This window comes from Asanoa siamensis, assembly GCF_016862555.1.
GTDB lineage: Bacteria > Actinomycetota > Actinomycetes > Mycobacteriales > Micromonosporaceae > Asanoa > Asanoa siamensis.
This window is the reverse complement of sequence record NZ_BONE01000012.1, coordinates 1-112,813: the sequence shown is the minus strand read 5'-3', so window position 1 is coordinate 112,813 and position 112,813 is coordinate 1. Positions and strand designations below refer to the sequence as shown.

Sequence of the window (112,813 nt, the reverse complement as noted above, 5' to 3'; positions counted from 1 at the left end):
GGCGAGGGCATCCGCGGACCCGGTCAGCGGGCAGTGGTTGGTCATGTTCCGCCGCTGCGAGTTGAAGTCGTAGAACGAGTAGTGACCGCCGTCCGGGTTGACCGACGGGGCGATCCAGATGTCCAGGTTGTTCAGCAGTTGCTTGGTCCTGCCGTCGTGCGCGTAGTTGCGCAGCAGCCGCTCCGCGGTCTCGATGGTGACCAGCGGCGGCACCCACTCCCGGGCGTGCTCCTGGGCGTAGGCCAGCACACCGGTCTTCGAGCCGTCCCGGGTCTTGCCGATCCGGATCGCGTAGACCGGCTGCGGATCACGGGAGACGCTGGCCGGCGCCCGCAGCCCGTCTGTCAGCGGCGTCCGGGCGGCGGTCGCCACCACACCGGCACCGGTGTTGCCCCGATAGGTGTACGCCACGATCAGGGAGCCGGCGCCGGCGTTCAGGGCCGCGACGACCTGCGCGGCGGTGCTGGTCACGGCGCCGCCGGCGTCGGTCGCCAGGCTCACCCTGATGTCGTTGCCGGTCACGCTGACGGACAGCGGCTGGTCGGCGGCGCCCGGGTCGGCCAGCTCGACGGAGATGTCGTTGCCGCCCTCGTGACCCCAGGCACGCGAGTCGACGGCGACCCGGCCGGCGTTCGCGGTGCCGAGCACGGCCTGCGCCTTGCGGCGGTAGCCGTTGGTCTTGTTCGGCAGCTCGACGATCTCGGCAAGCTGCGGGAACTCGGCGGCGAGCGCCTTGATCCGGTTGTAGAGCTCGGTCGGGGTCAGGTAGCTGGTGACGAAGTCCTTCTGGTATCCCGGACCCTCCGGCGACTCCGCCGGGACCGGCAACCACTCCTTGACCTGGACGTTGGCCACGTCCCCGGTCGGGCTGGTGATCTGGATCCGGTCCGGGCGGGTGGCGATCGTCGAGGCGCCCCGGTGGTAGAGGTAGACCCCGGCGTCCACGAACCGCGAGATGCTCTGCGAGCCGCCGGAGCCCATCGCCGTGCCAGGCCCGCTGTCCCGCTGCACGGTCAGCGCGCTGGTCGACGTCTGGCCCTGGGCCCACTTCGCCTCGACCGACAGGACCTGGTTGGTCCCCGACGTGTAGTAGTCGGCCCGAATGATCTTGATGTCCTTGGTGGTCGGGTCGTCGACCAGGTCTGCCGTGAATGCCTTGTTGTCGGCGACGTGTGCGGCGATCGTCGCCTCGCGCTCGCCCACCCGGTCCGCGGAGTCCGCCGGGTCGAACAGGACGTTTCCGACCGCGTAGCCGCCGGCCTCGAGGCCCGAGACCTCGTTGGGTGTGACGACGGCATGCAGCACGATGCCGTTCTCGGTCTGTTCGACGTGGTGGTCGAGGTCGACGCCGGTGGCGACGAGGCGGTCCATCTCCGCGGTGCCGGAGACCCGCACCTCGACGACGCTCGCCTCCTCGCCGGGAAGACGCTCGAGGACGACGGGAGCTGGGGGTTCGTCGGCCGGTGAACCCGCGCCGGGCGCGGCGGTCGCCGGACCCACGACGAGAAGCACGGCGGAGACGGCGGCGAGGGTGGCAACGGGTAGCCGCCGTCTCCACCGCCGATCGAGGGTGTGTGGCATCGGGGTGTGCCCTTTCTGTCCGAGTGAAGGCTTACGTTCGGGACACACGGCAATGCATCGACGCCGATTCGCTGCTGCCGGTCGGCCCATCCTGAACGAATGACCCGATCAGACGCGCCAACCGGCAATCGATTGGCAACATGCGAACCTATCCGCGTTTCGATGTGACGTTTCTGGCCCGCACGACGCTGTCAATCGATGGCACCCGCAGCCCTCACTTCTTCTTCGGCTCGACCGCCTTCGCCTCGCCGTTCTCGACGACGTTGCCCAGGCGGGCCAGCAGGCTGGGGAGGTCGACACCCGTCAGGTCCGTGCCGAGTTGGAGGCCCTGCGCCACGTTGCCGGCCACCGAGCGGGCGAGCGACGACGCCCCGTCCGTCGAGATGACCGTCATCTTGTCTATCGCGCTCATCGGGCGGCTGGCCGCCTCCACCACGTCGGGCAGCACCCGGACCAGCAGGTCCAGGACCGCCGCCTCGCCGTAGGTGGCGAAGGCGTCCGCCTTGCGGGACATCGCCTCCGCCTCCGCGTTGCCCTTGGCCAGGATGGCCGCCGCCTCCGCCGTGCCCTCGCGCTCGACCGCGTCCGCGATCGCCGTGCGGCGGCGCTGTTCCGCCTCGCCCTGCTTCGCGCCCTCGATCGCGTTGGCCTCCGCCAGCGCCGCGCGGCGCGCCCGCTCGCCCTCACCCGTCAGCTTGGCCTGCTCGGCCGACGCCTGCGCGGCCGCGATGGTCGCCTGCCGGTCGGCGTCGGCCTTCAGGACGACCGCGTTGCGGGACGCCTCGGCCTCCTGCTCGACCTTGTAGCGCGCCGCGTCGGCCGGCTTGCGTACCTCGGTGTCGAGTTGCCGTTGCTTGAGCTCCGCGTTGCGCTCGGCGACCTTCTGCTGCTCGGCCAGGATCGCCTGGTCGCGCTCGGCCTGGGCGAGCGGGCCGGCCGCCGCCGAGCGGGCCTTGGCGGCGTCGATCTCGGACTGCATCTCGGCCTTCTTGACCGCCAGGTTCCGCTCGGCGACCGCGATCGCCTCCTCGGCCAGCAGCCGCTCCTGCTCGGCGGCCTGCCGCGCCCGGGCCTCCGCGATGGACGCCTCCTTGAGCACCCGCGCGGCCTCGGGCCGGCCGAGGTCCTGCAGGTAGGAGCCCTCGGTGACGATGTCCTGGAGCTGGAACGTGTCGAGCACGAGACCCTGGTTGGTCATCGAGTGCTCGGCCTCCTCGGCGACCGCCGACGCGAACGCGGCCCGGTCCCGGATGATCTCCTCCACGGTGAGCCGGCCGACGATCGCCCGCAGCGAGCCGGCCAGCACCTCGCGGGTGAACTCGTCGATCTCGGCCTGCTGGCGCAGGAACCGCTGTGCCGCGGCGCGTACGGAGTCCTCGGTGCCGCCGACCTTGACGATCGCGACGCCGTGCAGCTTGGCCCGGATGCCCTGCTTCGTCACCGCCCCGGTGATCTCGACGTGGATCCGCCGGCTCGACAGGTCGACCGACTGGATCTTCTGGACGACGGGCACGACGAACACCGAGGCGCCCATCACGACCTTCTGGCCCGACAGGTCGGTGCGCCGGGTGCCGTCGGACGCCTCGATGGCCCGCCCCTTGCGGCCGGTGACCACGAAGGCCTCGTTCGGGCCCGCCACCTTGATCCGCGAGAGCACGAACATGACCAGCAGCAGGACGAGCAGCGCGGCGCCGCCGAGAGCGATGAGAAGCAGCATGGTGGACCGTCCTTCACATGACGGGGTGGACCGGCTCGACGACGACGCTCGTCTCGCTGGAAGCCTCGATGACGAAGATCTCCGCGCCCGCCGGCAGCGGCCGGTCGGACTTCGCGTACAACTTGACCGGCTGGCCGTGCAGCCGGACCCGGACCTCGCCGTAGCCCGCGGTGCCGATCGGCGTGACGACCACGCCGATGGTGCCGACCAGGTCGGCCCGCGTGGGGGTGACGTCGGTGTGCATGTCGCGCGCCGCCCGGGACAGCCGGACCGCGAGATAGGCGGTCGGCAGCGCGGCGAGCACGCCCACGCCCGCGGCGGCGACGACGGCGCCCGCGCCCGACGCGCCGACGGCCTCGCTGGTGATGGCGCCGGCGAACCCGAACGCGCCGACGAACCCCGCTACCGCCTCGACGGAGAAGAACTCGGGCAGATCGACGTGTACGAAGTGGAGGAACCCGTCGCTGATCAGCGAGACGGCGAGCAGCAGTGCACCGGCACCGCCGATCATCAGGAACACCTCGGTGGCCGTGCGCACCGGGCACCACCTCCCCGCTCACCGCAGCGTAGTCCGTCGATGCCACAGCGTCGCCGGACCGTTCGGCGCAGCCGGCACCGCGTTCGGCGCCGCGTACCCGCCCGTCCGGCGTTCGATAGGTGATCCTCGATGTGCGGCCGCTCACCGTCCCGGGCGGCACCGAGGAGAGGAACGTGCCATGTGGAGGAGACTGGGTCTCGCGCTGACCGTCGCGGTCGCGCTCGTCGCGGTGCCGGCCGCGCCCGCGTCCGCGGAGTCCAACGGCGGCGTGCGGGTGATGCCGCTCGGTGACTCGATCACCGACGGGTTCAACGTGCCCGGCGGCTACCGGATCAACCTGTGGCAGCGGCTGGTCGGCGGTGGCTACACCGTCGACTTCGTCGGCTCCGGCTTCAACGGACCGGCGAGCCTCGGCGACCACGACCACGAGGGCCACTCCGGCTGGCGGATCGACCAGATCGACGCCAACGTGGTCGGCTGGTTGCGTGCCTACAACCCGCGCACGGTCCTGCTGCACATCGGCACCAATGACATGAACCAGAACTACGACGTCGCCAACGCGCCCGCGCGGCTCTCGGCGCTGATCGACAGGATCAGAGCGACGGCGCCCGAGGTCGAGTTGTTCGTCGCGCAGATCACGCCCGAGACCGATCCGACGCTGGAGCAGCGGGTACGCGCGTACAACGCCGCCATTCCCGGGATCGTCGCCGGCAAGGGCGCGAAGACGCACCTCGTCGACATGCACACGCCGCTGACGACGGCCGACCTGGCCGACGGCGTCCACCCGAACCAGGCGGGCTACGACAAGATGGCCGCGACCTGGTACGCCGCGCTGCGGTCGGTGCCGGCGAGCCTGCAGGCGCCGGCGGCCACGCCGGTCTCACTGGTCAATCCACAGTCGACCCGGTGCATGGACGTCTCCGGCGCGAGCACCGCCGCGGGTGCCCAGGTGCACATCTGGGACTGCCACAACGGCGCCAACCAGAAGTGGACCCGCACGGCGGCGGGGGAGGTCCGCGTCTACGGCAACCGTTGCCTGGACGTCAACGGCAGTGGCACGGCCAACGGCACGAAGATCCAGATCTGGGACTGCAACGGTACGGGCGCCCAGCGGTTCACGTTCCGGGCCGACGGCTCGATCCTCGTGCCCGCCTCGGGCAAGTGCCTGGACGTGACCGCGAGCGGCACCGCCAACGGCACGAAGGTCCAGCTCTACACCTGCAACGGTACGGGCGCCCAACGCTGGACGGCCGTCTGACTCCGCACGGCTGGTCGGGCGGCGCCGGCCTCGAGCGGGCCGGCGCCGCCGAGCACCCTGCCCGGACCCTACGAGGGATCGGGGGAGAGATCGAGGGCGGCGTGGGCGTCCGCCAGGCCGCGCTCGTTGTCCGCGGCGGCGGCGATCCCGGTGAGGTCGCCGGTGACGATGCGGCGGGCGAAGTAGTCGGCCTGCACGGCGTGCCGGAACCGCAGCAGCACACCCAGCGCCCGCAACGCCTCGGCGGGTGGCAGCACACCCTCGGCCAGGTACGCGTCGACGAGGTCGCCGGCGCGGTCCGGCCCGCCGACGTACATGACGGCCGACGCGAGGTCGTACAGCAGCGGCCCGCTCATGGCCGTGCTCCAGTCGATCAACCCGCAGGCACCGCGTACGCGATCGAGGCGGAACGCCTCCGGCGCGGGATCGGTGTGCAGCAGGCCCCACGTCAACGTCCGGGGGTCGAGGCGGTCGTACGCTTCGACCGCCGCCGCGACGGCCGGGCGCACCCACGGCCGGATGCCCAGATGCGCACCGCGCGGGTCGACCCAGTGGAACCGCTCCATGCCGGGCACCGAGACGTCGAGCAGTGCCCGGTGCGTCCGGGCGAGCGTCGCGCCGAGCAGCCGCTGGTCGCCCGCGCCCGACAGCTCCTCGCCCGGCACGAACGTCAGCAACGCCAGCGGGACGCCGCCGACGTCGACGACGACGCCGCCCTCCCGGGCCGGCACCGGCGCCCCCGCCGGGATCCCCGCACGCTCGACCGCCGTGGCGACCGCGAGACCGGCCGCGAACGCCCGCCGCGCACCGGGCACGACCGCCTTCGCGACCCACCGCTCACCGCCCTGGTCGACGAACCAGGTCGCGGAGTTCATGCCGCCGTCGTGCACCTCGACGTGCGGGGCCGCCAGCCCCCACGACCGGGCCAGCCGCGCGCGGAGGTCCACCTCGTCGATCACGCACGCAGTCAACCAACCCGTCGGCGCCCCCGGCCACCGAGTTTCAGGGCACGACCCGCAGTTGCGCCATCATGCCGCTGGACGCGTGGTCGATCATGTGGCAGTGCAGGACGTACCGTCCGGTGTAGGGGCCGACGGTCGCCTGCAGGCGGACGGTCTCGCCGCGGCCGACGGAGACCGTGTCCTTCACGCCGGCCTCTCCCGGTGCCGGCGGCCGGCCGTTGCGGTCGAGGATCCGGAACTGGATCAGGTGCGGGTGGAAGTTGTGCGGGATCGCGGAACTGGAACCGTCGTTCGTGACCGTCCAGATCTCCGTGGTGCCGCGCTTGATCTCGGTGTCGACCCGGCCGTCGTCGAACTGCCGCCCGTTGATCAGGAACCGGCGCCGGGCCCGGTCGTACCCGAGCACGAACGTCCGCCTGCCCGTCGCCTTCGGCAACGCGGGGAGCGTGGCGAGGCGGTCCGGTACGCGGCTCGTGTCCTTGCCGCCGCGGGTGACGTCGAAGCGCAGCACCTGCCCGCCGCTCGCGTCCTCGAGGAACACCTGGCTGCCCACCGGGAACCGGGCGAAGTCGACGACGACCTCGACCCGCTCGCCCGGCGTCATCCGCCACGACCGGACGGCCGCGGGCGCCGCGAGCAGGCCACCGTCGCTCGCGATCTGCGCGACCTCGGTGGTCTTGCCACCGTGCCGCAGGCGCAGCGTGAACGTCCGCAGGTTCGCGGCGTTGACGAAGCGCAGCCGGTACCGCCGCGCGGCGACCGGGAAGTACGGCCGCGCCTTGCCGTTGGCGAGGATCGTCCTGCGGTTGGCGAAGTCGTCCAGCGCGAAGACCAGCCGGGCCTTGGCGTCGAACCGGGCGTCCCGCAGCATGATCGGGATGTCGTGGTCGCCGTCGGGCAGCCGCAGGCCGGCCTCCGCCGGATCCTCGACCAGGTAGAAGCCGGCGAGCCCGCGGTAGACGTGCTCGGCCTCCATGTGGTGGGCGTGGTCGTGGTACCAGAGCGTGGCGGCGCGCTGCTCGTTCGGGTAGGTGTAGTCGCGGGTCCGCCCGGGCGCGAGCGTGTCGGTCGGGAAGCCGTCGCTGTCGGCCGGCGTGCAGCCGCCGTGCACGTGCACCACGGTGCCCATGTCGAGGTCGTTGGTGTGCCGCACGACCGCCGTCCGCCCGGCCCGGACCCGCAGCGTCGGTCCCGGGAACATCCCCGCGTATGTCAGCACCTCGGTGCGCGTACCGGGCAGGATCTCGACCCGTGCCTTTTTGGCGGTCACCACGTAGAGGTCGGTGTCGCCCCTGGTCGACTCGGGCCGCAGCACGCGTGGCACGGGCATGCGGACCGTGAACGGCGCCGGGTCCGGGGCGCGGGGCGCGGCGAGCGCCGCGTCGGCGCCGGCCGTGACGAGCGCGGCCACCCCCGCGGTCGCGCTCGCGATGACGGTGCGTCTGCTGACGATCGACGGCTCCACCCGCTGAGTCTCCGCCGACAACGCGCTGTGTGCCGGCAGCGACACACAGAGTCACTCCTTCTCGAGCGCCGCCCGGATTCGCGCCTGGGCGTCGTCGAGCTCCGCCGCGGGCACGTCGTGGCGGACGTTGGCGAAGTCGAAGTCGGCCATCCCGCGCGCCGGGAAGACGTGCACGTGCGCGTGCGGCACCTCGAAGCCGGCGATCACCAGGCCCGCGCGCGGCGCGTCGAACGCCCGCCGCACCGCCGCGCCGATCCGGGCGGCCACCGCCGTGACGTGGCTCCACAGTGCCGGGTCGAGCGTGGTCCAGTCGTCGACCTCGGCGCGCGGCACGACCAGCGTGTGGCCGGGCGTGAGCGGCGCGATGCTGAGGAAGGCGACCACGTCGTCGTCGCGGTGCACGAACCGCCCGGGCAGGTCGCCGGCGATGATCTGGGAGAAGACGGAGGCCATGGGAGGCATCATTCCAAAAGCGACTTGAGCGTACGCAGGTCGGCCTGCACCGCGGCGGCGTCGGCGGCGAACGCCTCCTCGCTGGTGCCCGCGCGGCGGTAGACGGTGAAGACGATCTCGCTGCCGTCGGCGTTGGGGAACACCCGCAGGGGGTTGTAGAAGGTCTCGCCGGACGGGAACGTCACGTCGTGGTCGAGCACCCCGAACGGGTTCGGCGGGGCGAAGACGATCTCCACCTGACCGCCCGGCGTCTCACCGAGCCAGCGGCCGTCGACCTCGGCGATCGCCCCGGTCAGCCCGGCCGCCCAGCGCGGCAGGTTCGCGGGGTTGCCGGCGAACGCGTAGACCTCGGCGGCCGACCGTGCGATGGCGACACTCACGTGCAGCGACTCGTAGATCATTCGTCAGTCGTACCACGCCTGCCGTTTCCCGGCCCGGGCTAGCCTGCGGCGCGTGCGGGTCGCGCGTGGTGTCGAGTTCGTCGTGCTGTTCTTCGGCGCCGTCGGGGGATATGCGTTGCTGGGCAGTCCCGGGAGTCCGATCCCGGTGCTGCTGGTGTGCGCCGGTCTGGCGTACTGGTGGCGTCGCTCGAGCACAGCCTCTACGGGGTGCTCGCCTTCACCATCGGCCTCGGCGACCTCTTCTATCACGGCGCGACCTGAGCCTCCGGCCGCGGCCCGTAGCGCTCGGCGGCGCGGGCCCGGGCCTTGGCGGCCTCGGTCTCCCGGTCGCGCGGCGGCGCCTTGATCACGAGCTCGGCCAGCAGCACGCGGGTCGCGTCGGCGACGGCCTCGACGGCCGCGTCGAACGCCTCCTGGTTGGCCGTGGAGGGCTTGGTGGTCCCGCTGACCTTGCGCACGTACTGCAGCGCGGCGGCCTGGACCTCGTCCTCGGTGGCGGGCGGCTCGAAGTTGCTCAGAACCCGGATGTTCCTACACATCCACCCAGCATGTCAGGCGATCACCGCGGGTCGCCACCACCGGGCGGCGGCGCAGGCGGGTCCTGGGGGTACGGCGGCGGCGGGTAACCCTGCTGCGGGTAACCCTGCTGCGGGTAGCCCTGCTGCGGATAGCCCTGCTGCGGGGGCGGTGGCGGTGGGTAGCCCTGGTGCGGATACGGCGGCTGCATCGGGTGCGGCGGCGCCGCCTTCTTCCGCGAGCGGGCCACGAAGAACCAGATCGCGCCGCCGGCCAGGAGCGCGACGACCAACAGGCAGCACAGTGTCATGAAGATCTGGGCCGACGCGTAGCCGCCCTCGTAGGCGGATCCCACGACAAACGCCATGTGTTCGTACTCCCTCGGGCCGTCGACTCGGCGGATACTAGCGGTCCGGTCGCGGCTTCGTGGTCCCGTCCGGGCGCGACCGACCCACGGTCGCCCGCGCCCGCGTCGGTCCGGCTAGCGCTGCCTACCGCCCGGGTAGGCGATGCCGAGCTGGTCGAGATAGGTCGCGTACCTCGCCGGGTTGTAGTAGACCTTCTCCAGGCGCGGGCGCCACAGCTCCATCCGCTCCTTGTTGAGGTGGATCGAGGGCTTGTCGTTCGGGCCGATCAACGGCTTGTAGCGGCCGGCCTGCTCCGCCTCGAAGTACGCCTTCGCGTCCCGCACGAGCTCCGGGCGCAGCAGCAGGTCGAGCACCGTCGTCGCGTACACCTTGGCGCAGGTGGTCGTGCCCTTGTGCGCGATCGGCGTCGCCATCGAGAGCGCCTGCCACCACGTGTGGCTCGGCCCGCCGCCGGGGATGTTGGCGGGGAAGCGGATCGTGATCGTCGGGACCTTCCAGGAGATGTCGCCGATGTCGTCGGAGCCGCCGCCCTGCCGGTACTGGTTGGGAATGGGGCCCGACAGCCCGCCGACCTCCGTCGACAACCCGCGCGGCGTGCTGCCGGCGGCCTCCTGCACCGCCCGGGCGTACGTGTGGTCGTCCTCGCTCCAGTTGGGCATCCCGACGAGCGTCATGTTCGCCGCGGCGGCCTCGGCGACGGGCCTGTTGAAGTGCTGCGGCGACGCCGCGCCCAGCACCCGCATGTCGACGAGCTGCGTGTCGGTCATCTCGGCGGCGGCCTTGGCGATCTTCTCGGCCAGGGCGCGCAGCGCGAGGATCTCGTCGGCGGTGTCCTCGCGCAGGTAGTACCAGACCTTGGCGATCTCCGGGATGACGTTCGGCTGGTCGCCGCCGTACGGGATGATGAAGTGGGTGCGCTGCTGGATGGGCAGGTGCTCGCGGCGGTACTCCATCCCCGCGGTCATCAGTTGCACGGCGTCGAGCGCGCTGCGGCCCAGGTGCGGTGAGGCGCCGTGGCCGGGCGAGCCCTTGAACGTGTACTCGATGGAGAGCAGGCCGTTGCCGGAGGCCGCGCCCCAGTCCGTCGTGAGCCCCGACGAGACGTGCGAGAAGAGCGTGACGTCCACGTCGTCGAAGTAGCCGTCGCGCACGTAGTAGGCCTTCGAGCCCAGCAGTTCCTCGGCCACGCCCGGCCACACCTTCAGGCGGCCCTTGATGTTGTTGCGCTGCATCAGTTCCTTGAGCACGATCGCGCCGGCCACCACGGCCGCCATGCCGGAGTTGTGCCCCTCGCCGTGGCCGGGTGCGTGGTCGAGGCCCATCGGCTCGACGAGCGGGTCGCGACCGATGACGCCCGGCTTCTGGCTCGACCGCGGAATGCCGTCGATATCGGAGCCCATCGCGATCACCGGACCGCCGGAACCCCAGGTCGCCAGCCAGGCGGTCGGAATGCCGGAGATGCCCTCCTGAATGGCGAAGCCGTTCTTGCGCAGAATGGAAATCAGGTAGCGCTTGGTCTGGAACTCCTGGAAACCGAGTTCGGAGAAGCTGAACAGCGAGTCGACGATCTCCTGGACGAGCTTGGCGCGCTTCTCGACGGCCCGGATCGCCTCCTGCTTGAGGGCCTCCAACTTCGGGTCCTTCGCCGCGACCGGGGCCTGGGCCAGGGGCGCCGCCGCGGCCGGCGTGCCTCCGGCCAGGGCAGGGGCGACCGCGAGGCCGGCACCGGCCGCCCCCATCATGCCGACCATCTGTCGACGCGTTAATCCACTTTTCGCCTTTTCGGACATCGACGCCTCCTTGCTCCAATATCCATTTCCGGCCGTGGCCTCAAAGGCGTCCGTGGGCGCGCTTCGACCAGGCCGGATATCTACCGAACGACGCCGTAGGTGGCAGCGATGAATAATGCGATCAGAGTGATGATCTCCGATATGGATGCTGTCAGTCCGCTCGGCTCGGCGTCAACGCGCCGGTGTTCGGGATTGTTCGGCCGCCGCTGGACTGCGGGCCGGACGGGCGCGGCTCGTCGTGCGCCTGGACCGGGTGTCCTCCGTGGACGACCTCCGGCGCAACGCCGGCGGCGCCGCCCTTGCCGCGCCGGCCTCGCGCCGCTGGTGGGCGCGCACCGATTCGATCACTGATCAGCTACCGTGGGGAACGACCGAGAACGCTCGTTCGTCCAGGTAGGGACCCGCCTCGTGGCCAAAGAGACCATCGTCAGGCTCGTCGACGACATCGACGGCAGCACCGCGAACGAAACGGTGACGTTCGCTCTCGACGGCGTCGCGTTCGAGATCGACCTGTCCGACGAGAACGCCGACAAGCTGCGGCGGGCGATCCAGCCCTACGTCGAGGCCGGCACGAGGCTGACCTCCGGCGGCGCCCGGCCCACCCGCAGCGTGATCTCCGCCCAGGGCGCCAGCCTGCGCGAGGAGACCCGCGCGATCCGCGCCTGGGCCCACAAGTACGGGCCGCAACTCGGCCTCGACCCGGTCGGCGACCGTGGCGCGATCCCGCAGCGCGTCCGCGAGGCCTACGAGAAGCACGACGGCCGCGCCCCGCGCACGGCCCTCGCGTCCCCGTTCCTGACGCCGGGCTCGTAGCCCGGCCGCGGGGATGGTGCCGCTCGTCCTCGACGGCGACGCGGTCCGCGCCGCCGTAGGCCCCCGCGCGGCCGTCGAGGCGATCACCGAGGCGCTCCGTTCCGGCCTGGACCCTGCCACCGACCTGCCCCGCCACGCTGTCCCCGTCCGCGCCGGCCACCTGCTGCTGATGCCGTCGGAGCGGTCGGAACGGCACGTGGGCATCAAGGTGGCGACGGTGGCACCGGACAACCCGGCCCACGACCGGCCCCGCGTACAGGCGTCCTACCTGCTCTTCGACGCCGAGACCCTGAGCCTGGTCGCCGTGCTGGACGGCACGGCGCTGACGACCCTGCGCACGCCGGCGGTGTCCGTGGCCGCGGTGCGCCCGCACCTGCTGGCCAGGTCAGGCCCGGTGCGGCTCGCGGTCTTCGGCGCGGGCCCGCAGGCCCACGGGCACGTCGCGACGCTCGCGGCGGCGCTGGGGCCGGATCGTCCGCTCTCGACCGTGACCCACCTGCTCCGCGCGGTCCGGCCGGTCCCGGGAGCCGACGTGGTCGCGGCCGACAGCCCGCAGGCGGCCGACGTGCTGCGGGCGGCGGACGTCGTCGTCTGCGCGACGACGGCCCGGACGCCGTTGTTCGACGGGAACCTCGTCCGGGAGACCTCCGTCGTGATCGCGGTGGGCTCGCACGAACCGGACGCCCGAGAGGTCCCCGGCGTGCTGTGCGCCGCCGCGACGGTGGTGGTGGAGGACGTCGCCACCGCGCTGCGGGAGGCCGGCGACGTCCGCCTGGCGATCCAGGACAGGATGCTGCGGGCCGCGGACCTGGTGCCGATGCGCGAGATCGTCACGGGCCGCGTCCGCCCACCGCACGACCGCCCACTCCTGTTCAAGAGCGTCGGCATGTCCTGGCAGGACCTGGTCACGGCGGAAGCGATCCTGACCGCGATCACGGATCGGCGGACCAACGGTCAGGTGAGCACCTCGTAGGTCAGGTGCGTCACGTGCGGTGAGACCACCACGTCGGTCTGGCGCAGCCGGGGCTGCCGGCTCGCGCCCGGCGGGAACAACGCCGTCCCGCCGCCCACCAGGCAGGGCGACAGGTGGATCCGCAGCTCGTCGGCGAGCCCCAGCAGCACGCTCTGGCGCACGACGTCGGCGCCGCCCATGACCACCGCGGTGCGGTCGCACGCGGCGGAGCGGGCCCGGGCCACGGCCTCGCAGATGTCGCCCGCGAAGCTGAACCGGTCGCCGAGCCGCCACGCCGGCGGTGGGGAGTGGGTCACCACGATCACCGGCGGCCCGCCCGTCGCCTGGTCGGTGCCGGCGCCGTAGCCGAGCTCGTCGGTCCAGCCGTGCGGGCCGTCGACGAAGTCGAACAGGCGGCGGCCCATCACGACCGCGCCGGTCTCGTCGAGGCCGCGGCACAACACCTCGGAGTCGATCGGGTGGCCGGCGAAGACCCAGCCGTGGATCACCTCGCCGCCGCGGCCGAGGCCGTGTTCCAGGTCGGCGCCGGGGGCGGCCACGAACCCGTCGAGCGAAATGGAGATGTCTGCGACAACCTTCCCCATAACGGACTAGCCTACGCTCGCCCGCTCCGGTTGTGGAGTCCGCGGCGCGGGGATCGTCGGGCGCGGGCCGCGGCGGCGCAGAAGGCGCATCGCGGGCACTTCGACATAGCGGTGCAGAGGCAGGGCGACCGCGTACGAGACGACCAGGAACCCGAGGCCCAGCGGCACCGCCTGCCACGCGGGATAGTCGTGCGACCGCCCCAGGATCGTCATGGTCGTCGTGATGATCGTGAGATGGACCAGGAAGAAGGCGTACGACGCGTCGCCCAGCCGGACCAGCCACGGATGCCGCCAGACCGACCGGGCGCCCGCCAGGTCCGTGGTCGCCGCCGCCGGGATCAGCAGCGCCGTCGTCGCCAGCACGGCCGCCGTGTCCCGCACCTCGTGCGGCAGCAGGTTGACGACCAGGTAGTTGGCCGCGAACAGCGCCGACGCGAGTGGCAGCCCCGGGCCGCGCCAGGCGCCGGACCGGACCAGCAACGCCAACGCGATGCCGAGCGCGAACTCGACCGCCCGGGTCGCCGGCAGGATGTAGACGAACCAGCGCTGGTAGGCGGGATCCACCCAGAGGTGCGCGATCAGCGGCACGAGCAGCCCGAGCGCGACCAGCCCGACCGCGGCGCCGGCCAGCGCCCGGCCCGCCAGCCGCCGCAGCAGCGGATAGAGCAGCGGGAACGCGGCGTAGAAGGCGATCTCGCAGGACAGCGACCAGGCGACCGGGTTGATGCCGAGATAGGTCACGTCGTCCGGGTACCACGCCTGCACCAGGAACAGGCTGGTGCTCAGGTTGTGGCCGTTGACCTGGTTCATCCGGTTGCCTACGGGGTCGGCCAGGTCGCCGACCCACTTGGACGCCACCGCCAGGGCCAGCGCCACGACGTAGGCGGGATAGATCCGCAGGAACCGGCCCGCGAAGAACCGGCCGAGGCCGCGCCCGGGCGCCGGACCGCCGCTGCCCCAGGCGGCCCAGGTCAGCACGAAGCCCGACAGCACGAAGAAGAACGAGACGCCGAGGTCGCCGGGGTCGAGCAACAGGTGCCCGAGGTCGTGCGCCAAACCGCCGACCGGGATGAACGAGTAGGCGTGGACGCCGAACACAAGGAGCGCGGCGGCGAAGCGCAACCCGGTCAGCGACGGCAGGCGGGGGGCGGCAGCCCTGGGGGAGGCGGGCATAGGTAGGCGACCCTATCGGGGCCTTCGACCCCGCGCATCCCGGCGTACCCGGTTTGTGGAGAAGCCCTCACCGACTCGCGCGGGCGCGCCGCCACCACCAGAAGAACCCGAACAGCAGGCCCAGGAGGACGACCAGCACGATCGCGGCCGGCACGAGGTTGACGTTGTCCTCGATCGGGAGCGGCACGACGACCGCCAGGGGAGTGGGACTGGCCGTCACGGCGGCCGACGGCGCCGGCGTCGCGGGCGGAGTCGTCGCGACCGGCGGCGGCACCGCCGAGTTGGCGAAAAGGTATTCACCCTTGATCGTGTGGCCGTCGGACGACACCGTCTCCCAGCGCACCTTGATCTTGCCGACCGGCAGCGCCGTCACCGGCGCCGTGATCGTCTTGTCGAGCGCCTTGGCATCGCCCTCGCGGTAGTCCACGCCGTCGGGGCCGAGCACCTCGACCTTCGTGCCCTTTTGCCTGATCAGCCCGCTGAAGGTGAGCGCGACCAGCGCGACCGGCTCGGTCACGGTCGACTTCGCGGCCGGCACGGCCTTGGCCAGCTTGGTGTGGGCCGCGGCGGGCGTGGCGGGCGCGACGACCACGACCAGCCCGACGAGCAGGGCGGCCAGGGCGGCGGCGGGACGGCGCATCGATCCTCCAGGGTGTTCCCGACACGCTAGCGGGTGCGCGGACCGGGGCGGGTGTCGGAAGACAGCGGGAACTTTCCGGGTCGCGCCGACGACAGGTGTGACATCGGGACGCCGCGCGGCGCTGGTGGTCGTGTGGAGGAGGAGTCCCTGACCGAACGCCTCGACGACCTGGAATGGTGGCTGCGCGTGCTGCGGCGCCCGGTCGTCGACCTGTTGGTGCCCGGCCTGCCGGCCGACGCGATCGGCCGCTACGGCCCGCTGCCGCCCGTGGTCGGCGAGTGGTTCGCCTGGCACGACGGTGTGACCCGCGATCCCGGCCAGGACCGGGAGGACGTCGAGGTCATCCCGGGGTACGCGCCGCTGGCCCTCGCCGAGGCGGTCGGGCTGCGCCACGCGTACGAGGACGATCCGGTGCTGACCCTCGGCGACGGCTGGCTCCCGCTGCTCGCCTCGGAGGACGGCGACCTGTACGCGGCGCTCTGGTCGGGCCCGAACGAGCCGCGGGTGGTCGCGATCCGCGCCGGCGAGCCCACCCGGATCGAGTTCCCCGACCTGCCGGCCATGGTGGAGCTGTTCGTGGAGTGCTACCGCAGCGGTGGGTTCACGGTGAGCGGCGACGGCCGTCTCTCCGCCGACCAGGCCCGGTACGACGAGCTGTATGACGCCTTCACCCGCGGTCGCTGAGCCGGTGCGGCTCGAGTGCGACCGCTGGCACGACGGTTGCGCCGACCACCTCCTCGCCGAGTCGCCGACGGTGCGTGACCTCGTGGCCGCGGTGCGCGCCCTCGACCAGCGCCGGCACACGGAGATCGTGGTGACCGGCCACGACGGTCAGTACCTCGCGGTGGAGGGCGGCGCCGGCCGCTATCTGGTGCACCTCGGGTCCGACGAGCACGACGACGTCATCGTCGTGCGGGCCACGGACGCGGAGCCCGGCGAGGTCGCGATCGTCGCCGCCGGACGGATCCGCCGGGTGCCCCGGCGCGACGTCGTCGATCTCGCGACGGCGCTGCGGGCCGTGCGGACCTTCGCCGTCGACGGCAGCGCCGACCCGGGACTCCACTGGGAGTCACGCTGAGACGAGCTCCTGCGCGGGCCGGCGCTCGTCGAGGCGGACCAGCGCGACGCCCGCGATGATCAGCACGCCGCCGAGGAGCTGGACGGTGGTCGGCAGCTCGTCGAGCACCAGCCAGGCGATCAGCACCGCGAAGAGCACCTCGGTGAGGCCGACGAACGACGAGAGCCGGGCACCGAGGGCGCGGGCCGCGGCGATGCCGGCGACGTACGCGACGACCGCGGCGACCAACGACAGCCCGGCCACCGGCAGCAGCCAGCTCATCCGCTGGCCGCCGAGGCTGACCTGGCCGAACGTCGCGTGCATCGGCAGCAGCCCGGTGGCACCGAGCAGCAGCAGGACGACCGCCCCGATGCCCATGCCGGCTGTGGCCAGCGCGAGGGCCGGCACCTCGTCGTCGCCGGTGTCGCGGGCGCCGAGCACGAAGTAGGACGCGAGGCCGACGCCGGCGAACAGGCCCCAGGCCACGCCGACCAGCGACAGGTCGGCGCCGCCGCTCAGGTCGAGCACGAGCACGAGGCCGACGATCGCGGTGGCCGCGCCGGCGGCGGTCAGGGCCCGCGGCCGCTGGCCGTGCACCGCCCACATCCAGAACACGACCAGCACGACGCCGAGGTATTCCAGCAGCAGCGCCACGCCGACCGGCAGGTAGCGGATCGCGTTGAAGTAGCCGACCTGGGCCGCGCCGACGCCGAGGATGCCGAACAGCGTGATGCCGGTCAGGTTGCGGCGCACCGAGCCCCACCGCCCGCGCAGCAGCAGCGCCGCGGGCACGGCGAGCACCAGCGCCGCGACGCCGACCCGGGTCGCGACGGCAGCCGGCGCCGTCCAGCCGGCGTCCATCAGCGCGTGCGCGAACGGCCCGGACGTGCTGAACGTCAGCGCGGACAGCAGCGCGAGCAGCAGGCCGAGCGAGCGGGCCGGTGGCATGGGCGTTCCCCTGTCATGACCAAAGACGGATTACACTGATGACGTTAGGTGGCGGTGATGACAGGGGTCAAGATGCTTTTCGCCCATGACACCGAGGCGGCGCTGGTCCAGGCCGCCGCGCTCGTCAACACGCCGCTCGACGACGTCGCCGCGCTCGACGCGTTCATGCGCGCGCACCCGGACTCCGGCGTCCGCACCGGCACGCGGGCCGAGCTCGACGAGGTGCGCGCGCTGCGCCCGCGGTTCCGGCGGTTCTGGGAGCTGGGCGAGGACGAGCTGGTCGAGACGGTCAACGCGCTGCTGCGGGAGAGCCGCCCGCTGCCGCAGCTCGTCCGCCACGACGGCTGGAGCTACCACCTGCACGCGGTCGCCCGCGACGCCCCGCTCGCCGTCCGGATGACCGTCGAGACCGCGATGGCGCTGGTCGACGTGGTCCGGGCGGAGGCGCTGGACCGGCTGCGCGGCTGCGCGTACCCGGGATGCGACAACGTCCTGGTCGACCTGTCCAGGAACCGCTCGAAGCGGTTCTGCGACGGCGGTTGCGGCAACCGCGCGGCGGTCAGCGCCTACCGGGCGCGCCGGGCGGCCTTGATCCGCTCGCCGGAGCCGTAATACCGTTCATCGATGTCGCGCAAGACGGGTCGGCCGTCCTACGTCCACAAGGCAGCACAGGAGCGGGCGAAGCGCGTGCCGCTCGCCGCTCTCGTCGTCGGCGTCGTCGTCGCGGCGCTGCTCGCCGGTCTCGCCGGCTTCCTGATCGGCCGTCCCGACGCGACCACCCGCGCGGTCGACGAGATCAAGGCGCAGGAGGCGAAGCGCGACGTCGAGCAGATCCGCGCGCTGACCACGCTCGCGCGCGCGTCCCAGGAGAAGCTGACGACCGTGCTCACCGCGTTCGACGCCGCCGTCGACAGTGGCCGGCCCGCCGACACCGCGACGATCGCGGGCTGGCAGCAGACCGTCAAGGACCTCGTCGCCGCGCACGCCGACAGCCCGTCCGGCACGACCGCGACCAACGTCGCCCGCGGCGGTGTCCGCAACGCGATCGGCGACTTCCAGGTGGCGATCGACCTGTACGCGGCCGCGGTCGCCGGGCCGGAGGCCCAGCGGGCCGCGCTGATCGCGATCGCCGACCGCTCGCGCACCTCCGCCGCGACCGCCTGGTCGGTCGCCGCCGCCCAGCTCGACCAGATCAATGTGGACGCGGGTCTCGGCCACCAGCACGTCTACCTGGAGACCGAGCACGGCTCCGGCGCCTTCACCGCCGACGGCGAGGAAGAAGGCCACACCGGCCCTTGACGGTGATGGATCGGCATCCCTAGTGTCTTGGGCACGGCAATCTATGAAACGTTTCATGGCGGGGAGGTGCGATGCTGGCACTGCGCGGGGTGAGCAAGTCCTTCGGCGCCGTGGCGGCGCTGCGCGACGTCGACCTCGAGCTCGTGGCCGGCGAGACGCACGCGCTGGTCGGCGAGAACGGCGCGGGCAAGTCGACGCTCGTGCGGATCCTCGCGGGCGTGCACCCGCCCGACACCGGCACGATGCTGCTCGACGGTGAGCCGGTGACCTTCGGAGGGCCCGCCGACGCGCGGGCCGCCGGCATCGCGGTGATCTACCAGGAGCCGACGCTCTTCCCCGACCTCTCCGTCGCCGAGAACATCTTCATGGGCCGGCAGCCGCTGCGCGCCGGCCGCCGGATCGACACCGCGGCGATGCGCGCGCGGGCCTGCGAGCTGTTCGGCCGGCTCGGCGTGCACATCGACCCCGACCGCCCGGCCCGCGGCCTCTCGATCGCCGACCAGCAGCTCGTCGAGATCGCCAAGGCGCTGTCCACCAACGCCCGGCTGCTCGTGATGGACGAGCCGACGGCCGCACTGTCCGGTGTGGAGGTGGAGCGGCTCTTCGCGGTCGCCCGCTCGCTGCGCGACGACGGCGCGGCCGTGCTGTTCATCTCGCACCGCTTCGACGAGGTCTTCGACCTGTGCGAGCGGATCACCGTGATGCGCGACGGCCGCTGGGTCGACACCGCGCCGACCTCCGCGCTGACCGTGGACGCCGTCGTGCGCAAGATGGTCGGCCGCGACGTCGCCACGCTGTTCCCGAAGCTCGACACCACGCCCGGCGACGTCCGGCTCGACGTGCGCGGCCTGACCCGGCACGGCTTCTTCCGCGACGTCAGCTTCACCGTCCGCGGCGGCGAGATCGTCGCGCTGGCCGGGCTGGTCGGCGCCGGCCGCAGCGAGGTGGTCCGCGCCGTGTTCGGGGTCGACCGGACCGACGCCGGCGAGGTGTTCGTCGAGGGCCGGCGGCTGCCGCCCGGCGACACGCCCGCCGCCATCGCCGCCGGGCTCGCCCTGGTGCCGGAGGACCGCCGCCAGCAGGGGCTGGTGATGGAGCTGTCGGTCGAGCGCAACGCGACACTGCCCCGCCGCTGGGCCCTCGCCCGGGCCGGGTTGCTGTTCGGCGGTGCCGAGCGGCGGTCGGCCGCCACCTGGACCCAGCGCCTCCAGGTCAAGGCCGCGCGCCCCACCGACCCGGTCGGCACGCTCTCGGGCGGCAACCAGCAGAAGGTGGTGCTGGCCAAGTGGCTCTCCACCGGGCCGCGGGTGCTGATCGTCGACGAGCCGACCCGCGGCATCGACGTGGGCACGAAGGCCGAGGTGCACCGCCTGCTCTCCGAGTTGGCGGCCGACGGAGTGGCGGTGTTGATGGTCTCCAGTGAGCTGCCCGAGGTGCTCGGCATGGCCGACCGCGTGCTGGTGATGCACGAGGGCCGGCTGGTCGCCGACATCCCGCGGGCGACCGCCGACGAGGAGTCGGTGATGGTGGCGGCCACGGGGGCCGCGCCGGGAGCCGCGAGGGGAGCGCAGCCGTGACGGCACCGGCCACGACGCCGGCCCCCGCCCCCGAGCGGGCCGCGCCGGCCTCCGCCGTACACCGGCTGTTCGTGGTCCGTGAGCTCGGCATCGCGCTCGCCCTCGTGCTGCTGGTCGCGGTCACCTTCGCGGTCAACACCCGGTTCCTGTCGGCCCAGAACATCAAGGACCTGCTGCTCGGCGCCACGATCCTGGCGATCCTCGCGGTCGGCCAGGCGATCGTCATCATCACCCGCAACGTCGACCTGTCGGTCGGCTCGATCCTCGGCCTGGCCGCGTTCGCCACGGGCACGCTGTTCGTCGACAACCCGGGCCTGCCGATCCCCGTCGCGCTGCTGGCCGGCATCGCGCTCGGCGCCGTCTGCGGCGCGATCAACGGCGGGCTGATCGCCGCGGCCCGCGTGCCGGCGCTGGTCGTCACGCTCGGCACCCTGTACGTGTTCCGCGGCCTCGACTACACCTGGGCCACCGGCCAGCAGATCAACGCGGCCGACATGCCGCCCGGCTTCCTGCGCCTGGGCACGGCCAGCATCCTCGGCGTACCCGTGCTGGCGCTGTTCGCCGTCGTGGTCGTCGTCGGTGCCGGCCTGTTCCTGCGCTCCTACCGCAGCGGCCGGGAGCTGTACGCGATCGGCTCCGAACCGGACGCCGCCCGCCTCTACGGCATCCCCGTCGGACGCCGGGTGTTCTGGGCGTTCGTCACCAGCGGCGCGCTGGCCGGCCTCGCCGGTGTCCTGCACGCCGCCCGGTTCGGCACGATCGACGCCAACGCCGGCCTCGGCCAGGAGCTCAACGTGGTCGCCGCGGTGGTCGTCGGCGGCGTGGCCATCTTCGGCGGCAGCGGCTCGGTCTACGGCGCGGCGCTGGGCGCGGTGCTGCTCACCACGATCGGCAGCGCCCTGCCGGTGCTCGGCATCAACCCGTTCTGGCAACGCGCCGCCGTCGGCGTGCTGATCCTCGCCGCCATCGGCCTGGACCGCTCGCTCGCGGTGCGGCTGGCCCGCCGACTCGCAGGAGGCACCGACCGTGGCCGTTGACACGCCCGTCCGCGAGCCGGTGACGCCGCCGCGCCCACGCGGGGTCCGCGGCGTGCTCGGCTCGTGGGACGTGCTCGTGCTGGTCGCCCTCGTCCTCGTGATCGTCGTCGGCTCGATGACCGTTGACGGGGTCGGCAACCCCCGCTTCTACCGGTTCGTGATCCTCGAGGCGATCCCGATCGCGCTGATCGCCCTGCCGATGACGCTGGTCGTGATCACCGGCGAGATCGACCTGAGCGTCGCCAGCACCGTGGGCCTGACCTGCAGCGTGCTGGGCGCGCTGTGGCAGGCCGGCGTCACCTCGCTGCCGCTGCTGATCGCTCTCTCGCTGGCGCTGGGCGCGGTGCTCGGCGCCGTCAACGGCGTCTTCGTCACCGTGTTCGGCCTGCCCTCGCTCGCGGTCACGATCGGCACGCTCGCGCTCTACCGCGGCCTCGCCTACGTCGTGCTCGGCGACCGGGCCGTGGCCGACTACCCGGTCGACTGGGCCCGCGACATGATCGCCCCGCTGCCCGGCACGGTGATCCCGTGGTTCGTCCTCGTGGTCGCCGTGCTGGCGCTGCTGTTCGGGGTGCTGCTGCACGCGACCCCGGTCGGTCGCGGGCTCTACGCGATCGGCAACAACGCGGAAGCGTCCGCGTACTCCGGGATCGCGGTCCTGAAGACGAAGTTCTGGTTGTTCGTGGCGACGGGTGTGGTCGCCGCTCTGGCGGGCGTCTTCTGGACGTTCCGGTTCGCGTCTGCCCGTGCCGACAACGCCAACGGCCTCGAGCTGTCGGTGGTGGCGGCGGTGCTGCTGGGCGGCGTGTCCATCTTCGGCGGTCGCGGCGGCCTGCTCGGTGTGGTCGCCGCGGTCGCGCTCCTCGGCACTCTGCGCAACGCGTTGCAACTGGCCGACGTCCCGGCCAACGCGTTGACGATCGTCACCGGAACGCTGCTCATCGCTTCCGTCGTCGGGCCCAACGTGGTGCGGATGGCACGTGGACGGCTGCGACGGCGACGACCCCCTGAGGAAAGGACCCAACCATGAGGATCACAGGTGTACGCGTCGTCGCGGCGACCGTCCTCGCGGCGTTGACGCTCGGTCTCGGCGCGTGTGCCGAGGACGGCGGCGACGCCGGCAGCGGCACGGGCAGCGGCGACACCGGCAACTCTTCGGGCACGATCAAGGAGGGCCTCAAGATCGCCTTCCTGCCCAAGCAGGTCAACAACCCCTACTTCGAGACCTCGGACAACAAGGGCGGCAAGTCGGCCGTCGAGGAGTTCAAGGGCACCTACTCGCAGACCGGCCCGTCGGAGGCGAGCCCGTCGGCGCAGGTGTCCTACATCAACACGCTCTCGCAGCAGCAGACCGACGTGATCGTGGTGTCGGCCAACGACAAGGACGCGATCTGCGGCGCCCTGACCGAGGCCAAGACCGCGGGCGCGAAGGTCGTCACGTACGACTCGGACACCAAGCCGGAATGCCGGGACGTGTTCGTCAACCAGGCGACCGCCGACGGCATCGCGAAGTCGCAGATCAAGCTGATCTCCGACGCGATCGGTGCGGACGGCGGTGAGATCGCGATCCTGTCGGCGACGGCGAACGCGACCAACCAGAACGCCTGGATCGAGATGATGAAGGCCGAGCTGGCCAAGCCGGAGTACGCGAAGCTGAAGCTGGTCGACACGGTCTACGGCGACGACCAGGACGAGAAGTCGTTCCAGGAGGCGCAGGGCCTGCTGGCCAAGCACCCGAACCTCAAGGGCATCATCTCGCCGACGACGGTGGGCGTGGCCGCGGCCGCGCGGTACCTGTCGGGCTCCTCGTACAAGGGCAAGGTGCAGTTGACCGGCCTCGGCACCCCGAACCAGATGCGCGCGTTCGTGAAGGACGGCACGTGCAAGGCGTTCGCGCTGTGGAACCCGGCGGACCTGGGCTATCTGGCGGCGTACGCGGGCGGCGCGCTGGCCTCGGGCATCATCACGGGCAAGCAGGGCGACAAGTTCACGGCGGGCAAGCTGGGCGAGTACACGGTAGGCGCGAACGGCGAGATCGTCCTCGGCGACCCGTTCACCTTCGAGGCGTCCAACATCGACCAGTTCGACTTCTGATCCTGGGTGAAAGGTGCCGGTCCGCGGTCGCGGGCCGGCACCTTTGTGTTCCGCTGGCCGTCGCGTTGCCGTTCGCGTCACGTTTCCCTGGCACCGCGGGCCGCTAGCTGCCAAGATCCCTCGGTGGGGGATTGAGGATCACCCAGGGCGGGGCGGCAATGATCATAACGTTGGTCACCGACACGTTCGATGTCGGCAACAACGGAATCACCGTGTCGGCGATGCGGTTCGCCGCGAACCTGATCGCGCGCGGCCACACCGTACGCGTCGTCGCGTGCGGCGAGCCCGGCGCGGTGTCGCCGCTGCCCGGCGGCCCGGAGATGTTCTGGGTGCCGGAGCTGGTGGTGCCGGTCGCCACCCGGCTCGCGCATCGCCAGCACACCGCGTTCGGCCGGCCCGACCGGGAGACGCTGGTCGCCGCGATCAAGGACGCCGACGTCGTCCACATCTACCAACCGTGGCCGCTGGGCCGCGCGGCGGAGCGGATCGCCCGCGAGATCGGCGTGCCCGCGGTCGCCGGGTTCCACATCCAGCCGGAGAACATCACCTACAACCTCGGTCTGGGCCGGTTCCCGCCCGCCGCCCGGCTCGTCTACTTCCTGCTGCGCGTGCTCTTCTACGGGCGGTTCGCCGACATCCACTGCCCGTCGACGTTCATCGCGGCGCAGCTGCGTCGCCACGGCTACCGGGCGCGGCTCCACGTGATCTCCAACGGCGTGAGCGGCAGCTTCCGGCCCGGACCCCCACGTGTACGGGCCGCCGGTGAGCCGTACCGCATCCTGATGGTCGGTCGGTTCTCGCCGGAGAAGCGGCAGGAGGTGCTGATCCGCGCGGTGCGGAGGTCACGCCACGCCGCCGACATCGAACTGCACTTCGCGGGCGCCGGTCACCGCGAGAAACGGTTGCGCCGGCTGGCGTCGAAGCTGCCCCGGCCGGCGCGGTTCGGCTACTACTCGCAGACCGACCTGATCGCGCTCATCCGGAGTTGCGACCTGTACGTGCACGCGTCCGACGTCGAGATCGAAGGGGTGTCCTGCCTGGAGGCGCTCGCCTGCGGTCTCGTGCCGGTCATCTCCGACAGCCGGCGCAGCGCGACGCGCCAGTTCGCGCTCGGGCCCGCCAACCTGTTCCGGGCGGGCAACGCCGCGTCGCTGGCCGCGCGGATCGACGGCTGGATCGACGACCCGGCGGCGCTGGCGACGGCGTCGCAGGCGTACGCCCGGCTCGCGGACCTCTACGCGGTCGACCGCAGCGCGAAGGCGATCGAGCGGGTGTACGCGCGCGCCGACGACCCGCCCCAGCCGCCGATCGGTGCCACCGGCGGCCTGTACCGGCTGTTCTCGAACGCCTTCTACTACGGCGTCTTCGTCCCGGCGATGTACCTCTGGACCCGCCTCGTCGTCGGCGCCCGCACGTCGGGTGCCCGCCTCCCGCGCACGGGCGGGTTCGTGACGGTGTGCAACCACGTCCACCCGCTCGACAGCGTCCTGGTGGCGTTGGCGGCCTTCCCGCGGCGGCTCGTCTTCACGTCGGCGCCGATGAACCTGCAGAACCAGGGGTACGGCTGGATCGTCCGGCTCCTGGGCGCCGTGGCGGTCCCGCCGACGGCCGCGCAGCTGCCCCGCTTCTTCTCCGAGCTGGAGCTGGTCCTGGCCCGGGGGAGGGGCGTGCACTTCTTCCCGGAGGGCGAGCTGGAGCCGTACGACACGACCCTGCGCGAGTTCAAGCGCGGCGCGTTCCACCTGGCCGCCCAGGCGCGCGTGCCGGTCGTACCCCTGTCGATCCGGTTCGTCGCGCCGCGGGGTGTCTCGCGGCTCTTCCGGCGCAGGCCGCGGATGGAGCTCGTCATCGGCGACCCGATCGACCCGACGACCACCGACCCCCGCGACGACCGCCGGGCGCGCCTGGACCTCACCCGCCGCCGGATGCGCGAGCAGCTCGCGTACGAGCCGGGCCCTAGTCGCCGGTGACCCAGTCCATGTGGTCGATCCACCGGTCGAGCAGCGCCCGGTCACCGTCGATCTCCAGGCTCGACGCGGCCGCCAGCGGTTGGCGCCGGCTGAGCACGAGCAGGAGGTCGGTGGCCGGCCCACGGACGGTGACGTCGGCCGTGGCGTGCGTGCGCTCCAGGGCGACCATGTCGGGTTCCCGGCGGGCGAGCCATTCCCCGGTCGCGTCGGTGGCGTGGAAGTGCAGGGTCTGGCCGTTGCCACGCATCGCGGCGGCGAACTCGGGCTTGTTCTCCCAGTAGCCGCGCGAGGTCATCGTGTCGAGCCAGTCCTCGACGGCCTCGACGGCGTGCTCGGGCGCGAGGTCGTAGCGCTCGTCGAGCGCGGCGGCCGCGTCGGCGCGGTGCACGGACGCCTCGCCGAACAGCCGACGGGACCAGAACGCGACGCCGTCGGCGGCCCCGGACGGATCCCAGACGGGCGTGTCGGCGTCGACCGAGTCGAAGGCCCGCTGGGCTTCGGCGGCGCCTTCGGTCAGCCAGGCCCGCCACTGTTCGGAGTCGGTGGGGCCGGGCACGTAGCGGGCGAACGCGGCGCTCGGCTCGGTCATCTTCTCGCCGACGAGCATGGCGATCATGCGCTGCGTGGAGCCGACATGGTCGACGAGGTCGGCCAGCGTCCACTCGGGACAGGTGGGCACGCGGGTGGACGGATCCTTGCCGTGCACCCAGTCGGCGAACGTGCTCGTCTGTGCGACGACAGCCGTCGCGTACGCGGACGGGTCCATTTTTCGTACCTCCTGATGCTCCGCGGGCCGGGGTCCTGGTCCAGGTTAGACCGGTCCCGACGGGCTGGCGGTACCGTCCAGCAGCGCGCGCAGGGCCGCGCAGTGCGCCTCGTAGGCCTGGCGGCCGGCGCTGGTCATCCGGTAGGTGGTGCTCGCGCCGCGGCCGCGCCCGTCCTTGGTCGCGGTCACGTACCCGGCGGATTCCAGCGTGGACATCTGCTTGGACAGGTCGGACTCGCCGAGCCGCAGGTGGTCGCGCAAGAACCGGAACGACACCGTCGGCGCGTTGGCCAGGATGCCCATGGCGGCGAGGCGCTTGGGGACGTGGATGATCGGATCCAGGCCGTCGATCACGCGAGTCGCGCCCGCACGGCGGCCGCGGCCTTCGCGTACCGGCGCTCGTAGACGGCCAGCCCGGCGGTGACGAGCACGAACGCCAGCGCGGCGGCCACGGGCACGCCACCCAGCAGCCAGCCGCCGGCCACGACCAGAACGACGACGACCAGCGACCCGAAGTACCGCCGCCACAACACGGCGATCTCCGGCGGCGGCGTCCCCTTGCCCGGCATGGGCAACGCCCCGTGCCGGCGCCGCATCCAGGTCAGGAAGAGCACTTCCAGCAGGATCAGGACGGCCAGCGAACCGAGGAACAGGGCGACGCTCTCGCGCCACCAGGTGAACGCCCCGACCATGCCGGCGGCCCACAGCCCCACGACGGGCGCATACCACCACGGCGTGGGCGGATATTCGACGTAGGGCGCGGCGGCCCCCCGCTCCGCGGCAGCCAGTTGCTCCCGAACCTCACCACTTTCCACGCCGGAAAGTATCGCGATAACTTTCCACTTCCGCAAGTGGAAAGTTCTCGTCGCGTGTAGCGGCGGTGGCGTCCGGGCTGGTGCAATGACGTGACCGCAGTCCCTGGTGGAAGGTGTCGCGGATGAGACGGCCGTGGCCGGTCCCGCGGATGGCGGCGGCGATCCCCCGGGCTCCGGAACCGGCGCCGGAGCGGCGCGGGTCGTGACCGGCACCCCGCGACGACGGCGGCGGTTGCTGACCGCCGGCTCGGCCGCCCTCGCCCTCGCCGTCCTCGCGGTGTTGACCAACCTCGTGACCGGCGACGGCGTGCTGCCCGCCTCCTGGGACTGGACCACGGACCCGGTCGTACTCCTGCCCGCCTTCGGCCTGGCCCTCCTGCTCGTGGCCGGCCTCGCCATGCTCGACCAGGTCCTCGCGGGCGACGACCCGCCCGCCGCGGCGGACGCCGACAGCGTCGCGGCCCTGATGCGCGCCCAGGCCGCCGCGTCGGAGAGCTTCCCGTACCGGCTGCTCGGCTCCCACGGGCGTGTCCTCGCCGAGGTCTACGTGCGGCAGCAGATGGCCGACGCCGCGGCCGTCGGGCCGACGATGTCGGTCGAGTCCGCGATGGAGCAGCACCGCCACCTGCTCGTGAGCGGCGGTGCCGGCTGCGGCAAGTCGACGCTGGCCTTCCAGCTCACCGCGGACCTCGCCCGCGCGGTGCTCGACCCGACCGGACCCGCCGCCAACCTGGTGCCGGTCCGCGTCTCAGCCATGGCGCTGGCCGGCGGCCAGGCCGACACGTTCTGGCAGGCACTCCGGGACGCCGTCGTCAGCGAGGTCGGGCCGCTGCTCGACCGCCCGCTCGAGCCGGAGCTGTTCCAGCGGCCCTGGCAGGGCGTGCCGTGGCTGCTGATCGTCGACGGCATCGACGAGGTGGTCGACGGTGCCCGCCGCGAAGGGCTGCTCTCGGTGTTGCGCGAGCGGGCGACCGGCGACGGACTGCGGCTGCTCGTCACCACCCGTCCGCTGCCCTCCGACGAGCTGGCCCGGCTCGACGAGCCGGCGGGCTTCGGCCGGTACGAGATCGCCCTGTTCAACCGCGACCAGCGGCAGACGTTCGCGCACGCCTGGTTCGGTGAGCCGGCCGAGGCCACCGAGTTCCTGCGCCAGTCCGACCAGAGCGGGCTCAGCGAGCTGATGGCGGTGCCGTTGCTGGCCACCGTCGCGGCCGTGGTGTTCGAGGACCACCCGGCCCGTGGCCTGCCGCACAGCCGGTACGAGCTCTACGAGCGGTACTTCGGGCTCATGTACGAGTCCCGGGCCGCCAGCGCGCTGGACGGTCTCACCGAGCGGCTGCGCGGCTGGCCGGACGGCGCGGCGCTGGCGCGGTGGCTGGCCGACCACCGGCTCGCCCTCGTCGACCACCTGGCCGAGGCGGCGCTGCGCGGCGCCGGGCTGTCGGCCGCGGCGGCGGAGTGGATCCGCCAGGCGGGCCGCCGTCCGGACCCGGCCCCACCGGACTGGCAGCTGATCATCGCGAGCGTGGCGACCAGCACCGGGCTGCTCGCCCACGTCGGCACGGACCTCAAGTTCGTGCACCACACGTTCGCGGAGCACCGGGTCGCGAGCAGCCGGGCGCGGAGCCTGCCCGCCGAGTTCGACGCCGACCACGAGCTGTGGGCCTACTACGTCACGGCGGCCCGCCGCTTCCCGACCGGCGAGGCCCTGGCCGTGCTGGCCCACCACGCCTTCCAGCACGGCTCCACGGCCGCGCTGCTCGACTGGCTCGCCGGCGGCGACGAGGACAGCCAGATGCTCGCGGCCCGGCTGCTCGCGGAAGGGGTTCCCGCCGAACCGCGGCAGTTCGCGCGCTTCGCCGAGGCGCTGCGGTTCTGGACCAGCCGCACCCGCCGGGCGTCGCACACCGCCGACCGGGCCCTCGCCGCCGTGCGGCTCGCGGCGAGCCTGCCCGTGCAGCCCGACGTGGTCGACGTGCTCCAGGAGGTGGCGAGCGACAGCACGGCGGACGCCGAGCTGCGGCTGGGTGCGGCCGAGGCGTTGGTCTCGTACCGCACGTCCTCCGCGGTCGGTGCCCAGGCGCTGCACGCCATCGCGGGCGACCCGGGAGTCAGGGCGCGGCAGCGGCTGCAGGCCGCGGAGGCGCTGCTCGACCTCGGCCTGGTCGGGCAGCGCAGCGCGATCGAGGTGCTCGGCCCGCTGAGCGACGACAAGCGCCTGAGCGGGTACGAGACGGCGACGGTACGGGCGCTCCATGCCCGGGCCGGCCGTGTGCTGCCCGACCCGCCGCGGCCGACGACCCCGGAGCCGCCCGCCGCGGGACCGGCGGCGACCCGGCCGCCCGTCGACGACGCGCCGCGGCCACGGCTCCGGCGCGTGCCGAGCTGGGACGCCGTGGTCCACCGGCTGTTGCGCGTCGTCGTCCACCTCGACCTGTGGCGCTTCGACGACGCGTGGCTCGCCGCACGCGGCCTGACCCGTGTGCCCCGCGGCCGGCCGGCGGCCGAAACCCGACCCCGGTCGCCACGGCGGCGTCCGCCCGAACCCGCGCCCCGCCCCGACACCCCGGCCGAGGTGCTCGCCCGGTGCGAGGCGATGGCGGCCGTTCGCCCGCTCCCGCCCGGCGGCGTGGAGCTGCTCCGCCCCCTGCTCGACGCACCGGACATCACCGGGGACCTGCTGGTGCGCGCCGTGCGTACGCTGGCCACCTCCCGGGAGACCCGCTACGTCCAGGTCCGGGTCAACCGGCTGATCGCCAACCGTCGGCTGAGCACGGCCGACGCGCTCGAGGCGCTGAAGGACCAGGCCCCCCGCTTCGACGACATCACCCTGAAGCTCTTCGACGAGTACGTGAACCGGTCCGCCAACTTCGCCACCGGCGCCGCACCGTCGACCATCGCGCTGTTCGCCGCGCAGGGCCCGGCCTTCCGGGGCCGGGCCGGCGACCGCCTTCGCCTCGTCCTCCGCTGGGGCGTCGCGCCGAACCTCCAGGTGCACGCCTTCCGACTGCTGGAGAGCTTCACACCGGAACAGGTCCCATCGGCGCGTACGGCGCTCGCCCGGCTGATCGGATCGGGCGCGGTGTCGCCCGTCGCCCTGACCCAGGAGTTCCTGCGGGCGGACACGGCGGACGAGGCGGTCACCGTCCTGACCGAAGCCGCGGGACCCGACTTCGGCGTCTGCCCCCGCGAGTGGATCGCGGCCGCGCAGCTCGTCGCCACGAGCCTCGGGGGTGACCGCGACCGGGCCGCCGGCCTGCTGCACGGGATGGCGACCGGGGCCGCGCCGGCCGACGACCGGACGAGTGCCGCCCAGGCCCTCCTCGAACTCGGGGAAGCCGGCTACGCGCAGGGCGTGGCCGACCTGCGCCGGATCGTCGCGGAACCCGCCGTCCCCGCCGCCGAGCGCGTGGTCGCCGCCCGGGCCCTGGCGCAGCTCGGACCCGACCACGGGCCGGTGCTCGCCGCCGCTCTGCGCGCCGCGCTGCGGGAGGCGAGCGGCACCGCCCAGCGGCTGGCCCTGGCGCGCGACCTCGCCGCCGCCGACCCACACTCCCGGCCGGCCGCTCTCGACGTCGTCTCCGCCGTCGTCGACGACGACAGCCTGCCGCTGCCGAGCCGCCGCGAGGCGATCCGGGCACTGGCGCAGCTCGGCCCGGCCGCCCGCCGGACAGCCCTGGGCCGTACCGCCGATCTGATCTCCACCGACACCCTCCGCCTGCGTGACCGCCTCGATCTGGCCCGGGAGGTCTCGCTCTGGGCACTCGACTTCCAGGGCGTGGCGCAGGACGCGGTCGAGGCGCTGTGCTACCGCCTGACCGGCTTCGACGCCCTGCAGGCGGCCCGCGAGCTCGTCCAACTCGGTGAGAGCGACGAGGAGCGGCGCACGAAGGTCCTGGTCCAGGTCGCGCAGGCGCAGACGGAGATCGGGACGAGCGCGCTCGCGGCCCGCGAGCTGGCCCGCTTCTCGTCCATGCGCGCCGCCGGCGTCCGGACCCTCGCCACGATCGCCGAGAAGGCCGCCGAGCGGCAGCTCTCCGTCACGCTGTTCTACGAGATCGCCTCCCTGGGAGAGACGGACGTCGCGGTGGCCGGCCTCGCCCGGGTGGCCCTGGACCGCACGACCCGCCCCGCCACGCGCGACGAGGCGGCCCGCCTGCTGCTGATGCTCGACCCGTGCCGGTCCGCGGCGGCCCGCACGGCGCTGCACGCCCTGGTCGCCGACCCCACCCTCACCGCCGGCGGGTCGGAGTGGCTGACCGAAGCGGCGGACTACTTCGCCGACCGCCGCGCGCGGTGATGGCTGGGCTGACCCTTACAGCAGATGGGGTACGAGCGCCCGGCGGTCGGCCGGGTAGTCGGGGAACCGCTCGCGGTACCAGGCGTGGTGGTCGATCGCCCGCGGCACCAGGTTGGCGGCGGTGTAGACGGCGAACGCGAGGCCGGCCGGCGACCAGGTCGCCAGCGCCCAGCCACACCACTGCGCGATCTCGCCGCTGTAGTTGGGGCTGCTCACCCAGCGGAAGGCACCGCCGTACGGGATGCGGTAGCCGGTCTCGCCCGGCGCGCGGAGCCGGCGCAGCGTGCGGTCGGACCGGGCGTGCACGGCCAGCCCGGCGAAGAAGAGCACCGCGCCCGCGAGGAAGCGCGGATCGGTGAGCCAGCTGTCGGCGTACCCGCCGATCTCGGCCACCCACCAGGCGTTGACGGTGGCGTTGAGCACGTTGAACGCCATCGCGAGGGCCACGACCAGCACCGGCATCCGGCTGCCGGGCCGCATCAGCAGCGGGTAGACGAAGGCCCGGTACACGTAGTGGCACAGCCACATGGCCAGCAGCACCAGCGCGACGAGGTCGGTGCGGTGGGCCCCGGCGAGGAACACCGCGACGAAGACCAGGACCGCCGGCGACTCCATCACGACCCAGCCGACGCGGGCGGACACCGTCGGGCCCCAGCCGACCCGCTGGTAGCGACCGTACGGCGCCTTTATCCACAAGAGAGCGACAACGGTCACGACGGCGAGCCCGAACTCCACCGCGACCAGCCCGCCGTACCACCCGATGCCGCCCATGGCATCGAAGTCTACGAACGACACCGGCCCTGGCGGCAGAGGTCACGGCGAGATAACTGTGGGATACATATGAGCCAATGATCATTAGCATCAATGTCCGACCGGGCGAACTCGTCCGGAGTTAGGTGGAGGTTGGATGACCGTTCGGAGGAGGATGGCTTTGCCCGCCGCGGCGGCGGGCGCGCTGGCCATCATCGCGAGCCTCACCACGGGCCTACCCTCGGCGGCGCAGGCCGCCCCGACGACCGCGACCGGCGTCACCCACGAGGAGAACCCGCGGGTTCCCGAAGGGGCGGCGTGGACGGAGGCGTACTTCCCGTCGTCGGACGGCAGCGGCGTCGAGTTGCACGCCGACGTCCTGCGCCCGGCGCACCTGTCCGCGCGTACGCGAACGCCCGTGATCCTGTCCGTCGGCCCCTACTTCTCGCACGCGGGGGAGACCTCGCCCGGGGGGTTCGACCAGGTCGGGCCGTCGGGACGCTTCAACGACCTGATCGAGGGCGCCGGTCTCATGGAGCGTGGCTACACGTTCGTGATGGTCGACCTGCGCGGCTTCGGCGGCAGCACGGGCTGCCTGGACTTCCTCGGGCCCGGCGAGCAGGCCGACATCAAGGCGGCCGTCGAATGGGCCGCGCGCCAGCCGTGGTCGACGGGCAAGGTCGGCATGTACGGCAAGTCGTACGACGCCAACACCGGGCTGGCGGCCAACGTGCTGCGGCTGAAGCCGTTGAAGGCGATCGTCGCCCAGGAGCCGACGTGGAACAGGTACAACTACCTGTTCAGCAACGGTGTGCCGCGGTCCAACGCGACGAGCAGCCCGCGCAGCTACTACTCGATCGCGACGATGCCGCAGCTCACGGGCGACAGCGCGCGCTACCTGGCGAACGCGGACTACGAGAAGAGCCACCCCGAGTGCCAGATCAACAACAGCACGGACACCCAGGACCCTGACCCGAACTCGGCGTTCTGGCGCGCCCGCGACTTCGCGTCCCGCGCCGCCGGCTCGCGTACACCCCTGTTCGTCACGTCGGGCTTCATCGAGGACAACACGAAGCCCGAGGACATGCAGCAGTACCTGGCCAACCACCGCGGCGAGGAGCGCGGGTGGCTGGGCCAGTGGGAGCACGTCCGCGGCAACGAGACCGACAGCGAGGGCCGGCTCAAGATGGGCCGGGCGGGCTGGTTCGACGAGGTGATGCGCTTCTACGACGAGCACCTGCGCGGCATCCGGCCGTCGGTCGAGGACCCGGCGTTCTCGATCGAGGACAGCCTCGGCAACTGGCGCGCACAGCCGACATGGCCGGTGACGCACGACACGTACACGGCGCGGTTGTCGCGCGGCTCCTATGTGGACGACGGTGGCCAGGCCGCCCCGGCGGCTCTGGAGCGGACGACGGCGGCGGGCTGGGACATCGAGAATGCGCCGGTCGCCGGACCCACGGCGGTGCTGAACGCGGACGCGCCCGGCAACAGCTACTGGACGTTCTCGACGCCGGCGTCCGCGCAGGTGCGGCTCACGGGCACGCCGGACGTGTCGCTCAGGACGAGGGGCGACGGCAACGTCTGGGTACGGCTGTGGGACGTCGCCCCGGACGGCACGTCGACGATGTTCAACGAGATGGTGGCGGCCCTGGACGACGACGGCTCGACGTCGTTCCCGCTGAAGGCGAACGACTGGACCTTCGAGCAGGGCCACCGGTTGGGTGTCCAGATAGGAACGATCATCTCCCGCGGCTGGCGGCCGGTGCCGTCGGGCCAGACAGTCACCGTTCACGACGCGCGGTTGGGCATGGAGGTGCAGGACCCGCGCTTCGACCGGCCGACGCAGGGTGACCGCTCGCCGTACCTGGACAGGTATATCGCGGCGAACACGCTGACGCTCGAGACGATCGGCGCACCGACGTTCCCGCTGCGCGTGTCGAAGAAGCACTGACGAAACGCCCGGAGGCCGCACCGCCCATCGCCGGTGCGGCCTCCACGGGGCTTGCTCAGGTCGATACGGTGGGCTCAGTGGGAGAGGAGACGCGTCCTTGGCTGCTCGCCGGCGTGCCGTGGGTGCCGGACTCGCCGTCCTCGGCGCGGTCGTGCTCATCGCCGTGCTCCCGGGATGGCTTCTCTCGGTCGATGTCGGCGCGGCCAAGGTCGCGGCCATGTCCCCGGTCGAGCGGGCGTCGAGCATCAACGCGATCCGCGGGCAGTTCCTCCAGGCGCTGGCGGCCGCGGCCGTGCTGTCCGGCGCGGTCCTGGCGTGGCGGCAGTTGCAGCAGTCGGCGGCGGCCACCCGTGAGCAGTTGACGGTGCAGCGTGAGGGTCAGCTGACAGACCGGTACACGAAAGCCGTCGAACAGCTGGCCAATGACGACCCACGGTGCGGATCGGCGGCATCTACGCACTCGATCGCATCGCCCGCGAGTCGGCTGAGGACCGCCTGAGCATCGTCAACGTTCTTGCCGCCTACGTGCGGTCGACCTCGCCGTGGCCGCCTCCCGACGAGCACCCGTCGTCCGTCGATACGCCGCTGCGGGTACGCAGACCCGACGCCCAGGCGGCGCTGACTGTGCTGTGCCGCTGGAACATCGCCGGCCTCAACCCTTCGGAGTGGTTGACCGCCGACCTCAGTGGAACCGATCTGCGGCAGGGAAACATGTCGGGTGGGGTGCTGTGGCACATCCGGTTCACAGGCGCCAACCTGGCCGGCGCGAACCTGCGCGACGCGGACCTGCGGGGCACCGACTTCACGGACGCGGTGCTCGATGACGCGGACCTCACAGGGTCGACCGCGGACGAGACCACGTGGTGGCCACAACCCGGTCCATAGCCTAGCCGTCACCGCGTGCGGGCCTCGTTCATTGCACCTGATTGGAGCAACAGGCCGAATCGATGTCAAGGATGTGAACGCGACCCTCCCCTCGATTGCGGGTCCACGGCCCTCACGGTAGCGTGCGTTCACGTTGGTGAACTCAGGTCCATAGTCTGGATGTACGGGAGAGGGGCGCCATGCCTAACATCACCGTTGAGCTGCTCGCGGGTCGGTCCCTGGAGCAGCGGCGGGCCTTCGCCCAGGCCGTGACCGCGCACGCGGTCGAGATCCTCGGTGCCCGCCCCCAGGACGTCCGGATGGTGTTCAACGAGATCACCCCGGACATCGTGGCCAACGGCGGCGTGCTCGCCAGCGAGGACCCGAGCCGCGCCGGCGTGGTGGCGGCGTTCGAGAAGAGCTAACGCATCGCCGACAGGCGGGCCTTCACGCTCAGCAGGGTCTCGATGATGAAGTCCTCGCGACCCTGGTCGAGGCGGCTGACCGGGACCGCGACGCTCACCGCGTCCTGCGAGCGGTGCGAGAAGGGCAGCGCGACGCCGAAGCAGCGGACGCCCAGGCAGGACTCCTCGCTCTCCTCCGCGTAGCCGAGCTGGCCGGCCTTGTCGATGATCGCCAGCAACGCGTCCCGGTCGGTGATCGTCTGCGTGGTGACCGGCTTGATCTGGTGGGGGATGAGCGGGTCGCGGACGTCCTCGGGCAGCTCGGCGAGCATCGCCCGGCCGAGCGCCGTCATGTACGCGGGCAGGCGGCGCCCGACGGCCGAGTACATCCGCAACGGGTGCTTGGATTCGCGCTTGGCGGTGTAGATGATCTCGGCACCCTCGAGGCGGCCCAGGTGCACGGTCTCCTCGGTGGCCGCCGCGATCTCGTCCATCACGGACCGGGCGCGCGACAGCACCGGGTCACCGTCCAGATAGGCGGAGCTGACCGTCAGCGTGTGCACGCCGAGCCGGTAGACGCTGCCGGTCTGGTCGGTGTCCAGCCAGCCGCGGGCGCACATGGTGCGCAGGAGCGCGTGCAGGCTGCTCTTGGGGATGCCGAGGCGGGTGGCCAGTTGCAGCTGGGTGCCGGGGCCGTTCGCGGCGATGTCGTCCAGGAGGTCGAGGACGCGCGCGGCCGACTTGACCTGCGAGGTGGCGGAGCCGCCGTTGGCCGTCTTGTCCGTGTCCACCCAGACCTCCTCATCGACGATGACGCGCCTCAAGCATGCCACCAGACTCAACCACAGTTCACATAGAGGGACCAACTTCAAGCTCTTGACCTGTGATCGGAGCCATAGGTATCGTTCGGCTCGGTTCACGTAGCTGAACGCGGTTCACAAACGAGGAGCGAGTGTTGATCGAAGTTAGGTACTCCGCATCGCCGTCAGAGGTCGAGACGGCGACGAATGCCGACCTGCGAAAGAACTTCCTCGTGGAGCAGTTGTTCCGCACCGGCGAGGTCCGGGGTGTCTACACCCACGACGACCGGCTGATCGTCGGCGCGGCGGTTCCCGGCACCGATCAGCTCGAGCTGCCGGCCTGGGACGTGCTCGGCGCGCCGTCCCACCTGACCCGCCGCGAGCTCGGCGTCGTCAACGTGGGCCAGCCGGGCCACGTGCTGGTCAACAACGAGAAGTTCGAGCTGCGCCACCTCGACGGACTCTTCGTCGGCCGTGGCAACGAGGTCACCTTCGCCGGCCCCGACGCCGCGTTCTACTTCGTCAGCGCTCCGGCGCACGCGACCTACCCGACGACCCTGCTCAGCCACGCGTCGATCGAGCCGGTCCGGCTCGGCACCCCGCAGGGTGCCAACGAACGTAGCCTCTACCGGTACGCGTGGGGCCAGGAGCTCCAGACCGCGGTGCTGCAGTTCGGCGTCACCGTCATCGCCGACGGCTCGGTGTGGAACACGCTCCCGCCGCACCTGCACGACCGGCGCACCGAGGTCTACCTCTACGTCGACCTCGACGAGAAGGAGCGCGTCTTCCACCTCATGGGCCGGCCCGGCGCCGCCCGCCACCTGGTCGTGCGTAACCGCGAGGCGGTCATCTCGCCGCCGTGGTCGATCCATTCGGGTGTCGGCACCGGCTCGTACGCCTTCATCTGGGCGATGGGCGGCGAGAACAACGACTACACCGACCTGACCCCGGTGGCGCTGGAGGAGCTGTGACCCGCTCGCCGTTCGACCTGCACGGCCGCTGCGCCGTCGTCACCGGCGCCGGCCGTGGCCTCGGACAGGGCATCGCGCTCGGGCTCGCCCGGGCCGGCGCCGATCTGGTCCTGGTCGGCCGGTCGGGCAGCCAGACGGAGACCCGCGACCAGGTGGCCGACCTCGGCCGCGACGTCGAGATCGTCGACCTCGACGTCAGCGACCACGAGGCCGTCGGACGGGTCGCGGCCGAGGTGACCGGCAGCCGTCAGGTGGACATCCTGGTCAACAACGCCGGCATCATCGACCGCGCGGACGCCCTAGACGTGACCCGGCAGGCCTGGCACCGGGTGGTGGACGTCAACCTGAACGGCCTGTTCTTCCTCTGCCAGGAGTTCGGCCGCCCGATGGCCGCGCGCGGCCACGGCAAGATCGTCAGCGTCGCCAGCCTGCTCTCCTTCCAGGGCGGCATCCGTGTCGCGGCCTACACCGCCAGCAAGCACGGCGTCGCCGGCATCACCAAGGCCCTGGCCAACGAGTGGGGTCCGCTCGGCGTGCAGGTCAACGCCATCGCGCCCGGCTACATGGCCACCGACAACACCACCGCGCTGCGGGCCGACCCCGACCGGTCCCGGGCGATCCTCGCGCGCATCCCGGCCGGTCGCTGGGGGGACGCCGCCGATGTCGCCGGCGCGGCCGTCTTCCTGAGCTCCGCCGCCGCCGACTACGTCAACGGCCACGTCCTGGTCGTCGACGGAGGGTGGATGGCCCGCTGACCCCGGCCTCCACCGCAGCAAGCCAGCACCAAGACCGCACCGTCCCCGGCAACGAGAAATCGAGGATTGATCATGAATATCGTCCTTCGTCCCGCCGCCGTCATCATGAGCCTGTCCTTAGCCGCTGCCGTCCTCTCCGGCTGCAGCGAGCAGGCCGCCGGAGGCAACGACACCGCCGCCGGCGGCGAGGCCGCCTGCGAGCCGTCCGCCGTCCGGCTGGTGGGGCAGGTCCGCAACGAGTCGAACCCGTACGAGGCCTCGTGGCTCGCCGGTGGCGACGCCTTCGCCAAGTCCGTCGGTCTCACCCAGGAGCGCCTCACCTACGACGGTGACTCCACCAAGCAGCAGGAGCAGATCAGCCAGATCCTCGCCGGCGACACCAAGTGCCTGGTCATGAACGTGCTCCCCAACGGCGACTCGGACACCGCGCCGATCGTCAAGGGTGCCGACCAGGCCGGGGCGTACCTGGTCACGCAGTGGAACAAGCCGGCCGACCTGAAGCCGGCCGACTACAAGACCTGGCTCAGCCACATCACCTACAACGGCGTCGAGTCGGGCCAGCAGATCGGTGACGCGCTCGCCACCGCGATCGGCGGCTCGGGCGGCATCATCGCGCTGCAGGGTGTGCTCGACACCGCGGCGGCCAAGGACCGGTTCGCCGGCCTGCAGAAGTCGCTCGAGAAGAACACCGGCGTCAAGCTCCTCGACCAGCAGGCGGCCAACTTCTCGCGGGCCGAGGCGCTCACCGTCACCAAGACGCTGCTGACCAAGCACGGCGACAAGGTCAAGGGCATCTGGGCGGCCAACGACGACATGGCGCTGGGCGCTCTCGAGGCGCTGCAGCAGGCGGGTCTCGCCGGCAAGGTGGCGGTCGTGGGCATCGACGCCGTCCCGGACGCCGTCACCGCCGTGAAGAACGGCACGATGACCGCCACCGTCTCCAGCGACGGCTCGTGGCAGGGCGGCGTCGGCCTGGCGATCGGCTTCTGCGCCGCCACCGGCAAGCTCAAGGTGGAGGAGATCGCCAAGGACAACCGGGCGTTCTTCGCCGAGCAGTTCCTCATCACCAAGGACAACGCCGGCGAGTTCGCCGCGCCGAAGACGAACCCGGCCGACTTCGAGTGCGGCAACGTCTTCAACCGTGTGGCCGGGCCCCTGACGTGACCATGACGTCCGAGGTCGTCAACGCGCCTCGCCGCCAGTCCCGGCGAGGCGCGTCGTTTCGAGATGCTGGCCCACCGGTCGCGCTGATCGTCGTCTTCCTGGTCTTCGCGGCCCTGAGCCCGCAGTTCCGCAGCCTCGACAACGTCGCGAACATCGTGGACGCCGCCGCCGTGCTCGCCGTCGTCACCTGCGGAATCACGTTCGTGCTGATGATGGGGTCGATCGACCTGTCGGCCGCCGGCGTGATGGGCGCTTCCGCGCTGACCGTCTCGCTGCTGGTGGCCAACAATCGCAACGACAACGACTTCGGGCTGCTCGGCATCGCGGTCGCCGTCCTGCTGGGCTGCGCGTTCGGCTGCCTGAGCGGGCTCGCCCTGGTGCTGCTGAAGGTGCCCTCGTTCATGGCGACGCTGGGGATGTCGGCCGTCGGGCTCGGCGTCGCGACCCTGATGTTCGCCGGCGTGCAGCCCAACATCTCCGACACCATGGTCAAGGGGCTGGCGATCGAGCGGTTCCTCGGGCTCTCGTACCTCACCTGGATCGCCGCCGGGTGTGTCCTGGTCGGCTGGCTCGTCCAGCGCTACACCCGGCTGGGTCGCTACGCCTTCGCCATCGGCGGCGCCGAGGAGGTGCTCGCGCTCTCGGGCGTCAAGGTGAAGCCGTACAAGGTCGCGGTCTTCACCCTCGCCGGCGCCTTCTACGGGCTGGCCGGCGTGATGGTGACCAGCCAACTCGGCGCCGGCCTCGTCCAGGCCGGCGACGGGTACGACTTCTCGGCCATCACCGCCGCCGTCGTCGGCGGCACCCTGCTGACCGGGGGTCGCGGCGGCATCGGGCACTCCGCCGTCGGCGTCCTGCTCGTCATGGTCCTCACCAACGGTCTCGTCCAGGTCGGGGTCAGTCCGTACTGGCAGGGCGGCGTCGAGGGTCTCATCGTGGTGGCCGCGGTCGCCGCCGCCGTCATCCCGCAACGTCGACGGAACCAGGTGGTCAAATGAGCGTCCCGGCATTGGAGGTACGCGGCCTCGTCAAGCACTACCCCGGGGTGAAGGCCCTCGACGGGGTCGACCTGGTCGTACGGCGCAACGAGGTGCTCGGTCTGGCGGGGGAGAACGGCGCCGGCAAGTCCACATTGCTCAAAGCGCTGGTCGGCCTGGTCGCCCCGGACGCCGGCTCGATACACGTCCGCGGCGAGCCTGTCCGGCTGCGCAGCGTCGTGGACGCCGCCGACCACGGCATCGGGATGGTGTTCCAGGAACAGTCGCTGGTGCCCAACCTGACCGCCGCGGAGAACATCGTGCTCGGCAGCGAGGGGCCCGCCGTCCGCCGGGGCGTCTACCGCTGGGAGGTCATGCGCCGCCTGGCCCAGGAGCAGCTCGACAAGATCGGCTCGCGGATCGACCCGCTCGCCCGTACCGACTCGCTCTCCTTCGCCGACCGGCAGATGGTCGAGATCGCGAAGGTGCTGCGCATCGAGGAGCGTACCCAGCATCCGCCGGTCGTCATCCTGGACGAGCCGACCTCGGTCCTGGAGCCGAAGGAGATCGACACGCTGTTCGCGCAGATCCGCCGGCTGCGCGAGTTCGCCACGGTCATCTTCGTCTCGCACCGGCTCGACGAGGTGCTCGACGTCTGCGACCGGGTGACCGTGCTGCGCGGCGGCCGGTCGGTCGGCGAGGTCGCCACGGCCGGCGCGGTCCCACGCGAGCTGCACCGGATGATGATCGGTTCCACCGGATCCGACGACCACTACCACGAGAACGCCGCCACCACGGTCGTCTCCGAAGAGCCCCGGCTGTCCGTACGCGGGCTGTCGGGCGCGACGTTCCGGGACATCAGCTTCGACGTCGCGCGCGGCGAGATCGTGGCGATCGTCGGCGTGCACGGCTCCGGTCGCGAGGACGTCTGCCGCGCGCTGTTCGGCGCCGAACCGACGACCGCCGGCGAGATCCGGATGGACGGCCGGACGATCGAGCTGCCCAGCACCCGGGCCGCCTGCGCCGCCGGCATCGGCTACGTGCCGGCCGAACGCAAGATCGAGGGCATGGTCGGGCCGATGTCGGTGGCCGAGAACATGACCCTGGCCAAGCAGCGGGCCCGCCTCGCGGGACCGTTCGTGGCACCCAGGAAGCAGGCCACGCTGGTCGACTCGTGGATCCGCCGGCTCTCCATCCGGACCCCGGGCCGGGACACCCCGATCCAGCGGCTGTCCGGCGGCAACCAGCAGAAGGTGATCCTGGCCCGCTGGCTGGTGGCCGGCGACGTCCGGCTGCTCCTGCTGGACCATCCGACGCGCGGCCTGGACATCGGCGCCCGCTCGGAGGTGTACCGGCTGATGCGCGAGCTCGCCGCGACCGGCGTCGCCACCGTGCTCCTGGGCGACAGCCTCGAGGAGGCCATCGGCATGGCCGACCGCATCCTGGTCATGACCGACGGCCGGGTCGCCACCGAGGTCGCCTGCCCCAACGGCGGCAAGCCGAGCCCTCTGGACCTCGTGAAAGAGATGGTATGAGCACCGCAGTCGCCATGAAGCCGGTCCACCGGCTCACCGGGTTCATGCCGCTCATCGCCCTGGTGGCGCTGGTCGCCGCCCTGACCGTCGCGGACCCGGACTTCCTGACGCAGCGCAGCCTGATCGCGGTGGCACGGACCGCCGCCCCGCTCATCGTGCTGGCCGCGGGGGCGACGCTGGTCGTGCTCTGCGGCGGCATCGACCTGTCCATCGCGGCGCTGGCCTCGCTGTCGACCGTCTTCCTGGCCCTGTGGCTGCCGGAACTCGGCGGCCTCGCCACACCGGCCGTGATCCTGGTCGCGGCGGCGATCGGCGCGGCGCAGGGCGCCGCGCACGTGCTGCTGCGGATTCCGTCGTTCATCGTCACCCTGGGCGGCATGGCCATCCTGTCCGCGGTCGCCCTCGTGATCTCGGGCGCCGGCACGGTACGGGTCGTCGACGACTCGACGATCCACTGGCTCGACCTCTATCTCGCCGGCTACGTGCCGATGTCCGCCGCCATGGCGGTCCTCGTCGTCGCCCTGATCGCCGTGGTCCTGACGGTGACCCCGCTGCGGAGCTGGATCGCGGCCACCGGCTACTCCGAGTCGGCCGCGCGGCTCGCCGGCACACCGGTCGACCTGGTCAAGATCGGTGCGTTCTGCGTCTCCGGTGGCTGCGCCGGGCTCGCCGCGGTCATGCTGGTGTCGCGGCAGTTCAGCGGCGGCCCCACGATGGCCGACAATCTGCTCCTGCCGGCGGTCGCGGCGATCGTGGTCGGCGGCACCGCCATCACCGGCGGCCACGGCAGCGTGTGGCGCAGCTTCGCCGGCGCGCTCGTCGTGACGCTCCTGCGGGTGGGCCTGCCGATCGTCGGCGTGCCCTCCGCGTACGAGCAGATCCTGTACGGCGCGATCATCGTCGTCGCGGTCGCGCTCACCCTCGACCGTGCGAAAGTCTCGACCGTCAAATAAAGGAAGGCCACCATGAATCTCCTGCCCGCCGTCCGCTCGTTCCTGTCGTCGCCCAAGCAGCTGCTCATCGACGGTGAGTGGGTGGACGCGAAGGACGGGCGGACCTTCGCCACCGTCAACCCGTCGACCGAGGAGGACCTGGTCCAGGTCGCGTACGCGTCGAGCGTCGACGTGGACCGGGCGGTCGTGGCGGCGCGCGCGGCGTTCGAGTCCGGCTCGCCCTGGTCGAGGATGACCCCGCGCGACCGCTCGCACCTGCTCTGGCGCATCGGCGACCTGATCGAGGCCCACGCCGACGAGCTCGCCCAGCTCGAGGCCCTCGACAACGGCAAGCGCGTCGAGGCGGCCCGGGACGGCGACATCGCCACCGCCGCGGAGCTCTTCCGCTACTTCGCCGGCTGGGCGACCAAGATGGAGGGCACCACCATCCCGATGTCGGTGCCGGGTCGCGAGTTCCACGCCTACACGCGCCGCGAGCCGATCGGCGTCGTCGCCGGCATCGTGCCGTGGAACTTCCCGCTGCTGATGGCCTGCTTCAAGATCATCCCGGCGATCACCGCGGGCAACACCGTGATCCTCAAGCCGGCCGAGCAGACGCCGCTGACCGCGCTGCGCCTCGGCGAGCTGCTGCTCGAGGCCGGCGTGCCGGCCGGCGTCGTGAACGTGCTGCCCGGCTTCGGCGACACCGGGGCCGCGCTGGTCGCGCACCACGGTGTCGACAAGGTGGCCTTCACCGGCAGCACCGAGGTCGGCAAGAAGATCGCCGCGGCGGCCGCCGGCAACCTGAAGAAGGTCTCCCTCGAGCTCGGCGGCAAGGCTCCCAACATCATCTTCGCCGACGCGGACATCGATGCGGCCATCGCCGGCGCGGTGCTGGGCGGCTACTTCAACGAGGGGCAGTGCTGCGTCAACGGCTCGCGCCTGTACGTGCAGCGCGGCGTCTTCGACCGGGTCGTCGAGGGGGTCGCCGCCGCGGCGGCCGCGATCACGGTGGGCGACGGCTTCGACCCCGCCGCGCAGATGGGTCCGCTGGTGTCACAGGAGCAGCACGAGAAGGTGCTGGGCTACATCCGCGGTGCCGTCCGCGACGGCGCCGTGCTGACGGCGGGCAGCGCCGACCGGGTCGGTGACCGTGGCTACTTCGTGCAGCCGACGCTGATCACCGGCGTCGACGAGCGGATGGCGGTGCAGACCGACGAGATCTTCGGCCCCGTCGTGACCGCGATCCCGTTCGACACCGAGGACGAGGTCGTCGCGGCCGCGAACAACACGGTGTACGGCCTCGCCGCGGGTGTCTGGTCGACCGACATCGGCACGGCCCACCGCGTCGGCGCCCGCCTGCGGGCCGGAACGGTGTGGCTCAACACGTGGCACGCCGACGACGTCACGCTGCCGCGTGGTGGCTTCAAGCAGTCGGGCTGGGGCCGCGAACTCGGCTCGTTCGGCCTGGACGACTACACCGAGCTCAAGACGGTCATCGCCGAGCTGCGCTGAGTTCACATATGAGAACCTACGGCATGGAAGTTCAGGTATATAGACAGAGTTCTTGACGATGAGTTCGTGGTTGTCATACCTTCGGGCCGGTGGCAGTGACCGTCCTCACTGTCACGTCAGCCGAACCTCGAGGGGACCCATGATGAAAGTGCCCCGCAGGTCTGCCCACGCCCTCCTCGCCCTGATCCTCGTCGTCGTCGCGTCGGCGGTCCCGGCCGTGGCCAACGCCGCCGCCCGGGCCGCCGCGGTCGACGACGGCCGGCTCAACGTCCTGCTGTTCTACAAGCCCAACTTCCACGCCTCGAACGTGCAGGCGCGGCAGGCGGTGCGCGACCTGGCCACCCAGCTCGGCACCCAGTACAACCAGCCGGTGGAGATCCAGGAGACCGACGACCCCGCGGTCTTCAACACCGCGAACCTCGCCGCCCGGGACACCGTGGTCTTCGCGCAGACCGGTGGCGTGCTGTTCAACGCGGCACAGCGCAGCGCGCTGGAGTCCTACATCCGCGGTGGCGGCGGCTTCATGGGCCTGCACTACACCGGCTGGTCGGTCGGCGAGAGCGAGCACGACGTCAACCCGTTCTACGCCCGCCTCGTCGGCGCCGCCTCCGAGGGACACCCGGAGGACCCCGGCGTCCGGCCGGGCCGGGTCTTCGTCCGGGACACCGCCCACCCGCTCACCCAGGGCGTGACGGCGTCGCTCACCCGCAGCGACGAGTGGTACGACTGGGTGGTCAACCCGGCGCCGTACGTGCGGACCCTGATCGAGGCCGACGAGGCGTCGTACGGCGGCGGCCGGCAGGGCACGTCGCACCCGGTCACCTGGTGCCAGAAGATCGACTCCGGGCGGTCCTGGTACACCTCGATGGGCCACGAGGGCACCGCCTACGCCGAGTCCTACATGCGGGCCCAGATGAAGAACGGTCTCGCGTACGCCGCCGGTCTGCTGCCCGCCGACTGCTCACCGCCCGTGAAGGACCGCGCCGGCGCCTGGAGCGGTGTCACGCCGTGGCCGCTGGTGCCGATCAACATGTCGCTCACCTCCGACGGCAAGGTGCAGTCGTTCGGCAGCGTCGGGGGCTGGAGCAACGACACCACGCCGTACGACTGGACCGGCAACAGCTCGGTCACCCAGGGCGGCCAGATGGAGGTCGACGTCTGGGACCCGGCCCAGCCGCGCAACCTGACCAACCTCCGCGCGGGCATCCTGCCGAACACCACGTACACCGACCTGTTCTGTGCCATGCAGGTCCAGAACCCGCACGACCACTCGACGATGACGGTCGGCGGTGACGACGGACTCGGCGGCAACAGCCCCAACGACGCCGCCATCGGCGTCACCAGCTACACCACCAACAACGGGCTGCAGACCAAGGCGCCCATGAACTACCCCCGGTGGTACCCGACCGGCACCACCATGCCCAACGGCGACATCGTCGTGCAGGGCGGCAGCCTCCGCGGCGGCCCGGGCGGCCCCGGTGTGCTCACCCCGGAGATCTACACGCCCCAGTCCGGCTCGGGCTGGAAGACGCTCACCGGCGCCCGCAGCCCGGCCGCGTACGGCGACGGCGGTGCCGACCACGCCGGTCAGGACGAGAACCGCTGGTGGTACCCCCGGGCGTTCGTGGCCCCGGGCAGCGGGACCCTGTTCAACATCACCGGCACCCAGATGTACGAGCTGAACCCCGCGGGCAACAGCGGCACCGGACAGGTCACGTTGCGGGGCACGCTGCCCGCCGCGATCGCCAACCAGGGCGCGAACGGCAACCCGGTCGGCGCCACCTCCACGGCCACCATGTACCGCCCCGGCAAGATCCTGCAGGTCGGCGGCGGCTGGTGGGCCAACGGCGGCGGCCCCGACGGCGCGCGCGCCGGCTTCACCGTGGACATCACCGGCGGCACGGCCAGCCCGGTCGTCACGGCGACCCGGCCGATGAAGTACCAGCGCCACTGGGCGACCTCGACGGTGCTGCCCGACGGCGACGTGCTCGTCACCGGTGGCGGCCGCGAGAACAACGGCAACGGCGGGTACGTCACGAACGCCGAGATCTGGGATCCCGACTCCGGGAACTGGACCGAGGTCGCCGTGCCGTACGAGCATGCCCGGCTCTATCACTCCGCGGCGCTGCTCCTGCCCGACGGTCGCGTCATGATGGGCGGCGGCGGCACGCCCGGCCCGCGCAACTACACGGACGTCGAGTACTACTCCCCGGCGTACCTGTTCAACGGCGACCAGCCCGCCCCGCGCCCGGTGATCAACACCGCGCCGGCCACCATCGGCTACAACGGCAGCTTCGGCATCACCGCCTCCGGCACCGTCTCGCGGGTCACGCTGGTCCGCAACGGCTCGGTGACCCACGGCTTCAACAACGACCAGAACTTCCAGGACCTGGCGTTCAGCCAGTCCGGCGGCACGGTCACCGTCAACGCGCCGGTCAACGGCACGTACGCGCCTCCCGGGTCGTACATGCTGTTCGTCTGGGACGCGGCCGGCACGCCGTCGGTCGCGAAGATCGTGAAGGTCGACCCGGCGGTCAAGCTGAGCCAGCTCAACCCGCGGGTCGTCGACCAGTTCGAGTACCCGCGCCTGCCCGCGGAGTGGCGCACCGCCAACCCGCCGGCCACCGTCGACGTCCCCGCCGGCAACACCCGGATGTCGCCGTGGACGGTCGACAGCCAGGTCCAGCTCGTCCGCGGCACCGTTTCCGGTCAGGGTGGCCTCGGGCTCACCGGATACCAGCTCAGCCTGGGCAACGCGGGCAACATCAGACGCACGCTCAGCTCGCTGACGCCCGGGACCACCTATCGGGTGTCCTTGCGCTACGCACGTGACAGCCGGGTCTCCGGAACCGGTTCGGCGAGCGCCAGCCTGACGGTCGGCAACCTGAACGCCACCATCACCGCGCCGACGAGCCTGCCCTCGACGGCCAACTACGGCACGTACGTCGGCACGTTCACGGCGGCGACGGCCACGCAGACGCTCACCCTGCGGGGTCCGGGCACGGGCGCCGGTCTGATGATCGACGACCTGGTGGTCGTGGGCGACGATCCGCCGCCGACACCCGTCGGTGTCCCGGTCCGCTACGAGTTCGAGGAGGGCCAGGGCACCTCGGCCGCCAACACCGGTGGCTCTGGTGGGCCGGGCGCCGCGATCCTGACCGGCACCACGGGCTGGTCCACCAACGGTGTCATCGGCAAGGCGGTCAACCTGCCGGGCGGCAGCACCGCCAACGCGGTGGACCTGCCGGACAACCTGCTGCAGAACGCGGCGAACTTCACGACCGGGTTCTGGGTGCGTCCCGACACCAAGAGCAACTGGACCGGCCTGTTCCACATCGGCGACGGGCTCGGCTCGGCCGGAAGCTACTTCCAGATCCAGATGCAGACCCAGGCGTCCGGGAGCACCGGCCTGGCCGCGACCTTCAAGGCCAAGACCGGCCCCGAGGAAAGGGTGTACGCCAGCCCGGCCCAGGACGTCGTCGCCAACCAGTGGAACCACGTGGCGTTCACGCGCCAAGGCTCGATCGGCACGCTTTATCTCAACGGCGTGGCGATCGCGAGCCGGGCCGACCTGACGGTCGACATGACCGCCGTCGGCCCGACGGCCAACAACTGGCTGGGCCGCAACGGATACCCCGACGCCGCGTTCGACGGTCTGATCGACGACGTACGGGTGTACACGTCCACATTGACCGCGCCGGAGGTGGCGGCGATGTTCAACGAGGGTAACGCCGTGCGTTACACCTTCGACGAGAACACCGGCACCTCGGCCGGGAACTCGGGCACCAGGACGTCTCTCGGTGCGGCGACGCTGCCGGCCACCGTGTCCTGGGCCGCCGGCCGGATCGGCAGCGCGGTGAACCTGCCGGGCGGCGCCGCGACCTCGGGCAACGAGGTCCGGCTGCCCAACAACATCCAATCCGGACTGACCAACCAGTTCACCGTGTCCTTCTGGGCTCGTCCGGACACGCTGCCGAACTGGGTGCCGCTGCTGCAGATCGGCAGCAGCACCGACACGTTCTTCCTGCTCCAGTCGGCCACGAACAGCGGGACCACCGGGTTCGGGGCCACCTTCAAGGCCGCGGGAGTGCCGGCGCAGGAGCGGCTCACCCTCGGGGCAGGCCGGGACCTGCCGCTCGGCCAGTGGACCCACGTGGTGTTCACGATGAGCGGCTCGACGGCGAAGATCTACTTCAACGGGGTCCTGCAGGCCACCCGCTCCGATTTCCCGATCGGCATCGGCAACGTGGGCGTGGGCGGAGCCACCACGGCCAACTTCCTCGGTGGGACGAGTTGGGGAGACCCGCGGTTCGACGGGCTGCTCGACGACTTCCGCCTGTACGGCTACGAGCTCAGCGCCGAGCACGTGACGCAGCTGTACGCGGGTCGCCGCTAGCCGACGATCGACGTGGGCCCCGGACATCCGGGGCCCACCTCGGTGGGTGCCACCGGGTCGACACCCATCCGTCCACGCTATTCTGCCTGGTCTCGGCATCCAGTTCCGGAGGCGCCCGTGAAGCTCCTGCTCACCTCGGGTGGCATCACGAATGCCAGCATCCGCGCGGCGCTCGTGCGGTTGCTCGGCAAGCCGATCGGCGACGCGAACGCGCTGTGCGTTCCGACGGCGGAGTACGGACATCCCATGTGCACGCCCGCCTCGGCCTGGCGTTTCGTCGCCGGCCGGAGCCCGTCGCCCATGTGCGACCTGGGATGGAAGTCGGTGGGCCTGCTGGAGCTCACCGCACTGCCGACCATCGGCGCGGACCGGTGGATCCCGTGGGTCCGGGAGGCCGACGTGCTCCTGGTCGACGGCGGCGACGCGACGTACCTCTGCCATTGGATGCGCGAGTCAGGTCTGGCCGCCTGGATTCGCTGCCCGACATGGTCTGGGTCGGTGTGAGCGCGGGAAGCATGGTGATGACACCCCGGATCGGCGCGGACTTCGTCCAGTGGCCGGGCGCGCCGGGCGACGGCACCCTGGGGGTGGTCGACTTCTCGATCTTCCCGCACCTGGACGCCTTCCCGGACAACACCCTCGCGGACGCGCAGCGGTGGGCGGCCGACCTCGGTGTGCCGGCCTACGCGATCGACGAGCAGACGGCCATCACGGTCGTCGACGGCTCCGTCGAGGTGGTCTCGGAAGGTCGCTGGACGAAACTCGGGTGAGGCTCGGACCTCGGGCCAGGACGTAGACGAAGAGGATCGCCATGACGGCGACCCCGGCCCACATGGCCTGTTGCCAGCCGTCCACGAACGACTCCTGGGCGGCCCGGACGAGGGCGGTCGCCTGGCCGCCGGCGCTGCCCGCGGCGTCGATGGCGTTGGCGATGCCCTCGCGGGCGGTGTCGGCGGTGTCGCCGGGGACCGTGTCGAGGCGCGGGTCGATGGCGTGGCGGTAGCCGGCGGTCAGGACCGCGCCGAGCAGGGCCACGCCGAGGGCGGTGCCGAACTCGCGGGTGACGTTGTTGAGCGCGGACGCGACGCCTTGACGTTCGCGGGGCAGGGCGGAGGTGATGGCTTCGGTGGCGGGGGTCTGCGTCAGGCCCATGCCGAGTCCCATGGCGAGCATGCCGGGCAGGATCGCCGGGTAGCCGCCGTCGACGGAGACGAGGACCGCCATCAGGGCCAGGCCGGCGCCGCCGAGCAGGATCCCGGCCGCCATCGTGGCGCGGGCCCCGGCGAGGGCGGCCACGCGGGGGGCGAGTCCGGAGGCCAGCAGCAGCATCATCGTCGCCGCCATGGGCATGAGCGCGAGGGTGGAGCGCAGTCCGGACCAGCCGAGGACGGCCTGGAAGTACGGGAACAGGACGACGAAGATCCCGGCCTGGACACCGAACAGGGTCAGCAGCGCCAGCGAGCCGACGGCGAGGCGCCGGTCGCGGAACAGCCGCACGTCGAGCAGGGGTGCCGCCCGGCGCAGTTCCCAGGCCACGAACCCGGCGGCGGCGACGACGCCGACGAGCAGGCCGGCCTGGACGACAGGTGAGGTCCAGCCGTGGATCGGACCTTTGTGCAGCACGGAGATGAGCGCGACCACGGCGACCACCGACGTCGCGGAGCCGACGAGGTCGAAGCGGTGAAGCGCCGTCACGCCGCGCGAAGGCCATCGCCGTCATGCTCGACGGCCTCGTCACCCCGGAAGGCGGCGATCGGTGACGGCGGCCGGGCCTGCGCCGCGGCCGTGGCATAGGCCAGAATGCCCTGTGTCATACGATCTTGCGGTCTGGGAGGGTGACCGGCCGGCGAACGACGGTGCCGCGGCGGCGGAGTTCCGGCGGCTGTGCGACCGCTACCTGGGGTCTGTCACGCCTGTCGAGCCCACCGCGCGGATCTGCGCGTACCTGGCCGCATTGCTCGATCGCTTCCCGGACATCGACACCGAGGCCGGCGAGGACAGCCCCTGGTCGACCGGCCCGCTGCTGGGCGAGGCCCGCGGGCCACTGCTGTATGTCCCCATGGTGCTGGGTTGGGCCGACGAGGTCTCGGCGTGGGCCGCTCAACTCGCCGGCCTCCACGGTCTGAACTGCTACGACCCGCAGATCAACCGACTGCGTCTGCCGGTCGGGTCGCCGGAGCCCGTGCCCGACAGGCGCGCGGTGCGGGATGCCGCCGTGCGGCGGCTGACCAGCTCGATGCTGAGTCGTGGATGGAAGACGACGCGACCGTCCCGCACCGATCCGGCCTTCGCTCAGCCTCAGCCGGGCGGCCTGGTGTTCTCCGTCAGCCTGAACCCGTCGATCGGTTCCCGGGGCACCACCTTCAACCCCGTCGTCGGGGCCGGTCACCTGGAGTTGGGCCGGCTCTTCGAGGGGTTCCTGGGCCTTCGGCCGCGGGACGGGCTGGCGGCTGCTGTCGGGACGGCCGCCGGGCTGCAGGATCTGCTGTACGCCGACGGCATCTCTCTCGCGTCGTTGACCCGATGTGTGATCCACTCGGAGGACGAGGTGGACGCGGGCAGCGACCTCCTGCTCCAGGACCTCGACAGCTACGGGATGCCGTTCCTTGAACAGTTCACCGGGCTCGGTGATGTGATCACCTGGACGTACGCCAACCGGGGTTACCAGGCCCGGGACGGCGTCCTGGCCGTCGCCTGCGCTCTGGACGGCCGGGAGGCGGAAGCCGTCGCGGTGATCGAGGACTACGCCGCGTACGGCGCGGACCAGGTGGGCGGGATGCTCGAGCAGACAACCCGATTCGTGCGACGCTTCGTCGACCACTTCACCATCGGCGCCGACGCCCGGCGGCGACTGCCAGGTGCCTGACCGATCCACCAGGGTCAGTGCCGGTCGGCGTCGATGTCCCGCCGGTGGTTGCGGACGAGGGTCTCGATCAGCGTGTCCGGCAGCGGATTGTCCAATGTGAACTTGATCGAGTGCTCGGTGGTCTCGTAGCCCGCGAGCTTGTCCGTGTGTTCCTCGATCGCCCAAGAGGACGGCATGAAGCTCATGTGCTTCTTGGACGCCGTGAAATAGACCAGAGCCCGCTTCTTGTATTTCAGGGCCGGCATGCCGTAGTAAATAGCTTCTTCGGCCTCGGGCACGAGTTTCTTGACCAGCGCGCGGATCCGCTCGAGTTCCGCTCGCCGCGCTGGATCGACGTCACTGAGATACTCGTCAATGGTCTTCGGCTTGCTACCCATGGCGCGCACATTACCCGCGAACCGCGCGTCAAGGGGCTGCGGAAACGGCGCGGAGAGCTGCACAATCCCGGGGTGGCCGAGATCGACGATGTTCTGCGCAGGTTGGGTGAGGCCTTCGTGGCGGGTCTGCGGGAGCCCGGCTACAAGCTGATCACCGTTGACCCGCATGGGTGTCAGAGCCAGACCTACACCATGGCGGGTGTGCCGGCCCTGCTCGGGCGGTGGAACAACCTCGACCTCAACAACGCGATGGTGGCGCTACCCGGGGTTGCCGGTCACGGCCTGGTCGTCGAGATGATCGGTGATCCGGGCGGGACCTACACGATCCACTGGTCGCGGGACGTACCCTCGCTGCCCGCCCGGATCGTGCTCGACGAGGGTTACCGCCTGCCCGGCCACGAACGGCCGCCGCCCCGTGAGCCGGGAACCACCGACACCGGCGTCACCGATCCGGCGGTGCTGGCCGAGGTCGAGCGGCTGGTCGGTGAGTTCGTCAGACGGCATCACAGGCAGGGGTACGCGCCCGGCTACTCCGAGGAGGAGATCCGCGCCGCCGAACAGCACCTCGGCGTACGGCTGCCGGAGGATCTGCGGGCCCTCTACCGGTTGGTCCACGACGACCGCGAAGAGTCGGGACTGCTCGACCCGTTCGTCCTCGTACCCCTGAATGTGCTCGTCAAGTGGAACCGCGCCACCTATCCCGGTTATCACGACGGCCCGTTCGACGACGCGATGATCTACGAGTGTGTGCCGGCCGGGCATGTGCGGCGGGTGTCGTCGAGCAACGGCTGGGTGACGTTCGCGCGTGACTACGGCATGAACTTCGCGGCCGTCGACCTCGACCCGGGGCCGCTGGGCCGAATCGGTCAGGTGGTCACGCACGGGCGGGACGTGTGGGCCCCGGTGCACTATGTCGCCGCCTCGGTCACCGACCTGCTCCGCCGCGCTGTGGCGACCCCTGACGCCGAGCAACCGCGGCCGCCTGATCCGCAGGTCTGGGTCGACAGCGTCGCGGACGTGCCGGTGACGGCGCAGGGCGTGGTGCTGCGCACGGAAGCCCCGGTCCGGTTCGCCGACCTCCTGCGCGTCGACAGTCTCCGATCCGTCGTGGTGACGGCCCCGCTGGTCGACCTGACCCGGTCGGCCGAGTTGCCGCTCGAGCGCCTCCACGTGAGCGCGGAACGATGGGTGCCCGCCGCGCTGCCGAAGACCATCGTCGACCTCACCATGGGCGGCAACGCCGAGCCGACCCCGGTCGCCGACCTGGCCGCCCTGCCGCACCTGGCCCGCCTGGACCTGTCCGGCGCGGCGGTGTCGGACATCGAGGCGGTCGCGACCTTCGCGGCGCTGAAGGTGCTCACCCTCGACGGCCGCCAGTGGACGGATCTGCTCGCCTCCGGTTGGCGACCGACCCACCTGGCCGCCGCCGGCCTGGGCGGCACCGCCGGAGTGGGCGACGCCGCCCGCTGGTCACAGGCCTTCGGGCGCGACGGAACCGTCCACACCCTGACGGGCGGTCACTGATCGTCACGGAAACCCACGCCGCGCCGTAATGGGATCATGACACCATGTGATGGTGTTCGGTCGACGCGGTCTGCTGGCCGCCGCCGTGGGCGGGGCCGCGGGCGTGCTGTTCGTACCCGCCCGGCGGCCGGCCCGGGTGTCGCGACCCGTGGCGGCCCCACCGGTCAACCCCGCCGACTGGACCAGCGTCCGCGCCCAGTTCGCCCTGCCCGACGACGTCGCCAACCTCTCCGCCTTCTACTTCGCCAGCCACCCCGCCGGCGTACGGGCCGCGATCGAGCGCCATCGCGCGGGCATGGACGCCGATCCGCTGGGCTACGTCGAGGCGAACCAGTCCACCCAGGACGACCGCGTCGCCCGGGCCGCCGCCGGCTACCTGCGCACGGACGCCGGACAGATCGCCTTCACGGACTCGACCACGATGGGTCTCGGCCTGCTCTACTCCGGGCTGCGCCTGGCACCCGGCGACGAGGTGCTGACCACCGAGCACGACCATTACGCCACCCACGAGTCGTTGCGCCTGCGCGGGCTGCGCGACGGCGTGCGGGTGCGCCGGGTGCGGCTCTACGACGCCTCGGAGCGCGCGACACCGCAGGAGATGGTCGCCCGCCTGGCCGCCGCGCTGCGCCCGGCCACGCGGTTGGTGGCGATCACCTGGGTGCATTCGAGCACGGGGGTACGGGTGCCCGTGCGCCAGATCGCCGACGCTGTCGCCGCCGCGAACGCGAGCCGACCGGAAGCGGAGCGGATACTCCTCTCGCTGGACGGCGTACACGGATTCGGCGCGGAGGACGCCACACCGGACGCACTCGGCGTCGACTTCCTGGTGACGGGCACGCACAAATGGCTCTTCGGCCCGCGCGGCACCGGCCTGGTCTGGGGCCGCCCGCAGGCGTGGTCGCGATTCACCCCGGTCATCCCGAGCTTCATCGACACGACGGGCGCGGCTCCGGGCCCATGGTCGACCCCGGGCGGCTTCCACAGCTTCGAGCACCGCTGGGCGCTGGCGGAGGCGTTCGACCTGCACCGCACGATCGGCCCGCGCCGGGTCGCGGACCGCACCCACACACTGGCGACGGCACTCAAGGACGGCCTGGCGACGATCGGCTCGGTCCGCCTCCGCACACCCCGCGCGGCGGTCGCCTCGGCGGGCCTGGTCTGCTGCGAGGTGGAAGGGTACGGGCCGCACGAAGCGGCCGCGAAGCTACGAGGCGCGAAGGTGATCAGCAGCGCGACGCCGTACGATCCCTCATACCTACGCTTCGGCCCGACCATCATCAACTCAGAGTCCGATGTGGACCGCGCGCTGGCCGCCGTCCGGGCGCTCTGACGCCGGGGCCAGCGAAGTGGCCGGGCAGGACTTCCCCGGCGCCCCCGAGATCAGGCAGTCGGGATGCCGTTGTGGTGGACCGTGCGCCTGTCGCAGGAACTCGCGGTGCTGTTCGTTCCGCCGTCGAAGCTGAGCCGGACCGGGAGTGGTCGCCGGGTGGCCGAGGCTGTCGCCCCACGTCCCGTTCGACGGTGTGCTGGTCATTGGAGGCAGCCACATCGCCCTTCTTCCCGGCGACCGCCTGCTCGTCGCGGCGGGTCGCGCGCGAAAGGACGCGGACGGGTCGTGGGAGCGAACACTGTCGTCTATTCGGCGGCGGGCAAGGTGGACGGCTGCTTCTGCATCGGCGACGACATCGACGTCCTCGTGACGGATCGCGCCGTCTCGATGTGGACGGCGTACGGAGACGAGGGCATCTACGGCAGCCATCCGCAGTCCGCGGGCGGCCTCGCCGGCTGGGATCGTCGAGGTGACCACACGTGGGCGCCGAAGGGACGCCTGGCCCGACCATCAGGTAGGGCTTGTGGTCATATCGGAGCTGCCCCCTTGACCTTGGACACTTGAACGTGGAACCGCGGCCAGACCGATACCCACGACTGTTGGACGGCCCGACGGTTCCAGGCTCAGGGGGCATGGCGCCGTCGGCGTCTGGAACAGATTCCCTAATTCGAGACAAGCGAGCCAGGGTCTCTGTTGGCTGCAATGTCCCAGCGGCAGCCGACCAATCACAAAGAAACTGGTCGGTATAGCAAAGGCATAGCGCTGGCCCTTCGCAGCCTTCGGCTTTGTGGAGGCAGTAGCCGCTGTTCACCTCCAGCCTCGTTCCGCCGAGGTCTACAAGATTTCCAGCACTGCAGAGGCGATCGCGGTGTCCGCGACACTCGTTTGTCCTCGGACACAATCACCGCCCACGGCGTTGTTCCGTTTCAACAAGAAGCGGACCGTCCCGCCGTCATCCGACGGGAGCGGTCCGCTCGCCGCGTGCTATTTGATCCCGGCGACCACCAGGTTGTGCCCCGTGTCCGCCACCACCGCCGCGTTGCGGAAGCCCGCTTCCGCCAGCAACCGCACCCGGCGGGTCGGGCCGCCGGCCGTGCCCAGGCCGTACGCGCCGGTCTGTGCCAACGAGTTCGGCGTGCAGAGCAGCGTCGACGCCGCGTAGTTCAGCCGGACGATCGGGTGGCCGATGCCGTCCTCCAGGTTGTCGACCGACCACGGCTCGACCGCGACCACGACGCCGCCCGGAGCGAGCACGTCGTGTGCCCGGCGCAGCGCCGCCGGTGGGTCGCCCAGGTCGTGCAGCGCGTCGAAGAACACCACGGCGTCGTACGGTCCGCCCGTCACGCCGTCGGCCGTGCCGACGTGGAACGTGGCGTTGGACGGGCTGCCGGACTCGACGGCGCGCGCCCGTGCGGTCACGATCGACGGCTCGTGGCTGTCGAAACCGTCGAACGTGGACGCCGGATAGCGCTCCGCCATCAGCAGCGTCGCCACCCCGTGGCCGCAACCGACGTCCGCCACCCGGGCGCCCTCGTCGAGCCGCGCGACCAGACCCGGCACCGCGGGGAGCCAGACCTGGGCGAGCTGGTGCACGTATGCCGTCCGGAAGAACCGTTCGATGCCCGTGTGCACCGTGGACGGATAGTCGTGGTAGGCGACGCCCCCGTCGGAGCGCAGCGCGGCCTCCAGCCGCGACAGCATCTGGTACTCGCCGGCGATGATCTCGGCCGCGCCGGCGACGAAGGCGGGCGAGTCCTCGACCGCGAGCACCATCGCGTGCTCGATGGGCAGCTCGTACGTGCCGGCCGCCGCGTCGTAGGTCACGTAGCCGGAGACGACCTGGACGGCGAGCCATTCGCGTACGAGCCGCGGATTCAGGCCGGTGGCCGCCGCGAGTTCGTCGGCGGTGGTCCGGCCCTCGGTGGCCAGCGCCCGGTAGAGCCCGGCCCGGTCGCCGAGCACGGTCGAGGCGGTGGTGGCCGCCCCGGCGAAGTCGGTGAGCACCTGGCCGACGAACGCCTCGACCCGGGCGGCGTCGACGGCGGGTGCGATCTGCGAAGTAGTCATGCCGGCAACGGTGCCGGGCCGCCCTTGCTGGGCGCTCACCCCGCGCTCGCCAGCGCCTTGATCGCCTGGTCGACCGCCCCTGGCCGGTCGATGCCGGCCGCCTCGGCCCGGGCGGCCGTCACCCCGTCCGGGCCCAGCCGGGCCTCGATCACCCGCCACAGCTCGTCGTGCCGGCGCTGGTCGGGTGGCAGCACCGCAGGGGCCAGCGGGTCGCGTTCGCCGGCCGCGAGCAGCACCGCCGCCACCCGCGCCTCGCCCAGGGTCACGAGCAACTCCGCTGCCAGGCGCAACATCGTCCACACCTGCGGCCACATCCCGCTGGACCGCAGGCTCGACAGCGAGCGCCGGCTACTCTCGGCGGCCTCCCGGCCACGGCCGAGCCGGATCAGCACGGCGGTGTGACCGATGAGGGCGACCTCGCGCATGTACCGGTGCCCCTGACCGTCCGACAGGTCGTACGCCCGGGTGAACTCGGCCAGCGCCCGCTCCGGATCGGCCGCGGCCGCCAGCTCGCCCCGCGTGTAGGCCACGATCCCGTCCCGGTCCTCGATCCGGGCGACCAGGTCGGCGTGGGCGGCCAGCAGCGACGCGGCCGCGGCCTGTTGACCCGTGAAGACGTGGGTGAGGACGGAGCAGCACAGGGCGCCGGCCGCGGACCCGCGCGGGGTGGCGGGATCGGCGACGAGGGCGCGCGCGTCGGCGTGTACGGCCTCCGGCGCCCCGGCGAACATGTGGGTGACGACCAGGAAGTAGCGCGCGACCCAACGCTGCGGGTCGTCGGCCGGCACCAGCCCGCCGGCCGCCGTGAGGATCCGCTCGGCCGTCGCGACGTCGCCCTGGAGCCAGTGCGCCGCGCCGGCGGCGAGCAGGCAGCGACCGCGGACGGCCGGCTCCACGTCGCCCGGCACCTCGGCCAGCCGGCTCAGCTGGCCGATCAGCCCGAGATCCGGGTAGTCGATCAGTCCGAACGCGACGGTCGCACCCAATCGGCCGGCGTCGGCCCACCGTCCATCGTCGACCGTCCAGGAGAGAACGTCGCGCAGGTTCGCGAGCTCCGCCCGGAGCACACCGACCGCCTCGGGTGCGCGCGAGTGCTGCAGGGCGTGGAAACGGTCGGCGTGGACGGTCATCCAGGCCAACCGCATCTCCTGCGCCACGCGTACGCCATCCGGGTCCAGATGGCTGTTTCCGACCCGCCGCATGGTCTCCAGGAGCCGGTACCGGTCGCCGTCGCGGACGACGAGCGACGCCTCCACCAGCTCCGCCAGCGCGGCCGGGGTCGCCTCGAAATGGCCGACCGCCTCCAGCGGGAAGCCCTGGCAGACCGCCGGTCGAACAGCTCCGCGGCGGCCGGATCGAGCAGCCGGTACGACCATTCGACCGTGGCCGTCACGGCGCTGGCCCGGTCGGCGTCCCGCACCGGCTCCAGCACCTCGAGCCCGGCCGCCAACCGGTCGCGCAGTTGGGCGACGCCGAACACGGCCTCGCGGCTCGCGGCCAGCTCGACCGCCAGCGGCAGCCCGTCGAGCGTCGCGCAGATCTGCCCGGCGACCGCCCGCACCTCGGTCGTCGCCGCGAAGTCGTCCCGCAGCAGCGCGGCCCGGTCGCAGAACAGCTCGACCTGGTCGGCCGCCGGCAGCGGACCGAGCCGGATGACCTTCTCGCCGGGCAGCTCCAGCCGTTGGCGGGACGTCGCGAGGACGCGCAGCGCGGGACAGCGGGCGAGCAGCTCCGCCGCGAGGGCCCGGGCCGCCGGCCGGACGTGCTCGCAGTTGTCCAGCACGAGGAGGGTCGGGGACAACCCGATGAGGTCCGCCACCGCCTCGACGGGCGGCTGGGCCGCGCTCGCCGACCCCTGCAGCCCGACCGCGGTGGCCACGAAGACCGGGACGTCCTCGGGGCGGGACACCTGGTGCAGCTCCACCACCGTGACCGGGCCGGGCGTGGCGAGGCGGTCGACCAGCTCGAGGCTGAGCCGGGTCTTGCCGACGCCGCCCGGGCCGACCAGCGTCACCGTCCGGTGGGCGGGCAGCGCCGCCTCGGCCGCGGCCAGCTCGTCGGCCCGGCCGACGAAGCGGTCGCCCGGAGCGTACGCGCGCCGCGATGCCGTCGCCGGGGCCGTGGCCGGGCGCAGGGTCGGGTCGTCGCGCAGCAGCCGGCCCGCCAGCTCGGTCAGGGCCGGACTCGGGTCCAGACCGTGCTCGTCGGCCAGCCGGCGGCGGTAGGCGGCCACCGTCGACACAGCGTCGGCGCCCCGCCCGACCTGGTGCAACGCGGTCGCGAGCAGCACCTGGACGTCCTCCCGCAACGGATCGGCCGCCGCCGCGCGCTCCAGGTCGGGCAGCGCCTCGGCGGCCCCGCCCGCGGCGAGCCGGGCGGCGAACCACTCGGACTCGAGGTGCCGCCGCCACGCGGCCAGCCGCGCCAGGTCGGGCGCGAAGGCCGCCGGGTCGGGCAGGTCGGAGAGCGGCTCACCCCGCCACAGCGCGAGCGCCGCCCCGAGCCGCCCGGCCGGGTCGGGCTCGTCGGGCCGCCGGGCCGCCGCGACCAGCGCCTCGGCCCGGTCGACGTCCAGCCCGACGTCGCCGGCCAGCCGGTAGCCGCCCGGGTCCCGGACGATCCGGTCGGGCCCCAGCGCCTGGCGCAGGCGCGACACGTACGTGTGCAGGTTGCCGGTCGCGTTGCGCGGTGGCTCGACCGGCCAGAGCGCCTCGAACAGCGCGGCCGGCGACGCGAGCCGCCCGGCCGAGAGCGCGAGCCGCGCCAGCACCACCCGCTGCGGGACGCTCGCCAACGGCACCTCGGCCCCGTCCCGGCGCAGGGTCACCGGCCCGAGGACGCTGATCTCCAGGCGCGCTGTCACCGCATCATTGTGACCCGACCGTGGGGTGACAGCGCCGGGCAAGAGGTTTCCGGTGAACTGTCCACATGGACGTTGACGACCTCGGCACGATCGTGTCGATCTGGGCACATCCGGACGACGAGAGCTACCTCGCCGGTGGTGTGATGGCGGCCGCCGTCGCCGCCGGGAGCCGCGTGGTGTGCGTGTCCGCGACCGCCGGCGAGCGGGGCACGGACGACCCGGTCCGCTGGCCGCCGGAACGGCTCGGCCCGGTCCGGCGCTGGGAGGCGGCCGCGGCGCTGGCGGTGCTCGGCGTGCGGGAGCACCACTTCCTCGGCTACTCCGACGGCAGCCTGGCCGGGCTCGACCCGGCCGCGCCGGTCGGGACGCTGACAGCGCTGCTGGACGACGTCCGGCCCGACACGATCCTGACGTTCGGCCCGGAGGGCATGACGTTCCACCCGGACCACCAGGCCGTCTCGCGCTGGGTCTCCGCCGCGTGGGCGGCGGCGGGGCGGCCGGGCCGGCTGCTGCACGCGGTCATGTCCAGCGACCACCTCGAGGAGTGGGGCCCGACGTACGAGTCGTGGCAGGTCTTCATGACCGAGGAGCGGCCCACCGGCGTACCCGTCGAGGACCTGGCGCTGCACCTCGTGCTGGACGGCACGGCGCTCGACCAGAAGATTGCGGCGTTGGCCGCGATGCACACGCAGACCGCGGCGGCGATCGCCCTGCTGGGTGACGCGTACCGCACGCTGAACGCGGCGGAGTGCTTCGTCGCCGCCTGACAGGGCGCCTGCCGCGGATCGGGCTGTCGTGCACGAGCGGCGGAAGCGGAACGCCTACAGCTCGCGCATCGCCCCGGCGACCTCGTCGACCGCCTCGGCCGGGAGCGCCGTCGCCGCCTCGTCGAGCACCAGCAACCGCGCCCCCGGGATCTCCCGGGCCAGCGCCTCGCCGTTGCCGACAGGGAAGAACGGGTCCTTGCGGCCGTGCACCACGAGCGTCGGAACGGCGATCTCGGGCAGGCGATCCCGCCAGCGCGGTGTGCAGTCGAGCCGCGCGAACACCATGCCCATCTGGTTGGCCGTCTGGACCGCCGGCTCCACGCCCGGTGTGCGGTCCCAGACGCGTTCCGCGTTCGCGCGGGCGGCGACCGGGTCGTCGCCCAGGACCTCCGCGCCGGCCGCGGCGAACTCCGCCACGGCGGCGCGGTCGGACCAGTCGGGCATCGGCTGCGCGAACAGCCGTTCCATCGTCGCCGCGTCGTGGTCCGGCAGGTCGTCGTCGACCGGCCCCGGCGCCACGGCGCGGGTTCCGACGAGCGTCAGCCGCGCGAACGCGGACGGGTGGTCGAGCGCCGCGACCTGGGCGACCATCCCGCCGACGCCGATGCCCGCCAGGTGCGCCGGGCGGTCGTCGAGCGCGCGGGCGAGCGCCGCCGCGTCGGCGGCGAGGTCCCGCAGTGTGTACGCCGGCGCGGACGGATCCACAGTGGTCGAAGCGCCCGAGTCGCGCAGGTCGTAGCGCACGACGTGGCGCCCGCCGCGAGCCAGCGCCGCGCACAGCGCGTCGGGCCAGGAGAGCATGGTCGTGCCGCCGGCGAGCAGGACCAGCGGCGCCGCCGGGTCGCCGAAGTGCTCGACCCCGAGCGTGACCCCGTTCGCGTGGACGGTCGGCCCCATCGACAACCTCCAGCACCGTGTCCTCAAACCTTCGGCCCCAGAGGCTACGCGCCGCGCGCCGCCTCCAGGCCCGGCACGCCGGCCACCGCGGCCTCCGCGTTGTCGATCAGCGGGCTCACCGACCGCTGTGACCGACGTCAGATCGCGGCGAGCACCGCGTCGAGCAGCCCTGGGAAGCGCGCGTCGAGATCGGCCCGCCGCAGGTTGGCGCGGAACTCGCGGCCGTTGCGGGCCACGCCGACCACGCCGCTGTCGCGGAGCATCCGCCAGTGGTGGGTCGCCGTCGACTTGGGCAGGTCCGGCAGGAGCTCGCCGCAGGTGAGGGTGAAGTCGGTCGACTCCGAGAGCTGCCGGACGACCCGCTGCCGGATCGGGTTCGACAGCGCCTCGAGGACGCGCGAGAGGTCCAACTGCTCCCGGGTGGGCTGCGGCAACAGCGTCATGATACGAGCCTACCCGTACGATCGTGCCCACGACTCCCGCAGCGCCGCGACCGTCGCCCGCAGGGCCGGCCGGGCGGCCGACGCGGCCCGCCACGCCACCGTCACCCGCCGGGTCGGCCGGGGCGCGACCGCCACGGTGGCCACCCCGGCCGGCAGCGTCGGGCGGGCCAGCCGCGGCAGCATCGCCACCCCCAGACCCGCCGCGACGAGCGTCAACTGGGTCTCGAACTCGCCGACCAGGAAGTCGGGCTCGACACCCGGCAGCACCCGCATCAGCCATTCGTAACAGATCGCGCCGGGCGGCGCGGCGATCCACCGCTCGCCGCGCAACTGGTCGCGCCGCACGGGACCGGCCGCCGACGCGAGGCGGTGACCGCTGGGCACGACCAGGTCGGCGACGTCCAGGCCGAGTTCGGTGGTGGCGATGCCCGGCGGCCAGGTCAGCGCGGCCTCGGGCCAGTCGTCGAGCACCGCCAGGTCGACGTGGCCGCGCTGGAGCAGGTCGAGGGCGTGGTGCGGGTCGCCCTCCATCAGGCCCGTCCGCAGGTCCGGGTGGTCGGCGGCCAGCCGGTGCAGCGCGTACGGCAGCAGCCCGCGGCAGGCGGTCGCGAAGGCGGCGACGGTGACCCGCCCGGTGACCGTGTCCCGCTGGGCGGCCAGCGCCGCCTCGGCCGCGTCGAGCGCGGCCAGCACCGTGGCGGCGTGCGCGGCGAGCACCCGGCCGGCCTCGGTCAGCCGGATGCGGCGGCCGTCCTTCTCGACCAGCGTGGCGCCGGTCTCCCGCTCCAGCTTGCCGATCTGCTGAGAGACCGCCGACGGCGTGCAGTGCAACGCCGCGCTGGCCGCGAGCACGGTCCCGTAGCTGGCCACGGCGTCGAGCGCGCGCAACCGACCCACCTCGATCATGTAGCGAGGCTATCCGGTCGATGAAGGAAAGCTCGCTGGTGCTTAACCGTCGCGGGCCCGCACGATGACGATCGTGAAACCACGCGACATCGCCCTCGCCGTCGGGGTGGCGGCCCTCTGGGGCGTCAACTTCGTCGTCATCCGGATCGGCCTCGACCACTTCCCGCCGCTGCTGTTCAACGCGCTGCGCTTCGGCGTCGCCGCGGTGCCGGCGGTCTTCTTCGTGGGCCGCCCGCGCGTACCGTGGCGCTGGATCCTGGCCGTCGCCCTGGCCCTCGGCGTCGCCAAGTTCTCGTTGCTGTTCGCGGGGATGGCGGCGGGCATGCCGGCCGGGCTGTCGTCGCTGGTGCTGCAGAGCCAGGCCGTCTTCACGGTCCTGCTGGCGGTCCTGCTGCTGCGGGAACGCCCGGGCCGCCGCCGCCTCGCCGGCCTGGCCGTCGCGGCCGTCGGGGTGGTCGTCGTCGGCGCCGGCATGGGAGCCGACCTGCCCGGCGGCGCCTTCGCGCTGGTGATCGCCGCGGCCGTCGCCTGGGGAGTGTCCAACGTGGCCACCCGACGGGCGGGCGCCACCGACATGCTCCGGTTCATGGTCTGGGTCAGCGCCCTCGCCACGCCATGGCTCGTCGTGCTGTCGCTGCTGGTCGACGGCCCGGCCGCGGACCTGGCCGCGCTGCGCGACGTCACGCCGGCGGCGGTCTTCGCGGTGCTGTTCGTCGCGGGCGCCGCCACCCTGGGCGGCTTCGCCGCGTGGGGCCACCTCATCAGCCGGTACGGGGCCTCCACGATCGCGCCGTTCGCCATGCTGGTGCCGCTGTTCGGCATCGCGAGCGCCGCGGTCTTCCTCGACGAGCGGGTCCGCCCGACCGACGTACTCGGCGGGTTGCTGGTCGTCGGGGGTGTCCTCGCGGGGCTGTTGTCGATCCCGCGCGTTCCCCGCCTGACCGCGGACCGTTAGCGACAACCGCATCGGGTACGTTCGGGCGATGTCGCAGGTGCTGTTCACCGTCGCGTTCGCGCTGGCGATCCTCGTCTCGGTCTCGCTGCACGAGTTGGGCCACCTGGTCTCGGCCAAGCGCTTCGGCATGCGGGTCACCCGCTTCTTCGTCGGCTACGGGCCGACACTCTTCTCGTGGCGGCGCGGCGAGACGGAGTACGGCCTGAAGGCGATCCCGCTCGGCGGCTTCTGCACGATCGCCGGGATGACACCGGACGACGACGAGATCGACCCGAAGGACGCGCACCGGGCGATGTGGCGGTTCCCGGTCTGGAAGCGCACCGTCGTGATGGTCTCCGGCGTGACGGTGCAGTTCGCGCTGGCGGTCGCCGGCCTCTGGTTCGCCGCGGCCTTCGTCGGAGTGCCGAATTTGGACTACCCGCAGACCGCCTCGCAGATCGGCGCGCAGCCGACGGCGATCGTGCTCGCGGAGTGCGTCACGCCGGACGCGGCGCGGGCCTGCGCGGCCGGCGACCCCGCCTCCCCGGCCCGCGCGGCGGGGTTGCGGGACGGAGACGTGGTCACCGCGATCAACGGGGTGGCCGTCGCGACCTACGCGGACGTGCTGCGGGTCGTCCGGGCCACGCCGCCGGGCCCGACCGAGGTGGCGTACGTCCGCGACGGCCGGCCGGGTTCGGCGCGGGCGGACCTGAGCGCAGTGCGGCGGCCGCCGCTGAGCGACCCGACGGCGGCGCCGACGACGGTGGCGGCGCTCGGCGTGGGCCTGCACGTCACGGCGCCGCGCGAGGTGACATTCGGCCCGGTGGGCGCGTTCGCGGCGACCGGGACCTACACGGGCTGGATGGCGGGCCAGACGTGGGAGGCGGCGCAACGGATCCCGTCGAAGCTGCCCGCGTTGTGGCACTCGATCACCGACGCGGAGCGCGACCCGCAGACCCCGATCAGCGTGGTAGGCGCAAGCCTCCTCGGCGGCGAGGCCGCCTCGCTGGGGATGTGGTCGACCGCACTCATGATGTTCATCGGCCTGAACGTCTTCATGGCCTTCTTCAACCTGCTTCCCCTGCTGCCACTGGACGGCGGCCATGTGGCGATCGCCTGGTTCGAACGCGCCCGCACGTGGCTCGCGGCGCGCCGCGGGCGCCCGGACCCGGGACGGGTCGACTACTTGAAGCTGCTGCCGCTGACGTACACGGTGGTGTTGATCGGCGGCGCGTTCACCCTCCTGACCATCACCGCGGACGTCATCAACCCGATCACCATCCGCTAACCGCCACGCCTCAGCGGCGCGTGCCGGCGGTGGGGGGAACACAACTCGATGCCGGCCCGGACGCTGCGCAAGCCGCTCTATGGCGGCACGAGCGAGGACGAACGAAACGGATCAAGATCCGCGTCCGGTCTGCCATGAATGCGCAGACCGAGACTGAGGGCCGCTTCCTCGGCGGGCGCCCGCCCTACGGCTACCGGCTCGCCGACGCCGAACCCACCCGAACCCGGGCAAGGCCGCTGAGGGCAAGCGGCTTCACAAGCTGGAGCCCGATCCCGTCACAGCGCCGGTCGTCGAGCGCATCTTCGCGGAAGTATGTCGCGGGACGCGGGAAGACCTCGATCGCGCGGTCTGACACAAGACGGTATCGCGTGTCCCTCTGCCTACGACCAGGCGCACAACCCGCATCGTCGCGCCGAGGTCTGGGAGACGACCGCCCTAAGCGCGATCCTGCTGAACCCGCGCTACCCCGGCGGGCAAGTCTGGAACCGCCAACGGACCGACGAAGTCCTCCTCGACGTCGAGGACATCGCGCTCGATCGCGAGAACCGTCATCGGTGCAACGCCCCCGAGGACTGGGTTTGGTTGAAAGCCGAAGCGCGCACGCCGCTCGTTAGCACTGATCTCTACGAGCGCCCAGGACACCATCAACACCGCGGCACTTCGGCGAGAGCGGCAAGGCCCCCCAGGACCGAGCGCCCCTACCTCTACCGCAGTCTGATCACATGCGGCCTCAGGTTCGGCGTCGCCGACGGACCGCCACAGCGGCTAAACGAAGATGATATCGCCGCGACCGTCGAAGGGCTCGGCAATCTGCTGGCGCTCCTCAATCGCGCCGACCCGCGCGATAAGGCGGGGATCTACGGCCGCATAGGTCTGCGGATGCGATACGAACCCGGCCCAGAAACGATCACGGCCGAAGTCGTGTCCAACGACTTCGGCCGTGTGCCTTCTGCGTGTCCGAGGCCCGACACCAAGAACACCCGCGCGGTGGTCGGGAATATGGTGGGTGGCGCTGCCGCCCGACCGAGGAGAAACGGATGCGAGAGATCGTCAGCGCTCCCGGCGCGCCCAGCTCACCGCTCTACAGCCAGGCGGTCAAAGCCGGCGGTCTCGTCTACGTCTCCGGTCTGGTCGGAATCGACGTGTCCACCGGCGACCTGGCCGGCGGGACGATCCACGAACAGACCCGACAAGCACTCGCCAACTGCCGCACGGTTCTGCAGGCAGCCGGCGCGACCTGGGACGACATCGTCGAGGTCGGCGTGCTGCTGACCAACCCCGGCGACTTCGCGGGCATGAACGAAGAATACGCGTCGTGGTTCCCTAGCACGCCGCCGACGCGCTACGTCGCCAAGCTCGGCGTCGAACTGCCCGGCGTCCTCGTGTCGATCCGCATGACCGCGTTCACCGGCTGAATCGGCAGGCGGGCATCGCAGAGCTCGCGACTGTTCGACTATGCCTGCGGTCGCACCGCGAAACGTGAGGTTGCCACCGCGGCTCACCTCCACGAGGATGCCGTGATCCGAACGGCGTGGAGGCATCGTGGGTGTGCTGTGTGACTACTTTCGCGCCGCCGATGTGTCCACCGTCGTGACCATCATGGACGTCACCGATGGCGGGCCCGTGCAACGCGAAGGGTATGAGCAGGTCGTCGACTGCGTCGACGCCAAGGGCATCGAGCCGGCCGTCGTGCTCGGACGGCTGGTCGCGTTCGTGCGCGGCGAGTCGTGGTACCGGGGCATCGCCCACAGCGGGTTCGTCTGGACCGACGGCGACGGGGGCGCTGGGTCGCCGCGCTGCACGATCGGGTGCGGGACGCGCTGGCCGGGCTGAGCGACGAACAGCTTCCCGAGCTCGCGGTGCGGTGGGCCGCGATCGAGGAGTTCGGCGGGTTCGTCCCCGCGGACGTCCTCGTGGGGACGATGGGTGAACTGGCCGGGCTGGCCCGCCGCGCGCGAGCGGCGGGGGAGCACCTCTACTGCTGGATCTGCCTCTGAAGGTGAAGCCCGGTCACGGGGGTTCGAGCGCGCCGTCCGGGCGGCGGATGCGGGATGACCAGCGTTCGTGGCCGTAGTGGTGCGGCGGGTATTTCGCCGCCGCTCGCTCGTCCAGGTCGATGCCCCAGCCCGGCGCGTCCGACGGCGTCAGGAAACCGTTCGACGGCCGCAGCGTCCCCGGGAAGACCTCGTGCACCGCGTCGGCGTAGACGTGCCCCTCCTGGATCCCGAACGCATGGCTCGACACGTCCAGCGCCAGGTTCGCCGCCATCCCGACCGGGGACACGTCGGCGGGGGAGTGCCAGGCCGTGCGGACCCCCGTCAGCTCGCACAGCGCCGTCAGCTTGCGGGCCGGGGTCAGGCCGCCGATCGCCGAGATGTGCAGGCGGAGCAGGTCCACCCCGCCCGAGAGGACCAGGCGGGCCGCGTCCGGGACCGAGCCGACCTGTTCGCCCGCCGCGATCGGGACCGGCGCCGCCGCGCGCAGCTCCGGCAGGCGGTCGTAATGCTCCGGCGCGATCGGGTCCTCGACGAAGAACAGGCGGTACGGCTCCAGCGCCCGGCACAGCACCAGCGCCTGTTTCACCGTCAGTCGACTGTGGACATCATGCAACAGCGACACCTCGTCGCCCAGCGCGGTGCGGGCCGCCGCGAACAGCGCCGGGGTCGTCGCCAGGTATTGGGAAACGTCCCAGCCGTCCGGGTACGGCGTCCCCGGATACGCGCCCGCGATCCCGGGCGCGCCGTAGGTGCCCACCCCCGGCCCGCCCGTCTGCAACCGCACGTGCCGCAGGCCCGACGCCATCAACGCCGAGGCGTGCTCGACCGTCTCCGCGATCGTCGCCCCGCTGGCGTGCAGGTAGATGGGCACCGCCGCCCGGACCCGGCCGCCGAGCAGCTCGTAGACCGGCATGCCGGCCCGCTTGCCCGCGATGTCCCACAGCGCCATGTCCAAACCGGACAGTGCGTTGTTCAGCACCGGCCCGTTGCGCCAGTAGGACGAGAGATGCACCAGCCGGGTGATGTCCTCGATGTCCGCCGGGTGGCGGCCGACCACGAGCTCGGCCAGGTGGGAGACGACCGCCGCGACGGCCGACGCCCGTTGGGTGAAGGTCGCGCACCCCAGCCCGTACAACCCGTCCTCGGAGGTGTCGACCCGGACCACCACGAGCGTCGCCTCGGGCGCGGTGACGATCGCCCGCACCCGGGTGATCCGCAGCCCGTCCCGCGCGGCCCACGGCGGCTGCGTCTCGACCATCGTCATACCGGCTCCTCCCTGCGCGGCTGTGAGCCTAACCGCAGCGGGCGCGCGGCCGTGAAGCCCAGCACGCGGCGGGCCGGCTCGAGATCCACCGGCACCGTCCGCCCGGGGAAGCGCGCCCGGAGCGGCACCGTGGGCAGGTACGCCGCCAGGAGGTCCTCGGTCGGGTACGGCGCCAGCGTCTCGGGCGCCGCCACGAACAGGACGTGCGCTCCAGGCGGAGCGGCCAGCCCCGCCAGGCAGGCAGCCGCGGCGTCGTCGACGTGCAGGTAGGACCACAGCTCCAGCGCCCCGGACGCCGGGTCGGCCCGGAACGCGTCGGCGCGCGCCGACAGCCGGGGGAAGCCGCCCAGGAAAGGGAAGCGCAGCGCCGTCACCGCCATCCCGTGCCGCCGCGCGACCATCGCCGCGGTCGCCTCGTCGGTCTGCTTCGACAACGCGTACGGGTCGGACACCTGCAGCGGATGCCGCAGGTCGACCGGCAGGTACCGGGGCTGCAGCGGGACCTGCGCCCAGGCCAGTCCGAGCACCGACATGCTGCTCGCCACCACCGCGTGCCGCACGCCCGCCGCGGCCGCCGCCTGCAGCACGACGAACGTGGCCCGCGTGTTGCCGCCGAACACCGCCAGCGGCGTGCCCAGTGTCGGCGCCGGGATCGCCGCGAGATGGACGACGGCGCCGACACCGTCCATCGCACGCTCGACGACAACGGGATCGCCGGCGTCGCCCACCAGCACCCGGTCCGCCACGAGGTCTCCGGGATCGGACAGGTCCACCGCGGTCACCGGCCGGTCAAGAGCCGACAGCGCCGCGAGCACCGCCCGCCCGAGCAGCCCCGCCGCCCCCGTCACCAGCACCCGGTCAGTTCTTGACGGCACCGGACAACCCGTTGACGAAGTAGCGCTGCAGGGCCAGGAACAGCACGATCACGGGTACGACCAGGATCAGCGACCCCGCCATGATCTCGTTGTACGACGGCACCGTGCCGGACGCCAGCCGCTCGAGCGCGAGCGGCAGCGTGTACCGGGACTCGTCGTTCAGCGAGACCCGCGTCAGCACGTACTCGTTCCAGGTCGGCACCGCCGTCAGCACCCCGATCGTGATCAGTGTCGGCCGGGCCAGCGGCAGGTAGACCCGCCAGAAGATCCGGAGCTCGCCGGCACCGTCGGCGGTCGCCGCGTCGTGCAGGTCGCGCGGCACGGCCCGGAAGGCCGCGGTCAGCATCAGCACCGCGAGGGGCGCCGTCCCGTTGACGAACGGCAGGATCAGCCCGGCGTGCGTGCCCAGCAGGCCCAGCCTGTTCTCCAGGATGGTCAGCGGCAGCAGCACGGTGATGCTCGGCACGAACAGCAGCGCGACGAAGAACCAGAACACGAAACGCCGCCCGGGGAACTCGACCATCGCGAACGCGTACCCGGCCAGGCTGTAGATCACCAGGACTCCGAGCACCGTCAGCCCGGTGACCTGGAGGCTGTTGAGGAAGTAGTCGAAGAAGTGCAGCCGGCTCCAGGTGTCGGCCAGCGTCGCCAGCGTCGGCCGCGCCGGGATCAGGTGGCCGCCCTCGAGCACCTCCAACCGATCCTTGAAGGCGGCGGACACCATCCACGCGAACGGATAGAGGCTGATCACCGCGTAGAGAACCAGGGCGACGTAGGCCACGACGCCCCAGGCGGACGGCCGCCTCACCGCTGCCCCCGCAACGCGCGGGCGTTGGCCACCGCGAGCAGCAGCGCCAGCACGAAGATCAGCCAGCCGAGCGCACTCGCGACGCCGAGCGTCGGTGACAGGCTCTGGAAGAACGCCTGCTGGTACGCCTTGAGCCCGAGCACGTCGGTGTGCCCGGCCGGCCCGCCGTTGGTCATGATGAGGAAGATCTGGAAGCCCTGCATCGTGTCGCGCAGGCCGAGCAGCACGATCGCGACGGTGATCGGCACGAGCAGCGGCCAGGTGATGTGCCGCAACCGGCGCACGGCGCCGGCCCCGTCGAGCGCCGCCGCCTCCATGACCGCCGGGTCGATCGCCTGGAGGCCGGCGAGGTAGAGCAGCATCGCGACGGGGACGCTGCCCCAGATCATGATCACGATCAGCGTGGGCAGCGCGGTGTCGGGGTCGGCCAGGAAGCCCTGCGGCCGGGCCAGGCTGCCGAGGCCCACCGAGCGCAGCGCGAGGTTGACGGCACCGTCGGGTTCGAGCACGTAGCGCCAGGCGTAGTAGACCGCGATGCCGGCGGTCACGTACGGCAGGAAGAACACCGACCGCAGCGTCCCGCGCAGGCGGGTGATGCTGTTGAGCAGCGTGGCCAGGGGCAGCGCGATCAGCACGGTGCCGGCGGAGACGGCCACCATGGCGATGCCGGTGTTCAGGGCGGCGTTGCGCATCTCGGGCGCGAGTCGCGGGTCCGCGTACAGGATGTCCCGGTAGTTCTGGAGCCCGACCCACTCCCAGGTGGGGGAGAAGCCGTTCCACTTCGCGAAGCTCAGGCCGAAGCTGTAGACGATCGTGTAGAGCCCGAGCACGAGGAAGAGCACGACCGCCGGTGCGATGAACGCGTAGCCGACCAGCGCCCGCCGGGCGCGGGCCCGGCGGGCGCCGGCCGAGCGGCGCGGCTGCGTGACCAGCCGCGCCGCCAGCGGGGTCTCGGTGGTCGTCACTTACTTCGCGTCCCACATGGCCTTGATGACGGTGTCGAGCGTGCGGCCGGTGGTGGCGGCGTCGGCCTCGCCGAGCGGGGCGAGCTTCAGCAGCGGGTTGCCCATCTCGACCTCGTCGTAGTCCGGCGGGCGGAAACCGCGGTTCGCCGCGTCGTAGGTGCTCTCCGCCGGCCCGGTGAAGAACTGCTGCAATCCGGCGAGGTCCGGGCCGATCAGCGACTCCGCCTGCGTGCCGAGGTCGGTGGCGGGCAGGTCGAGCGACGCCTTGGCGAAGATGCCGGCGCCCTCCGGCGAGGTGAGGAAGTCGACCCACTGGGCCGCGCCGGCCTTGTTGCCGGTCGTCGAGGTGACCGACAGGCCGGTCAGCGCGAGCGGCGCCAGCCGCAGGTCGCTCACCGCGCCGCCGGTGGCCGGCGGGATCGGGAACGTCAGGACGTCCGAGGTCTTCATCCCGTTCTGCGCGAGGAAGGCCAGCGTGAACGTGCCGCCGACGTTGAAGGCCGACTTGCCCTGCGCGAACGCGATGTCGGCCTCGTCGATGCCGAGCGCGCTGACACCCGGCATCCAGTACGGCTTCAGCGCCGCGTACAGGTCGAGGGTCTTCTGCCCGTCGGGGGAGCCGAAGCCTGCCGTCGTGCCCTTGCCGAACAGGGAAGCGAACTTCTCCTGACCCAGGTACGCGAAGGCGAGCTGCTCGTAGATCCAGTTGAACCCGGTCTGGGTCACCTTGAGCCCGAGCGAGAGCCCGCCCTGGTCCTTGTCGGCCTTGGTGGTCGCCTGGAGGTAGGTGAGGAACTCCTCCCAGGTGGCCGGCGGCTTCGACGGGTCGAGCCCGGCGGCCTGCAGCTTCGCCTTGTTGGCGTAGACGATGCCGAACGTGCCGGCGGTGAACGGTACACTGTAGAGAGAGCCGACGGTCGCGCCGGACAGCTCCTCGATGTTGTCCTTGCGCTGTTGCGTGACCCGGCCGGATTCCCGTGTGCTCGGCAGGAACCGGTCGAGCTTGCCGTCGAAGTCGCCCTTGAGGTCGGCGAGCAGCCCGCCGCCGCCGACCCGTAGGTCCTCGCCGCCGGAGTGCAGCTCGAGCACGTCGGGGAGGTCCTTGGTCTGCGCCGCACTCTGGATCTTCGCGGTGAACACGTCGTCGGGGGTGAACGCCTCGACCTTGACGTCGATGCCGGTCTTGGCCTTGAAGGCCGCGGCGGCCTGCTGGAGCGCGTCGACGTGGGTGCGCTTGAACGTCCACATCGTCAGTGCGCCGCCGGCCTCGTCGCCCCCGTCGTCGCCGCCGCAGGCGGTGGCGGTGAGTGCGAGGACGGCCGCGGCCGCCGCGGCGAGAATGCGTCTGTTTCCGATCATGGTCTGGCCCTCCTGCCGGACGGCTACGCAAATCGTTAAGACTGATCGGCAATTTACCCGTCACACGGGGGAAGTCAAGACGTTCTATATAGAGAACTGTCAGGCCGACTGCCGGCGCACCAGCCGCGTCGGGATCACGATCTCCTTGGGCGGACCCTCGGCGCCGTCGATCCGGTCGAGCAGGAGCCGGGCGCAGGCCATGCCGATCTCCCGCGCCGGGTTGGCGATCGTGGTCAGGCCCGGGGTGACCAGGCTGGCCGCGTCGATGTCGTCGAAGCCCATCACCGCGAGGTCGTCGGGCACCCGCAACCCGCGCTCCCGGGCCGCGTCCAGCGCGCCGATCGCCATCATGTCGTTGGCGCAGAGCACCGCGTCGGGCCGCCGGCGTTGCCGGATCAGCTTCTCCACCCCGTGCGCCCCGCCGTCCCGGCTGAAGTCGGTGTGCACCACCATGCTCCGCAGTGGACCGACGGCCGCCTCCGCGAGGGCGGCGCGGTAGCCGGCGACCCGCTCGGCGGCCGGGCCCTCGGCCGCCGGCCCGCAGATGAACGCGATCCGGCGGTATCCACTGTGGATGAGGTAACGGACCGCCTCGCGGGCGCCGCCCTCGTCGTCGCTGTGCACCAGGTCGACGCCCGGCAGCGACTGCCGGCCGCCGAGCCGGACGACCGGGATCCGGGCGTCGATCACGGGGCGCAGGTCGTCGGCGTGGGTGTGGAAGACCGCGAACGCCACGCCGTCGACGTTCCGCGAGATCATCTTGTCGAGGGCGGCGCGCTCGAGGTCGCGTACGCCGTTGGTGTTGGTGATGATCTCGTCGTAGCCGGCCGGGCCGAGGACGTCCTGCACCCCGCGCGCCAGCACCGGGTAGAACGGGTTGGTGATGTCGGGGATCACCAGCCCCACGGTCAGGCTGCGACCGGCCCGCAGGCCGCGGGCGACCACGTTGGGCCGGTAGCCGAGCTCGGCGATCGCGTCCATGATCCGTTGGCGGGTCTCGGCCGACACCGGCCTGCGCCCGTTGAGCGCGTGCGACACCGTGGTCGCGCTGACTCCGGCGAGCTGCGCGACCTGGCCGATCCGCGGCCGGTCGCCGCGAAACGCCACGCGGACCTCCTCGGTCTGTCCCTCCCGCAGCCGGATCCTACCGCGCTCGCAGTGACGTCCGTCTAACTGCCACGGGACACGCCGAGGGCTCGCGGTCTCCGAACGTAGTTGGCCAGTGACCTAAAGTTACCGGCGTTTGCCACAACAGGGGAGTCACGGGGAATGGGATCGTCGCATGTCGCGCTGCCCGGGGACGGGTGGCTGCACCTGCTGCGGGAGTGGGGGCACGAGCTGCCCGCCGTCCGGCGATGGGCCGCGGATCGGGACATTCCCGTGGCCGACGACGCCGACCCGCAAGCGATCCGCGCCCTGTTGCGCGCCACCTACCCGCGATTGGTCCCGACGCGGGTCCTGGCGCCGCCGCCGCACGACACCACGTTGTGGCTCCCGCCGCCCGTGGCCCTGCTGCACCCGGCGGGCCTGCCACTGACGCACGTCCCGCGCGCGCCCGAGCGACGCCGGCCGAGCTTGCGCATCAGTGGCGGCCGGTCCGATCCGGAGGTGGCCGAGGCCGCGCTGGCGGCGGCGGACGAGGTCGCGGAGTGCGCCGTGGTGGCGCGCCCGCGGGAAGGGGGAGCGGTGCTGACCGGCTATCTCACGCTGCTGCCCGGCTGGCACGCCGAACCCGCGGTGCTCCGCGACTACCTGGCGGCCCGGCTGCCCGCGCCGCGGGTGCCGGAGCGGCTCGTCGTCCTGGACGACCTGCCGCGTACGCCCGACGGTGAGGTGGACCGCGCCGCGCTGGGCTAGCCGCGGTCGCGCTGGGCCCGCAACGCCGCCGTGGACCGCTCCACCGTCAGCGGCGGGGAGAGCAGGTGGCCCTGGCCGTAGCCGCAGCCGAGGTCGAGCAGGCCGTCGAGCTGCGCCTGGGTCTCGATGCCCTCGGCGAACGCCTTCATCGACAGCGAGTCGGCCACCGCCGTGATGGCCCGGACGATGCCGCGGCCGTTGTCGGCGTCGTCGTTCATCGCCGCCACGAACGCCCGGTCGATCTTCAGCCCCTCGACGGGGAACCGCTGGAGATAGGCCAGGCTGGAGTACGACATCCCGAAGTCGTCGAGCGCGAAGTGCACGCCGGCGTCGCGCAGCGCGGAGACCTGCGTGGAGATGTCCTCCGCGGTGTCCATGTGCTCGGTGACCTCCAGCCAGATGTCGGCCGGGTCCACCCCGGCCGACCGGATCACGTCGAGCAGGTCGCCGTGGCCGCGCTCGAGCTGCACCGCGGAGATGTTGACGCTCATCGTCAGGTGCGCCTCGGGGAACTCGCGCTGCCACGTCGCGAGCTGCCGGCAGGCCTGGTCGAGCACCCAGGCACCGATCGCCACGATCGCGCCGGTCTCCTCGGCCAGTGGGATGAACTCGTCCGGCGGCACGTTGCCGCGCTCGGGGTGGCGCCAGCGCGCCAGCGCCTCGAACGAGCGGATCGTGTTGGTCTTCAGCTCGACCATCGGCTGGTAGACCACCGAGAGCTGGCCGTGCTCGAGCGCCTCGGACAGGTCGGAGCGCAGGTCGAGCCGGTCGATCGAGCGGTGCGACGCCTCGTCGTCGAAGACCTCCAGTCGACCGGTGCCGCGCGCCTTGGCCGCGTACATGGCGGCGTCGGCGTCGCGCAGCATGGCGCTGGCGGTCGCGGTGCCCCGCCGGCCGAGCACCGCGCCGATGCTCGCGGTGACCTCGACCCGCTCGCCGCGCAGCGGGAACTCGTCGGCCAGGGCGGCCTGGATCCGCCGGCCCATGTCGTTGAGGTCGGTCAGATCGGACGCGCCGTTGATCAGGAGCACGAACTCGTCGCCGCCGAACCGGGCGAGCATGTCACCCGGCCGGACGACCTTGCGCAGCCGCTGGGCCACCTGCTGGATCAGCTCGTCGCCGGCCTCGTGGCCGAGCCGGTCGTTGACCGCCTTGAACTTGTCGAGGTCGAAGAAGAGCAGGCCGACGACGCCGGTCGGCGTGCTGGCCAGCGTCTCGTCGATGCGCTGCGCGGCGGTCATCCGGTTGGCGAGGCCGGTCAGCGGGTCGCGCGAGGCCCGCCGGTGCAGCTCCTGCTCGCGGGCCTTGAGCCGCCGGTAGAGCTCGCCGTTGCTGATCGCGACGCTCAGGTAGGCGGCGAGCACCTGGGCGACCTCGACCGCGGACTTGCCGAAGGAGCGGGCGCGCCGGCCCTTCGCGGCCAGCACGGCGATCACGCCGCCGTCGCGCATCACGGGTACGAGCAGCATCGGGTCGTCGCCGTTGGCGCCGCCCGGGCCGACGTACGCCTCGCCGGCGGCGAGCCGGGGCCAGCCGGGCAGCTCGCCGGCCGGGATCGGCCACCGCTTGCCGGTGTCCTCGCCGACGTCGGCGGCCGCGGCGACCTCGGCCAGGTCGTCGCGGACACTGAGGATCCAGGTGGAGTCGGTGCCGGTCAGCTCGCGCAGCAGCAGCACCGCGTCCTCGAGCAGCGAGCCCACGTCGAGGTGGCGGGCCAGGCCCGGCCCGGCCTGGGCGAGCCGCTCGATGGCGGCGCCGCGCTCGCGGGCCTCGACCGCCGAGTACATCCGGTAGGCCATCGAGAGCAGCACCTGCAGGTCGGCCGGCGTGAACAGGTCGCCGCCGCGCCGGTAGAGGACCAGCAGGTCGCCGGCGAACTCGGAGCCCACGCCGGACAGGGGTATCCAGGCCGCGGACGTGCCGCGCTCGTCCTGCAGCGGGGGCGGGAGGTCCTCGGCGGGGACGCCGTGCCGCGCCGCCGCGCTGCCGGAGTTGATGACGCGCCGCGCGGTCGGGCCGAGCGCCCAGCCCGTGGTGAACGCCGGGTCGTCCTCGGGCAGCCCGCTGGTCGCGGTGACGAACAACCGGTCGTCGATCGCCTCCGCGATGCACACGACGTCGGCGGCGAACACCTCGGAGAGCACGGTCAGCGTGCGGTCTATCAGCCGGCCCGGCGACGACGGCGTGCCGATCACCGTCAGCAGCCGGATCAGCCGGGCGGTGTCCCGGTACGCGGCCGCGGCCGCGCCCTCCGCCCGCGACAGGGCAGCCCGCAGCGACTCCGCCTCGGACTCGAAGCGGGGTGCCTGTCGGTCCCCGTACGCGACCATCTGCCGGTCAGAGCGCCAGCGCCGCGATGGTGGCGTTGTGGTAACCCGCGACGCCGGTGGTCCGCGCGAACTCCCCGTAGGTGTAGTAGCCGAACGTCGGCGCGCCGTGCGCCGCCCGTTGCAGCCGGCGCGCCTCCTCGTGGCCGCGTTCGCCGAGGATGTCGAGCCGGGCCACGCAGTCGAACACCAGCACGACGGACGGCTCCTGCTCGCCGCCGCGGGCGACCCGCTCGACCACCTCCTCGCCGATCTCCAGCAGGTCGTCGGGCTCGCACGAGACCACCTGGACCGCCGAGTACGGCGGCATGGGCGAGAACGTGCGCAGGTTGCCGTCGCTGTCGATGAAGGCACCGCGGATCAGCAGCGAGCCGTCGGGCTGGATCAGCCCGAACGCGTGCTCGGAGTGGTAGCCGCCCGCCTTCTTGTAGAGCTTGGTGTCGACCCCGCCGCGCGGCCGGAAGTTCTCCCAGAACACCTCGCGCGCGGGCCGGCCGCCGAGCTCCTTGACGATCTGGCCCTCGACGCCGCTGAGCATCAGCGGGAGGCTGGTCGGCTGCCAGCCGTGGCCGCCGGCGACCCGCAACGGGCGGTCGGAGCCGATCCAGACCGCCACCGCGGCGTCGCGCAGCACGCGGTCACCCGCGAACACGAACGTCTCGGCGAGCCGGCGGTCGTCGGCCGCCGCGCCACCGACCACCGGGATCTGGAAGCCCGTCACCTTGTGGATGCCGTTGAGCAGCTCCTGCTGGTCGCCGGCCAGGCCGTCGGAGAAGAGCAGGACCGCCTCGTGCGGTGAGCGGACCGGCCCCGCGGCGCCCAGCGCGGCCCGGGCGAGCGCCCGCCCGGCGCGGGTGGCGTCGGCCTGCAGCCCCGTGGCGTGGCCGAGGCCGAAGCGGTAGCCGCCGCCGGCGAGCGCGAGCACGGCGATGCCGTCGCCCGGCTCGATCAGCCGGCCACCTTCGAGCTGGCCGGAGGTCGTGGCACCCGCCACCACCGCCGACGGGCCGGCGGCCGCGGTCACGGCCTTCAGGACGGTTTCAAGGTCATACCGGACAGAGGCGTACACCAGCACCAGATCGGGCTCGCGGCCCGCCAACGGGCGGAACGCCTCTTCGATGGCGGTCTCGGCCGCCAGTCGGGAGTCGGTGCCGTTGCCGGTGCCGACCCCGCTGATCGCACTGTTGCTGCTCAGTGCTCTCACCCCCACGCGCGCGCGTGCTCGGACAACCACCGATTGTAGTGGTGAGCGGCGTTCGTCTTTCAGGGCTGCGCGCAGTGTCCGTGGTCATAAACGGCGAAGCCCGGTGGTTCCGGCAGGGCCGGAACCACCGGGCGGTAACCGGTCAGTAACTGACTCAGCCCACGACCGACGTGAGCGGGACGCCCGCCGCGCGCAGGTCAGCGACCAGATCGCGGAGGTACGGGTGCTCGTCGGCCTGCAGGCCCGCGGGGTTGGGGATCACGAACCGGGCGTTGCCGCCCGCCTGGCTGACCCGGGCGGTGCCGGTGTAGCGCGCGACGACCGCCTCGGCGCGGGCCTGGTCACCGGCGGCCACGTTGATGGTGATCGGCCGCCACTCGCCGCCCAGGTTCTCCGGTGCCGGCTGGGCCGCCGCGGCCGCCCGGGCAGGGTCGACCGTCGCCGCCTTGCGGGCCACGGCCTGGCCGGCGGGGTAGAGGACAGCGTTGGCCAGCATCTGGATGCCGCTCTCGTTGTAGGCCCGGAACAGCGGGTTGAACGAGAACAGCACGGCCCGCCCGGCGCCGGTCGGCTCGTCGACGACGGCCGCGGTGCCCTCGAGCCGCTCCTCCTCGACCGTGTAACCGTTGTGCCAGAACGTGTCGTCCGTCGGGTAGGTCACCACGTTGGTGCCCGTGGTGCTGGCGGTGATGATCGGGTCGTCGTTGTTGAACTGGAAGTCCTCGGCCGGGCGACCGGCGCCCACCGGGCTGGAGCCGTCGACGTCGACCCGGAAGTGCGAGCCGATCACCGTGTATTCGCTGTCCGGCGGCAGGACGACCTCGGTCGTCGAGGTGAGCCCGGCCGACCGGGCCACCCGGGTGCCCTCGTTGCGCAGCCCGATGTAGGTGTTGCCGGCGGCCACCCAGTTGCGCAGGTTGGTCTGGCCGGCGGCGGTCAGGCCACCGGTGGCGCTGCTGCCGTCCGGCACCAGCAGGACCGTGCGCCCGGTGAACGCGGCCGTGTTGTCGTTGATGTCCGCCGTGGTGACCGGCTTCAGGTCGAGACCCCAGCGGCTGCCCAGCACGTACCGGGCCTCGCCGTAGGACCCGGCCGTGGTGGAGATGCCGGTGCCGCGGAACAGGCCGACGTCGGGCAGCGCGACCGCCGCGCCGACCGGGGCCTTGCGGCTGGCGCTGAGCGTGACGCCGAGCCCGCGGGCGCGGTCGTCGAGCGCCTGGGTCAGGCCCGCCTCGGGGAAGCTCGCGACGCCCGCGTCCCGGCTGACCGCCACGCCCGCGTCGAGCAGCGCGAAGACGAGCTCCGAGGCGCCGGCCGAGTCGAGCCTGAACTGGTACGAGCCGCCCTTGGGCGCGTGGGAGCCCTTGCCGCCGGCCGGGCGGGCGACCCGCTGCACCGTCGGCTTCAGGTCGTCACCCGTGTAGATGGTGTCGATGCCCATCAGCAGCGGGTTGCTCCACGAGGAGACGTCGTAGAAGTACGGGAACGGCGCGTACGGGTCCTCGCCGAGCGTCGCCTGGATCCAGTGCTTCTGCGGCTGGGCCATCGGGATCCAGTAGGCGCCCTTCGGCACGGTCAGGTTGCTGGCGCTGCGGCCGCCGAACACCTTCGCGTTCGGCACGGTGACCGGCTCCTTGACCTCGTACACCTCGACGTCCATCGCCCGCAGCCGCTCGACCAGCCGGCGCACGTCGGCGAGCTGGCGGTCGGGAAGCAGGAAGTACGACTTGATCTTGATGTCCGGCACCGGGAACTGCACCGTGTTGTCGGGCTGCACGACCTCGTTGGGCTCGAGCGTGCCCGCCCGGCCCTCGGCCAGCGCGTCCGACCAGACCTTGAACCAGCCGCCCAGCACCTCGCGCTTGTTGGCCGAGGCCCAGCCGATCGTCGCCCACTGGGTGTTGAACTGCTGCTGCACCCGGTTGGCGGTCGGCGACGCGCTGCCCTTCTCGTAGGTCATGCCGGCGGCACCGAAGCCGGCGGCCGGCACCGTGTCGCCGTAGCCCATGTAGAACAGGTCGTAGCGCTCGTAGTTGAACCAGCACTCGCTGTCCTGCGGCGTCACGCACGGGCCGTTGAAGCCGAAGGCGGCCTTGTTGGCGTCACCGATCCGGTTGATCCAGTCCACGGGCTCGCTGGCGATCTCGTGGTGGATCGGGTCGGCGTTCGGCGGGAAGAAGTAGCGGTTGCCGCCCATCTCGTGCGCGTCGACGAAGACCTGCGGCGGGTACTTGCGCAGGAGCTCGACCTTGCCGTCGGTCTCCGGCTGCGTACGGGCGAACCAGTCGCGGTTCAGGTCGAAGCCGTACTCGTTCTGCCGGCGGTTGGCGGCCCGCCCGTCCGGGTTCTGCGTCGGGATGATGACCGTCAGCAGGTTGTCGTTGCGGTCGCGGACGTCGCACGACAGGCCGGCGGCCAGCTCGTAGAGCGACTTGAGCGCCGCGTCGGCGCCGCTGGTCTCACCACCGTGGACGTTGCCGGCGATGTAGACGATGGCCGGGTCGTCGTGCGCGATCCGGGCCGCCTTGGACGCCGCCATCGTGCGCGGGTCGCGCAGGTCGCGGATGTTCTCGGCGATCGAGGCCAGGCCGTCCTTGGTCACGTGGGACGGGTCGGAGACGATCGCGTAGGGCAGCGGCTGGCCGTTGACGCTGGTGGCCACCACGCCGGTGGTGACCCGGTCGGAGGCGGCGTCGACCGCGGCGACGTACCGGCGGATCTCGTCGTTGGTGACGACCCGCTGCTGGCCGTTGCCGAGCGGGAAGCCGAGGAACGACTCCGGGCTGGGCACGTCGGCGAGGTGGGCGGCGGGGTTCGGGTCACAGGCTGGACGTGGGGGGTTGGCGCCCGCGGGGGCGCCGTTGAGCAGCGGCAGCGTGCCGGCGAGGAGCAGCGCCGTGGCCGCACCCGCCAGCCGTTTCGCGCGGTTCGGTAGTCGCATTAAACCCGCTTCCCTTCCCGGAAAGGTGGAGTGAAAGGCGAACGGAGCCTATGACCTGACATTCTCCATGGTCAACGTCCGACAGGTCTGACGTGGACCGTCGCGCGTCGGAAATTTTTCCGGACCGGATGTCGAAACCGGCCCGGCCCGTTCGCTGCGTCGGTGGAAGCAACCCGCGAACAGAGGAGATCGACATGTCGTTCCAGGCCTACCTCGACGCCGTGGAGGACAAGACGGGGAAGACCCCGCGCCAGCTCGTCGACGAGGCGAAGGTCAAGGGCTTCGACGCGCCCACGGTGAAGGCGACCGTGATCGTGGAGTGGCTGCGCGACGAGTACGGCGTCGGTCGCGGCCACGCGATGGCGATGGTGCACGTCATCAAGAAGGGCCCGCGGATCTCGTCGAAGCACGTCGGCCGGTCCGGGTCGCACGGCGACGCGTCGGACCTGCTCTGGCTCGACGGCAAGGCCAGCCGGCCGGCATAGTGTGCGGCATGCCGCTTGAACCGATCGAGCGCGCGTCGGTCGACGAGCTGCGCGCCCTCCAGCTGTCCCGGCTCCAGTGGTCGGTGCGGCACGCGTTCGACAACGTCCCGCACTACCGGTCGGCCTTCGCCGCGGCCGGCGTGCACCCGGACGACCTGAAGTCCCTCGACGACCTGGCGGCGTTCCCCACGACCGCGAAGGACGACCTGCGGGCCAACTACCCGTTCGGGATGTTCGCCGTGCCGCGGTCGCGGGTGGTGCGGGTGCACGCCTCGTCGGGCACGACGGGCCGGCCGACGGTGGTCGGCTACACGAAGGACGACATCGCCACCTGGGCTCGCCTGATGGCGCGGTCGATCCGGGCGTCCGGCGGCAGCCCGGGCGACGTCGTGCACGTGGCGTACGGCTACGGCCTGTTCACCGGCGGCCTCGGCGCGCACTACGGCGCCGAGGAGCTGGGCTGCACGGTCGTGCCGGTGTCGGGCGGCATGACGTCGCGGCAGGTGATGCTCATCCAGGACTTCCAGCCGTCGATCATCATGGTGACGCCCAGCTACCTGCTCGCGATCGTCGACGAGATGGAGCGGCAGGGCGTCGACCCGCGCGCGACCTCGCTGCGGACCGGCATCCTCGGCGCCGAGCCGTGGACCGAGGACATGCGCCGCGAGATCGAGGAGCGGCTAGGGATCGACGCGGTCGACATCTACGGCCTGTCGGAGGTGATGGGCCCGGGCGTCGCCAACGAGTGCGTCGAGACCAAGGACGGCCCGCACATCTGGGAGGACCACTTCTACCCGGAGATCATCGACCCGGTGACCGGCGCGGTGCTGCCCGACGGCTCGTTCGGCGAGCTGGTCTTCACCTCGCTGACCAAGCAGGCGATGCCGGTGATCCGCTACCGGACGCGGGACCTGACCCGGCTGCTGCCCGGCACCGCGCGGCCGATGCGCCGGATGGCCAAGATCACCGGGCGTACGGACGACATGATGATCGTGCGCGGGGTCAACCTGTTCCCGACGCAGATCGAGGAGCTGATCCTGGGTACGCCCGAACTGTCGCCGCATTTCCAGTGCGTGCTGCGGCGCTCGGGGCGGCTCGACGAGCTGACCGTGCGGGTGGAGCGCCGCCCGGAGGCCGCGCCGGCGGTGGCGGCCGCGGCGGCCCGTTCGCTGGCCGGCACCGTCAAGGACCGGATCGGGGTGAGCATCACGGTCGACGTGCTCGAGCCCGACCAGGTCGAGCGCTCGATGGGCAAGATGCGCCGCATCGTCGACGAACGGGGTTAGGTCGGCACCAGGCGCGGGCGGCGACGGGCGGCGAGGTCCTCGACCCAGCCGACGTGCAGCACGATCAGCGCGAGCAGCCAGAGGGCGACGGCGGTGTAGACGAGGTCCGCGCCCCCTCCGAGCACGGGCAGCAGGTCGCCGAGCGGGAACGCCAGGGTGATCGCCGCGTTGTGCCAGAGATAGATGGTGACGGCCCGGCTGTTCAGGAGGCGCACGGCGGCGTCGGCCCGGCGGTGGCGGGTGAGAAAGTCGAGCTTCGGTGTCAGCCGGAGCAGCACGAGCACGAAGCCGATCGAGTAGACCGCGTACGCGACGGGGCGCTCCGGCAGGTCGACGTGGTGGCGCACGACCCAGCCGACGGCGCCGGCGGTGACCACGGCGGACCCGGCCAGCACGAGCGGGAACGGCAGGCGGCGCAGGTCGCCGTCGCGGTGGGCGAACCCGAGCACCCAGCAGGCGGCGAAGGTGAGCAGGTCCTCGACCACGGACGCGGAGCGGTCACCGAACGGCCAGGGCGCGAGCTGGTAGAGCGGCAGCAGGACCAGCGGGGCGAGCACGGTCGCGACGCGGGCGTGGCGGTAGAGCTTGAGCAGCAGCGGCGAGAGCAGCACGAGCCAGAGATAGGTGACCAGGTACCAGAGGATGCCGCTGACCGGTTCCGCCCACTGTGTGGCCGGGGGTTCGGCCAGGGGCAGGAGCCACAGCAGCAGCGCGGGCCAGCCGGGGCGGTCGTCCCACCCGAGCAGGAGCATCGCGGGTACGAGCACCGCGCCGAGCAGCCACAGCGCCGGCAGGAGGCGGCGCAGCCTTCCTCTGACGGCGCGGGTGGGTGAGCGGTCGACGGAGCGGGCCATCAGCGAGCCGCCGAGCGCGAACATGACGCCCATCGCGGGAAAGCCCAGCCCGAGCCAGGCGGCGGGGAACATGTGGTAGAGCACCACCCGCACGATCGCCGCGGCCCGCAACAGGTCGAACCACCGATCACGCCCGTCACCGTCCACGGTGGACGCGGCAGGCGCGGTCGCCGAGCCGGTCGCGATGGGATGCCGGCTCGGACGCTGGTCCGGGACCGCGTGGTGCCCGACACCCGACTCGGCCGGTGCCGGTGTGGTGCCTGGCACGGGTGCCGTGGCGCTCACCGTGCGGTGGCGCGGTGGTCCGACCCAGCCGTCATCCCTCGCGGTCACCGGGCGACCATAACGGCGGTCCGTGGGCGGTGGCGGGCGTTCGTACCCCCGCCGGGCGACGGCCGTCCGGGCGCTCATCGCGGCCGAACGAGCCGTAACCGCCGCGCGGTCCGCGCGTCGATCCCGGTCAGAGCGCCGAGATCGTCTCCGGTGCGCGCTCGCGGCGGCTGAGGGCGCGCAGCACCGCCGTCTGGCCGTAGCGCGCCGCCGACAGGTCGGTCAGCAGGCCCAGCACCGGCGTGAAGACGCGGGCGGGGAAGACCGGGGTCGGCACGCCCACGCTGACCGCGAGGTCGTCGCTGTGCACGGCGATCTCCATCATCCGGGTCAGCAGCAGGTCGTCGAGGCGCAGCGCCCAGCCGGTCCAGGGGAGCAGGGTCGGCCGGTCGGCCGGCGCCGACGGCAGCTTCGCCCGCAGGGTCGCCAGCTCGGCGCGCAGGCTGTCGAGCAGCGCCGCGGGGCCGACGGCGGCGAACTCGTCGCTCTGCGCCCGGATCGCCACATTGGCGGGCGCGTCGGCGTCCTCGCCGAGCCAGGCGGCGTCGCCGTAGTGCGCGAGCAGGTCCCGCGGCGGCAGGTCGGCCGCGGGCGCGTCGACCAGGGTGGCCACGAGGTGGACCTGCCGCCCGAGGTGGCCGGCCAGCCCGCCAACGGAGAACTCGGCCAGGGCGCTCGGCCCGTTCCAGCGCTCGGCGACCGCCCGGTCACCGAGCAGGTCGACGGCGATCGCCGCCGCTTCCAGATAAGCCGTGCGATGCATGCGCCGAGACTACTTATTCGACGGCGACGCTGACCTCCGTGGCCTTGACCAGGGCGATGACCTCGTCGCCCTCGCTGAGGTCGAGGTCGTTGACCGCGTCGTTGGTGACGACCGCGGTGAGGGCGGCCCCGCCGTCGACCGCGACCTTGAGCGTGGTCATCGCGGCGCCGCCGGTGAGCGAGGTGATCCGGCCGGGGAGCTGGTTGCGGATGCTGACGTCGCCGACCGTACCCGTGGCCAGGGCCACGTCCGTCGACTTGACCAGCATGGTCACCGGCTGGCCGGCGACGAGCTGGAGGTCGTCCGCGCTCTCCCGGGTGATCGCCGCGGTCAGCTCCTGGCCGCTGGCGATCCGCGCCTTCACGGCGGCCATCGCCTCGCCGCGGGACACCGACAGGATCGTGGCGTCGAGCTGGTTGCGGATGCTGAGTCGCATGAGTGTGAGTCCATTCGCGATCATTTGGTACGCGTTTGTCCCTCCCATCCTCCCCTCGCGGGCGGCCACCAACCCCGCGACACGCCCCGTCGATGGCTTTGTGGCCGGTGGACCCGTAGATTGCAGTCTGAGTGCAAATTCTTGCTTCATCGATGAGGGGGCGCGATGGCGTCGCTGATCACCGAGGCCGACCTGCGGGACCGGATCTCGGCGTTCCTGGCCGACCACGACCCGGCCGCCGCGGCCGGCGGTGGCGACGCGGAGCGGCTCGCGTTCCTGCGCGCCCGGTTCGACGCGGGGCTCGCCTGGGTGCACTTCCCGGCGGGGCTCGGCGGTCTCGGCGCCGGGCGGGTCCTGCAGGTGGTCGCCGACGAGGCGTTCGCCGCGGCGGGCGCACCCGACAACCGGCCGGGACGGATCGGCATCGGCCTCGGCATGGCCGCGCCGACCGTGCTCGCGCACGGCACGCCCGCGCACCACGAGCGCTGGCTGCGTCCGCTGTGGACCGGCGAGGAGGTGTGGTGCCAGCTCTTCAGCGAGCCGGGCGCCGGCTCCGACCTCGCGGGTCTGGCCACCCGCGCCCGCCGCGACGGCGACGACTGGGTGGTCGACGGGCAGAAGGTGTGGACGTCGATGGCGCACGTCGCGCGCTGGGCCATCCTGCTCACCCGCACCGACCCCGACGTGCCCAAGCACGCGGGGCTCACCTACTTCGTGCTCGACATGACCGCGCCCGGTGTCGAGGTGCGCCCGCTGCGCCAGCTCACCGGCGAGGCGGAGTTCAACGAGGTCTACCTGACCGGGGTGCGGATCCCCGACGACCACCGGCTCGGCGACGTCGGCGCCGGCTGGAAGGTCGCGCAGACCACGCTGATGAACGAGCGGGTCTCGATCGGCGGCGGCGCGCTGCCCCGCGAGGGCGGCATGATCGGCGTGCTGGCCAAGGCGTGGCGCGACGACCCGGCCCGCCGTACCCCCGGCCTGCACGACACGCTGATGCGCCTCTGGGTCAGGGCCGAGGCGGCGCGGCTGACCGGGCTGCGGGTCCGGCAGCAGCTGGCCGCCGGCGCGCCCGGGCCGGACGGCTCCGCGGTCAAGCTCTCGTTCGCGACCCTCAGCCAGCAGATCTCCGCGGCCGAGCTCGACTTCCTCGGCGACGAGGGGCTGCGGCGCGACTCCTGGGCGATGAGCCGGCCCGAGGAGGTCGACTTCACGGGGCGCGACGCCGGCTACCGCTACCTGCGGGCCAAGGGCAACTCGATCGAGGGCGGCACCTCCGAGGTGCTCCGCAACATCATCGCCGAGCGGGTGCTCGGCCTGCCCGCCGAGCCTCGGGTCGACACCCGGGTCGCCTGGAAGGACCTGCCGCGATGAGCGACCTGCTGGAGAGCCCGGACGAGGTCGACCTGCGTGCCGGCGTACGCGAGATGCTGGCCGCGGAGTGCCCGTGGCAGTCCGTGCTCGCGTTCGTGTCGTCCGGTGGCGAGGCCTACGACCAGAAGCTGTGGCGGACCCTGGGCACCGGGATGGGGCTGGCCGGGCTGCTCGTGCCCGAGGCGCAGGGCGGCGCCGGGGCGCAGTGGCGGGCGGCCGGCGTCGTCGTCGAGGAGCTGGGCCGGGCCGTCGCGCCCGTGCCGTTCCTGTCCAGCGCGGTCGTCGCGACGACGGCCCTCGGCGCCGGGGGCTCGCCGGCGTTGCTCGGGCAACTGGCGTCGGGGGAGCTGACCGCGGCCCTGGCCGTTCCCTACGGGCTGTGGAAGGCGCCGCGCCTGCTGTCGGTCGCCGGCGGCGTCGTGACCGGCACGGTGCGCGGTGTCGCCGACGCGCTCGGGGCCGGGCTGCTGCTGGTGCCGGCCGAGGACGGGCTCTACGCGGTCGAGGGATCGGCGGTCCGGCGTACCCGTGTGGTGTCGTTGGACGAGACCCGGCCCCTGTGCGACCTGGAGTTCGCGGCGGCGCCCGCGCGGCTCGTCGCCTCGCTGGAGGCGGTGCCGTGCGCGCTGCGGGCCGCGGCGACGTTGACGGCGGCCGAGCAGGTCGGGCTGGCGTCCTGGTGCCTGGACACCACGGTCGAGCACCTGAAGTCGCGCTACCAGTTCGCCCGGCCGGTCGGGTCGTTCCAGGCGCTCAAGCACCGGCTCGCCGACCTCTGGGTCGAGCTGACCCAGGCGCGGGCCGTGGTCGCGTACGCGGTCGCCGACCTCGCTTCCGGCGGCGAGGACGCCTCGGTGGCCGCGTCGCTGGCGAAGATCGTGGGCTCGGAGGTGGCGGTGCGGGCGGCCGAGGAGTGCGTGCAGATGCACGGCGGGATCGGCTTCACCTGGGAGCACCCGGCCCACCTCTATCTCAAGCGGGCCAAGGCGACATCCGTCGCGTACGGGTCGCCGGACCGGCACCGCGCCCGCCTGGCCGGCCTCGTCGACCTGCCGCTGGAGGCGTCGTGACGGCGTCCCTGTCCGGCAAGGTGGCGCTGGTGACCGGCGCGAGCCGGGGCATCGGGCTCGCGATCGCGACCCGGCTGGCCGCGGCCGGCGCGCGGGTCTGTGTGACGGCGCGCAAGCCCGACCCGCTGGCCGAGGCGGTGTCCTTGTTGGGTGGGCCGTCGGTGGCGCTCGGCGTGGCGGGGCGGGCCGATGATCCCGAGCACCGTTCGTCGGCTGTCGCCGCTGTCGAGGCGGCCTTCGGACCGATCGACATCCTGGTCAACAACACCGGGATCAACCCGGTCTTCGGCCCGCTGCTCTCGCTCGACCTGGGCGCGGCCCGCAAGATCTTCGAGGTCAACCTGCTGTCGGCGCTCGGCTGGGTGCAGACGGCGTTCGCGGGCGACCCCCGGCCCGGCGTGGTCGTGAACCTGTCGTCCGTGGGTGGCCAGGTGCCGCCGCCGGGGATCTCGTTCTACGGGGTGACCAAGGCGGCGCTGGAGCACCTGACCCGCTGCCTGGCGGTGGAGATGGCGCCGCACGTGCGGGTCAACGCGGTCGCGCCGGCGGTGGTGAAGACCAAGTTCGCGACGCTGTTGTACGAGGGCCGCGAGGAGGAGGTCGCCGCGTCGTACCCGTTGGCCCGGCTCGGCATCCCCGACGACGTGGCGGCGGCGGTGGCGTTCCTGGCGTCGGACGAGGCGGCCTGGATCACCGGGCAGACGCTGGTGATCGACGGCGGGATCACGCTGACCGGCCGGGGGGCGTGATGGCCGCCTATCCGGAGGAACGCGTCGACGGGCGGACGGCGCGGGCCGAGCGCACGCGGGCGGCGATCGTGGACGCGCACCTGGCGCTGATCGGCGAGGGCGACCTGAAGCCGACGGGGGAGCGGATCGCGGAGCGGGCCGGGGTGTCGCTGCGGGCACTGTGGACCAACTTCAAGGACATGGAGACGCTGTTCGAGGCGAGCGGCGCGCGGGTGCTGGCGACGTACGACGCGGCGTTCTCGCCGGTGCCGGCGGGCCTGCCGCGGGCCGAGCGGATCGCGCTCTACTGCCGGCAGCGGGCCCGGTTGCTGCAGCTGATCGCGGCGCCGGCCCGGGCGGCGGCGATGCGTGAGCCGTTCTCACCCCAGTTGCGCCGCAACCGGCAGAAGCACGTGGAGCGGCTGCGGGACGAGGTGGACGTGCTGTTCGCGGAGGAGTTCGCCCTCGCGGGCGCGTCGGCCCCGGTGTTGCGCGACGCGGTGATGGCCGCGTCGATGTGGCCGGCGTGGTCGATGCTCCGGGACGGTCTGGCGCTCTCGGCGGCCGAGGCGGAGAAGGTGATGACGCGGACGGTCACCGCGTTGCTGTCATCGCCCTCCGACGGCTAGGGCTGCTGCCTCCCGGGCGCAGCCCCAGGAGAGGCTGACACCGGTGGGGCCGTGGCCGTAGTTGTGCACGATCCTGGTGCCCTGCCGGTGCTCGACCTCCACCCGGACCGCGGGGCGTTCGGGCCGCAGGCCGGCGACGGCCTCGACGACGGTCGCGTCGTGCAGCCGCGGTTCGATCCGGCGGGCGCGCGCGACGATGCGCGCGGTCACGGCGTCGTCGGGGGTGCGGTCGTAGCGGTCGGGGACGCGTACGCCGCCGCAGACGATCCGGGTGGGATGCGCCATGAAGCTGGTCCACTCGGCGTCGCGGCTGAGCTCCATGAAGGAGTGGTCGAGGCCGGGGTTGGTGAGGATGACGTGCTGGCCGAAGCCGGGGCGGACGGTGTCGTCCTCGGCGAGCTCCCGCGCCCCGAGCCCGGTGGCGTTGACGACGGTGGCGGCGCCGGTCCGGGTCAGGTCGGTGATGTCCTGCTGTTCGATCGCGACGCCGGACTCGGCGAGCCTGTGCTGGAGGTAGTCGAGGTAGGTCGGCATGTCGACGACGGGCATGCGCCCCCAACTGCCGGCGGCGTACCCGTCGGGTAGCTCGTCGCTGGTCGCCTGCCGCAGGCCGGGAATCAGCGCGACCTGGGGTGGTAGCTCGCCGGTCGGCAGTGCGTCGCCGACGGAGAGGACGTCGGTGATCCGTACGCCTGTCATTGGGTCATTGGCCAGGTCTTGGAAGTCCTGGAGGGAGCGGGCGGTCCAGGCGAGGGTCTTGTCGAACGGTTGTTGGAAGGAGGGCCCCCAGAGCGCACCGGCGACGGCGGAGGTGGTGTCGCGGGGGGTCTCACGGGCGAGGATTCTGGTGGGTACGCCGCTCTCGGCGAGGAGCAGCGCGGTGGTCAGTCCGTTGACGCCAGCCCCGACCACGACGACCCCGTCAGCCATGCACTACACGGTAGTGGGCTGGTCAGGTTGGGCGCGGCCCCTCTTTAGGGCTGGGGCCCGGGCAGTCCGGCGCGCTCGCGCCAAGGCGCGGTGTCCCGCGGCGCGCTGGCGAGCCACCGGGTCACCTGCCGCACGGCAGCGACAAACCCGTCGGCGAGCGCGTCGGGGGTGCCGACGAGCCATTCATGCCGCTCGACCTGGTGCAGGCCGTGGTTCTTGACGCACCAACAGTCGACTTCGACGGCAGCGGCGACCTCGAGCCGCGTAGGCCCATCGTCGGCGACGACGAGGGTGAGCGCGAGTCCGTCGTCCCTGCTGTCGACGAGGGTGATGGTGGCGGCGAGCTGGCCGGGTTCGGACTCCCATTCGGGGGTGGCGTCGGCTTCCAGCTCAGCGGCAGCGGCCCGGATCCGCGCGTCCGAGGCGGGGTCGATCTCGAACGGCATCCCGAGCAACTTCAACTCGCCGAACCGCCCGGCACCCGAATCCATCCCGCCATGCTGCCCCCGCGCTGCCCGCGGCTCAAGGCGCCTCGCGGCTACTGACCGCTGATTCACGTTCGAACCACCCGCGCCGCCGCGTCGTCGTGCTCCCGCGTCGTCGTGCTTCCCGGGCAGCCGTGCTCCCACGGCGTCGTGTTGCCCGCGCGCCGTGCGCCGGCGCTGCAGTGCCGTCCGTGGCGCGGTGCCGCCCGCACTGCCGTGCTGTTCTCGCCGGGGTGCCGTCCGCGGCCTCGGGGTTGCGCCGCGTCGCTCTGCGTAGCCGGCCGGTGTGGGATGGCGAAGTCTCGGGCGGTCACCGTTGGTATGGCATGCCACCATGCCGGCCTGATTGCCCGGAATCCAGGCGGAGCCGCTAGAGTGCGCCGGTGCGCATGACCAGCCGACTGCTGCAGATCCTGCCCCCGTCGTTGCGGAAGCACGTCTTCCGCCGACGCGAAGCCGTCAAGTTCCTGGCGGTAGGCGGCTTCTGCTGGGTCCTGACGGCGGTCATCAACGTCATACTCAAAGTAACCATCTTCGAAGCCAAGCCGGTCACGGCGCTGACGGTGGCCACGATCATCGCGGCCTTCGTTTCCTACGCCCTCAACCGCGAATGGACCTTCCGCACCCGAGGCGGCCGCCGAGCCCACCACGAACTGGCGCTCTACATCGTCATCAACGGCGTAGGCATCGCCCTCAACTCAGCGCCCCTCTACCTGGCGCGGTACGCCTTCGCCCTGCAGACGCCGCACATCTCCCGCACGGCCCAGGAAATCTCGGACTTCCTGTGGGGCATGATCTTCGGCACCCTCCTGGCGATGGTCTTCCGCCTGTGGGCCTACCGCAAATGGGTCTTCCCCCAGGCAGACGCCCGCCCCTCCACCCGCCGCCGCGGCGCGACGACCCTGGCCCAGGCCCGCGCAGCCGCCGAGGCGCCAGCAGACCTGGACCGCAAGGTCGCCTGACGCCGCACCCAGGCGCTTCGGGCCGTCATCCGCCGCGCTGCCACGGGTGGCTCGCCACCACCGCTGCCGGCGTCGCCCGTCGCGTCTGAACGGCCCTCGTAGGAGCCAGTCGACCATTGCGCTGGGCCAACGGCCGTGCCCAGATTCGCCGCGTTGCTGGCCCAGGACCGACACGCCGGGACAACAAGATGCTGCCCCCGCAGCCGCAGCCGCAGCCCTTTGCCCTCCGCGCCCACCGCACCGCGCCCGCCGCCACGCCCACTGCCGCGGGACCATTAGCCCAAACGCGAGCCGCAATCGAACCGAGTTCCGCGAGCCGGTCGGAACCTCGACCGGCATCCCAATCGCGATCCGCCAGGGAATCCCCACCGGAACCCAAGCTGGACGCGCAGCCGACGACGCAGGTCTCTGGGGCGCAGTCGCCGGACCGACGTACCTGACCGGGACCTTCGCCGATCGCCGCGCCGGCCCGCGCGTTGGTCGGCGACAGCTTGGTCAGGGGAAGAGGACGACGGAGCGCGCGCCTTCTCCGCGGGACATGCGGGTGAAGGCGTCCGGGGCCTCCTCCAGGGGGATGCGGTCGGTGATCAGCGGACTCAGGTCCAGACTGCCGTCGTGGACCGCGGCCGCGAGTGTCGGTAGGTCGCGGTCCGGGTCCGACGAGCCGTAGACCGACGAGCGCAGCGTGCGGGCCGAGTGGAAGATGTCGAGCGCGCTGAGGCTCACCAGGTCGTCGCGGGCGCCCATGCCGACGACCGTGACCTGGCCGCCGCGGCGGGTGGCGCGCCAGGCCGCGTTGATGGTCGTGGCGCGGCCGGCGCATTCGATCGCGTGGTCGGCGCCACGGCCGCCCGTCAGGCCGCGGACCGTCTTCGGCATCGTGTCCTCGGAGAGCACGAAGTGGGTGGCGCCGGCCGCCAGCGCCAGATCGCGTTTCGCCTCGCTCAGGTCCACGCCGATCACGGCGTCGGCGCCGGCCGCGCGGGCGGCGATCAGCGTCGCCAGGCCGACACCGCCGAGGCCGATGACAACCACCGACTGGCCCGAGCGGACCGCGGCCGTCCGGTTGACCGCGCCCGTGGCCGTCAGGACCGCGCAGCCGAGCAGCGCCGCCACGTCGGCCGGTAGCTCCGCCGGGACCGGGACGACCGCGTGGCTCGGGACGACGACCTCCTCCGCCAGCGCGCCGAGGCCGAGCGTCACGTGGGTCGGCTCGCCGGACGCCAAACGGCCGCGCGGTGCCGACGGGCGACCGCCTTCGGCGCAGAGCCACGGCTCGCCGTGTGTGCAGTGCCAGCACTCCCGGCACGGTGGCGCCCAGTTGAGCACCACGTGGTCGCCGACGGCGAGGCGCCGGTCGGCCCGCGCCGGCCCGGCTTCGCTCCCGGTCGGGGCGTCGGGGCCGACCTCGACCACCACACCCGCCGCCTCGTGCCCGAGGACCAGTGGGTACGACGGTGAGAGCGTGCCGTTGACCATGGAGAGGTCGGAGTGGCAGACCCCGGCCGCGCGGACGCGGACCCGCACCTCGCCGGGGCCGACGGGCGGCAGCACGACGTCGGTGACCTGCGGCTTGCCGCCTGACGCCGTGACGATCAAGGCCTTCGTCATCGCTGGATCGCCTTCGTCTCCAGGAACTCCGACAGGCCGTGCTCGCCCAGCTCGCGGCCGACGCCCGACTGCTTGTAGCCGCCGAACGGCGCCAGCGGGTTGAACGAGCCGCCGTTGATGTCGACCGCGCCCGTGCGCATCCGGCGGGCGACGGCGAGCGCCCGGTCCTCGTCGGCGGACCAGACCGCGCCGGCCAGGCCGTACCGGGAGTTGTTGGCGATCTCGACCGCGTGGTCGTCGTCGGAGAACGGGATGATCGACAGGACCGGACCGAAGATCTCCTCCTGCGCGACCGTGTCGTCGGGGTCGACGTCGGCGAAGACGGTGGGCGCGATGAACCAGCCCTTGGCCGGGACGGGCGCGTCCGGGCCGCCGGAGACCAGCCGGGCACCGTCGGCCAGGCCCTTGTCGACGTAGGTGCGGACCCGGTCGCGCTGGCGCTCGGAGACCAGCGGGCCGAGCCGGGTGGCCGGGTCGAACGGGTCACCGGTCACGTAACCGGCGGAGGCCGCGGCGGCCATCTCGACCGCGTCCTCGTAGACGGAGCGGTGCACGAGCATGCGGGTCCACGCGGTGCAGGTCTGGCCAGCGTTGAGGAACGCGTTGCCGACGCCCACCTTGACCGCCCTGGCGAGGTCGGCGTCGGGCAGGATCACGTTGGCCGACTTGCCGCCCAGCTCGAGGGTGACCCGGGCGATCCGGTCGGCGGCCAGGCGGCTGATGGCCGCGCCCGTCGCCGCGGAGCCCGTGAACGAGACCACGTCGACGTCGGCGTGTGCGGCCAGGGCGGAGCCCGCGACCGGGCCCGAGCCCGTCACCAGGTTGACCACGCCGTGCGGCAGGCCCGCCTCGTCGATCGCGTCGAAGAGCAGGTAGGCGGTGAGCGGCGTCAGCTCGGCCGGCTTGAGCACGACCGTGCAGCCGGCGGCGAGCGCCGCGCCGACCTTGGCGACGACCTGGTGCAGCGGGTAGTTCCACGGCGTGATCGCGCCGACGACACCGGCCGGCTCGCGTACGACCAGGGAGTTTCCGATCTGTTCCGACTCGAACCCGTGGCGCGCCCGCGCCGCGTAGCCGTCCAGGACCGTCAGCGGCAGGCCGGTCTGCACCCGCTTGGCCACCTTGATCGGCGTGCCGACCTCGATCGCGATGGTCGCGGCGATCTGGTCGGCGCGCGCGGTCAGCGTGGCGAGCAGGCGGTCGAGGTGGTCGGCGCGGGCGTCGGGGGAGAGGTCTGACCAGGGACCGAAGGCTGCCCGGGCGGCCGCCACCGCGCGGTCGACGTCGGCGCTGCCGGCGGCGGGGACCTGGGCGACGACCTCCTCGGTCGACGGGTCCTGCACGGGCATCGGCAGCGCGTCGAGCGGGCTGACCCACTCGCCGTCGATGTAGAGCCGGTCGCGGTCGGCCACCTTCGCGGCGGCGCGGCCGGCGTCGGTCTGGTCCATGCGTTACCTCCGGGTGGGTGCGGAGCGGGCGGTGCCGTGAGGCCGATGGTCGGCGTCACCGACCACCTCTTCATACGTGATCTGGAGGCCCGTGATGACCGCTTCCAGCCCAAGCTCGAACGCGCCTTCGTCGACCTCGCGCTGGTGCGCGGCCAGCCGGTGGGCCTGGCCGAGGTGCGGGTAGTCGGACGAGATGTAGATGGCGGGGTCGGACGCGAAGCCGCGGGCGAACGAGCCGAGCGCCGAGCCGGCCACCAGGTATCGCATCAGCGCGCCGATGTGGGTGGCGCGCGCCGGCGGCCAGCCGGCCCGGACCAGGCCGCCGTAGACCGCGTCTGCCATCGCGAGGGCCCGCGGCCGTCGGCCGGGGCCCCTGGCTAGGTAGGGGACGATGTGCGGATGCGCCGCCAGGGCGGCCCGGTAGGAGCGGCCCCAGATGCGCAGCGCGTCGGGCCAGTCGTGGGTGGCGAAGCAGCCGATGTCGACCTCGGCCGTGAGCGCGTCGGCGACCGCGTCGAGGATCGCGTCCTTGTTGGGGAAGTGGTTGTAGAGCGACGGGCCGCGGACGCCGAGCTGGGCGGCCAGCCGCCGCGTGGACACGGCCTCGAGACCTTCGGCGTCGATCAGCTCGGCCGCCGTCTCGATGATGCGCTGCCGGGTGAGCAGCGCCTGACGCGGTCGGGGCATCGGGCTCTCCTCTCCGGGTGGTGCACAACTCGTCGTGCCGGGGTGGACACGGGAAAACTACCACCGATAGTTTATTCGCGTGGACCTCATCCTGTCACCCGAGCACGAAGCGAGCCGTTCCCTCGCCGCGGAGTTCGTCGCCCGCGAGGTCACACCCCATGCCGCCGAGTGGGACAGGCGCGAGGCGGTCGACCGCTCGATCGTCAAACGCCTCGGTGACCTGGGCTTTCTCGGGTTGACCATCCCCGAGGAGCTGGGTGGCTCGGGCGGCGACCACCTCACCTACTGCCTGGTGCTCGAGGAGCTCGGTCGGGGCGACTCGTCGGTGCGGGGCATCGTCTCGGTCTCACTCGGCCTCGTGGCCAAGACCATCGCAGCACACGGGTCCGACGGCCAGCGCGCGAACTGGCTGCCCCGGCTCTGCTCCGGCACGGCGCTCGGCTGCTTCGCCCTGACCGAGCCCGGCACCGGTTCCGACGCGGCCAATCTGGACACCCGGGCCGTCCGCGACGGCGACGACTGGCTGATCACCGGCACCAAGCTGTTCATCACCAACGGCACCTGGGCCGACGTCGCCCTCGTCTTCGCCCGCACCGGCGGCCCGGGCCCGCGCGGCGTCACCGCGTTCCTCGTCGAGACCGACACGCCCGGGCTGACCCGCCGCGAGATCCACGGCAAGCTCGGGCTGCGCGGCCAGGCGACGGCAGAGCTGACCTTCGACGGCGTACGCGTCAGCGACACCGCGCGAATCGGCGCCGAGGGCCAGGGCTTCAAGATCGCCATGGGTACGCTCGACAAGGGACGCATGTCCCTCGCCGCCGGCTGCGTCGGGCTGGCGCAGGCGTGTCTCGACGCCGCGGTCCGCTACGCGGGCGAACGCACCCAGTTCGGCAAGCCGATCGCCGGTCACCAGCTCGTCCAGCGCCACCTGGCCCAGATCGCCGTCGACACCGCCGCCGCGCGACTACTCGTCTGGCGGGTCGCCGACCTGATCGACCGGGGCCGGCCGTTCGGCACCGAGGCGTCGATGGCCAAGCTGTTCGCCAGCGAGGCGGCGGTCCGCGCCGCCGACCGGGCCCTGCAGGTGTTCGGCGGCTACGGCTACATCGACGAATACCCGGTCGGCAAATACCTGCGTGACGCCCGGGTCACCACGCTCTACGAGGGCACCAGCGAGATCCAGCAACTACTCATCGGGCGGGCGCTCACCGGCGTCGCCGCCTTCTGAGAAAGGTCAGGCAAGCGATGCGACCGGTCTACTTCGCCGCGGCACGGCGTACTCCCATCGGACGCCTGCGGGGCGCGTTGTCGGCGGTCCGCGCCGACGATCTCGCCGCGTGGGCACTCTCGGGGGTCCTCGCCGACCTGCCGGCGCTCGACCCGGCGCGGGTCGACGACGTCTACTGGGGCGCGGCCAACCAGGCGGGCGAGGACAACCGCAACGTGGCCCGGATGGCGGTGCTGCTGGCCGGCCTGCCCGAGACCGTCCCGGGCGCGACGCTCAACCGGCTGTGCGCGTCCGGCCTGGAAGCCGTGACCAGCGCGGCGCGCGCCATCGCGGCGGGCGACGCCGACGTCGTGGTGGCCGGCGGGTCCGAGTCGATGAGCCGGGCGCCGTTCATGCTGCCCAGGCCCGACGAAGGTCTGCCGCGCGGCATGGAGATCTTCGATACGCGGCTCGGGTGGCGCCTGGTCAACCCGCGGATGCGCGAGCTGCACGGCGTGCTCAGCATGGGCGAGACCGCCGAGGAGGTGGCCCGGCGTTACGACATCGGCCGGGACCGGCAGGACGCGTTCGCCCTGCGGAGCCACCAGGCCGCCGCGGCGGCGACCGCGGCCGGCGACTTCGCCGCCGAGCTGCTACCGGTGACGCTGCCCGACGGCGCGACGGTCGAGACCGACGAGGGCATCCGTTCCGACACGACGCTCGAGAAGCTGGCCAGGCTCAAGCCCGCGTTCCACAAGGACGGCACGGTCACGGCCGGCAACTCGTCCCCGCTCAACGACGGCGCGTCCGCCCTGGTCCTGGTCAGCGAGGAGGCGCTCGGCGAGCTGGGCGTCGAGCCGCTCGCCCGCTGGGTCGGCGGCGCGAGCGCGGGCGTGCACCCCGACGTGATGGGCATCGGCCCGGTCCCGGCGACCCGCCGGGTGCTCGACCGCCGCGGCTGGACCCTCGACGACATCGAGACCGCCGAGCTCAACGAGGCGTTCGCGGCGCAGGCGCTCGCGGTGATCGACCAGTTGGGCATCGACGAGAAGCTGGTCAACCCGTCCGGCGGCGCGATCGCGATCGGCCACCCGCTGGGCTGCTCCGGCGCCCGGATCCTCACCACGCTGCTGCACCGCATGCGCCGCACCGGCGCCCGGCGCGGCCTGGCCACGATGTGCGTCGGGGTCGGCCAGGGCACGTCCGTCCTCGTTGAACGCTGAGACCACCCACCCGAGCAAGGAGATTGTGAAGATGAGCGACAGGTTCGCCGATCGGGTCGCGATCGTGACCGGCGCGGCCCAGGGCATCGGCGCCGCGACCGCACGCCGGCTCGCCAAGGAGGGCGCGCGGGTCGCGGTGGTCGACCTCGACGCCGACCGCAGCGCCGCGACGGCCGACGAGATCAAGGCCACCGGCGGCATGGCGACCGGCTACGGCTGCGACGTCACCGACCCGGCCGCGGTGGCGGCGATGGTCGAAGCGGTGGCCGGCGAGCACGGCCGCATCGACATCCTGGTCAACAACGCGGGCATCACCCGCGACAACCTCCTGTTCAAGATGCCGGCCGCCGAATGGGACGCGGTGATCACCACCAACCTGAGCAGCATGTTCCACTGCTGCCAGGCGGTCCAGAAGCACATGGTCGCGGCCAAGTACGGCAAGATCGTCAACCTGAGCAGCCGGTCGGCGCTGGGCAACCGGGGCCAGGTCAATTACGCGGCGGCAAAGGCGGGCGTCCAGGGCCTGACGGCCACGTTGGCTATCGAACTGGGCCCGTTCAACATCAACGTCAACGCGGTCGCACCTGGCTACATCGCCACCCCGATGACCGCGGCCACCGCGACCCGCGTCGGCTCGGCCCCGGAAGACCACCAGAAGATGGCGGCCGAGGTCACCCCACTACGCCGCGTCGGCCAGCCGGAGGAGGTGGCCTCGGTGATCGCGTTCCTGGCGAGCGACGACGCGGCCTACGTCAGCGGCCAGACCCTGTACGTCAACGGCGGCGCCCGCTAGGCCACGACCCATGCGCCCGCCCACGCCGCTCCACCCACCCGGCCACCACCGGGCGGGCAACCGGCTGGCGCCCACGCCGCCCTACCCACCCGGCCACCGCCGGGCGGGTGACCGGCTGGCGCCCACGCCGCTTCACCCACCAGGCCGTGGCCGGGCAGGCGAACGGCCCGCGTTCGCGACGGCGCGGCGAACCCGCCGGGCGTCCGGGGCGGCGGCCACGGCGGCGGCAGTAGCGACCTGCCGACCGCCTACCCGGGGCGGGTTGCGGTGCGGCGCCGGGTGGGGGTTCTGCGGCGGTTGGTCGAGTGCGGTCGTGGTGCGGGCGGGCGGGTGTCCTCGGGCCGGCTGGGTGCGGGGTTGTGGTGCGGCGCCGGGTTGTGGGCTTTGCGGCGGTTGGCCGACGGCGGGGCACGGCTCGGCGCCGGGCGCGCGTTATTGGGCTGGCAGGCTGGTTGCGGGTCGTGGTGCGGGGCCGAATGTGGGTATCGCGGCGGCTCGCCGGTGCGGATCGCGGGGTGCTGGCCACGCGCGGGCTCTGGGGCGGCTGGATCGGTCGAGGTCCTGCGCCGGCTGGCCAAGTGCGGATCCAGCCGCGGTCGTAATCAGATTCCGCGGCGCGCTCGGCCGGTGGGCCGACGCCGGCGTTTGGCGGCCGGCGGTTCGGGGCTCCAAGCGTCGCGTCGTGCACCCGGCGCTTGCGCTTTGTTCTTGTCGGCGCGGGCCTGGCTCGAAGCGGAGCGAGATTTGTCCGGCGGGAGCGACGGTCGTGCCCACGGCGGACCCGGGCAATGGTCGGTTTCGGTTCTGGGGTTTGGCTCGTCCGTTCGTAGCAAACGGTTCTGGGGAGGACCATCGTGGACTTTTCGTTGAGCGATGAAGAGAAAGCTGTCCGGGAGACCGCGCGGACGTTCATTCGTAAGGAAGTGATGCCGCTCGAGCAGGAGGTGTTGCGGCGCGAGCGGGCGCACGAGCCGGGGCTGCGGCTCGATGAGCTACGCGAGTTGCAGGGCAAGGCGCGGGCGTTCGGGTTCTGGGGGCTCGCGACGCCGGAGGAGTACGGCGGGATGGATCTGCCCGCGGTCATGCAGTCGTTGATCTGGACCGAGATCGGGCGGTCGTGGGTGCCGTTCCGGTTCGGGGGCGAGGCCGACAACATCCTGTTCTTCGCCAACGAGGAGCAGAAGGCCGAGTTCCTCGTGCCGACGATCGAGGGTGAGCGGATCTCCTGTTTCGCGATCACCGAGCCGGGTGCCGGGTCCGACGCCGCCAACATCCGGATGACCGCGCGGCGGGACGGGGACGACTGGGTTCTCGACGGCGAGAAGACGTTCATCACCAACGGTAACGACGCCGACTTCGCGATCGTGGTGGCGGTGTCCGATCGGGACCAGGACGTACGCGCCGGCGGGAGCACAGCGTTTCTCGTCGACCGGTCGATGGGGTGGCGGTCCGAGTTCATCCCCACGATGGGCGAGGGCGGGCCGGCGTCGCTGGTCTTCGACTCGGTGCGGGTGCCGGGGCGCAACGTGCTCGGTGAGGTCGGGCAGGGGTTCGCGCTCGGGATGCAGTGGATCGGCAAGGGGCGCTACATCATCCCGTCGCACGCGGTCGGGGTGGCCGAGCGGGCGTTGCGGATGGCGATCGAGCACGCCAACACGCGGGAGACGTTCGGCAAGACGCTCTCGACCAACCAGGCGATCCAGTGGATGATCGCCGACTCAGAGACCGAGCTCGAGGCCGCGCGCTGGCTGATCCTGCGTGCCGCGTGGACGGTCGACCAGGGCACCGACGCGCGACATGCGTCGTCGATGGCCAAGTTGTACGGCGCCCGGATGGTCAACGACGTCGTCGACCGGGTGCTGCAGATCCACGGCGGCATGGGCTACACGCGCGAGCTGCCGATCGAACGCTGGTACCGGCAGATGCGGTTGCTACGCATCTTCGAGGGCACCGACGAGATGCAACGCCTGATCATCTCCCGTGACCTGCTCCGTGGTTACACCGAGATCGGAGGACACCTGGCATGAAACGTGAGTTCGCATCCGTCGACGAGCTGACCGCCGCCGTCGGCGAGACCCTGGGCCCGGGCGGGTGGCTACCGATCGACCAGTCGCGGGTCGACCTGTTCGCTGACGCCACCGATGATCACCAGTGGATCCATGTCGACCCCGAGCGGGCCGCGCAGGGGCCGTTCGGTGGCCCGGTCGCCCACGGCTTCCTGACGTTGTCGCTGCTGCCGTCGCTGGTGGGCGCCCTCTACACCGTCAAGGGCACGCGGATGGGTGTGAACTACGGGCTCAACCGGGTCCGCTTCCCGGCTCCGGTGCGGGTCGGGACGTCGGTGCGGGTCCGCGCGGAGATCGTCTCGGTCGATGCCGTCACCGGGGGTGTCCAACTCGTCGCGAAGGCCACGGTCGAGAGCGACGCGGGTGACAAGCCGGTCTGCGTGGCCGAGACGGTGAGCCGCCTGTACGTCTGACCCGCCGGTCGGCCGTCGTTTGGTCCGGCGAGGGTCGGGTACGCGGCCCGCATGCGTACAGACAATCACGCCACGGCGCAGGCCGTGCACGACCTCGGTTCGGCGCTCTGGTTCGGGGGCACCGTGATGGGGGTGGCGGGCGTCAACAAGTCCGGCGCCGACCTGGAGGAAGGAATCGACCGCATCCGGGTCGCGTCGTCGGCCTGGCGGCGGTTCGCACCGGCGCAGTGGGCCGGCATCGCCGCCACACTGCTCGCCGGCCTGCGCCTCACCAGCGTGGGCGGGCGACGGGTCCTGTTGCAGCAGGGCTTCGGCACCGTGGGCGGGCTCAAGGCCGGGTTCGCGGTGGCCGGCGCGGCCGCGACCGCGTACGCCGCGTACTCCGGCACGCGGATCGGCCGGCTGGCCGAGGAACGGCAGCAGGCCCACGCGCGAATCGACGTGCGGGACGCCACCCTGTCGACGCCGGGTACGCCACCCGAGCTCGCGACGTGGCAGCGGCGGCAGCGGGTCGCGCAGTACGCGGTGCCTGTGCTGGCGGCGGCCAACATCGTCTGCGGGTCGTACCTGGCGCAGTCCTATCGCACGGGGGCCACCGTGCGGGGCGTCGCGCGGCGGCTGATGCCGTCGCGCTGAGCCTTGCTGCCCTAGGACCCCGCCGCGCTACCGACCTGGCCCGCAAGGTTCGCGCCGGCCCTCGGCGACGTGGTCAGGCCGAGGACCGGCGTGGACCGGAATCCACCGGGGCCGCCCGGCGAGCAGAGCGGCGCCTCGCTCCGGCGACGGTCACGAGTCGTCGTCGGCGGCGGCCTCCGGCGTGAGGCCCGGTGTGGAACCGGTGAAATACGCCGCGCTCTCCGCGTCCGCCGGGTAGTAGGACTCGATCGCGACCTCGTCCAGGGTGATGTCGAGCGGCGTCCCGAACGTGGTGATGGTCGAGAAGAGCCGCAGCTCCTGCCCGTCCACCCGGATGATCATCGGGATCACGACGTCGGAGAGCACGGGCCGATCCACGCCGTCATGCGGCCACGGTCCCAGCAGCTCCTCGTACAACGCCCTCAGTTCGGGATCCGGCGCCGCCGCCAGTTGGCGGGCCACTCTCGCGCGGAACACCGCGCGTACGTCCGCGATGTTGACGACCAGCGCCGCCAGCCCGCGCGGATCCAGGCCCAGCCGGATCAGGTTGACCGGCGGCCGCAGCAGCTCCGGGTCGACGCGGGCGAGGAACGGGTCGACGGCACGGTTCGTCCGCACGATGTTCCACCTGCGGTCGAACACCAGCGCCGGGTACGGCTCGTGCGCCCGCAACACCCGCTCGACCACGTCGTACGCGGCCGACAACTCCGCGCTGTTGAGCGGACGCTCCGCATAACGCGGAGCGAACCCCGCCGCGAGCAGCAACTCGTTGCGGTCCCGCAGCGGCACGTCGAGCTGCTCGGCCAACCGGAGGACCATCGCCGCGCTGGGCTTGGACTTCCCGGTCTCGACCAGGCTGACGTGCCGCGCGGACACGTCGGCCGCGATCGCGAGGTCGAGCTGGCTGATCCGCCGGTGCTGCCGCCACCGTCGCAGGAGCTCGCCGACCGTCCGCATGATCATCGAGCCTACCCACTTGCCGCCCCGGCGCCATGACATGCCATGTCATCGACACGCGCACCGGTCGCGGAAACACTGCGGGCATGACGACGAGCAACAGGATGATCATCGAGCGGGCGTTCGCGGAGCTGATCGGGACGGGTACGGTCGACGGCCTCGACACCGTGCTGCGCGACGACTTCGTCCACCATCGACCCGACGGCCGGCGTACGAAGGATGAATGGCTCGACGCCGTGCGCACCGCCATGGGGCCGCTCGCCGGCATGCGGGTCGAGGTCGACCACATGCTGGCCGACGGCGACCACGTGGTGATGCACTCGCGCCGCTCGCTGCCCGGCGGGCCGACGATCGCGGTCGTCGACATCTGGCGGTTCGCGGACGGCCGGGTCGTCGAGGCGTGGGAGACGATCGAGCCGGTGCACCACGCCGCCGCCAACATGACGTGGTGGCAACCCGACCACCACTAATCCACAGGCCCCATCCAAGATCCCAAAACTTCACCTCCGGCTGTCAGACTTTCCCTCATGTACGACTTCGACGTGCTGGTGCTGGGCTCCGGTCCCGGTGGACAGAAGGCGGCGATCGCGGCGGCCAAGTTGGGCCGGCGGGTCGGGGTGGTGGAACGCGACAACATGATCGGCGGGGTGTGCATCAACACCGGCACCATCCCGTCCAAGACGTTGCGCGAGGCGGTTCTCTACCTGACAGGGCTCAACCAACGGGAGATGTACGGGCAGAGTTACCGCGTCAAGGACGACATCACGGTCGCCGATCTCGCGGCCCGGACACAGCATGTGATCGGCCGCGAGATCGACGTGATCCGCAACCAGCTCACCCGCAACCGGGTCTCGCTGCTCAGCGGGTTCGGCCGGTTCGCCGACCCCAACACGCTGACGGTCACCGACGGTCGCGGGCGGGAGTCGCACGCCAGCGCCGCCAAGGTGGTCGTCGCCTCCGGCACCCGGCCGGCCCGGCCGTCCTCGGTCGACTTCGACGACCGCACGATCATCGACTCCGACGGCATCATCAACCTGGAACGGGTGCCACGGTCCATGGTGGTCGTCGGCGCCGGCGTGATCGGCATCGAGTACGCGTCGATGTTCGCCGCCCTCGGCACCAAGGTGACCGTGGTCGAGCGGCGCGACCGGATGCTGGAGTTCTGCGACCTCGAGGTGATCGAGGCGCTGAAATACCACCTACGCGACCTGGCGGTGACCTTCCGCTTCGGCGAGTCCGTCGCGTCGGTCGAGCGCTACGCCGAGGGTGCCGTCGCGATCCTCGAGAGCGGCAAGAAGATCGCCGCCGACACGGTGATGTACTCGGCCGGCCGCCAGGGCACCGCGCCCGACCTGGAGCTCGCCGCCGCGGGCCTGTCCGCCGACGCGCGCGGCCGACTATCGGTCGACGAGCACTTCCGCACGTCGGTGCCGCACATCTACGCCGTCGGCGACGTGATCGGCTTCCCCGCCCTGGCCTCCACCTCGATGGAGCAAGGGAGGCTGGCCGCCCACCACGCCTGCGACGAGCCCGTGCGCGCGATGCCGGCGCTGCAACCGATCGGGATCTACACGATCCCGGAGATCAGCTTCATCGGCCGCACCGAGGACGACCTGACCGAGGCGCGGATCCCCTTCGAGGTGGGCATCGCCCGCTACCGCGAGCTGGCCCGTGGGCAGATCATCGGCGACTCCTACGGCATGTTGAAGCTGTTGGTCGCCCCCGAGGACGGCCGCCTCCTGGGCGTGCACATCTTCGGCACCGGCGCCACCGAGCTCGTGCACATCGGTCAGGCGGTGATGGGCTGCAGCGGCACGGTCGACTACCTGGTCGACGCGGTGTTCAACTATCCGACCCTGGCCGAGGCCTACAAGGTCGCCGCCCTCGACGCCATGAACAAGATGCGACACCTGTCCCGCCTGCAGTGACCAGCAACCATCGTCCTAGGACGCCTAAGGGGGTGTGACGTTCGACTTGACGACAGACAACGGCGGGATGTGTCCGTCGGCGGATCAAGCCTGGTAAGACTTTGGGAATGGGCATCGTCTCACCGGGTTTCTTCGGCCGGCGGGGGTCGGGGGACACGAAGCTGCCTCCCGGGCAGTACCTGACCCACGACTTTCCCGTCCTCTCCGCGGGCCCGACACCGCGCATCGACCTCGACCGGTGGCAGTTCGACGTCACCACCGAGACCGGGCAGCGCAAGCAGTGGTCGTGGCAGGAGTTCACCAGCCTGCCGGCCGAGGACATCACCAAGGACATCCACTGCGTCACCAAGTGGTCCAAGCTCGGCACCCGCTGGAAGGGGGTGCCGGTCGAGACCATGCTGGCTGACGTGGAGACCGCGTCCGACTACGTGATGGCGCACTCCTACGGCGGCTACACGACCAACGTCCCGCTCGAGGACCTGCTCAACGGGCAGGCCTGGATCGCCTACCAGTACGACGGCGAGCCGATCGCGCCCGAACACGGCGGTCCGGCCCGGCTGCTCGTACCCCACCTGTACTTCTGGAAGTCCGCCAAGTGGGTGCGCGGCCTCGAGCTCATGCTCGCCGACGAACAGGGCTTCTGGGAGACGGCCGGCTACCACGATTACGGGGACCCATGGCGCGAGCAGCGGTACCAAGGAGACTGATCGGCGGCCGCCTGCAGTGGCGGGCCGCGACGCTGACCGAGCGCCGGCGCGAGACCGACACGGCGGCCACGCTGGTGTTCGACATACCCGACTGGCCGGGCCACGCGCCCGGGCAGCACGTCGACGTGAAGCTGACGGCCGAGGACGGCTACTCGACCGAACGCAGCTACTCGATCGCCAACTCGGCCGACGGCGACCGGGTGGAGCTCACCGTCCAGCGGGTACACGACGGGGAGGTGTCCCCATATCTGCTGGAGGGCCTCGACGTCGGTGACGCGATCGAGATCCGCGGGCCGATCGGCGGCTGGTTCGTCTGGCGCGACACCGACACCGACCCGGTCGTCTTGATCGGCGGCGGCTCCGGCGTCGTACCCCTGATGGCCATGGTCCGCGCCCGCCGCGCGGCCGGCAGCCGCACCCCGTTCCGGCTGATCTACTCCGTCCGGACCCCGGAGGACGTGATCTACGCCGACGAGTTGCGCCGGCGGGTCCGCGACGACATGGGGCTCGACATCGCGTACGCCTACACCCGGGAGGCGCCGCCCGACTGGCCGGGCGAGGTGGGCCGGCTCAAGCTCGCGACGGTCGCCACGCACGGCTGGCCACCGGACCTGATGCCGGCGTGCTTCGTCTGCGGCCCGACGGGCTTCGTGGAAACCGTGGCCGACATCCTGGTCGCCCAGGGCCACGACCCCCGCAAGGTCAAGACCGAACGTTTCGGACCAACCGGACCCTGAGGGAGAAACCGATGTCCGACCTGTACGTCGACGGCAACGCCCTCGCCGGTCCCCTCATGGACATCTTCGCGGTCGACATGTCGATGGCGGCGGGGACCTGCGCCCACTGCGGCGACCGCGGGATGCTCGCGCAGATGCACGTCTACGACCACGCGGCCGGCACGGTGGTGCGCTGTCCGAACTGTCAGGAAGTCAACATGACGCTGGTCCGCGGCCCCGATCGCGCGTGGCTCGACCTCCGGGGCGTGGTGGCGCTCGAAATACCGCTTGCGGCACCCACCGAACGGGCGTGAAGCCCCGTACGATCGGCGGTGATTGGTGGGTGAGCGCGCGTTGAAACAGGGCGAGGTGTGGACGATCGGCCAACGCGCCGATCTGCGCTACCGCGTGGTGGTCCTCTCCTCGGAAGCCCACAACGACCGCCCGGGCGCCTCCCCGTTCTGCGCGCCCGTCGTCCGCCAACGCGGCGACCCCGATGATCTGCCACCGTTCGCCATCGCCCTGGCCGAAACCGACCCGATCTCCGGCGTGGTCGTCCTGAACCGCATGCGCCGCCTCCCGGCGTCGATCGGCGCGGAACGCCTCGGCCTCCTCACCGGCGCGAGCATGGCCAAGATCTCCGCGAGCCTGCGCGAACTCTTCGACCTGTAACACCGCGAAAGCGGCAGATCCAAAGCCAGGATTGCCCGGGTCCGCCGGCGGCACGACCGTCGCTCCCGCCGGACAAACTCGCTCCGCTTCGAGCCAGGCCCGCCGCGGCAAAGACCAACGGCCAAGATTCGGACGGCTCAGGCGCCGGGATGATGAACCAGCCGTCGGAGGCGGTGAGGTTCTCCGGACACGGCGAGCGGAGGCTCCCCACGGCCGGCCATGCGGCGCCGTGGTTCGGCCGCGGGCTGAACACGTTCGGCCGCGGGCGGAAGACGTTCGTCTGTCGGACGGTTCAGGGCGGTCCAAGGCCGCGTGCCGGGCGGACCTTCATCCTAGGATGCATTACAGGGTGTGCGTCCTGGATCAGCACGGCGGAAAGACGTCGCTGGGCGACGGCCGCGCCGGCGTTGTGAAATGGGCGTGGTCGTGCGGCGCCGTCGAGTCGTGGTCCGTGTCCGACGACGCGGAAACCGATGGCACGGGCCGGTGTCGCCCCCAGACGGCCGCGCGGACGAGCTGGCTGGCCGGGGAGCGCGCAGGCGGCATGTCGCTCAGGGAGTGGCTGGCGGTTGCAAGGCCCTCGACGTCTGGGCCGGCCGCTGGCGTGGAGGCGGCGTGTCGCTCGTGGGGTGGTTGGCCGTCCGGGCCGGGCGCTGATGTGAGGCGGTGTATCCCGCGCGGGGGCGCTGGCGCCTGCCAGGCCCATGACGTCCGGGCCGGGCGCTGATGTGGAGGCGGTGTGCGCTCGTGGGGTGGCCGGCGGCTGCCAGGTCGACGACGTCCGGGCCGGGCGCTGGTGGGGAGGCGGTGTGCGCTCGTGGGGGCGCTGGCGCCTGCCAGGCCCATGACATCCGGGCCGGCCGCTGATGTGGAGGCGGTGTGCGCTCGTGGGGTGGCCGACGGCTGCCAGGTCGACGACGTCCGGGCCGGGCGCTGATGCGGCGGTATGTCGCTCCCTGGGTCGCCGGGCTACTGGTCAATGACCAATGGCGCCGGCGCTGGGGGTGGTCTACGAGGTCAATCCCGGTGAGTTGATCGACGAGGTGAACGGCGCCGGGGATCCGGCGAGATCGGCGCGCGTTCATGCGGCGCCTCCGCGTGCGTCAGGCGGCAAAACCGGTCGCGCGGGCGAGTGCTGCGGCGGTCTACTGACCCCCGAACTTTGTCGCTCGATCGAGGAGTGTCGTTTGTCCGACATCACCGCCGTTGTTGAGGGGGAGGGGTCGCCCGTCGTGCTCGTGCACAGTGGCGTCGCCGATCATCGGAGTTGGGACCCGGTCGCCGACCGGCTGCGGCGCAGGCACACCGTCATCCGCTATGACCTGCGGGGGTTCGGGCAGACGCCGGCTCCCGCCCGAGGGTTCCGGCATCGCGACGATCTTGCCGATCTGCTCGATGACGTCGGCATCCAGGCCGCCGCGGTTGTCGGCAACTCGCTCGGCGGCTACGTCGCACTCGAGTTCGCCACCCGGTGGCCTGAGCGGGTCACCCACCTCGGCCTCCTCGCCGCGCCACTCGACGGGTGGGCATGGGGGCCCGAGGTCAAGGCCTACGGCGCCGAAGAAGGGCAACTGCTCGCCGACGGGGACATCGACCGGGCGCTCGCGCTCAACCTCGACATGTGGGTCCGCGGACCCGTACGCGAGTGGTCGTCCGCACTGCGACAAACAGCCGATCAGGTCGCGGCGGCGATGCGGACCTCGCTCGCCAACCAGACCGTGACCGAGTCGTTCGAGCTTCCCGACGACATCGACCCCCCATCGACGTTGCTACATCTGATCACCGCGAAGACCCTGGTAGCGGTCGGCGACGCCGACGCGCCGGACTTCCCGGCGATCGCCCGGCGGCTGGCGACGGGCATCCCCGACGCCCACCTCACCGAGATCCCGGGCGCCGGTCACCTGCTCCCGCTGGAATGCCCGGAACAGATCGCCGCCGCGATCGACGACCTGCTCGCGCGGTGAGCGCGGACACGCGGGCTCGGCGTGTCATGACAGGGTCGATATAGTGGCACGGCCAATGATCAGGGGGTTGGTCCCGCGCGCCGTCCAGTCAGTGCCTGGGGAGGCCCGTCGCGGTTGAGGAGGCCTGCGGTGTCGCGTACGCCCACCGTCGTGTCTGATCGTGTCCTCACCCTGCCCAATCTGATCAGTTTCCTGCGCCTGCTCGGCGTCCCGGTCTTCATGTGGTTGATGATCGGCCCGCAGCACGACCTCGCCGCCGTGATCGTGTTGACCGTCGGCGGCAGCAGCGACTGGGTGGACGGCTGGGTGGCCCGCCGCCTCGGCCAGGTCAGCCGGCTCGGCGAGCTGCTCGACCCCGCCGCCGACCGGCTCTACATCCTCGCGGTCCTGGTCACCTTCACCTACCGCGAGATCGTGCCCTGGGAGTTCACCGCCGCCCTGGTGGCCCGCGAGCTGATGATGCTGATCTGCCTCGCGGTGCTGCGCCGCAACGGGTACGGGCCGCCGCAGGTCCACTACCTCGGCAAGACCGCGACCTTCATCCTGCTCGTCGCGTTCCCGGTCCTGCTCCTCGGCCACGCCGTGCCGGACATCGCGACCGGCGCCGCCGCGGTCGGCTGGGGACTGGGCTGGTGGGGCATCGTCCTCTACTGGATCGCCGGCTTCCTCTACGTCGGCCAGGCGTCGCGGGTGATCCGCGCGGGCCGGCAGGCAGCCGCCAAGGGAGAGCCCGCGTGACGGGCCCCGAGAAGCAGCGCCGCTGGATGTCGCCGGACTTCCTCTCCGAGCTGTTCAGCAACCCCCTCGATCCCGGGTACGCGGACGCGGCCGCCCGCCGCGCGCAGCAGGGACCGCCGACCGGCTGGCGCCGCACCAGCCGCCGCTCGGCGCTGATCGTCGTGGCCGTGCTGATCGGCCTGCTGTTCGCCGTCGCCTACCGGCAGACCGTCGCCGACGAGCCGCGCCGCAGCCAGGCCCGGGCCGACCTCGTCGGCCAGATCAAGCAGCGCCAGGAGGCCACCGACGACCTGCGCGGCCAGGCCGACCGGCTGCGCGACGACGTGGCCCGCGAGCGCGACGCCGCCCTCGGCGCCGACGAGGCCGCGCAGCGCCGCGATGCCGAGGCCGCCACCGGGCTGCGCCGGGTCACCGGCGACGGGCTGGTCGTGCGGCTGACCGACGCACCGGACGCCGCCGAGGGCGGTGGCGAGCACGAGCTCGGCCGGATCTTCGACCGCGACCTGCAGCTGGTGACCAACGCGCTGTGGGCGTCCGGCGCGGAGGCGATCGCCATCAACGACCAGCGGCTCACCGCCACCTCGACGATCCGCAAGGCGGGCGGGGCGATCCTGGTCGACTTCCGGCCCGTCACCAGCCCGTACGAGATCCGCGCGATCGGGCCCCGTGACCTCGACGACCGGTTCGCCGACACGGCCGCGGCCGCGCTGATGCGCAAGGTCGCCGACGGTGAGCACATCGGGTTCGACACGCGGCGTACGGACGACCTCAACCTGCCCGCGGCCACCGAGCCGCAGCTGAACTACGCGACCCGCCCGGCCCCGCCCAGCCCCACGCCGACGTCGGCCGGCACCTCCCCGATCCCGTCCGGAGGCGACTAGATGATCCCCGTACTCGCTCTCGTCGTGGGCGTCGTCCTCGGCCTGGTCTTCGGCCCGACGGTGCCCGGCTGGCTCGAGCCGTACCTGCCGATCGCGGTCGTCGCGGCGCTCGACGCGGTGTTCGGTGGTGTCCGGGCCAAGCTCGACGGCATCTTCGACGACCAGCAGTTCGTCATCTCGTTCATCTCGAACGTGCTGGTCGCCGCCCTGATCGTCTACCTCGGCGACCAACTCGGCGTGGGCGGTCAGCTCTCCACCGGCGTCGTGGTCGTGCTCGGGGTGCGCATCTTCGGCAACGTGGCCGCGATCCGCCGACACCTGTTCCGGGCCTGACGCGGGAGGACGACGATGACCGACGAACCGCGCGACGACGAGCCGACCAGGCCGATCCCGACCCGCCGGCCCACGCCCGGGCGCCCGGCCCCGTCCCGGCCCGCGGCACCCCCGCCACCGCCGGCAGAACCGGCCGAACCCGCGGAACCGGCCGCACCGGCGGAACCCGCGGCACCGGCGACACCGGAGCAGGCGGCCGAGGAGCAGACGGTGCGCCTCACCCCGCTCACGGACAGCACGAGTGGGGACCCGTCCCCACAACCGCCGGCGTCCGATGTGGACGACCACGACCCGCACGGCGAAGAGGACGAGACACCCGCCGAGGCGCCCAAGCCCGAGCGCAAGCGCCGCGGCACCGCCGGTGTGATCATTCTCGTGCTGCTCGCCCTGCTCGGCTTCACGCTCGCCGTGCAGCTGCGTGGCAAGTCTGTCGGCTCCGACCTCAACGCCATGCGCGAGGACGACCTGGTTCGCCTCCAGTCCGATCTGTCGGCCCAGGAGGACCGCCTGCGCCGCGAGATCGCGTCCCTGCAGGACAGCCAGCGGCAGCTCCAGTCCGGCGCCCAGGGCCGGGCCGCCGCGCTGGAGGAGGCCACCCGCCGGGCCGACGAGCTCGCCATCCTGGCCGGCACCGCGCCGGCGAAGGGTCCGGGCCTGACGATCCGGTTCGTCGCCGGTCCACAGCCGATCGCGGGGTCCGACATCCTCAACGCGGTGCAGGAGCTGCGCGGTGCCGACGCCGAGGCGATGCAGATCGCCGGCGTCGACGGGACGACGGTCCGCGTCGTCGCGAGCACGTACTTCATCGACGCCGACGGCGGGCTGGACGTGTCCGGCAAGCGCCTGACCGGCCCGTACACGATCACGGTCATCGGCGATCCGCCGACGATGCGCACCGCGCTCAACATTCCGGACGGGCTGGTGCCGTCGATCAAAGCGGACGGCGGTAACGTGATCGTCGACGAGCACGACACGGTCGACGTCACGGCCACCGCCGCGCCCGTCGACCTGAAGCACGCCAAGCCGGCGAGCTGAACAACCGGAGGAAGTGGCCGTGATCCCTGACGACCTGCGATACACCGCCGAGCACGAGTGGGTGCGCGGCGGCGACGGCAACGTGCGGGTGGGCATCACCCACTTCGCGCAGGACGCCCTGGGCGACATCGTCTACGTCCAGTTGCCCGAGCAGGGCGCGCAGGTCGCGGCCGGCGACTCCTTCGGCGAGGTGGAGTCCACCAAGAGCGTCTCGGAGATCTACGCACCGATCTCCGGCACCGTGGTGGGCCGCAACGACAAGCTGGTCGACGAGCCTGAGACGATCAACGCCGACCCGTACGGCGAGGGCTGGTTGGTCGAGATCGAGCCCAGCGATCCCGCCGCGCTCGAGGGCCTGCTCACCGCGGAGGCCTACCGCGCGCTCACCGAGAGCTGAGAAGGCCCTCCGGAGCGTAGGAAGTGCCCGCGCGTCTGGTTGACCCTGGATTTCAGGGCTGGCTAGGCTCGCGAGGTTGTTTTTGACTTGTTCCAAGCTGCTGCCCACCAGGGGCCGGGCTTCACCGGCGCCGCTGCCTAAAGATCCGTGAGGTGGACCGATGACGCGCCCCGACGACGAGTTTCCCCCACTCGACGTCACGTCGACGCTCAACCTGGGCTCGCTCGACGAAGTTCTGGAGGGCCCCGACGCCGACGTCGTGCCTGGTCGCATGTCGGGCTCGCTGCCGCCGGGGATGGCCCTGCTGGTCGTCCGGCGTGGGCCCAACGCGGGCGCGCGGTTCCTGTTGGACCACGACGTGACCACGAGCGGCCGGCACCCCGACAGTGACATCTTCCTCGACGACGTGACCGTCTCCCGCCGCCACGCGGAGTTCCACCGCGACGGCGGCACCTTCACCGTGCGCGACGTGGGCAGCCTCAACGGCACCTACGTCAACCGCGAGCGGGTCGAAGCCGCGACGCTCAGCAACGGCGACGAGGTGCAGATCGGGAAGTTCCGACTGGTGTTCATCGCCGGTCCCCGTCCCGACGAGGAGTCCGCGCGCGGCTAGCGCTTCGGGAGGCGACCCGTGACCGAACGTGCCCAGGGCGCGGCGGCCGGCGCTGACCCGCGCCTGCTGCCACGGATGAGCATCGGCGAGGTCCTGGCGGAGCTGCGCCCGGAGTTTCCCGACACGACCATCTCCAAGCTGCGCTTCCTCGAGGCGGAAGGGCTGGTCGAGCCGCAGCGCACGCCGGCCGGCTACCGGAAGTACAGCTGGCGGGACGTGGAGCGGTTGCGCTTCGTGCTGTCCGCGCAACGTGACCGCTACCTGCCGCTGCGGGTGATCCGGGCCGAGCTGGAGGCGCACGAGTCCGGCGACGACGTGGCACCGCGCCGCCCCGTGCTGGTGGCGGTGCCCGACGAGCCGGCCCCGGCGCCGCCGCCGGACGCGCTGGTGCGCCGGGAGGAGCTGGTCGAGCGCTCCGGGATCGACCCCGCCAGCCTGGCCGAGCTCGAGGAGCTGGGGATGGTGACCCAGCGAACACCCGGCTGGTACGACGCCGACGCGCTGGTGATCGCGGCGGCGGTCGCCGGCCTGGCCTCGTACGGGCTCCAGGTGCGCCACCTGCGCTCCTACAAGGCGGCGGCGGACCGTGACGTGGGGCTCTTCGCCCAGCTCGTCGGCCCGCTGGCCCGCCAGAAGGACCCGGCGGCCCGGGCGCGGGCGGCCGCGGCCGCCCAGGAGCTGACCGGTCTGGCCCAGCAGCTGCGGGCCGCGCTGGTCCGGGCGGGCCTGCGCGACGAGTTGGGCCGCTGACCGGGGTTGTCCCCTGGTCACCCAGATCACGTAGGCTCGAAGGCGGTTCCAACCTCGGCACCGACCGCGCGTGCGGGACGCACTCCGCTCGCGCGTGTACCGTGCAAGGAAGGGCCGGAAACGGCGCTGGGAACGACAACGGAACGACAACGACGACGGAGGCGCGGTGCGTGAGCTGAGCGTGGTCGGGGTTCGGGTCGAGTTGCCCAGCAACCAGCCGATTGTGCTGCTCCGAGAGGTCGAGGGCGACCGCTACCTGCCGATCTGGATCGGTGCGGTGGAGGCGACGGCGATCGCCTACGAGCAGCAGGGCGTGAAGCCGGCCCGGCCGCTGACCCATGATCTTCTCCGCGACGTGCTGGCCGCGCTGCAGCAGCCGCTCAACGCCGTGGAGATCGTCGAACTCAAGGAAAACGTGTTCTACGCGGACCTGTTGATCGGCGACAACAACCTGCGGGTCTCCGCCCGCCCGAGCGACTCCATCGCGCTCGCCCTGCGGGTCGGTGCCCCGATCCGCTGCGCCGAGCAGGTGCTCTCCGAGGCCGGCATCGTCATCCCCGACGAGCAGGAGGACGAGGTCGAGAAGTTCCGGGAGTTCCTGGAACAGGTGCGGCCGGAGGACTTCGCGGGTTGAGGAGGAGGCTCCGCCCCGCAGGGGCGCGGGTTCTCCATGCCGACTGTCAGTCCAGGCATCGGTAGCCAGCAGGGCCCCGCAGGGGCGCGGGTTCTCCATGC

108 protein-coding genes and 2 pseudogenes (1 of these 110 cut by a window edge) are annotated in these 112,813 nt (G+C 72.2%); 65 read left to right on the top strand and 45 right to left on the bottom strand.

The features are described from left to right. The 3 genes from Asi02nite_RS10525 to Asi02nite_RS10515 form a co-directional block, all read right to left on the bottom strand. Positions 1-1,512, bottom strand: the 5' portion of a protein-coding gene (locus tag Asi02nite_RS10525; protein ID WP_239126622.1) for a M14 family metallopeptidase. It extends 861 nt beyond the left edge of the window; 1,512 of the gene's 2,373 nt are visible here — the first part of the coding sequence; the start codon lies at positions 1,510-1,512; its stop codon lies beyond the left edge, outside the window. A 283-nt stretch (positions 1,513-1,795) separates the two neighbouring features. Beyond that, on the bottom strand, positions 1,796-3,298 hold the full coding sequence (locus Asi02nite_RS10520; protein ID WP_203712120.1) for a flotillin family protein: 1,503 nt from the start codon (positions 3,296-3,298) through the stop codon (positions 1,796-1,798). Positions 3,299-3,311: 13 nt separating this feature from the next. Then, positions 3,312-3,809, bottom strand: a complete 498-nt coding sequence (locus Asi02nite_RS10515) for an NfeD C-terminal domain-containing protein (RefSeq protein ID WP_203712154.1) — start codon at positions 3,807-3,809, stop codon at positions 3,312-3,314. A 205-nt stretch (positions 3,810-4,014) separates the two neighbouring features. Here Asi02nite_RS10515 and Asi02nite_RS10510 point away from each other — a divergent pair, with 205 nt between their 5' ends. After that, a complete protein-coding gene (locus tag Asi02nite_RS10510) occupies positions 4,015-5,094 on the top strand; it encodes an RICIN domain-containing protein (protein ID WP_203712118.1) in 1,080 nt (359 codons plus the stop codon). A 68-nt stretch (positions 5,095-5,162) separates the two neighbouring features. Here Asi02nite_RS10510 and Asi02nite_RS10505 read toward each other — a convergent pair whose 3' ends face one another. The 7 genes from Asi02nite_RS10505 to Asi02nite_RS10475 all read right to left on the bottom strand — a co-directional run bounded on the left by Asi02nite_RS10505 (position 5,163) and on the right by Asi02nite_RS10475 (position 11,010). Further along, on the bottom strand, positions 5,163-6,053 hold the full coding sequence (locus tag Asi02nite_RS10505) for a phosphotransferase enzyme family protein (RefSeq protein WP_203712117.1): 891 nt from the start codon (positions 6,051-6,053) through the stop codon (positions 5,163-5,165). A gap of 43 nt (positions 6,054-6,096) precedes the next feature. After that, entirely contained in the window at positions 6,097-7,521 is a 1,425-nt protein-coding gene (locus Asi02nite_RS10500) for a multicopper oxidase family protein (RefSeq protein ID WP_203712116.1), read from the bottom strand. Positions 7,522-7,572: 51 nt separating this feature from the next. Then, positions 7,573-7,974: an HIT family protein gene (locus Asi02nite_RS10495; RefSeq protein WP_203712114.1), complete on the bottom strand. Its 402-nt coding sequence runs from the start codon at positions 7,972-7,974 to the stop codon at positions 7,573-7,575. 8 nt (positions 7,975-7,982) lie between these two features. After that, positions 7,983-8,375 (bottom strand): SRPBCC family protein, encoded by a 393-nt coding sequence (locus Asi02nite_RS10490; protein WP_203712112.1) that lies wholly within the window; start codon positions 8,373-8,375, stop codon positions 7,983-7,985. Positions 8,376-8,620: 245 nt separating this feature from the next. After that, positions 8,621-8,914, bottom strand: a complete 294-nt coding sequence (locus Asi02nite_RS10485) for a DUF2277 domain-containing protein (protein WP_203712110.1) — start codon at positions 8,912-8,914, stop codon at positions 8,621-8,623. Between the two features lie 20 nt (positions 8,915-8,934). Then, positions 8,935-9,258 carry a hypothetical protein gene (locus tag Asi02nite_RS10480; RefSeq protein ID WP_203712108.1) on the bottom strand — a complete coding sequence of 108 codons (324 nt, stop codon included), beginning with the start codon at positions 9,256-9,258 and terminating at the stop codon, positions 8,935-8,937. Between the two features lie 114 nt (positions 9,259-9,372). Further along, a complete protein-coding gene (locus tag Asi02nite_RS10475; RefSeq protein WP_203712107.1) occupies positions 9,373-11,010 on the bottom strand; it encodes an amidohydrolase in 1,638 nt (545 codons plus the stop codon). Positions 11,011-11,457: 447 nt separating this feature from the next. Between Asi02nite_RS10475 and Asi02nite_RS10470 the strand changes: the two genes are divergently transcribed. Together Asi02nite_RS10470 and Asi02nite_RS10465 are read left to right on the top strand one after the other, a co-directional pair. Continuing rightward, positions 11,458-11,862, top strand: coding sequence for a histone-like nucleoid-structuring protein Lsr2 (locus Asi02nite_RS10470; RefSeq protein WP_203712105.1), 405 nt, complete (start codon positions 11,458-11,460; stop codon positions 11,860-11,862). A gap of 13 nt (positions 11,863-11,875) precedes the next feature. Next, positions 11,876-12,835, top strand: a complete 960-nt coding sequence (locus tag Asi02nite_RS10465) for an ornithine cyclodeaminase family protein (protein ID WP_203712103.1) — start codon at positions 11,876-11,878, stop codon at positions 12,833-12,835. Here the strand turns inward: Asi02nite_RS10465 and Asi02nite_RS10460 are convergent. The 3 genes from Asi02nite_RS10460 to Asi02nite_RS10450 form a co-directional block, all read right to left on the bottom strand. Further along, positions 12,817-13,419: a dihydrofolate reductase family protein gene (locus Asi02nite_RS10460; RefSeq protein ID WP_203712102.1), complete on the bottom strand. Its 603-nt coding sequence runs from the start codon at positions 13,417-13,419 to the stop codon at positions 12,817-12,819. The two genes, Asi02nite_RS10465 and Asi02nite_RS10460, sit on opposite strands and share 19 nt — an antisense overlap. 6 nt (positions 13,420-13,425) lie before the next feature. Beyond that, positions 13,426-14,592 (bottom strand): acyltransferase family protein, encoded by a 1,167-nt coding sequence (locus tag Asi02nite_RS10455; protein ID WP_203712101.1) that lies wholly within the window; start codon positions 14,590-14,592, stop codon positions 13,426-13,428. Between the two features lie 67 nt (positions 14,593-14,659). After that, on the bottom strand, positions 14,660-15,232 hold the full coding sequence (locus Asi02nite_RS10450) for a copper resistance CopC family protein (protein ID WP_203712100.1): 573 nt from the start codon (positions 15,230-15,232) through the stop codon (positions 14,660-14,662). Positions 15,233-15,364: 132 nt separating this feature from the next. Between Asi02nite_RS10450 and Asi02nite_RS10445 the strand changes: the two genes are divergently transcribed. Further along, entirely contained in the window at positions 15,365-15,916 is a 552-nt protein-coding gene (locus Asi02nite_RS10445) for an SMI1/KNR4 family protein (RefSeq protein ID WP_203712099.1), read from the top strand. Continuing rightward, positions 15,891-16,310, top strand: coding sequence for an Imm1 family immunity protein (locus Asi02nite_RS10440; RefSeq protein WP_203712098.1), 420 nt, complete (start codon positions 15,891-15,893; stop codon positions 16,308-16,310). The genes Asi02nite_RS10445 and Asi02nite_RS10440 overlap by 26 nt, the downstream gene beginning before the upstream one ends. Here Asi02nite_RS10440 and Asi02nite_RS10435 read toward each other — a convergent pair. Further along, entirely contained in the window at positions 16,302-17,237 is a 936-nt protein-coding gene (locus tag Asi02nite_RS10435) for an EamA family transporter (RefSeq protein ID WP_203712097.1), read from the bottom strand. The two genes, Asi02nite_RS10440 and Asi02nite_RS10435, sit on opposite strands and share 9 nt — an antisense overlap. 72 nt (positions 17,238-17,309) lie before the next feature. Between Asi02nite_RS10435 and Asi02nite_RS10430 the strand changes: the two genes are divergently transcribed. From Asi02nite_RS10430 to Asi02nite_RS10400, 7 genes are all read left to right on the top strand, one after another. Then, positions 17,310-17,849, top strand: coding sequence for a CGNR zinc finger domain-containing protein (locus tag Asi02nite_RS10430; RefSeq protein WP_203712152.1), 540 nt, complete (start codon positions 17,310-17,312; stop codon positions 17,847-17,849). Positions 17,850-17,861: 12 nt separating this feature from the next. Then, complete coding sequence (locus tag Asi02nite_RS10425) at positions 17,862-18,536, top strand: hypothetical protein (protein ID WP_203712096.1); 675 nt, start codon at positions 17,862-17,864, stop codon at positions 18,534-18,536. 71 nt (positions 18,537-18,607) lie between these two features. Then, on the top strand, positions 18,608-20,113 hold the full coding sequence (locus tag Asi02nite_RS10420; RefSeq protein WP_203712094.1) for a sugar ABC transporter ATP-binding protein: 1,506 nt from the start codon (positions 18,608-18,610) through the stop codon (positions 20,111-20,113). Then, a complete protein-coding gene (locus tag Asi02nite_RS10415; protein WP_239126621.1) occupies positions 20,110-21,150 on the top strand; it encodes an ABC transporter permease in 1,041 nt (346 codons plus the stop codon). Before Asi02nite_RS10420 ends, Asi02nite_RS10415 begins: the two co-directional genes overlap by 4 nt. Continuing rightward, positions 21,140-22,180, top strand: a complete 1,041-nt coding sequence (locus Asi02nite_RS10410; protein ID WP_239126620.1) for an ABC transporter permease — start codon at positions 21,140-21,142, stop codon at positions 22,178-22,180. Before Asi02nite_RS10415 ends, Asi02nite_RS10410 begins: the two co-directional genes overlap by 11 nt. Then, positions 22,177-23,244, top strand: coding sequence for a rhamnose ABC transporter substrate-binding protein (gene rhaS, locus Asi02nite_RS10405; RefSeq protein WP_203712092.1), 1,068 nt, complete (start codon positions 22,177-22,179; stop codon positions 23,242-23,244). The genes Asi02nite_RS10410 and rhaS overlap by 4 nt, the downstream gene beginning before the upstream one ends. A 158-nt stretch (positions 23,245-23,402) precedes the next feature. Then, positions 23,403-25,214 (top strand): glycosyltransferase, encoded by a 1,812-nt coding sequence (locus tag Asi02nite_RS10400; protein WP_203712090.1) that lies wholly within the window; start codon positions 23,403-23,405, stop codon positions 25,212-25,214. Here Asi02nite_RS10400 and Asi02nite_RS10395 read toward each other — a convergent pair. From Asi02nite_RS10395 to Asi02nite_RS10385, 3 genes are read right to left on the bottom strand one after another with little or no spacing between them, the layout of a single operon-like run. Next, positions 25,201-25,980 carry a maleylpyruvate isomerase family mycothiol-dependent enzyme gene (locus Asi02nite_RS10395; protein WP_203712088.1) on the bottom strand — a complete coding sequence of 260 codons (780 nt, stop codon included), beginning with the start codon at positions 25,978-25,980 and terminating at the stop codon, positions 25,201-25,203. The genes Asi02nite_RS10400 and Asi02nite_RS10395 overlap by 14 nt on opposite strands. Before the next feature lie 45 nt (positions 25,981-26,025). Continuing rightward, positions 26,026-26,334 carry a transcriptional regulator gene (locus tag Asi02nite_RS10390; protein ID WP_203712086.1) on the bottom strand — a complete coding sequence of 103 codons (309 nt, stop codon included), beginning with the start codon at positions 26,332-26,334 and terminating at the stop codon, positions 26,026-26,028. Beyond that, entirely contained in the window at positions 26,331-26,795 is a 465-nt protein-coding gene (locus Asi02nite_RS10385) for a hypothetical protein (protein ID WP_203712085.1), read from the bottom strand. Before Asi02nite_RS10385 ends, Asi02nite_RS10390 begins: the two co-directional genes overlap by 4 nt. Positions 26,796-26,928: 133 nt before the next feature. Between Asi02nite_RS10385 and Asi02nite_RS10380 the strand changes: the two genes are divergently transcribed. Further along, positions 26,929-31,095 carry an NACHT domain-containing protein gene (locus tag Asi02nite_RS10380; RefSeq protein ID WP_203712084.1) on the top strand — a complete coding sequence of 1,389 codons (4,167 nt, stop codon included), beginning with the start codon at positions 26,929-26,931 and terminating at the stop codon, positions 31,093-31,095. Between the two features lie 15 nt (positions 31,096-31,110). Here the strand turns inward: Asi02nite_RS10380 and Asi02nite_RS10375 are convergent, their stop codons facing one another. After that, positions 31,111-31,866 carry a methyltransferase gene (locus Asi02nite_RS10375; protein WP_203712083.1) on the bottom strand — a complete coding sequence of 252 codons (756 nt, stop codon included), beginning with the start codon at positions 31,864-31,866 and terminating at the stop codon, positions 31,111-31,113. A gap of 154 nt (positions 31,867-32,020) precedes the next feature. On the opposite strand from Asi02nite_RS10375, the gene Asi02nite_RS10370 reads away from it, so the two are divergent. From Asi02nite_RS10370 to Asi02nite_RS10355, 4 genes are all read left to right on the top strand, one after another. Beyond that, on the top strand, positions 32,021-33,799 hold the full coding sequence (locus Asi02nite_RS10370; RefSeq protein ID WP_239126619.1) for a CocE/NonD family hydrolase: 1,779 nt from the start codon (positions 32,021-32,023) through the stop codon (positions 33,797-33,799). Positions 33,800-33,950: 151 nt separating this feature from the next. Beyond that, entirely contained in the window at positions 33,951-34,298 is a 348-nt protein-coding gene (locus tag Asi02nite_RS10365; RefSeq protein ID WP_203712081.1) for a hypothetical protein, read from the top strand. Further along, entirely contained in the window at positions 34,235-34,684 is a 450-nt protein-coding gene (locus Asi02nite_RS10360) for a pentapeptide repeat-containing protein (protein ID WP_203712080.1), read from the top strand. Before Asi02nite_RS10365 ends, Asi02nite_RS10360 begins: the two co-directional genes overlap by 64 nt. A gap of 179 nt (positions 34,685-34,863) precedes the next feature. After that, on the top strand, positions 34,864-35,088 hold the full coding sequence (locus Asi02nite_RS10355; RefSeq protein ID WP_203712078.1) for a tautomerase family protein: 225 nt from the start codon (positions 34,864-34,866) through the stop codon (positions 35,086-35,088). Here Asi02nite_RS10355 and Asi02nite_RS10350 read toward each other — a convergent pair. Continuing rightward, positions 35,085-35,858: an IclR family transcriptional regulator gene (locus Asi02nite_RS10350; RefSeq protein ID WP_203712077.1), complete on the bottom strand. Its 774-nt coding sequence runs from the start codon at positions 35,856-35,858 to the stop codon at positions 35,085-35,087. The genes Asi02nite_RS10355 and Asi02nite_RS10350 overlap by 4 nt on opposite strands. Before the next feature lie 164 nt (positions 35,859-36,022). On the opposite strand from Asi02nite_RS10350, the gene kduI reads away from it, so the two are divergent. The 9 genes and pseudogenes from kduI to Asi02nite_RS10305 all read left to right on the top strand — a co-directional run bounded on the left by kduI (position 36,023) and on the right by Asi02nite_RS10305 (position 48,882). Further along, on the top strand, positions 36,023-36,838 hold the full coding sequence (gene kduI, locus Asi02nite_RS10345) for a 5-dehydro-4-deoxy-D-glucuronate isomerase (protein WP_203712075.1): 816 nt from the start codon (positions 36,023-36,025) through the stop codon (positions 36,836-36,838). Further along, positions 36,835-37,593 (top strand): 2-dehydro-3-deoxy-D-gluconate 5-dehydrogenase KduD, encoded by a 759-nt coding sequence (gene kduD / locus Asi02nite_RS10340; RefSeq protein ID WP_203712074.1) that lies wholly within the window; start codon positions 36,835-36,837, stop codon positions 37,591-37,593. The genes kduI and kduD overlap by 4 nt, the downstream gene beginning before the upstream one ends. Positions 37,594-37,665: 72 nt before the next feature. Beyond that, on the top strand, positions 37,666-38,757 hold the full coding sequence (locus Asi02nite_RS10335; RefSeq protein ID WP_203712073.1) for a sugar ABC transporter substrate-binding protein: 1,092 nt from the start codon (positions 37,666-37,668) through the stop codon (positions 38,755-38,757). 2 nt (positions 38,758-38,759) lie between these two features. Further along, positions 38,760-39,755, top strand: coding sequence for an ABC transporter permease (locus Asi02nite_RS10330; protein ID WP_203712072.1), 996 nt, complete (start codon positions 38,760-38,762; stop codon positions 39,753-39,755). Next, positions 39,752-41,269: a sugar ABC transporter ATP-binding protein gene (locus tag Asi02nite_RS10325; RefSeq protein ID WP_203712071.1), complete on the top strand. Its 1,518-nt coding sequence runs from the start codon at positions 39,752-39,754 to the stop codon at positions 41,267-41,269. Before Asi02nite_RS10330 ends, Asi02nite_RS10325 begins: the two co-directional genes overlap by 4 nt. Further along, positions 41,266-42,222 (top strand): ABC transporter permease, encoded by a 957-nt coding sequence (locus Asi02nite_RS10320; RefSeq protein ID WP_203712070.1) that lies wholly within the window; start codon positions 41,266-41,268, stop codon positions 42,220-42,222. The genes Asi02nite_RS10325 and Asi02nite_RS10320 overlap by 4 nt, the downstream gene beginning before the upstream one ends. Before the next feature lie 12 nt (positions 42,223-42,234). Next, a complete protein-coding gene (locus Asi02nite_RS10315) occupies positions 42,235-43,716 on the top strand; it encodes an aldehyde dehydrogenase family protein (protein ID WP_203712069.1) in 1,482 nt (493 codons plus the stop codon). 139 nt (positions 43,717-43,855) lie between these two features. After that, on the top strand, positions 43,856-48,112 hold the full coding sequence (locus Asi02nite_RS10310) for a LamG-like jellyroll fold domain-containing protein (protein WP_203712067.1): 4,257 nt from the start codon (positions 43,856-43,858) through the stop codon (positions 48,110-48,112). Between the two features lie 117 nt (positions 48,113-48,229). Then, a pseudogene (locus tag Asi02nite_RS10305) lies at positions 48,230-48,882 on the top strand (Type 1 glutamine amidotransferase-like domain-containing protein). Here the strand turns inward: Asi02nite_RS10305 and Asi02nite_RS10300 are convergent. Further along, positions 48,821-49,807 (bottom strand): MFS transporter, encoded by a 987-nt coding sequence (locus Asi02nite_RS10300; RefSeq protein WP_239126618.1) that lies wholly within the window; start codon positions 49,805-49,807, stop codon positions 48,821-48,823. The pseudogene Asi02nite_RS10305 and the gene Asi02nite_RS10300 overlap by 62 nt on opposite strands. Before the next feature lie 112 nt (positions 49,808-49,919). Here Asi02nite_RS10300 and Asi02nite_RS10295 point away from each other — a divergent pair, with 112 nt between their 5' ends. Next, on the top strand, positions 49,920-50,978 hold the full coding sequence (locus tag Asi02nite_RS10295) for a hypothetical protein (RefSeq protein ID WP_203712065.1): 1,059 nt from the start codon (positions 49,920-49,922) through the stop codon (positions 50,976-50,978). A 14-nt stretch (positions 50,979-50,992) separates the two neighbouring features. Here Asi02nite_RS10295 and Asi02nite_RS10290 read toward each other — a convergent pair whose 3' ends face one another. After that, positions 50,993-51,418 (bottom strand): iron chaperone, encoded by a 426-nt coding sequence (locus Asi02nite_RS10290; protein ID WP_203712063.1) that lies wholly within the window; start codon positions 51,416-51,418, stop codon positions 50,993-50,995. Between the two features lie 9 nt (positions 51,419-51,427). On the opposite strand from Asi02nite_RS10290, the gene Asi02nite_RS10285 reads away from it, so the two are divergent. Both Asi02nite_RS10285 and Asi02nite_RS10280 read left to right on the top strand, forming a co-directional pair. Further along, on the top strand, positions 51,428-52,879 hold the full coding sequence (locus Asi02nite_RS10285) for an SMI1/KNR4 family protein (protein ID WP_203712061.1): 1,452 nt from the start codon (positions 51,428-51,430) through the stop codon (positions 52,877-52,879). A 52-nt stretch (positions 52,880-52,931) separates the two neighbouring features. Beyond that, on the top strand, positions 52,932-54,209 hold the full coding sequence (locus Asi02nite_RS10280) for an aminotransferase class V-fold PLP-dependent enzyme (RefSeq protein ID WP_239126617.1): 1,278 nt from the start codon (positions 52,932-52,934) through the stop codon (positions 54,207-54,209). A 984-nt stretch (positions 54,210-55,193) separates the two neighbouring features. Here the strand turns inward: Asi02nite_RS10280 and Asi02nite_RS10275 are convergent. The 3 genes from Asi02nite_RS10275 to Asi02nite_RS10265 are packed head-to-tail and all read right to left on the bottom strand — an operon-like array spanning position 55,194 to position 59,139. Beyond that, positions 55,194-56,276: a class I SAM-dependent methyltransferase gene (locus Asi02nite_RS10275; RefSeq protein WP_203712057.1), complete on the bottom strand. Its 1,083-nt coding sequence runs from the start codon at positions 56,274-56,276 to the stop codon at positions 55,194-55,196. 35 nt (positions 56,277-56,311) lie between these two features. After that, positions 56,312-57,406: a hypothetical protein gene (locus Asi02nite_RS10270; RefSeq protein WP_203712055.1), complete on the bottom strand. Its 1,095-nt coding sequence runs from the start codon at positions 57,404-57,406 to the stop codon at positions 56,312-56,314. Beyond that, positions 57,403-59,139, bottom strand: a complete 1,737-nt coding sequence (locus Asi02nite_RS10265; protein WP_203712054.1) for an AfsR/SARP family transcriptional regulator — start codon at positions 59,137-59,139, stop codon at positions 57,403-57,405. Before Asi02nite_RS10265 ends, Asi02nite_RS10270 begins: the two co-directional genes overlap by 4 nt. A 65-nt stretch (positions 59,140-59,204) precedes the next feature. Between Asi02nite_RS10265 and Asi02nite_RS10260 the strand changes: the two genes are divergently transcribed. Then, positions 59,205-59,906: a PIG-L deacetylase family protein gene (locus Asi02nite_RS10260; RefSeq protein ID WP_203712052.1), complete on the top strand. Its 702-nt coding sequence runs from the start codon at positions 59,205-59,207 to the stop codon at positions 59,904-59,906. A gap of 54 nt (positions 59,907-59,960) precedes the next feature. Here the strand turns inward: Asi02nite_RS10260 and Asi02nite_RS10255 are convergent, their stop codons facing one another. The 3 genes from Asi02nite_RS10255 to Asi02nite_RS10245 form a co-directional block, all read right to left on the bottom strand. After that, complete coding sequence (locus tag Asi02nite_RS10255) at positions 59,961-60,803, bottom strand: alpha/beta fold hydrolase (protein ID WP_203712050.1); 843 nt, start codon at positions 60,801-60,803, stop codon at positions 59,961-59,963. A 137-nt stretch (positions 60,804-60,940) separates the two neighbouring features. Continuing rightward, positions 60,941-61,246 carry an ArsR/SmtB family transcription factor gene (locus Asi02nite_RS10250; protein WP_203712048.1) on the bottom strand — a complete coding sequence of 102 codons (306 nt, stop codon included), beginning with the start codon at positions 61,244-61,246 and terminating at the stop codon, positions 60,941-60,943. A 9-nt stretch (positions 61,247-61,255) separates the two neighbouring features. Continuing rightward, entirely contained in the window at positions 61,256-62,152 is an 897-nt protein-coding gene (locus Asi02nite_RS10245; RefSeq protein ID WP_203712046.1) for a LysR family transcriptional regulator, read from the bottom strand. A 73-nt stretch (positions 62,153-62,225) separates the two neighbouring features. Here Asi02nite_RS10245 and Asi02nite_RS10240 point away from each other — a divergent pair, with 73 nt between their 5' ends. The 6 genes and pseudogenes from Asi02nite_RS10240 (at position 62,226) to Asi02nite_RS10220 (ending at position 66,371) form a co-directional block, all read left to right on the top strand. After that, positions 62,226-63,107 (top strand): EamA family transporter, encoded by an 882-nt coding sequence (locus Asi02nite_RS10240; RefSeq protein ID WP_203712044.1) that lies wholly within the window; start codon positions 62,226-62,228, stop codon positions 63,105-63,107. Between the two features lie 28 nt (positions 63,108-63,135). Beyond that, positions 63,136-64,374, top strand: coding sequence for a M50 family metallopeptidase (locus tag Asi02nite_RS10235; RefSeq protein ID WP_203712042.1), 1,239 nt, complete (start codon positions 63,136-63,138; stop codon positions 64,372-64,374). Positions 64,375-64,686: 312 nt separating this feature from the next. After that, positions 64,687-64,947: pseudogene (locus Asi02nite_RS42715) on the top strand (recombinase family protein); the annotation flags it as partial. A 464-nt stretch (positions 64,948-65,411) separates the two neighbouring features. Beyond that, a complete protein-coding gene (locus Asi02nite_RS10230; RefSeq protein ID WP_203712041.1) occupies positions 65,412-65,789 on the top strand; it encodes a RidA family protein in 378 nt (125 codons plus the stop codon). Between the two features lie 127 nt (positions 65,790-65,916). After that, positions 65,917-66,207 (top strand): hypothetical protein, encoded by a 291-nt coding sequence (locus Asi02nite_RS10225; RefSeq protein WP_203712039.1) that lies wholly within the window; start codon positions 65,917-65,919, stop codon positions 66,205-66,207. After that, the gene (locus tag Asi02nite_RS10220; protein ID WP_203712037.1) at positions 66,183-66,371 is read left to right on the top strand and encodes a hypothetical protein; all 189 of its coding nucleotides are present in this window, start codon (positions 66,183-66,185) and stop codon (positions 66,369-66,371) included. Before Asi02nite_RS10225 ends, Asi02nite_RS10220 begins: the two co-directional genes overlap by 25 nt. A 13-nt stretch (positions 66,372-66,384) precedes the next feature. On the opposite strand, the gene Asi02nite_RS10215 is transcribed toward Asi02nite_RS10220, so the two are convergent. The 6 genes from Asi02nite_RS10215 to Asi02nite_RS10190 form a co-directional block, all read right to left on the bottom strand. After that, positions 66,385-67,635, bottom strand: a complete 1,251-nt coding sequence (locus Asi02nite_RS10215) for an enolase C-terminal domain-like protein (protein WP_239126616.1) — start codon at positions 67,633-67,635, stop codon at positions 66,385-66,387. Continuing rightward, positions 67,632-68,510, bottom strand: coding sequence for an NAD-dependent epimerase/dehydratase family protein (locus Asi02nite_RS10210; protein WP_203712035.1), 879 nt, complete (start codon positions 68,508-68,510; stop codon positions 67,632-67,634). The genes Asi02nite_RS10215 and Asi02nite_RS10210 overlap by 4 nt, the downstream gene beginning before the upstream one ends. Continuing rightward, a complete protein-coding gene (locus Asi02nite_RS10205) occupies positions 68,494-69,318 on the bottom strand; it encodes a carbohydrate ABC transporter permease (protein WP_203712033.1) in 825 nt (274 codons plus the stop codon). The genes Asi02nite_RS10210 and Asi02nite_RS10205 overlap by 17 nt, the downstream gene beginning before the upstream one ends. Continuing rightward, the gene (locus Asi02nite_RS10200) at positions 69,315-70,283 is read right to left on the bottom strand and encodes a carbohydrate ABC transporter permease (RefSeq protein WP_203712031.1); all 969 of its coding nucleotides are present in this window, start codon (positions 70,281-70,283) and stop codon (positions 69,315-69,317) included. The genes Asi02nite_RS10205 and Asi02nite_RS10200 overlap by 4 nt, the downstream gene beginning before the upstream one ends. Then, positions 70,284-71,642, bottom strand: a complete 1,359-nt coding sequence (locus Asi02nite_RS10195; RefSeq protein ID WP_203712029.1) for an extracellular solute-binding protein — start codon at positions 71,640-71,642, stop codon at positions 70,284-70,286. 99 nt (positions 71,643-71,741) lie between these two features. Further along, on the bottom strand, positions 71,742-72,749 hold the full coding sequence (locus Asi02nite_RS10190; RefSeq protein WP_203712027.1) for a LacI family DNA-binding transcriptional regulator: 1,008 nt from the start codon (positions 72,747-72,749) through the stop codon (positions 71,742-71,744). A 162-nt stretch (positions 72,750-72,911) separates the two neighbouring features. Between Asi02nite_RS10190 and Asi02nite_RS10185 the strand changes: the two genes are divergently transcribed. Beyond that, complete coding sequence (locus tag Asi02nite_RS10185; RefSeq protein WP_203712025.1) at positions 72,912-73,499, top strand: AMP-binding enzyme; 588 nt, start codon at positions 72,912-72,914, stop codon at positions 73,497-73,499. Here Asi02nite_RS10185 and Asi02nite_RS10180 read toward each other — a convergent pair. The 3 genes from Asi02nite_RS10180 to Asi02nite_RS10170 form a co-directional block, all read right to left on the bottom strand. Then, positions 73,496-75,829, bottom strand: coding sequence for a putative bifunctional diguanylate cyclase/phosphodiesterase (locus Asi02nite_RS10180; RefSeq protein ID WP_203712024.1), 2,334 nt, complete (start codon positions 75,827-75,829; stop codon positions 73,496-73,498). The genes Asi02nite_RS10185 and Asi02nite_RS10180 overlap by 4 nt on opposite strands. Positions 75,830-75,836: 7 nt before the next feature. Then, positions 75,837-77,036 (bottom strand): FIST signal transduction protein, encoded by a 1,200-nt coding sequence (locus Asi02nite_RS10175; protein WP_203712022.1) that lies wholly within the window; start codon positions 77,034-77,036, stop codon positions 75,837-75,839. A gap of 148 nt (positions 77,037-77,184) precedes the next feature. Continuing rightward, on the bottom strand, positions 77,185-79,971 hold the full coding sequence (locus Asi02nite_RS10170; RefSeq protein WP_203712020.1) for a M14 family zinc carboxypeptidase: 2,787 nt from the start codon (positions 79,969-79,971) through the stop codon (positions 77,185-77,187). A gap of 194 nt (positions 79,972-80,165) precedes the next feature. On the opposite strand from Asi02nite_RS10170, the gene Asi02nite_RS10165 reads away from it, so the two are divergent. Both Asi02nite_RS10165 and paaK read left to right on the top strand, forming a co-directional pair. After that, positions 80,166-80,456, top strand: a complete 291-nt coding sequence (locus tag Asi02nite_RS10165) for a DUF4287 domain-containing protein (protein ID WP_203712018.1) — start codon at positions 80,166-80,168, stop codon at positions 80,454-80,456. An 8-nt stretch (positions 80,457-80,464) separates the two neighbouring features. Further along, positions 80,465-81,742: a phenylacetate--CoA ligase PaaK gene (gene paaK, locus Asi02nite_RS10160; protein WP_203712016.1), complete on the top strand. Its 1,278-nt coding sequence runs from the start codon at positions 80,465-80,467 to the stop codon at positions 81,740-81,742. Here the strand turns inward: paaK and Asi02nite_RS10155 are convergent. The 3 genes from Asi02nite_RS10155 to Asi02nite_RS10145 form a co-directional block, all read right to left on the bottom strand. Further along, complete coding sequence (locus Asi02nite_RS10155; protein ID WP_239126615.1) at positions 81,739-82,929, bottom strand: acyltransferase family protein; 1,191 nt, start codon at positions 82,927-82,929, stop codon at positions 81,739-81,741. The genes paaK and Asi02nite_RS10155 overlap by 4 nt on opposite strands. 127 nt (positions 82,930-83,056) lie before the next feature. Then, positions 83,057-83,689: a maleylpyruvate isomerase N-terminal domain-containing protein gene (locus Asi02nite_RS10150; protein ID WP_203712012.1), complete on the bottom strand. Its 633-nt coding sequence runs from the start codon at positions 83,687-83,689 to the stop codon at positions 83,057-83,059. Between the two features lie 13 nt (positions 83,690-83,702). After that, entirely contained in the window at positions 83,703-84,125 is a 423-nt protein-coding gene (locus Asi02nite_RS10145; protein ID WP_203712007.1) for a TOBE domain-containing protein, read from the bottom strand. Between the two features lie 165 nt (positions 84,126-84,290). Here Asi02nite_RS10145 and Asi02nite_RS10140 point away from each other — a divergent pair, with 165 nt between their 5' ends. Genes Asi02nite_RS10140 through Asi02nite_RS10125 form a run of 4 tightly spaced genes read left to right on the top strand, consistent with a single transcriptional unit; the run spans position 84,291 to position 87,926 of the window. Continuing rightward, positions 84,291-85,499 carry an acyl-CoA dehydrogenase family protein gene (locus tag Asi02nite_RS10140; RefSeq protein WP_239126614.1) on the top strand — a complete coding sequence of 403 codons (1,209 nt, stop codon included), beginning with the start codon at positions 84,291-84,293 and terminating at the stop codon, positions 85,497-85,499. Further along, positions 85,496-86,569 (top strand): acyl-CoA dehydrogenase family protein, encoded by a 1,074-nt coding sequence (locus Asi02nite_RS10135; protein WP_203712005.1) that lies wholly within the window; start codon positions 85,496-85,498, stop codon positions 86,567-86,569. Before Asi02nite_RS10140 ends, Asi02nite_RS10135 begins: the two co-directional genes overlap by 4 nt. Beyond that, positions 86,566-87,318, top strand: a complete 753-nt coding sequence (locus Asi02nite_RS10130) for an SDR family oxidoreductase (RefSeq protein WP_239126613.1) — start codon at positions 86,566-86,568, stop codon at positions 87,316-87,318. Before Asi02nite_RS10135 ends, Asi02nite_RS10130 begins: the two co-directional genes overlap by 4 nt. Then, the gene (locus Asi02nite_RS10125; RefSeq protein ID WP_203712003.1) at positions 87,318-87,926 is read left to right on the top strand and encodes a TetR/AcrR family transcriptional regulator; all 609 of its coding nucleotides are present in this window, start codon (positions 87,318-87,320) and stop codon (positions 87,924-87,926) included. Before Asi02nite_RS10130 ends, Asi02nite_RS10125 begins: the two co-directional genes overlap by 1 nt. Here the strand turns inward: Asi02nite_RS10125 and Asi02nite_RS10120 are convergent. Both Asi02nite_RS10120 and Asi02nite_RS10115 read right to left on the bottom strand, forming a co-directional pair. Continuing rightward, positions 87,906-88,856: an NAD(P)/FAD-dependent oxidoreductase gene (locus Asi02nite_RS10120; protein ID WP_203712001.1), complete on the bottom strand. Its 951-nt coding sequence runs from the start codon at positions 88,854-88,856 to the stop codon at positions 87,906-87,908. The two genes, Asi02nite_RS10125 and Asi02nite_RS10120, sit on opposite strands and share 21 nt — an antisense overlap. 44 nt (positions 88,857-88,900) lie before the next feature. Continuing rightward, on the bottom strand, positions 88,901-89,347 hold the full coding sequence (locus tag Asi02nite_RS10115; RefSeq protein ID WP_203712000.1) for a hypothetical protein: 447 nt from the start codon (positions 89,345-89,347) through the stop codon (positions 88,901-88,903). Between the two features lie 383 nt (positions 89,348-89,730). On the opposite strand from Asi02nite_RS10115, the gene Asi02nite_RS10110 reads away from it, so the two are divergent. Further along, complete coding sequence (locus tag Asi02nite_RS10110; RefSeq protein ID WP_203712145.1) at positions 89,731-90,303, top strand: GtrA family protein; 573 nt, start codon at positions 89,731-89,733, stop codon at positions 90,301-90,303. Positions 90,304-90,798: 495 nt separating this feature from the next. On the opposite strand, the gene Asi02nite_RS10105 is transcribed toward Asi02nite_RS10110, so the two are convergent. From Asi02nite_RS10105 to Asi02nite_RS10095, 3 genes are read right to left on the bottom strand one after another with little or no spacing between them, the layout of a single operon-like run. Further along, on the bottom strand, positions 90,799-91,914 hold the full coding sequence (locus Asi02nite_RS10105) for a zinc-binding dehydrogenase (RefSeq protein WP_203711999.1): 1,116 nt from the start codon (positions 91,912-91,914) through the stop codon (positions 90,799-90,801). Further along, on the bottom strand, positions 91,911-93,362 hold the full coding sequence (locus Asi02nite_RS10100) for an aldehyde dehydrogenase family protein (protein WP_203711998.1): 1,452 nt from the start codon (positions 93,360-93,362) through the stop codon (positions 91,911-91,913). Before Asi02nite_RS10100 ends, Asi02nite_RS10105 begins: the two co-directional genes overlap by 4 nt. 3 nt (positions 93,363-93,365) lie before the next feature. Then, positions 93,366-94,049: a TetR/AcrR family transcriptional regulator gene (locus Asi02nite_RS10095; RefSeq protein ID WP_203711997.1), complete on the bottom strand. Its 684-nt coding sequence runs from the start codon at positions 94,047-94,049 to the stop codon at positions 93,366-93,368. A 79-nt stretch (positions 94,050-94,128) separates the two neighbouring features. Between Asi02nite_RS10095 and Asi02nite_RS10090 the strand changes: the two genes are divergently transcribed. From Asi02nite_RS10090 to Asi02nite_RS10065, 6 genes are all read left to right on the top strand, one after another. Then, positions 94,129-95,277 carry an acyl-CoA dehydrogenase family protein gene (locus Asi02nite_RS10090; RefSeq protein WP_203711995.1) on the top strand — a complete coding sequence of 383 codons (1,149 nt, stop codon included), beginning with the start codon at positions 94,129-94,131 and terminating at the stop codon, positions 95,275-95,277. A gap of 17 nt (positions 95,278-95,294) precedes the next feature. Beyond that, on the top strand, positions 95,295-96,479 hold the full coding sequence (locus tag Asi02nite_RS10085; protein WP_203711994.1) for a thiolase family protein: 1,185 nt from the start codon (positions 95,295-95,297) through the stop codon (positions 96,477-96,479). A gap of 31 nt (positions 96,480-96,510) precedes the next feature. Beyond that, a complete protein-coding gene (gene fabG / locus Asi02nite_RS10080; RefSeq protein ID WP_203711992.1) occupies positions 96,511-97,272 on the top strand; it encodes a 3-oxoacyl-ACP reductase FabG in 762 nt (253 codons plus the stop codon). 854 nt (positions 97,273-98,126) lie between these two features. Then, on the top strand, positions 98,127-99,299 hold the full coding sequence (locus tag Asi02nite_RS10075; RefSeq protein WP_203711991.1) for an acyl-CoA dehydrogenase family protein: 1,173 nt from the start codon (positions 98,127-98,129) through the stop codon (positions 99,297-99,299). Continuing rightward, on the top strand, positions 99,296-99,751 hold the full coding sequence (locus tag Asi02nite_RS10070; RefSeq protein WP_203711989.1) for a MaoC family dehydratase: 456 nt from the start codon (positions 99,296-99,298) through the stop codon (positions 99,749-99,751). The genes Asi02nite_RS10075 and Asi02nite_RS10070 overlap by 4 nt, the downstream gene beginning before the upstream one ends. A gap of 51 nt (positions 99,752-99,802) precedes the next feature. Beyond that, on the top strand, positions 99,803-100,387 hold the full coding sequence (locus Asi02nite_RS10065; RefSeq protein ID WP_203711988.1) for a hypothetical protein: 585 nt from the start codon (positions 99,803-99,805) through the stop codon (positions 100,385-100,387). 150 nt (positions 100,388-100,537) lie between these two features. Here Asi02nite_RS10065 and Asi02nite_RS10060 read toward each other — a convergent pair whose 3' ends face one another. Beyond that, positions 100,538-101,344 (bottom strand): helix-turn-helix domain-containing protein, encoded by an 807-nt coding sequence (locus tag Asi02nite_RS10060; RefSeq protein ID WP_239126612.1) that lies wholly within the window; start codon positions 101,342-101,344, stop codon positions 100,538-100,540. Positions 101,345-101,430: 86 nt separating this feature from the next. Here Asi02nite_RS10060 and Asi02nite_RS10055 point away from each other — a divergent pair, with 86 nt between their 5' ends. The 15 genes from Asi02nite_RS10055 to Asi02nite_RS09985 all read left to right on the top strand — a co-directional run bounded on the left by Asi02nite_RS10055 (position 101,431) and on the right by Asi02nite_RS09985 (position 112,712). Further along, positions 101,431-101,814, top strand: a complete 384-nt coding sequence (locus Asi02nite_RS10055) for a nuclear transport factor 2 family protein (protein WP_239126611.1) — start codon at positions 101,431-101,433, stop codon at positions 101,812-101,814. Positions 101,815-101,871: 57 nt separating this feature from the next. Then, positions 101,872-103,272: a Si-specific NAD(P)(+) transhydrogenase gene (gene sthA, locus Asi02nite_RS10050; RefSeq protein WP_203711985.1), complete on the top strand. Its 1,401-nt coding sequence runs from the start codon at positions 101,872-101,874 to the stop codon at positions 103,270-103,272. 107 nt (positions 103,273-103,379) lie between these two features. Further along, the gene (locus Asi02nite_RS10045) at positions 103,380-103,979 is read left to right on the top strand and encodes a sulfite oxidase-like oxidoreductase (RefSeq protein WP_203711984.1); all 600 of its coding nucleotides are present in this window, start codon (positions 103,380-103,382) and stop codon (positions 103,977-103,979) included. Beyond that, positions 103,949-104,716, top strand: a complete 768-nt coding sequence (locus tag Asi02nite_RS10040) for a ferredoxin reductase (RefSeq protein ID WP_203711983.1) — start codon at positions 103,949-103,951, stop codon at positions 104,714-104,716. The genes Asi02nite_RS10045 and Asi02nite_RS10040 overlap by 31 nt, the downstream gene beginning before the upstream one ends. Positions 104,717-104,727: 11 nt before the next feature. Beyond that, positions 104,728-105,009, top strand: a complete 282-nt coding sequence (locus Asi02nite_RS10035; RefSeq protein ID WP_203711982.1) for a DUF6510 family protein — start codon at positions 104,728-104,730, stop codon at positions 105,007-105,009. Between the two features lie 25 nt (positions 105,010-105,034). After that, entirely contained in the window at positions 105,035-105,367 is a 333-nt protein-coding gene (locus Asi02nite_RS10030) for a type II toxin-antitoxin system PemK/MazF family toxin (protein ID WP_239126610.1), read from the top strand. A gap of 1,187 nt (positions 105,368-106,554) precedes the next feature. After that, positions 106,555-107,331 (top strand): alpha/beta fold hydrolase, encoded by a 777-nt coding sequence (locus Asi02nite_RS10025; RefSeq protein WP_203711980.1) that lies wholly within the window; start codon positions 106,555-106,557, stop codon positions 107,329-107,331. A 114-nt stretch (positions 107,332-107,445) separates the two neighbouring features. After that, entirely contained in the window at positions 107,446-108,069 is a 624-nt protein-coding gene (gene clsA / locus Asi02nite_RS10020; RefSeq protein ID WP_373312210.1) for a cardiolipin synthase ClsA, read from the top strand. A gap of 26 nt (positions 108,070-108,095) precedes the next feature. Then, entirely contained in the window at positions 108,096-108,950 is an 855-nt protein-coding gene (locus Asi02nite_RS10015; RefSeq protein ID WP_203712141.1) for a DUF881 domain-containing protein, read from the top strand. Further along, positions 108,951-109,283, top strand: a complete 333-nt coding sequence (locus Asi02nite_RS10010) for a small basic family protein (RefSeq protein ID WP_089243522.1) — start codon at positions 108,951-108,953, stop codon at positions 109,281-109,283. It begins immediately after the preceding gene. 15 nt (positions 109,284-109,298) lie between these two features. Further along, positions 109,299-110,318: a DUF881 domain-containing protein gene (locus tag Asi02nite_RS10005; RefSeq protein ID WP_203711977.1), complete on the top strand. Its 1,020-nt coding sequence runs from the start codon at positions 109,299-109,301 to the stop codon at positions 110,316-110,318. Between the two features lie 19 nt (positions 110,319-110,337). Further along, a complete protein-coding gene (gene gcvH / locus Asi02nite_RS10000; protein WP_203711975.1) occupies positions 110,338-110,715 on the top strand; it encodes a glycine cleavage system protein GcvH in 378 nt (125 codons plus the stop codon). Positions 110,716-110,875: 160 nt separating this feature from the next. Beyond that, positions 110,876-111,328 carry an oxoglutarate dehydrogenase inhibitor Odhl gene (odhI, locus tag Asi02nite_RS09995; protein WP_089243529.1) on the top strand — a complete coding sequence of 151 codons (453 nt, stop codon included), beginning with the start codon at positions 110,876-110,878 and terminating at the stop codon, positions 111,326-111,328. 75 nt (positions 111,329-111,403) lie between these two features. Continuing rightward, positions 111,404-112,078 (top strand): transcriptional regulator FtsR, encoded by a 675-nt coding sequence (ftsR, locus tag Asi02nite_RS09990; RefSeq protein WP_203712139.1) that lies wholly within the window; start codon positions 111,404-111,406, stop codon positions 112,076-112,078. A 166-nt stretch (positions 112,079-112,244) separates the two neighbouring features. Beyond that, complete coding sequence (locus Asi02nite_RS09985) at positions 112,245-112,712, top strand: bifunctional nuclease family protein (protein ID WP_203706197.1); 468 nt, start codon at positions 112,245-112,247, stop codon at positions 112,710-112,712. Positions 112,713-112,813: the final 101 nt, after the last annotated feature.

Bases quoted from the DNA above. Each gene is read 5' to 3' on its own strand.
- Asi02nite_RS10520 (WP_203712120.1), bottom strand. From the start codon at position 3,298: ATGCTGCTTCTCATCGCTCTCGGCGGCGCCGCGCTGCTCGTCCTGCTG.
- Asi02nite_RS10515 (WP_203712154.1), bottom strand. From the start codon at position 3,809: ATGATCGGCGGTGCCGGTGCACTGCTGCTCGCCGTCTCGCTGATCAGC.
- Asi02nite_RS10510 (WP_203712118.1), top strand. From the start codon at position 4,015: ATGTGGAGGAGACTGGGTCTCGCGCTGACCGTCGCGGTCGCGCTCGTC.
- Asi02nite_RS10495 (WP_203712114.1), bottom strand. From the start codon at position 7,974: ATGGCCTCCGTCTTCTCCCAGATCATCGCCGGCGACCTGCCCGGGCGG.
- Asi02nite_RS10490 (WP_203712112.1), bottom strand. From the start codon at position 8,375: ATGATCTACGAGTCGCTGCACGTGAGTGTCGCCATCGCACGGTCGGCC.
- Asi02nite_RS10485 (WP_203712110.1), bottom strand. From the start codon at position 8,914: ATGTGTAGGAACATCCGGGTTCTGAGCAACTTCGAGCCGCCCGCCACC.
- Asi02nite_RS10480 (WP_203712108.1), bottom strand. From the start codon at position 9,258: ATGGCGTTTGTCGTGGGATCCGCCTACGAGGGCGGCTACGCGTCGGCC.
- Asi02nite_RS10475 (WP_203712107.1), bottom strand. From the start codon at position 11,010: ATGGTCGGCATGATGGGGGCGGCCGGTGCCGGCCTCGCGGTCGCCCCT.
- Asi02nite_RS10465 (WP_203712103.1), top strand. From the start codon at position 11,876: ATGGTGCCGCTCGTCCTCGACGGCGACGCGGTCCGCGCCGCCGTAGGC.
- Asi02nite_RS10460 (WP_203712102.1), bottom strand. From the start codon at position 13,419: ATGGGGAAGGTTGTCGCAGACATCTCCATTTCGCTCGACGGGTTCGTG.
- Asi02nite_RS10455 (WP_203712101.1), bottom strand. From the start codon at position 14,592: ATGCCCGCCTCCCCCAGGGCTGCCGCCCCCCGCCTGCCGTCGCTGACC.
- Asi02nite_RS10450 (WP_203712100.1), bottom strand. From the start codon at position 15,232: ATGCGCCGTCCCGCCGCCGCCCTGGCCGCCCTGCTCGTCGGGCTGGTC.
- Asi02nite_RS10440 (WP_203712098.1), top strand. From the start codon at position 15,891: ATGACGCCTTCACCCGCGGTCGCTGAGCCGGTGCGGCTCGAGTGCGAC.
- Asi02nite_RS10435 (WP_203712097.1), bottom strand. From the start codon at position 17,237: ATGCCACCGGCCCGCTCGCTCGGCCTGCTGCTCGCGCTGCTGTCCGCG.
- Asi02nite_RS10430 (WP_203712152.1), top strand. From the start codon at position 17,310: ATGCTTTTCGCCCATGACACCGAGGCGGCGCTGGTCCAGGCCGCCGCG.
- Asi02nite_RS10425 (WP_203712096.1), top strand. From the start codon at position 17,862: ATGTCGCGCAAGACGGGTCGGCCGTCCTACGTCCACAAGGCAGCACAG.
- Asi02nite_RS10420 (WP_203712094.1), top strand. From the start codon at position 18,608: ATGCTGGCACTGCGCGGGGTGAGCAAGTCCTTCGGCGCCGTGGCGGCG.
- rhaS (WP_203712092.1), top strand. From the start codon at position 22,177: ATGAGGATCACAGGTGTACGCGTCGTCGCGGCGACCGTCCTCGCGGCG.
- Asi02nite_RS10400 (WP_203712090.1), top strand. From the start codon at position 23,403: ATGATCATAACGTTGGTCACCGACACGTTCGATGTCGGCAACAACGGA.
- Asi02nite_RS10395 (WP_203712088.1), bottom strand. From the start codon at position 25,980: ATGGACCCGTCCGCGTACGCGACGGCTGTCGTCGCACAGACGAGCACG.
- Asi02nite_RS10375 (WP_203712083.1), bottom strand. From the start codon at position 31,866: ATGGGCGGCATCGGGTGGTACGGCGGGCTGGTCGCGGTGGAGTTCGGG.
- Asi02nite_RS10370 (WP_239126619.1), top strand. From the start codon at position 32,021: ATGGCTTTGCCCGCCGCGGCGGCGGGCGCGCTGGCCATCATCGCGAGC.
- Asi02nite_RS10355 (WP_203712078.1), top strand. From the start codon at position 34,864: ATGCCTAACATCACCGTTGAGCTGCTCGCGGGTCGGTCCCTGGAGCAG.
- Asi02nite_RS10335 (WP_203712073.1), top strand. From the start codon at position 37,666: ATGAATATCGTCCTTCGTCCCGCCGCCGTCATCATGAGCCTGTCCTTA.
- Asi02nite_RS10330 (WP_203712072.1), top strand. From the start codon at position 38,760: ATGACGTCCGAGGTCGTCAACGCGCCTCGCCGCCAGTCCCGGCGAGGC.
- Asi02nite_RS10325 (WP_203712071.1), top strand. From the start codon at position 39,752: ATGAGCGTCCCGGCATTGGAGGTACGCGGCCTCGTCAAGCACTACCCC.
- Asi02nite_RS10320 (WP_203712070.1), top strand. From the start codon at position 41,266: ATGAGCACCGCAGTCGCCATGAAGCCGGTCCACCGGCTCACCGGGTTC.
- Asi02nite_RS10315 (WP_203712069.1), top strand. From the start codon at position 42,235: ATGAATCTCCTGCCCGCCGTCCGCTCGTTCCTGTCGTCGCCCAAGCAG.
- Asi02nite_RS10310 (WP_203712067.1), top strand. From the start codon at position 43,856: ATGATGAAAGTGCCCCGCAGGTCTGCCCACGCCCTCCTCGCCCTGATC.
- Asi02nite_RS10275 (WP_203712057.1), bottom strand. From the start codon at position 56,276: ATGACTACTTCGCAGATCGCACCCGCCGTCGACGCCGCCCGGGTCGAG.
- Asi02nite_RS10270 (WP_203712055.1), bottom strand. From the start codon at position 57,406: ATGACCGTCCACGCCGACCGTTTCCACGCCCTGCAGCACTCGCGCGCA.
- Asi02nite_RS10260 (WP_203712052.1), top strand. From the start codon at position 59,205: ATGGACGTTGACGACCTCGGCACGATCGTGTCGATCTGGGCACATCCG.
- Asi02nite_RS10255 (WP_203712050.1), bottom strand. From the start codon at position 60,803: ATGGGGCCGACCGTCCACGCGAACGGGGTCACGCTCGGGGTCGAGCAC.
- Asi02nite_RS10250 (WP_203712048.1), bottom strand. From the start codon at position 61,246: ATGACGCTGTTGCCGCAGCCCACCCGGGAGCAGTTGGACCTCTCGCGC.
- Asi02nite_RS10245 (WP_203712046.1), bottom strand. From the start codon at position 62,152: ATGATCGAGGTGGGTCGGTTGCGCGCGCTCGACGCCGTGGCCAGCTAC.
- Asi02nite_RS10235 (WP_203712042.1), top strand. From the start codon at position 63,136: ATGTCGCAGGTGCTGTTCACCGTCGCGTTCGCGCTGGCGATCCTCGTC.
- Asi02nite_RS10230 (WP_203712041.1), top strand. From the start codon at position 65,412: ATGCGAGAGATCGTCAGCGCTCCCGGCGCGCCCAGCTCACCGCTCTAC.
- Asi02nite_RS10215 (WP_239126616.1), bottom strand. From the start codon at position 67,635: ATGACGATGGTCGAGACGCAGCCGCCGTGGGCCGCGCGGGACGGGCTG.
- Asi02nite_RS10195 (WP_203712029.1), bottom strand. From the start codon at position 71,642: ATGATCGGAAACAGACGCATTCTCGCCGCGGCGGCCGCGGCCGTCCTC.
- Asi02nite_RS10185 (WP_203712025.1), top strand. From the start codon at position 72,912: ATGGGATCGTCGCATGTCGCGCTGCCCGGGGACGGGTGGCTGCACCTG.
- Asi02nite_RS10180 (WP_203712024.1), bottom strand. From the start codon at position 75,829: ATGGTCGCGTACGGGGACCGACAGGCACCCCGCTTCGAGTCCGAGGCG.
- Asi02nite_RS10170 (WP_203712020.1), bottom strand. From the start codon at position 79,971: ATGCGACTACCGAACCGCGCGAAACGGCTGGCGGGTGCGGCCACGGCG.
- Asi02nite_RS10165 (WP_203712018.1), top strand. From the start codon at position 80,166: ATGTCGTTCCAGGCCTACCTCGACGCCGTGGAGGACAAGACGGGGAAG.
- paaK (WP_203712016.1), top strand. From the start codon at position 80,465: ATGCCGCTTGAACCGATCGAGCGCGCGTCGGTCGACGAGCTGCGCGCC.
- Asi02nite_RS10150 (WP_203712012.1), bottom strand. From the start codon at position 83,689: ATGCATCGCACGGCTTATCTGGAAGCGGCGGCGATCGCCGTCGACCTG.
- Asi02nite_RS10145 (WP_203712007.1), bottom strand. From the start codon at position 84,125: ATGCGACTCAGCATCCGCAACCAGCTCGACGCCACGATCCTGTCGGTG.
- Asi02nite_RS10140 (WP_239126614.1), top strand. From the start codon at position 84,291: ATGGCGTCGCTGATCACCGAGGCCGACCTGCGGGACCGGATCTCGGCG.
- Asi02nite_RS10135 (WP_203712005.1), top strand. From the start codon at position 85,496: ATGAGCGACCTGCTGGAGAGCCCGGACGAGGTCGACCTGCGTGCCGGC.
- Asi02nite_RS10125 (WP_203712003.1), top strand. From the start codon at position 87,318: ATGGCCGCCTATCCGGAGGAACGCGTCGACGGGCGGACGGCGCGGGCC.
- Asi02nite_RS10120 (WP_203712001.1), bottom strand. From the start codon at position 88,856: ATGGCTGACGGGGTCGTCGTGGTCGGGGCTGGCGTCAACGGACTGACC.
- Asi02nite_RS10115 (WP_203712000.1), bottom strand. From the start codon at position 89,347: ATGGATTCGGGTGCCGGGCGGTTCGGCGAGTTGAAGTTGCTCGGGATG.
- Asi02nite_RS10110 (WP_203712145.1), top strand. From the start codon at position 89,731: ATGACCAGCCGACTGCTGCAGATCCTGCCCCCGTCGTTGCGGAAGCAC.
- Asi02nite_RS10105 (WP_203711999.1), bottom strand. From the start codon at position 91,914: ATGACGAAGGCCTTGATCGTCACGGCGTCAGGCGGCAAGCCGCAGGTC.
- Asi02nite_RS10100 (WP_203711998.1), bottom strand. From the start codon at position 93,362: ATGGACCAGACCGACGCCGGCCGCGCCGCCGCGAAGGTGGCCGACCGC.
- Asi02nite_RS10095 (WP_203711997.1), bottom strand. From the start codon at position 94,049: ATGCCCCGACCGCGTCAGGCGCTGCTCACCCGGCAGCGCATCATCGAG.
- Asi02nite_RS10085 (WP_203711994.1), top strand. From the start codon at position 95,295: ATGCGACCGGTCTACTTCGCCGCGGCACGGCGTACTCCCATCGGACGC.
- fabG (WP_203711992.1), top strand. From the start codon at position 96,511: ATGAGCGACAGGTTCGCCGATCGGGTCGCGATCGTGACCGGCGCGGCC.
- Asi02nite_RS10070 (WP_203711989.1), top strand. From the start codon at position 99,296: ATGAAACGTGAGTTCGCATCCGTCGACGAGCTGACCGCCGCCGTCGGC.
- Asi02nite_RS10065 (WP_203711988.1), top strand. From the start codon at position 99,803: ATGCGTACAGACAATCACGCCACGGCGCAGGCCGTGCACGACCTCGGT.
- Asi02nite_RS10060 (WP_239126612.1), bottom strand. From the start codon at position 101,344: ATGCGGACGGTCGGCGAGCTCCTGCGACGGTGGCGGCAGCACCGGCGG.
- Asi02nite_RS10055 (WP_239126611.1), top strand. From the start codon at position 101,431: ATGACGACGAGCAACAGGATGATCATCGAGCGGGCGTTCGCGGAGCTG.
- sthA (WP_203711985.1), top strand. From the start codon at position 101,872: ATGTACGACTTCGACGTGCTGGTGCTGGGCTCCGGTCCCGGTGGACAG.
- Asi02nite_RS10045 (WP_203711984.1), top strand. From the start codon at position 103,380: ATGGGCATCGTCTCACCGGGTTTCTTCGGCCGGCGGGGGTCGGGGGAC.
- Asi02nite_RS10040 (WP_203711983.1), top strand. From the start codon at position 103,949: ATGGCGCGAGCAGCGGTACCAAGGAGACTGATCGGCGGCCGCCTGCAG.
- Asi02nite_RS10035 (WP_203711982.1), top strand. From the start codon at position 104,728: ATGTCCGACCTGTACGTCGACGGCAACGCCCTCGCCGGTCCCCTCATG.
- Asi02nite_RS10015 (WP_203712141.1), top strand. From the start codon at position 108,096: ATGTCGCCGGACTTCCTCTCCGAGCTGTTCAGCAACCCCCTCGATCCC.
- Asi02nite_RS10010 (WP_089243522.1), top strand. From the start codon at position 108,951: ATGATCCCCGTACTCGCTCTCGTCGTGGGCGTCGTCCTCGGCCTGGTC.
- Asi02nite_RS10005 (WP_203711977.1), top strand. From the start codon at position 109,299: ATGACCGACGAACCGCGCGACGACGAGCCGACCAGGCCGATCCCGACC.
- odhI (WP_089243529.1), top strand. From the start codon at position 110,876: ATGACGCGCCCCGACGACGAGTTTCCCCCACTCGACGTCACGTCGACG.
- ftsR (WP_203712139.1), top strand. From the start codon at position 111,404: ATGAGCATCGGCGAGGTCCTGGCGGAGCTGCGCCCGGAGTTTCCCGAC.